This window comes from Serratia sp. BIGb0163, assembly GCF_024809935.1.
Classification (GTDB): domain Bacteria; phylum Pseudomonadota; class Gammaproteobacteria; order Enterobacterales; family Enterobacteriaceae; genus Serratia; species Serratia quinivorans.
The window spans coordinates 2010687-2125204 of sequence record NZ_JANUDZ010000001.1 but is presented as its reverse complement, the minus strand read 5'-3'; the positions used below and the strand labels follow the sequence as shown (position 1 = coordinate 2125204).

At 55.5% G+C, this 114518-nt stretch carries 104 protein-coding genes and 2 tRNA genes (2 of these 106 cut by a window edge); 44 read left to right on the top strand and 62 right to left on the bottom strand.

From position 1 onward, the window contains the following. On the bottom strand, nt 1-996 hold the 5' portion of the coding sequence (locus M2406_RS10175) for an ABC transporter substrate-binding protein (RefSeq protein ID WP_112362473.1). 33 nt of this gene lie to the left of the window's left edge; only the first 996 of its 1029 coding nucleotides appear in the window; its start codon is at nt 994-996; its stop codon lies beyond the left edge, outside the window. Nucleotides 997-1215: 219 nt separating this feature from the next. Between M2406_RS10175 and M2406_RS10170 the strand changes: the two genes are divergently transcribed. Beyond that, complete coding sequence (locus tag M2406_RS10170; protein ID WP_172491191.1) at nt 1216-2256, top strand: LacI family DNA-binding transcriptional regulator; 1041 nt, start codon at nt 1216-1218, stop codon at nt 2254-2256. Nucleotides 2257-2690: 434 nt separating this feature from the next. Here M2406_RS10170 and M2406_RS10165 read toward each other — a convergent pair whose 3' ends face one another. Together M2406_RS10165 and M2406_RS10160 are read right to left on the bottom strand one after the other, a co-directional pair. Then, nucleotides 2691-3155 (bottom strand): GNAT family N-acetyltransferase, encoded by a 465-nt coding sequence (locus M2406_RS10165; protein WP_259189824.1) that lies wholly within the window; start codon nt 3153-3155, stop codon nt 2691-2693. A 331-nt stretch (nt 3156-3486) separates the two neighbouring features. Next, on the bottom strand, nt 3487-4509 hold the full coding sequence (locus tag M2406_RS10160) for an AraC family transcriptional regulator (protein WP_259189823.1): 1023 nt from the start codon (nt 4507-4509) through the stop codon (nt 3487-3489). Nucleotides 4510-4572: 63 nt separating this feature from the next. Between M2406_RS10160 and M2406_RS10155 the strand changes: the two genes are divergently transcribed. Both M2406_RS10155 and M2406_RS10150 read left to right on the top strand, forming a co-directional pair. Next, the gene (locus M2406_RS10155; protein WP_405050619.1) at nt 4573-5775 is read left to right on the top strand and encodes an MFS transporter; all 1203 of its coding nucleotides are present in this window, start codon (nt 4573-4575) and stop codon (nt 5773-5775) included. A 451-nt stretch (nt 5776-6226) separates the two neighbouring features. After that, nucleotides 6227-6844, top strand: a complete 618-nt coding sequence (locus M2406_RS10150; protein ID WP_259189821.1) for a dTMP kinase — start codon at nt 6227-6229, stop codon at nt 6842-6844. A gap of 150 nt (nt 6845-6994) precedes the next feature. Here the strand turns inward: M2406_RS10150 and M2406_RS10145 are convergent. Then, nucleotides 6995-7070 (bottom strand) — tRNA-Asn (locus tag M2406_RS10145). Between the two features lie 102 nt (nt 7071-7172). Next, a complete protein-coding gene (gene mtfA, locus M2406_RS10140; protein ID WP_115184336.1) occupies nt 7173-7961 on the bottom strand; it encodes a DgsA anti-repressor MtfA in 789 nt (262 codons plus the stop codon). Between the two features lie 92 nt (nt 7962-8053). Here mtfA and M2406_RS10135 point away from each other — a divergent pair. Then, nucleotides 8054-8143 (top strand) — tRNA-Ser (locus M2406_RS10135). A 99-nt stretch (nt 8144-8242) separates the two neighbouring features. On the opposite strand, the gene M2406_RS10130 is transcribed toward M2406_RS10135, so the two are convergent. Then, nucleotides 8243-9205: a GlxA family transcriptional regulator gene (locus M2406_RS10130; RefSeq protein ID WP_017893338.1), complete on the bottom strand. Its 963-nt coding sequence runs from the start codon at nt 9203-9205 to the stop codon at nt 8243-8245. Between the two features lie 164 nt (nt 9206-9369). Between M2406_RS10130 and M2406_RS10125 the strand changes: the two genes are divergently transcribed. The 3 genes from M2406_RS10125 (at nt 9370) to M2406_RS10115 (ending at nt 12140) form a co-directional block, all read left to right on the top strand. Continuing rightward, nucleotides 9370-10056: a cysteine hydrolase family protein gene (locus tag M2406_RS10125; protein WP_259189820.1), complete on the top strand. Its 687-nt coding sequence runs from the start codon at nt 9370-9372 to the stop codon at nt 10054-10056. Between the two features lie 94 nt (nt 10057-10150). Then, nucleotides 10151-10549, top strand: a complete 399-nt coding sequence (gspS, locus tag M2406_RS10120; RefSeq protein ID WP_012145827.1) for a type II secretion system pilot lipoprotein GspS — start codon at nt 10151-10153, stop codon at nt 10547-10549. Nucleotides 10550-10685: 136 nt separating this feature from the next. Then, complete coding sequence (locus M2406_RS10115; RefSeq protein WP_115184339.1) at nt 10686-12140, top strand: EmmdR/YeeO family multidrug/toxin efflux MATE transporter; 1455 nt, start codon at nt 10686-10688, stop codon at nt 12138-12140. Between the two features lie 49 nt (nt 12141-12189). Here the strand turns inward: M2406_RS10115 and M2406_RS10110 are convergent, their stop codons facing one another. After that, nucleotides 12190-13020, bottom strand: a complete 831-nt coding sequence (locus M2406_RS10110; RefSeq protein ID WP_259189819.1) for a lytic polysaccharide monooxygenase — start codon at nt 13018-13020, stop codon at nt 12190-12192. A 320-nt stretch (nt 13021-13340) separates the two neighbouring features. Beyond that, nucleotides 13341-14189, bottom strand: a complete 849-nt coding sequence (locus M2406_RS10105; protein WP_017893334.1) for an AraC family transcriptional regulator — start codon at nt 14187-14189, stop codon at nt 13341-13343. 200 nt (nt 14190-14389) lie between these two features. Here M2406_RS10105 and M2406_RS10100 point away from each other — a divergent pair, with 200 nt between their 5' ends. Further along, nucleotides 14390-15697 (top strand): alpha-glucosidase/alpha-galactosidase, encoded by a 1308-nt coding sequence (locus tag M2406_RS10100; protein ID WP_259189818.1) that lies wholly within the window; start codon nt 14390-14392, stop codon nt 15695-15697. An 80-nt stretch (nt 15698-15777) separates the two neighbouring features. Further along, a complete protein-coding gene (locus tag M2406_RS10095; protein ID WP_012145822.1) occupies nt 15778-17034 on the top strand; it encodes an MFS transporter in 1257 nt (418 codons plus the stop codon). Here M2406_RS10095 and M2406_RS10090 read toward each other — a convergent pair whose 3' ends face one another. From M2406_RS10090 to M2406_RS10080, 3 genes are all read right to left on the bottom strand, one after another. Beyond that, nucleotides 17035-17229: a hypothetical protein gene (locus M2406_RS10090; protein ID WP_259189817.1), complete on the bottom strand. Its 195-nt coding sequence runs from the start codon at nt 17227-17229 to the stop codon at nt 17035-17037. 310 nt (nt 17230-17539) lie between these two features. After that, nucleotides 17540-19915, bottom strand: a complete 2376-nt coding sequence (locus tag M2406_RS10085; protein WP_259189816.1) for a glucose/quinate/shikimate family membrane-bound PQQ-dependent dehydrogenase — start codon at nt 19913-19915, stop codon at nt 17540-17542. A gap of 359 nt (nt 19916-20274) precedes the next feature. Then, nucleotides 20275-21174 carry a LysR substrate-binding domain-containing protein gene (locus M2406_RS10080; RefSeq protein WP_012145819.1) on the bottom strand — a complete coding sequence of 300 codons (900 nt, stop codon included), beginning with the start codon at nt 21172-21174 and terminating at the stop codon, nt 20275-20277. 221 nt (nt 21175-21395) lie between these two features. On the opposite strand from M2406_RS10080, the gene M2406_RS10075 reads away from it, so the two are divergent. After that, on the top strand, nt 21396-21791 hold the full coding sequence (locus M2406_RS10075; protein ID WP_261434245.1) for a cupin domain-containing protein: 396 nt from the start codon (nt 21396-21398) through the stop codon (nt 21789-21791). A gap of 27 nt (nt 21792-21818) precedes the next feature. Here the strand turns inward: M2406_RS10075 and M2406_RS10070 are convergent, their stop codons facing one another. Beyond that, on the bottom strand, nt 21819-22187 hold the full coding sequence (locus M2406_RS10070) for a glyoxalase superfamily protein (RefSeq protein ID WP_115184343.1): 369 nt from the start codon (nt 22185-22187) through the stop codon (nt 21819-21821). A gap of 60 nt (nt 22188-22247) precedes the next feature. Beyond that, nucleotides 22248-23723, bottom strand: a complete 1476-nt coding sequence (gene gabD, locus M2406_RS10065; RefSeq protein ID WP_259189815.1) for an NADP-dependent succinate-semialdehyde dehydrogenase — start codon at nt 23721-23723, stop codon at nt 22248-22250. 217 nt (nt 23724-23940) lie between these two features. Here gabD and M2406_RS10060 point away from each other — a divergent pair, with 217 nt between their 5' ends. Then, a complete protein-coding gene (locus M2406_RS10060) occupies nt 23941-24150 on the top strand; it encodes a glycogen synthase (RefSeq protein WP_017893325.1) in 210 nt (69 codons plus the stop codon). 59 nt (nt 24151-24209) lie between these two features. On the opposite strand, the gene M2406_RS10055 is transcribed toward M2406_RS10060, so the two are convergent. Both M2406_RS10055 and M2406_RS10050 read right to left on the bottom strand, forming a co-directional pair. Then, a complete protein-coding gene (locus M2406_RS10055) occupies nt 24210-25124 on the bottom strand; it encodes a pyridoxamine 5'-phosphate oxidase family protein (RefSeq protein WP_259189813.1) in 915 nt (304 codons plus the stop codon). Nucleotides 25125-25129: 5 nt separating this feature from the next. Beyond that, on the bottom strand, nt 25130-25747 hold the full coding sequence (locus tag M2406_RS10050; protein ID WP_259189812.1) for a glutathione S-transferase: 618 nt from the start codon (nt 25745-25747) through the stop codon (nt 25130-25132). Between the two features lie 98 nt (nt 25748-25845). Here M2406_RS10050 and M2406_RS10045 point away from each other — a divergent pair, with 98 nt between their 5' ends. The 6 genes from M2406_RS10045 (at nt 25846) to M2406_RS10020 (ending at nt 31737) form a co-directional block, all read left to right on the top strand. After that, nucleotides 25846-26751 (top strand): LysR family transcriptional regulator, encoded by a 906-nt coding sequence (locus M2406_RS10045; protein ID WP_012145811.1) that lies wholly within the window; start codon nt 25846-25848, stop codon nt 26749-26751. Between the two features lie 155 nt (nt 26752-26906). Beyond that, nucleotides 26907-27701, top strand: a complete 795-nt coding sequence (locus M2406_RS10040) for an alpha/beta hydrolase (protein ID WP_259189810.1) — start codon at nt 26907-26909, stop codon at nt 27699-27701. A 3-nt stretch (nt 27702-27704) separates the two neighbouring features. Then, the gene (locus tag M2406_RS10035) at nt 27705-28076 is read left to right on the top strand and encodes a RidA family protein (RefSeq protein WP_115184349.1); all 372 of its coding nucleotides are present in this window, start codon (nt 27705-27707) and stop codon (nt 28074-28076) included. A gap of 59 nt (nt 28077-28135) precedes the next feature. Further along, nucleotides 28136-29323: an amino acid aminotransferase gene (locus tag M2406_RS10030; RefSeq protein WP_259189808.1), complete on the top strand. Its 1188-nt coding sequence runs from the start codon at nt 28136-28138 to the stop codon at nt 29321-29323. A 16-nt stretch (nt 29324-29339) separates the two neighbouring features. Beyond that, on the top strand, nt 29340-30740 hold the full coding sequence (locus M2406_RS10025) for an amino acid permease (RefSeq protein ID WP_012145807.1): 1401 nt from the start codon (nt 29340-29342) through the stop codon (nt 30738-30740). A gap of 94 nt (nt 30741-30834) precedes the next feature. After that, the gene (locus M2406_RS10020) at nt 30835-31737 is read left to right on the top strand and encodes a DMT family transporter (protein ID WP_259189807.1); all 903 of its coding nucleotides are present in this window, start codon (nt 30835-30837) and stop codon (nt 31735-31737) included. A gap of 53 nt (nt 31738-31790) precedes the next feature. Here M2406_RS10020 and M2406_RS10015 read toward each other — a convergent pair whose 3' ends face one another. From M2406_RS10015 to paaA, 14 genes are all read right to left on the bottom strand, one after another. Further along, nucleotides 31791-33275, bottom strand: a complete 1485-nt coding sequence (locus M2406_RS10015) for a PLP-dependent aminotransferase family protein (protein WP_259189806.1) — start codon at nt 33273-33275, stop codon at nt 31791-31793. 81 nt (nt 33276-33356) lie between these two features. Beyond that, nucleotides 33357-33953: a phenylacetic acid degradation protein PaaY gene (paaY, locus tag M2406_RS10010; RefSeq protein ID WP_012145805.1), complete on the bottom strand. Its 597-nt coding sequence runs from the start codon at nt 33951-33953 to the stop codon at nt 33357-33359. 12 nt (nt 33954-33965) lie between these two features. After that, nucleotides 33966-34904 carry a phenylacetic acid degradation operon negative regulatory protein PaaX gene (gene paaX, locus M2406_RS10005; protein ID WP_017893316.1) on the bottom strand — a complete coding sequence of 313 codons (939 nt, stop codon included), beginning with the start codon at nt 34902-34904 and terminating at the stop codon, nt 33966-33968. A gap of 78 nt (nt 34905-34982) precedes the next feature. After that, a complete protein-coding gene (gene paaK / locus M2406_RS10000; protein WP_259189964.1) occupies nt 34983-36290 on the bottom strand; it encodes a phenylacetate--CoA ligase PaaK in 1308 nt (435 codons plus the stop codon). Between the two features lie 17 nt (nt 36291-36307). Next, complete coding sequence (gene pcaF, locus M2406_RS09995; protein WP_012145802.1) at nt 36308-37513, bottom strand: 3-oxoadipyl-CoA thiolase; 1206 nt, start codon at nt 37511-37513, stop codon at nt 36308-36310. After that, nucleotides 37510-37950 (bottom strand): hydroxyphenylacetyl-CoA thioesterase PaaI, encoded by a 441-nt coding sequence (gene paaI / locus M2406_RS09990; protein WP_012145801.1) that lies wholly within the window; start codon nt 37948-37950, stop codon nt 37510-37512. Before paaI ends, pcaF (M2406_RS09995) begins: the two co-directional genes overlap by 4 nt. Continuing rightward, the gene (locus M2406_RS09985) at nt 37947-39467 is read right to left on the bottom strand and encodes a 3-hydroxyacyl-CoA dehydrogenase (RefSeq protein ID WP_259189804.1); all 1521 of its coding nucleotides are present in this window, start codon (nt 39465-39467) and stop codon (nt 37947-37949) included. The genes paaI and M2406_RS09985 overlap by 4 nt, the downstream gene beginning before the upstream one ends. Before the next feature lie 2 nt (nt 39468-39469). Beyond that, complete coding sequence (paaG, locus tag M2406_RS09980) at nt 39470-40261, bottom strand: 2-(1,2-epoxy-1,2-dihydrophenyl)acetyl-CoA isomerase PaaG (RefSeq protein WP_259189803.1); 792 nt, start codon at nt 40259-40261, stop codon at nt 39470-39472. Nucleotides 40262-40264: 3 nt separating this feature from the next. Then, nucleotides 40265-41038, bottom strand: a complete 774-nt coding sequence (paaF, locus tag M2406_RS09975) for a 2,3-dehydroadipyl-CoA hydratase PaaF (protein ID WP_259189802.1) — start codon at nt 41036-41038, stop codon at nt 40265-40267. 9 nt (nt 41039-41047) lie between these two features. Continuing rightward, entirely contained in the window at nt 41048-42106 is a 1059-nt protein-coding gene (gene paaE / locus M2406_RS09970) for a 1,2-phenylacetyl-CoA epoxidase subunit PaaE (RefSeq protein WP_259189801.1), read from the bottom strand. An 8-nt stretch (nt 42107-42114) separates the two neighbouring features. After that, nucleotides 42115-42612, bottom strand: coding sequence for a 1,2-phenylacetyl-CoA epoxidase subunit PaaD (gene paaD, locus M2406_RS09965; protein WP_259189800.1), 498 nt, complete (start codon nt 42610-42612; stop codon nt 42115-42117). Nucleotides 42613-42621: 9 nt separating this feature from the next. Further along, a complete protein-coding gene (gene paaC / locus M2406_RS09960; RefSeq protein WP_259189799.1) occupies nt 42622-43383 on the bottom strand; it encodes a 1,2-phenylacetyl-CoA epoxidase subunit PaaC in 762 nt (253 codons plus the stop codon). 8 nt (nt 43384-43391) lie between these two features. Continuing rightward, nucleotides 43392-43679, bottom strand: coding sequence for a 1,2-phenylacetyl-CoA epoxidase subunit PaaB (gene paaB, locus M2406_RS09955; protein ID WP_017893307.1), 288 nt, complete (start codon nt 43677-43679; stop codon nt 43392-43394). A 10-nt stretch (nt 43680-43689) separates the two neighbouring features. Next, on the bottom strand, nt 43690-44628 hold the full coding sequence (gene paaA / locus M2406_RS09950) for a 1,2-phenylacetyl-CoA epoxidase subunit PaaA (protein WP_012145793.1): 939 nt from the start codon (nt 44626-44628) through the stop codon (nt 43690-43692). 318 nt (nt 44629-44946) lie between these two features. Between paaA and paaZ the strand changes: the two genes are divergently transcribed. Further along, entirely contained in the window at nt 44947-47019 is a 2073-nt protein-coding gene (paaZ, locus tag M2406_RS09945) for a phenylacetic acid degradation bifunctional protein PaaZ (RefSeq protein WP_259189795.1), read from the top strand. Between the two features lie 61 nt (nt 47020-47080). Next, nucleotides 47081-48178 (top strand): AAA family ATPase, encoded by a 1098-nt coding sequence (locus M2406_RS09940; RefSeq protein WP_012145791.1) that lies wholly within the window; start codon nt 47081-47083, stop codon nt 48176-48178. Here the strand turns inward: M2406_RS09940 and M2406_RS09935 are convergent. Together M2406_RS09935 and M2406_RS09930 are read right to left on the bottom strand one after the other, a co-directional pair. Then, nucleotides 48175-49071 carry a Kdo hydroxylase family protein gene (locus M2406_RS09935; RefSeq protein WP_259189794.1) on the bottom strand — a complete coding sequence of 299 codons (897 nt, stop codon included), beginning with the start codon at nt 49069-49071 and terminating at the stop codon, nt 48175-48177. The two genes, M2406_RS09940 and M2406_RS09935, sit on opposite strands and share 4 nt — an antisense overlap. Before the next feature lie 321 nt (nt 49072-49392). After that, the gene (locus M2406_RS09930) at nt 49393-50943 is read right to left on the bottom strand and encodes a GGDEF domain-containing protein (RefSeq protein ID WP_012145789.1); all 1551 of its coding nucleotides are present in this window, start codon (nt 50941-50943) and stop codon (nt 49393-49395) included. Nucleotides 50944-51128: 185 nt separating this feature from the next. Here M2406_RS09930 and M2406_RS09925 point away from each other — a divergent pair, with 185 nt between their 5' ends. Next, nucleotides 51129-51323: a hypothetical protein gene (locus tag M2406_RS09925; protein WP_259189793.1), complete on the top strand. Its 195-nt coding sequence runs from the start codon at nt 51129-51131 to the stop codon at nt 51321-51323. Between the two features lie 54 nt (nt 51324-51377). Here the strand turns inward: M2406_RS09925 and M2406_RS09920 are convergent, their stop codons facing one another. Next, nucleotides 51378-51794 carry a VOC family protein gene (locus tag M2406_RS09920; protein ID WP_259189792.1) on the bottom strand — a complete coding sequence of 139 codons (417 nt, stop codon included), beginning with the start codon at nt 51792-51794 and terminating at the stop codon, nt 51378-51380. A 271-nt stretch (nt 51795-52065) separates the two neighbouring features. On the opposite strand from M2406_RS09920, the gene M2406_RS09915 reads away from it, so the two are divergent. The 4 genes from M2406_RS09915 (at nt 52066) to M2406_RS09900 (ending at nt 55024) form a co-directional block, all read left to right on the top strand. Then, nucleotides 52066-52839: an SDR family oxidoreductase gene (locus tag M2406_RS09915; RefSeq protein ID WP_259189791.1), complete on the top strand. Its 774-nt coding sequence runs from the start codon at nt 52066-52068 to the stop codon at nt 52837-52839. A gap of 53 nt (nt 52840-52892) precedes the next feature. Further along, complete coding sequence (locus M2406_RS09910) at nt 52893-53795, top strand: LysR family transcriptional regulator (protein WP_259189790.1); 903 nt, start codon at nt 52893-52895, stop codon at nt 53793-53795. Between the two features lie 496 nt (nt 53796-54291). Continuing rightward, nucleotides 54292-54540: a GlsB/YeaQ/YmgE family stress response membrane protein gene (locus M2406_RS09905; RefSeq protein ID WP_012145782.1), complete on the top strand. Its 249-nt coding sequence runs from the start codon at nt 54292-54294 to the stop codon at nt 54538-54540. Between the two features lie 94 nt (nt 54541-54634). Beyond that, complete coding sequence (locus M2406_RS09900; RefSeq protein ID WP_017893300.1) at nt 54635-55024, top strand: YidB family protein; 390 nt, start codon at nt 54635-54637, stop codon at nt 55022-55024. A gap of 3 nt (nt 55025-55027) precedes the next feature. On the opposite strand, the gene M2406_RS09895 is transcribed toward M2406_RS09900, so the two are convergent. Then, nucleotides 55028-55960: a LysR family transcriptional regulator gene (locus M2406_RS09895; RefSeq protein ID WP_012145780.1), complete on the bottom strand. Its 933-nt coding sequence runs from the start codon at nt 55958-55960 to the stop codon at nt 55028-55030. Between the two features lie 115 nt (nt 55961-56075). Here M2406_RS09895 and M2406_RS09890 point away from each other — a divergent pair, with 115 nt between their 5' ends. Together M2406_RS09890 and M2406_RS09885 are read left to right on the top strand one after the other, a co-directional pair. After that, nucleotides 56076-57128, top strand: coding sequence for an SDR family oxidoreductase (locus tag M2406_RS09890; RefSeq protein WP_259189789.1), 1053 nt, complete (start codon nt 56076-56078; stop codon nt 57126-57128). A gap of 109 nt (nt 57129-57237) precedes the next feature. Further along, on the top strand, nt 57238-58317 hold the full coding sequence (locus M2406_RS09885) for an endonuclease/exonuclease/phosphatase family protein (protein WP_115184361.1): 1080 nt from the start codon (nt 57238-57240) through the stop codon (nt 58315-58317). 40 nt (nt 58318-58357) lie between these two features. Here M2406_RS09885 and M2406_RS09880 read toward each other — a convergent pair whose 3' ends face one another. The 3 genes from M2406_RS09880 to M2406_RS09870 all read right to left on the bottom strand — a co-directional run bounded on the left by M2406_RS09880 (nt 58358) and on the right by M2406_RS09870 (nt 60627). Further along, entirely contained in the window at nt 58358-59365 is a 1008-nt protein-coding gene (locus M2406_RS09880) for an NAD(P)H-quinone oxidoreductase (protein WP_012145777.1), read from the bottom strand. Between the two features lie 158 nt (nt 59366-59523). Beyond that, nucleotides 59524-59733, bottom strand: coding sequence for a hypothetical protein (locus tag M2406_RS09875; protein WP_012145776.1), 210 nt, complete (start codon nt 59731-59733; stop codon nt 59524-59526). 510 nt (nt 59734-60243) lie between these two features. Continuing rightward, a complete protein-coding gene (locus M2406_RS09870) occupies nt 60244-60627 on the bottom strand; it encodes a hypothetical protein (protein WP_012145775.1) in 384 nt (127 codons plus the stop codon). Nucleotides 60628-60780: 153 nt separating this feature from the next. Between M2406_RS09870 and M2406_RS09865 the strand changes: the two genes are divergently transcribed. From M2406_RS09865 to dsrB, 3 genes are all read left to right on the top strand, one after another. Continuing rightward, the gene (locus M2406_RS09865; protein ID WP_017893294.1) at nt 60781-61647 is read left to right on the top strand and encodes an ion transporter; all 867 of its coding nucleotides are present in this window, start codon (nt 60781-60783) and stop codon (nt 61645-61647) included. Between the two features lie 284 nt (nt 61648-61931). Then, a complete protein-coding gene (gene cspE, locus M2406_RS09860) occupies nt 61932-62144 on the top strand; it encodes a transcription antiterminator/RNA stability regulator CspE (protein WP_004946278.1) in 213 nt (70 codons plus the stop codon). 346 nt (nt 62145-62490) lie between these two features. Then, nucleotides 62491-62706, top strand: a complete 216-nt coding sequence (dsrB, locus tag M2406_RS09855; RefSeq protein WP_012145773.1) for a protein DsrB — start codon at nt 62491-62493, stop codon at nt 62704-62706. Nucleotides 62707-62918: 212 nt separating this feature from the next. On the opposite strand, the gene rcsA is transcribed toward dsrB, so the two are convergent. Beyond that, nucleotides 62919-63548, bottom strand: coding sequence for a transcriptional regulator RcsA (gene rcsA, locus M2406_RS09850; RefSeq protein WP_012145772.1), 630 nt, complete (start codon nt 63546-63548; stop codon nt 62919-62921). 739 nt (nt 63549-64287) lie between these two features. Beyond that, on the bottom strand, nt 64288-65703 hold the full coding sequence (locus M2406_RS09845; RefSeq protein WP_259189788.1) for a pyridoxal-dependent decarboxylase: 1416 nt from the start codon (nt 65701-65703) through the stop codon (nt 64288-64290). Between the two features lie 100 nt (nt 65704-65803). Here M2406_RS09845 and M2406_RS09840 point away from each other — a divergent pair, with 100 nt between their 5' ends. Then, nucleotides 65804-66676, top strand: a complete 873-nt coding sequence (locus tag M2406_RS09840; RefSeq protein ID WP_259189787.1) for a LysR substrate-binding domain-containing protein — start codon at nt 65804-65806, stop codon at nt 66674-66676. A 2-nt stretch (nt 66677-66678) separates the two neighbouring features. On the opposite strand, the gene M2406_RS09835 is transcribed toward M2406_RS09840, so the two are convergent. Continuing rightward, nucleotides 66679-68067 carry a CoA transferase gene (locus M2406_RS09835; protein WP_259189962.1) on the bottom strand — a complete coding sequence of 463 codons (1389 nt, stop codon included), beginning with the start codon at nt 68065-68067 and terminating at the stop codon, nt 66679-66681. Nucleotides 68068-68129: 62 nt separating this feature from the next. Beyond that, nucleotides 68130-70313: a glycoside hydrolase gene (locus tag M2406_RS09830; RefSeq protein WP_259189786.1), complete on the bottom strand. Its 2184-nt coding sequence runs from the start codon at nt 70311-70313 to the stop codon at nt 68130-68132. A 514-nt stretch (nt 70314-70827) separates the two neighbouring features. Here M2406_RS09830 and M2406_RS09825 point away from each other — a divergent pair. Beyond that, a complete protein-coding gene (locus tag M2406_RS09825) occupies nt 70828-71526 on the top strand; it encodes an MgtC family protein (RefSeq protein ID WP_012145767.1) in 699 nt (232 codons plus the stop codon). Between the two features lie 198 nt (nt 71527-71724). Further along, on the top strand, nt 71725-74424 hold the full coding sequence (gene mgtA, locus M2406_RS09820) for a magnesium-translocating P-type ATPase (RefSeq protein WP_012145766.1): 2700 nt from the start codon (nt 71725-71727) through the stop codon (nt 74422-74424). 27 nt (nt 74425-74451) lie between these two features. Here mgtA and M2406_RS09815 read toward each other — a convergent pair whose 3' ends face one another. The 7 genes from M2406_RS09815 to M2406_RS09785 all read right to left on the bottom strand — a co-directional run bounded on the left by M2406_RS09815 (nt 74452) and on the right by M2406_RS09785 (nt 79689). Beyond that, a complete protein-coding gene (locus tag M2406_RS09815) occupies nt 74452-75225 on the bottom strand; it encodes a DUF3307 domain-containing protein (protein WP_259189784.1) in 774 nt (257 codons plus the stop codon). A 2-nt stretch (nt 75226-75227) separates the two neighbouring features. After that, nucleotides 75228-75824 (bottom strand): SatD family protein, encoded by a 597-nt coding sequence (locus M2406_RS09810; RefSeq protein ID WP_259189783.1) that lies wholly within the window; start codon nt 75822-75824, stop codon nt 75228-75230. A gap of 218 nt (nt 75825-76042) precedes the next feature. Continuing rightward, nucleotides 76043-76222 carry a hypothetical protein gene (locus M2406_RS09805; protein ID WP_135344152.1) on the bottom strand — a complete coding sequence of 60 codons (180 nt, stop codon included), beginning with the start codon at nt 76220-76222 and terminating at the stop codon, nt 76043-76045. Between the two features lie 132 nt (nt 76223-76354). Beyond that, nucleotides 76355-77116 carry a 3-oxoadipate enol-lactonase gene (pcaD, locus tag M2406_RS09800; RefSeq protein ID WP_259189782.1) on the bottom strand — a complete coding sequence of 254 codons (762 nt, stop codon included), beginning with the start codon at nt 77114-77116 and terminating at the stop codon, nt 76355-76357. 14 nt (nt 77117-77130) lie between these two features. After that, nucleotides 77131-78333 carry a 3-oxoadipyl-CoA thiolase gene (pcaF, locus tag M2406_RS09795; protein ID WP_012145761.1) on the bottom strand — a complete coding sequence of 401 codons (1203 nt, stop codon included), beginning with the start codon at nt 78331-78333 and terminating at the stop codon, nt 77131-77133. Then, the gene (locus M2406_RS09790) at nt 78311-78991 is read right to left on the bottom strand and encodes a 3-oxoacid CoA-transferase subunit B (protein ID WP_259189781.1); all 681 of its coding nucleotides are present in this window, start codon (nt 78989-78991) and stop codon (nt 78311-78313) included. Before M2406_RS09790 ends, pcaF (M2406_RS09795) begins: the two co-directional genes overlap by 23 nt. 11 nt (nt 78992-79002) lie before the next feature. Next, nucleotides 79003-79689, bottom strand: a complete 687-nt coding sequence (locus M2406_RS09785) for a 3-oxoacid CoA-transferase subunit A (protein ID WP_115184371.1) — start codon at nt 79687-79689, stop codon at nt 79003-79005. A gap of 179 nt (nt 79690-79868) precedes the next feature. On the opposite strand from M2406_RS09785, the gene M2406_RS09780 reads away from it, so the two are divergent. Further along, nucleotides 79869-80702: an IclR family transcriptional regulator C-terminal domain-containing protein gene (locus M2406_RS09780; RefSeq protein WP_012145758.1), complete on the top strand. Its 834-nt coding sequence runs from the start codon at nt 79869-79871 to the stop codon at nt 80700-80702. A gap of 113 nt (nt 80703-80815) precedes the next feature. Here M2406_RS09780 and M2406_RS09775 read toward each other — a convergent pair whose 3' ends face one another. The 3 genes from M2406_RS09775 to norV all read right to left on the bottom strand — a co-directional run bounded on the left by M2406_RS09775 (nt 80816) and on the right by norV (nt 86902). Further along, nucleotides 80816-83842 carry an autotransporter outer membrane beta-barrel domain-containing protein gene (locus M2406_RS09775; protein WP_259189780.1) on the bottom strand — a complete coding sequence of 1009 codons (3027 nt, stop codon included), beginning with the start codon at nt 83840-83842 and terminating at the stop codon, nt 80816-80818. A gap of 466 nt (nt 83843-84308) precedes the next feature. Beyond that, nucleotides 84309-85448: an NADH:flavorubredoxin reductase NorW gene (gene norW / locus M2406_RS09770; protein WP_259189779.1), complete on the bottom strand. Its 1140-nt coding sequence runs from the start codon at nt 85446-85448 to the stop codon at nt 84309-84311. Next, nucleotides 85445-86902, bottom strand: coding sequence for an anaerobic nitric oxide reductase flavorubredoxin (norV, locus tag M2406_RS09765; protein ID WP_259189778.1), 1458 nt, complete (start codon nt 86900-86902; stop codon nt 85445-85447). The genes norW and norV overlap by 4 nt, the downstream gene beginning before the upstream one ends. Nucleotides 86903-87065: 163 nt before the next feature. On the opposite strand from norV, the gene norR reads away from it, so the two are divergent. Then, entirely contained in the window at nt 87066-88589 is a 1524-nt protein-coding gene (gene norR, locus M2406_RS09760; protein WP_259189777.1) for a nitric oxide reductase transcriptional regulator NorR, read from the top strand. Between the two features lie 232 nt (nt 88590-88821). Here norR and M2406_RS09755 read toward each other — a convergent pair whose 3' ends face one another. The 3 genes from M2406_RS09755 to M2406_RS09745 form a co-directional block, all read right to left on the bottom strand. After that, a complete protein-coding gene (locus tag M2406_RS09755; RefSeq protein ID WP_259189776.1) occupies nt 88822-89028 on the bottom strand; it encodes a hypothetical protein in 207 nt (68 codons plus the stop codon). Between the two features lie 60 nt (nt 89029-89088). After that, nucleotides 89089-89451, bottom strand: coding sequence for a hypothetical protein (locus M2406_RS09750; RefSeq protein WP_071593028.1), 363 nt, complete (start codon nt 89449-89451; stop codon nt 89089-89091). 227 nt (nt 89452-89678) lie between these two features. Continuing rightward, entirely contained in the window at nt 89679-90896 is a 1218-nt protein-coding gene (locus M2406_RS09745) for a Xaa-Pro peptidase family protein (RefSeq protein ID WP_259189775.1), read from the bottom strand. Nucleotides 90897-91512: 616 nt separating this feature from the next. On the opposite strand from M2406_RS09745, the gene M2406_RS09740 reads away from it, so the two are divergent. The 10 genes from M2406_RS09740 (at nt 91513) to sbmC (ending at nt 100515) form a co-directional block, all read left to right on the top strand. Further along, on the top strand, nt 91513-92655 hold the full coding sequence (locus M2406_RS09740) for an MFS transporter (RefSeq protein ID WP_259189774.1): 1143 nt from the start codon (nt 91513-91515) through the stop codon (nt 92653-92655). A 48-nt stretch (nt 92656-92703) separates the two neighbouring features. Next, on the top strand, nt 92704-93558 hold the full coding sequence (locus M2406_RS09735) for a cupin-like domain-containing protein (RefSeq protein WP_259189773.1): 855 nt from the start codon (nt 92704-92706) through the stop codon (nt 93556-93558). Next, nucleotides 93558-94781 (top strand): aminotransferase class I/II-fold pyridoxal phosphate-dependent enzyme, encoded by a 1224-nt coding sequence (locus M2406_RS09730; protein WP_115184377.1) that lies wholly within the window; start codon nt 93558-93560, stop codon nt 94779-94781. Before M2406_RS09735 ends, M2406_RS09730 begins: the two co-directional genes overlap by 1 nt. Next, nucleotides 94778-95641 carry a CoA ester lyase gene (locus tag M2406_RS09725; RefSeq protein WP_017893274.1) on the top strand — a complete coding sequence of 288 codons (864 nt, stop codon included), beginning with the start codon at nt 94778-94780 and terminating at the stop codon, nt 95639-95641. Before M2406_RS09730 ends, M2406_RS09725 begins: the two co-directional genes overlap by 4 nt. Next, a complete protein-coding gene (locus M2406_RS09720; protein WP_259189772.1) occupies nt 95638-96525 on the top strand; it encodes an acetaldehyde dehydrogenase (acetylating) in 888 nt (295 codons plus the stop codon). Before M2406_RS09725 ends, M2406_RS09720 begins: the two co-directional genes overlap by 4 nt. Continuing rightward, on the top strand, nt 96509-97510 hold the full coding sequence (gene dmpG, locus M2406_RS09715; protein WP_259189771.1) for a 4-hydroxy-2-oxovalerate aldolase: 1002 nt from the start codon (nt 96509-96511) through the stop codon (nt 97508-97510). Before M2406_RS09720 ends, dmpG begins: the two co-directional genes overlap by 17 nt. Next, on the top strand, nt 97507-98463 hold the full coding sequence (locus M2406_RS09710; protein WP_259189769.1) for an ornithine cyclodeaminase family protein: 957 nt from the start codon (nt 97507-97509) through the stop codon (nt 98461-98463). The genes dmpG and M2406_RS09710 overlap by 4 nt, the downstream gene beginning before the upstream one ends. Then, nucleotides 98457-98972 (top strand): MaoC family dehydratase, encoded by a 516-nt coding sequence (locus tag M2406_RS09705; protein ID WP_012145745.1) that lies wholly within the window; start codon nt 98457-98459, stop codon nt 98970-98972. The genes M2406_RS09710 and M2406_RS09705 overlap by 7 nt, the downstream gene beginning before the upstream one ends. A 197-nt stretch (nt 98973-99169) precedes the next feature. Then, complete coding sequence (gene kynA / locus M2406_RS09700) at nt 99170-100012, top strand: tryptophan 2,3-dioxygenase (protein ID WP_012145744.1); 843 nt, start codon at nt 99170-99172, stop codon at nt 100010-100012. Nucleotides 100013-100044: 32 nt separating this feature from the next. After that, complete coding sequence (gene sbmC / locus M2406_RS09695; protein ID WP_259189768.1) at nt 100045-100515, top strand: DNA gyrase inhibitor SbmC; 471 nt, start codon at nt 100045-100047, stop codon at nt 100513-100515. Between the two features lie 93 nt (nt 100516-100608). Here the strand turns inward: sbmC and M2406_RS09690 are convergent, their stop codons facing one another. The 9 genes from M2406_RS09690 to tssG form a co-directional block, all read right to left on the bottom strand. After that, nucleotides 100609-101517 (bottom strand): hypothetical protein, encoded by a 909-nt coding sequence (locus tag M2406_RS09690; protein ID WP_012145742.1) that lies wholly within the window; start codon nt 101515-101517, stop codon nt 100609-100611. 14 nt (nt 101518-101531) lie between these two features. Beyond that, nucleotides 101532-102014: a type VI secretion system tube protein Hcp gene (locus M2406_RS09685; RefSeq protein ID WP_012145741.1), complete on the bottom strand. Its 483-nt coding sequence runs from the start codon at nt 102012-102014 to the stop codon at nt 101532-101534. A 563-nt stretch (nt 102015-102577) separates the two neighbouring features. Next, nucleotides 102578-103024, bottom strand: coding sequence for a DUF6386 family protein (locus M2406_RS09680; protein ID WP_310473598.1), 447 nt, complete (start codon nt 103022-103024; stop codon nt 102578-102580). A gap of 5 nt (nt 103025-103029) precedes the next feature. Further along, a complete protein-coding gene (locus M2406_RS09675) occupies nt 103030-107460 on the bottom strand; it encodes an RHS repeat-associated core domain-containing protein (RefSeq protein WP_259189766.1) in 4431 nt (1476 codons plus the stop codon). A 2-nt stretch (nt 107461-107462) separates the two neighbouring features. Next, entirely contained in the window at nt 107463-107903 is a 441-nt protein-coding gene (locus M2406_RS09670; protein ID WP_112363587.1) for a DcrB-related protein, read from the bottom strand. Nucleotides 107904-107944: 41 nt separating this feature from the next. Next, nucleotides 107945-109873, bottom strand: a complete 1929-nt coding sequence (locus M2406_RS09665; protein ID WP_259189765.1) for a type VI secretion system Vgr family protein — start codon at nt 109871-109873, stop codon at nt 107945-107947. A gap of 85 nt (nt 109874-109958) precedes the next feature. Further along, nucleotides 109959-111401 carry a serine/threonine-protein kinase gene (locus M2406_RS09660; protein WP_259189764.1) on the bottom strand — a complete coding sequence of 481 codons (1443 nt, stop codon included), beginning with the start codon at nt 111399-111401 and terminating at the stop codon, nt 109959-109961. Between the two features lie 48 nt (nt 111402-111449). Continuing rightward, nucleotides 111450-114113, bottom strand: coding sequence for a type VI secretion system ATPase TssH (tssH, locus tag M2406_RS09655; RefSeq protein WP_259189762.1), 2664 nt, complete (start codon nt 114111-114113; stop codon nt 111450-111452). A gap of 52 nt (nt 114114-114165) precedes the next feature. Beyond that, nucleotides 114166-114518 carry the 3' end of a type VI secretion system baseplate subunit TssG gene (tssG, locus tag M2406_RS09650; RefSeq protein WP_112363591.1) on the bottom strand. The gene runs 721 nt beyond the window's last position, so only the last 353 of its 1074 coding nucleotides appear in the window; the start codon falls outside the window, past its right edge; it ends in the stop codon at nt 114166-114168.

The following is a 114518-nucleotide window of genomic DNA, read 5'->3' as shown; positions in this document are numbered from 1 at the left end:
GCGGCTGAGCAGTGCCTTGCGTTTTTCTGTCGCGCCGTAGGTTTTAAAGTCGTAATCGATCAGTTTGATGTTCTCAAAGCGTGGCGCATATTCGGAAATCGCCGCGTTACGATTTGACGGCAACTGGAAGGATTTGGCGTCTTTCATGTGCGATTGCGCATCAGCGCTGAGCGCCCAGTCGTACCACACCTTGGCCTCATTGAGGTTGCGTGCGCCTTTGACGATCGACATCGAACCAATTTCAAAACCTGTGCCTTCGCACGGGGCAACGGCCTTGATTGGGAAGCCATCGACCTGCATTGCGACGGCATCATGCATAAACACGATACCGACGGTGGTTTCGCCGCGTGCCGCTGCCTTCACCGGCGCCGAGCCGGATTTGGTGTACTGCGAGATATTGGCGTTGAGCTTTTTCAGGTAGTCGAAGGCCGGTTCTTCGCCCATGATCTGCACCAGAGTGGCGAGGGTGTTGTAAGCGGTACCGGAAGAATTTGGGTTAGCCATCTGGATCTCGCCTTTGTAGGCCGGGTCCAGCAGGTCGCTCCAGCAGGCAGGCACCTTGAGTTTTTTCTCCGCCAATAGCTTGGTGTTGTAACCCCAACCGAGCGCCCCGGCATAAACACCCACGGTGCGGTAACCGGCGCTTTCCGCCTGTTTACGCGCCCAGTCGTGCTGTTGATCAAGCAACGGGGATTTATAAGGCTGGGTTAACCCTTCGTCCGCGGCCTGCATATGCGGATCGCCAGTGCCTGCCCACCAAATATCGGTGCGCGGGTTACGGGCTTCGGTACGAATACGTGCGTAGGCTTCCCCGGCGGAGAGGCGCACCATACTGACTTTGATATCCGGATGCTGTTTCTCGAACAGATTGGTCATCTGTTCGCAGACCACCACATCGGCGGAGCAGATCATGTTCAATTTCCCAGCGGCGAAAACAGGTGAAGCAGAGAGTGCAGAGCCAGCGGCGAGGACCGCTATCAGAGTAACGCGATGCATGGTGTTCTCCTTGGTTGTGTAGGGTGGCGATACGTTGTCGCCTATTCTTTTTGCACGTGTGTGCAAATAACTAGAGGATAAAAATTGTGCTGTCAATCGCGCAATGAAACAATTCAACCTTCTCGTCACAAAAATGAAACATTTTTACCGATAAAAATTTGCACAGCTTTGCAAAGTGCGGCAAACTTTTCGCAGAGCAGAAAATGGATGGATATGAAGATGGCGGTGGACAAGGCGATGATCAGTGCGAAAGACGTGGCGGAATTGGCTGGAGTTTCCCGATCGGCGGTCTCGCGGACTTATACGTCTGGTGCCAGCGTGTCGGCGGCGACCCGCGAGAAGGTGATGCGGGCGGCTGAAGAACTGGGATATCACGTTAACCATTTGGCTCGGGGATTGGTACGTAACCGCAGCGGCATTGTTTGCCTGATCGTTTCAGAGTTGGCGACCCCTTACCGGGCCAGCCTGGTGCGTTTGCTGACTCAGCATTTGCAGGATGCGGGCAAAATAGCCATGTTGATTAACACCGATCGCTCCGATGACAGCGTCTCCCAGGCGCTGCAACAGGCGATAAACTTCCGGGCAGATGCCTCCTTTGTGCTATCCGGCATGCCCGACAGCGCCATTGCCCGGCTGTGTCACAGGCACGGCCAGCGGCTGGTGCTGATTAACCGTGATGACACCTTGCCCGGCTCACTCAGCATCCGGCTGGATAACGAAGAAGCGGCGGGCAGAGTGGTGATGGCGTTCGCCCGTGCGGGCTGCCAACGCATCGCTTTTGCCAACTCTTTGGCCGGTACGCCCAGCCTGATGGCGCGTGAACGGGGTTTTCTGCAGGCAGCTGAAGCGGCGGGGTTACCGGTGAGCGTCGAACGCTTCGGTACCACCTCCTATGAGAGCGGTCAGATCCTGGCGCACCGCCTGTTGACCCGGCGCGAGCGGCCTGATGCGGTGTTCTGCGTCACGGATTTATTGGCCTGCGGCTTTATGGACGAGGCGCGCCATCGTTTTGGGCTGCGTATTCCTGAAGATCTTTGTGTTGCGGGCTACGACGATATTCCGCAGGCGGCCTGGTCTTCTTACCATCTCACCACTTTTACCCAGCCGGTGGCGATATTTGCTCAGGATTCGGTTGCGTGGCTGGTGGCCGAAGAGAAGAAAGAAGAGAGCATGATGCCGGCACTGGGGCAGGAGATGCCGGGTGAAACCCGGCTGTACCATGCCGATTTTGTCTGGCGTGGCACCATTCGCGGGGCCTGAGTTTACTTCATTTCAGATTGTGCATGGCGCGTTGGCAGATCCGGCGGGCGGGTGGCTTTGCAGCCACTCCTGGCACCAACCCGTTCATGTGTTGGTCGTTCTACGATGTTCTCTGCATAGGAAGGAAGGGTAGCAAAAACGAGAATCAAAAATTCTGCTCGAAGCGAGATTGTGTCCAAAGGGCTCTGACAGTCTGCTATGTGCCAGGAGCGAACGTTACTTGTATCGTCGTTTGTTAGTTTATGGGGGGAGCTCACCCTGAGGTGCCTGTTAAACAAGTTGTGATAAACAGGCAGTTCTTAATTGCGAAAATGCAGAATGTAGTAGAAATCCTGACTCAAATGAGTTTTATGAGGCGCAGAATGACGAGGTCTTTGAAAAATTGATTATTTTCGGATTTTGGTTAGAACTCGTCCTAAATTTCCTGAAATGATTTAGTTTAAATTTTGAGACATATTGATGCCGGTAATATGAAAGCCATTCTTATGATAAATTGCTTTGGCTGAGGCATTCTCCGGAGCTACCCTAAGTCCGACTTCATCGATGTCCATTACTTTTAGCAATTTTTTCATTACGCACAAAGCCAAACTGCCGAATCCACGGCTGCGCCAATTAGGATAAATGTAGAAGTCACTTATCCATGCTGATGGCCTGGTGATCGACAACCACAGGTAGCCAATAACCTGCTCTGGTTCATCAAGCTGTTGAATACACCACAGATGATTAGCTGGGGTCGTAACACCTTTAGTCAACACTGTATCAATAGATTCTATGGCTTTGAGTAGTGCTTTTTCGGAGAGATATCCCCGATTTTTTTGAAGATCCTGCGCATATTCATTGATGAAAAGAGAACGATAATTTTCGAATTCTTCCTCATTCATATCCCTGAGAGTAATCATACTATCTTCCGGATTAGGTAGTTATGTGTTGAAGATATCACCTAGAAACTGTTTTTCAAGCTTCTCTGTTAAGGAATATTTTCTCTGCAAGTATTAATCACCACTGAGAATGTTGATATTTGAGAATAACGAGTAAAACAGAACTAACTGATTATTGCTAAGGTCTGCTTTTCGCTATAGCGGACTGTGTCCAACTCAGTTACCAGCTCAGTGCCAGAAACGGACATTAAGGAAATTGCGATAATTTGAGTGGTGAAAAGCAGTTTCCGCTCAGTTTTTAATGTTGAGCGCGGTCTCCTACGGTGAATCTAGCAAATGATAAAGATAATATTCACTCATTCACTGTATTAAAGTCTCTCGCTGGTCGCTTACGCATAGCGCCCGGCGGATATCCATTGATGCGCTTAAAAGCTCGGCTAAACGCTGCCTGTGAGGCATAGCCGAGGCGTAGAGCAACGGTATCAATTGAGATCTTATCGTGAATAATCCAGTGACCTGCGATGCGCATTCGCACCTCCCTTGCATAGCGTTGGGGAGGGATGCCGATGATTGATTTGAAGCGTTCAGCAAAAACAGAACGTGACACATGCGACTGGGCAGCTAGCTCAGCAACAGACCACTCCCGACTCGTATCGCGATGAATGGCCAGAATAGCACGGGCAAGTCGTGGATCACGTAACGCAGCGATCAGGCCAGCGGCGTTCTCGCTGCCGTTTTCGATCCATCCACGCACAATCATGGCAGCCGCCACTTCTGCGAGGCGTGCCAGAATGCCAGCGAAGCCAGCGCGTCCGGAACAGATTTCAAATTTCATCGCGCCCACAATGGGAACCAGCCCTGGATAGATCTGTTCATTTGCCTCAACCACTATGGCTTGTGGCATCAGTTTGCCAAGACCCTGCATTCCACCGAGATCAAACTCCATACAGCCATAAAACAGAACCGTGCTGGGTGTCGGATGCGAACTCGGGCAAGTATTGATTCCGCTGACGGCCTCGCCTAAAGGAGCAGAGCCTAATGTGTCGATATGTTGAAATGAACAGCTGACATCCGATACAAGCTGATGATCTTCACCCTGAGGCATGAATACCATGCTTCCGGCTTTCAGTTCGTGCAACGTACCCTCGCGTGTACGAAGCAGAGCAGTACCCACAGCGATGTAATGAAAATAGGCATGTCCCGGCCTGTTGCTAAAACCGACGCCAAACTCAGAGCCAGTCTGTAAACGGCGATACTGCACGCCACGCAGGCGCATTTCCAGCAGCAGTTCACTGATGAGATCGGATGACAGGGCAAAATGTTTATTCACATGCATAATCGGCGTTTCGGGTAAAAAATCAGGATGTGGCATCATAGATCGTCCAGCTGCTCAACTCTAGACTTGGCGTTGTCATTTTTTCCCCAAGAAGAGTGTGTTATGAGAAATGAAGCAACTGAAGCTTTATCTGCGAGTTTGAATAGTTCGGAACCCAAAAAATCCGCTTGGATGGCCGTTATTTCACTGACTATGGGCGTGTTTGGCTTGCTAACTGCAGAATATCTTCCTGCCAGCCTGTTGACACCCATGGCAGCCGATCTCGGTGTGACCGAAGCTCTTGCTGGTCAGTCTGTGACGGTAACGGCTGTGGTGGCCCTGTTTGCTGGTCTGATGGTTCCCCGCCTTACACGTAATTATGATCGCCGAAATGTTTTGCTTGGTTTTACCGTGCTGATGATTACCTCCAACCTGCTTGTCGCACTTTCATCCAGTCTGGCTGTTCTGTTAGTTATGCGCATTTTGCTGGGCATCGCGCTGGGAGGCTTCTGGAGTATGGCTGCTGCCGTCGCTATGCGGCTGGTTCCTGCTAAAAGCGTCCCGCGTGCTCTCTCCATTATTTTTAGCGGTATTGCTGTCGGTACTGTGGTTTCGATCCCGCTGGGGAGCTATTTAGGTGGGCTTTATGGCTGGCGTAGTGCTTTTATCGCTGCAACCGCAGTCGGCGTGCTGACACTGATCTTTCAGCTGTTTACCCTTCCCGGAATGGCGCCGCGTAGAATGATGATAACAGCATCTGTCATGGATTTACTCCGCCGCCCAGGCATTGCGATGGGAATGACGGGGTGTGTGATTGCTCATACTGGTCAGTATGCGCTGTTTACCTATATTCGCCCGGCTCTTGAAAATATTGCCCAACTTGATGTGGATCGTTTGTCTTTGATACTGCTTGGATTTGGCATCGCTAATTTTATCGGTACGCTGCTGGCCGGGTGGCTGATGGAGAGAAGCCTGCGTCTTACCCTGATACTCATGCCAGCACTTGTCGGTTTAGCGGCATTAAGCATGATTTTGCTGCCTCTAGATGAAAAGGGATTGATGTTGTTCGTCGCGTTGTGGGGGATGGCATTTGGTGGCGTACCGGTTGCGTGGTCAAACTGGGTAGCGCGTTCGGTTCCCGACCAGGCTGAAACCGCTGGCGGTATGGTAGTCGCAGCAGTTCAGTCCTCAATTGCTGCGGGTGCTGCGTTGGGAGGATTACTATTTGGTATCAGCGGCGTAACCGGTGTTTTCATCACCGCTGGTTGCATAATGTTTTTTGCCACGCTCGTTATTGGACTAAAAGTGAGGGTCGCGCTGACCTGACCACGTTCCAAATAATAGCCTTTCAAATAAAGGCCAACTGAACCAGATGGTTGGCCTGAACAAAACAGCGAGATTTCCTGACCCCTTTCAGGTCTATAAATTGTCCGCTGTTCGCTCACAGCTGCCCGCCAACGCCTGTCTGCTTAAAAAATAGGTTTAAGGTGGGATGTTTTCCGTTTTCTAAGCGGATCCCTTAAACTGCATCGCGCAGGTCACAATATATGGGCAATGACCATAAACGGCTGTAATCCTGGGTTTTTGAACGAGTGAGTTAGAACCGTTGCCAGAATGTTCATCAGTGTCTGTAGATAAAAACCCTGTATCCGATTCGCGCTGACGCGCCAGCTGCCCCGATGAACGAAGAGGGAGGCAGTTATTCAAACCAAGGAAGTAAGATGCTTTTGCCAGATTCAAGCTTTACAAAAAACCTATATCAATCGTCATTTGAACAATGAGTCGTCAGCTGTTTGTTGCTCTGGATGGGCCCAAGGGAGCCGGTAAAACCACACTGTTGGAAGCCATTATGAAAGTACTAAGGGCGGACAACAAGAAGGTGATCCGACTTTGCGAGAAAAAAAGCGATCCCTACAGGGGGGAGACAATGGCCCTTGTTAACAAACTCGCCAGAAATCCCAACCTGGATTTGGAATTGGAGGTCTGTAAGCGCTTTGCTGATAGCCGTGCATGGATTTCCCGGCACGTGCTGACTAAACAGCCAGCGGACAGCATTATCCTGATGGATCGCTGGTATCCCTCGGATGCCGCGTTTCGTCGGATGGTTCCATTTGCAGAGATTTTACAGCTTAACATTGAACGAAACGTGCGAACGCCAGACCTGCATGTCGGGGTTGTTACTGCGCCAGATATTTCATGGGCGAGGGCCGCGGCCCGACCACGTGGGCTAAGCAGTACGGTGATTCATAAGCTGGAAGAGCATGTTGCTTGTACCCGCGCGTTCGAGCGAGAAATTGCAAATCGCGGCTGGTTTTTATGCCGTAATGAAGGAATGATCGAAGACGCAACGATGCAGGTGATTTCTGAGATCTACAGAGTGCCTGGATGCCCATAGTCATTTGTATACCGCTCGAAAGCTCTGACGCTATACCTTCAACACCGTTAACGCGGCATCGTTATGGATAAAATCTGATTCTGTCAGAGATTCAATAATACCAAACGGCAAAAGACCCGCCTAAGTCTCCTTAAGCGGGTCTTTCGAATTTGGCTCCTCTGACTGGACTCGAACCAGTGACATACGGATTAACAGTCCGCCGTTCTACCGACTGAACTACAGAGGAATTGTCTGAACGGGGCGCATCATATCCAGCCACCCAGAATGTGTCAACGCTAAATTCGCCTATTCGGTGCGACTGCTCAGCATCTGAGCAAAGCGGGCTGGATTATGGGACTTCTGCGCCATTTTCAGCCTGAAGCCGCTGTAAACGTGCGAGAGGATCCTGCTTATAGAAGCGACTAAAATGCTGGTACATCACCGGAAAACGGTTGGCCAGCAGTTCGGGCGCACTGAAAAAGTACTCCGACAGCACCGCGAAACATTCAGCCGGATCGGTCGCCGCGTAGGCGTCCATACTGGCGGCCTCTTCGCCGACCATGTCGATCTCGTCCTGCAGGTTCTCCATCGCGGCGTGCAGGTCATGTTCCCAGGCGGCGATATCGCGTAGCGGGATCGGTGGAATACCGGTGGCACTGCCGCCGTTGCGCATGTCCAGCTTGTGTACCGCTTCGTGGATCACCAGGTTAAAGCCGGAGAGATCAAAAGAGTCCTGCACGTCCTGCCAGTTGAGCACGATGGGCCCTTGTTCCCAACTTTGGCCGGATTGCACCACCGGCCCGGAGTGCACCAGGCCGAAGTCGTCCTGCCATTCATCTTCCACAACAAACGGCGTAGGGTAGAGCAGGATCTCATTGAAACCGTCAAGGCACTCGGCGCCCAGTTCCAGCACCGGCAAAGCGAACAACAGGGCAATACGCGCCTGCATTTGTGAGGTCAGCACCAACCCTTGCAATGGGACGATACTTTTTTGCTGCAAGATCTGCCCGGCAACGACGATCAGCCGTTGTTGTTCCCGCTCATCCAGCGGAGAGAGCAGGGGAATTGCCAATGCGTCCTGCCACTGGGCAAGCGTCTCCGCCTGCGGTTGATGCGTTTTCCACGGCCATTTAATCATCACGTTGCTCGTAAAGTCGTCACTTGAACATTCGGCTGGAGGCTAACCCTGTAAAAATGCCGCAAAAAGGGGCATGATAGCAAGCACTTGAAGGAGAGATGCCGGAGCGGCTGAACGGACCAGTCTCGAAAACTGGAGTAGGGGCAACTCTACCGGGGGTTCAAATCCCCCTCTCTCCGCCATTATTCAATCAGTTAGATAAAATTCTTTCAACGATCCCCGTCACAGATAGCCCTTCACAGCATCACCGAATTCCACCGCTACCAGTAAGAATGACCGGCTTATTTTTCCGTAACGCGAAACTCCTTGCGATATAAAGACGGTGACGTCTTGAACTGCCGCTGAAAATGCCTGCGCATTGACAACGCAGTGGCGAAACCTGCGGCCTGCGCAATGCGCTCGACGGGCTGGTCGGTTTTTTCCAGAAAACGTTGCGCCATCGCCAGCCGCTGATTCAGCAACCACGGCATGACGCTGGTGCCGGTGGTTTGCTGAAAGCGCCGGGTAAAGCTGCGGCGACTCATGCAGGCTTTGTCCGCCAGTGCATCCAGCGTCAGCGGTTGCTGCAGATTTTCCGTTGCCCAACTCAGCGTTTGCATGAAACGGTCACCGCCCACAGTGTTATACACCGGTTGCTCAATAAACTGTGCCTGGCCGCCCTGACGGTGTGGCGGCACCACCAATTGCCTGGCCACCGCGTTGGCGCTCTCCGCACCACAGTGCTTGCGTACCAGGTGCAGGCAGCAGTCGATGCTGGCGGCGGTGCCGGCGGAAGTGACAATATCGCCGTCATCCACGTACAGCACATTCTGGTCTATCGACACCTGGGGATATCGTCGCAGAAAATCCGCCATCCATTGCCAATGGGTGGTTGCCGGACGGCCGTTGAGTAAGCCGGCCGCCGCCAGAACGAAGCTTCCGACACACAGGCCGACCAGGGTAGCACCACGCGCATGGGCGTCTAGCAGGGCGTCGATAAGTTGTGGTGATGGCGGGACTTCGGGATTGCACCAGCTGGGTACTATCACCATATCGGCTTGCGCCAACGCCGCTAATCCATGATCTGCCACTATCGAGAAACCAGCGTTGGTCTTTAATGGGCCGGGTTCGGTGGCGCAAATCAACAGCTGATAGGCCGGTTCCCCGTTGCTGTTCAGTGCCTTCTCAAACACCGCACAGGGCACCGAAAGGTGAAACGGGATGATGTTGTTAAAAACCACGATACCCACTTTAAGTGGCGCCATACTGCTTCCTTTTTATCAGTAACCCTATGTGGACGATTTGGCCCGATGATATCGCTTTTGGTTATTAGACTACCTGTTGCCATATCACTGCAACCTGCAGAATTGAACCCGACCGCAGCAGGAAACGACGTGCTGTTTTGTTGTTCTCACAAGGATAAACCAAAATGAAAAAACTGATTTCCGGTACTGCACTGGCACTCTCGATGGCTACCTCCAGCCTGGGTTTTGCCGATGATAAGCAAAGGGCGCCTACCATTCGCACCATGAGCGGTGCGCAGGCAAGTACATCTTTACCGGTTAACGCTACAGCGCTATTGGTGATTGATTTTCAGAATGAATACTTCATCGGCAAGATGCCCATCCCCGACGGAAATAAAGCGCTGATGAACACGCAACGGTTGGTCAGTTTTGCCCATCAGCACAAGATGCCGGTGTTTTTTATTCGGCATATTGGCCCGGCAAATGGGCCGTTGTTTGCCGAAGGTAGCAAATTCGCCGAGTTCCATCCGGATCTGCAGCCGTCCGGCAATGATCGGGTGATCACCAAAGCCACCCCCAGTTCATTTGTGGGCACCGATCTGGATAAGCAACTTAAGCAGGCGGGTATCAAGAAGCTGGTAGTGAGTGGGTTGATGACCCATATGTGCGTCTCTTCAACGGCGCGCGATGCGGTGCCGTTGGGCTATGAGGTGATTATTCCCGAGGATGCCACCGCCACCCGCGATCTGGCTACCTGGGATAACCAAATTGTGAGTCACGCCGTGCTGCAACGCGCTGCGCTGGCCGGGGTAGCCGATGTGTTTGCTGAAATCAAAACCACCGATCAGGTCTTGGCGCTGCCGGTGAATTAAGCGGTCCTCGGGAAAGCAGGCCGCCGGCCACTTTGCAATATTTCATGGCTCGCCTAAGCTGATTTCAACCATCACTTTTTTATGGGTAATCACTATGTTGACTGTGTTACGCACTTCAGTTTTGGGCGCTGCGGCCTTGTTATTCCTCGTGGGCTGCCAGCAAAAGGCACATCAGCCGCCGCCACCACTGCAAGTGCAGTTGGAAAAGCTTTCCACCATGCTGGCTGGTAGTCACTTCCTGCGGCAAAACTGTCACCGTTCGGACATCCCGGATGACGTTAAATTGCAACGTACCGCGATGCGAGTGGCGGAACATCGGGGCTGGGACACCCAGGCAGCGGGTTATCAGCAGTTGCCGGCACTGGCTCAGGCTCGTTATCTGGCCATACTGGAGGATCGTCAGTTGCTGACGGACAAATGTGCCGCGCTGAACAATCGTACTGCAAACTTTGTTGCCGCAGCCAAGTCCGATCAGGAAGACTACATGGAGTAGTCCCCGCAAGCACGGGCGCGGCATGCGGCGCCCGTCACCCCACAATCCCCATCTCCGTTTAAAATATTCTTTGCAGGATAAGCATCTGTCGCTCATTATTTGAAATGTTGTTTCACTTTTATCCCATGAGCCGATCTTGAAGCCATATACCGCCTTGCGTCAGCGAGTAGAAAATACCCCCTGGTACCCAAAACGCAAAAGTTATCGCGTCCTGTTTTGGCGTGAAATCACGCCGCTGGCGGTGCCGATCTTTATGGAGAACGCCTGCGTTCTGCTGATGGGAGTGCTGAGCACTTTTCTGGTGAGCTGGATCGGTAAAGAGGCGATGGCCGGGGTCGGGCTGGCGGACAGCTTCAACATGGTGATTATCTCCTTCTTCGCCGCGGTGGATCTGGGCACCACGGTGGTGGTGGCCTTCAGCCTGGGCAAGCGCGATCGCAAAAGAGCACGCTCGGCGGCACGCCAGTCGCTGGTGTTGATGACGCTGGTGGCCCTGGTGCTGGCGGTGGGCATCCATTTGGCGGGCGAGCAGATTATTGATGTGATCGCCGGTGCCGCCACGCCGCAGGTGAAAGCATTGGCGCTTTCTTATCTGCAAACAACGGTCTGGAGCTATCCGGCGGCGGCCATTGCGCTGATTGGCAGCGGTGCGTTGCGCGGGGCCGGGAATACCAAGATCCCGCTGCTGATCAACGGCGGCATGAATATCCTGAATATCATCATCAGCAGCATCCTGATTTATGGCATGTTGGGCTGGCATGGGTTGGGCTTTGTCGGTGCCGGGTTGGGGCTGACCATTTCCCGCTATATCGGCGCGATAGCGATTATCTACGTGCTGATGATCGGCTTTAACCCGGCGTTGCATATCACGCTGAAAAGTTACTTTAGTCCATTGAAGCTGGCCATCTTGTGGGAAGTGTTGGGGATTGGCATCCCCGCCAGCATTGAGTCGGTGTTGTTCAACGGCGGTAAGTTGCTGACCCAAATGTTCGTCGCCGGTATGGGTACCAACGTTATCGCCGGTAATTTTATCGCTTTCTCTGTCGCTTCATTGATCAACCTGCCGGGCAACGCCCTGGGGTCTGCATCGACCATTATTGTCGGGAAACGTCTGGGTAAAGGGCAGATAGCCCAGGCGGAACGGCAGTTGCGGCACATCTTCTGGCTGGCGACGATAGGACTGACGGTGATCGCCTGGGGCACGGCGCCGCTGGCGGGAATGTTCGCCTCGTTTTATACGCAACAAGATGATGTGAAGGAGGTGGTGAAGGTGCTGCTCTGGCTCAACGCCGCCTTTATGCCCATCTGGGCCGCTTCATGGGTGCTGCCCGCCGGTTTGAAAGGCGCGCGCGACGCTCGTTTCGCCATGTGGGTGTCGATGCTGGGCATGTGGGGTTGCCGCGTGGTGGCCGGCTATACGCTGGGCATTGTGCTGGGGATGGGCGTGGTCGGCGTCTGGTTAGGGATGTTTATGGATTGGGCGGTGCGCGGTGCGTTGTTTTATTGGCGTATGGTCAGCGGACGTTGGCTGTGGAAATATCCGCGGCTAAAACAGCCTGATGTGGCGGAAAAATACCCATCCGATATCTGATGCGAAAGGCCCGGTTCAGCCAAGGAACCGGGCATCAAGCGATGAATATTCAGCCTTTGATATTGACGTCACTGCAGCTATAAAAACCTTCGCCAACCGGGTCTATGCGCTGCCAACGAACGTAGAGCACATGTTTGCCGGTATAGTTTTTCGCATCGACGGCGAATTTATATTGCTGGTTCACCGGAGCCACGTTTTCAACTTTGCCTAACAGCTCAAGATCACTCCATTTTAATTCGGCTTTTTCAGCATCGTAATCGGCTTTGGAAATATAAACTTCAAAGAAGCTTGGATCATGCGTTGCCGTTGCATCATAAACAATATCGATTTTACCATTTGCATTTTTCTGGATATCGCTAGTGCGCCAAGGGGCTTTAACGTCCAACCCTGACTTGTCATTCCAGACTTTGTCTCTGTCATCCCATTCGGTACCCACGTTCCCCGCAGAGCAGAGCTGCCCATCGGGTATCGCGGCCTTAACGGCGGCGGGGTTGTTGTAATCGGCGACGTTTTTGGAGACTTCATTCCATTGCCTGAATTGGTAGTTAGACTGTTCAATCAGGTTAACTTCTTGCTTGCTGCTATTTTTATTGCCTTCTTTTTTCGGTGAAACAAAGCCGGGCTTGTTAAGATATTTATTGTAAATGTATTGATATGCCGCCCTGCAATCACTCTCTTTTATACCTGAACCGTCCGCCGGCCAATAAAATCCGCCTTCTTTAAAACATTGATATTGGCGTGAAATAGGGGTAGCGACAGAACCGTGTCTAAGCTGTGCCGAAGCCTGATCTTTGGTAGTGGAAACTTGCTCCTGAGCCAATGCGGCGGTGGAAAATAATGAACATGAGGCTAATACCAAAAGGGTTTTCTTTAATAACATTGAAGTTGTTCCTCTATGATTTAAACCCGTCATAATTGAGGCTGCATCTGTGTCGTTTTGATGCAACGCCAAATATTGGGCGTAACGGCAAGTGGATAAATGAGTCGATAAATATTTAGGTAACAGCACTAAAAAAACACTTAAGTATTATTGCTGATATCTCGATAAAATTAGTGATATTCATCACAATAATGCGAGAGGGTGAGATTTAATTAATTAACTTATTGAATACTTCACAAGGTGAAGAGAAAAGTTTCTTCTCTGAACATCGCTCTCAGAGACCGATAGCGAGTGGGGGGAAGGGTCAACGATGTGATGGCTTAACCTTTGTGGCAAGGCGGGGCGTTGTCCGGTTGATTTTCCTGCCGCCATTGGGCCGGTGATACGCCGTGGACCTGTTTGAAAGCTTTGGAAAAATGCAGTTGGTTTTCATAGCCGACCGAGATCCCCACCACTTTTATCGCCGTCCGGCTGTTACGCAGCAGGCTGGTGGCGAGCGTCATGCGAAAGTTAAGCAAGTACTCCTTTGGCCCGATACCGTAAGCCCCCTTGAACAATCGGCACAGGTAACTGCGGTTGATATTGCAGTAGGCGGCCAGGCGTTCAATGGTCAGGTGTTCGTGGTAACGGTTTTCAATCAGTTTGACCGCTTTGTGCAGATGTTGCGTCTTGTCGCTGGGGTGTTCATCGCTGCCCTGTAGCGCATTGTCGATCAACGCAGAAAAAAACAGATAGCTCAGGCCGAGGGTCTTCAATCGATGTTCATCATCATGGCTAACGAGCTGTCGCAGGTAGCTCAGGGCCTGGGGAGTCTCGTCAGTCTTGCGGGGGCGATAAATCGGGAACTGGCGGCTCAGGCGGCACTCTTCGAAAATCTTGCCGGCCACCAGTCCGTCGACCTCCAGCCACATGTAATGCCAGGGATCTTTTTTATCGGCGCGATAGGTGGTTACGTCGTGCGGGTGGATCAAAAAACCCTCTCCGGCAACTACCGGAAATGCACCGTATTCGCTGTGCAGTACGCCGGTTCCGCTTATCACATAATGAAATAGATAGTGCTGACGCACCGCCGGGCCGAAGCTGTGCCCTTTGTCGCAGTTCTCCTCACCATATTGGTACAGATTCAGCTCAATATTGTCGGTGCGGTTTAGGGTGAAACTCTTATGCATCAGGCGATGTCCTGGTTTTCTTGTTCACGCTAACAGTGTAGCGGCCATGCGTTAGGTGGGTAAACGCCAAATCCAGACCTGGCTCACAGTTTTTGCGCTGCGTCGTTTTTCGCCATAATGAGGTCACATTCATCCATATCCGGCTTAGAAATTGCAGGGTAATTTCAGCCTATCGAAAACCAGTGCAGCGGAGAAATAGGATGATTAAAGTAACTTTTATGGGCGCAGGCAGCACCATCTTCGCCAAGAACGTACTCGGCGATATCATGGCAACGCCGGCATTGAAAGAGGTGGATATCGCGCTGTACGACATTGATAGCGCCCGTCTCAATGAATCTTTCGCCATGCTCAGCAATATCAATCGCAATATTAACGCCGGCAGGGCGAAGATCACTCCCTACCTCGGGGTGGAAAATCGTCGTTCGGCGTTGAAAAATGCCAATTATGTGGTTAACGCCATCCAGGTTGGCGGTTACGATCCTTGCACTATCACCGATTTCACCATTGCTAAAAAGTATGGCCTGCAGCAAACCATTGCCGATACCCTGGGGATAGGTGGCATCTTCCGTGCGCTGCGCACCATTCCGGTGATGTTTGACTTCGCCAGGGATATTGAAGCGGTATGTCCGGATGCCTGGCTGCTGAACTACACCAACCCGATGGCGGCCTTAACCGGCGCCATGCTGCGCCATACCGAAGTGAAAACGGTGGGATTGTGTCACAGTGTGCAGGTCTGTGCAGAGACGCTGCTGAAAAGCGTGGATATGCCTACCGATGATGTCCAGTTCCACATTGCAGGCATTAACCATATGGCCTGGTTGCTGGACGTTCGTCGCCATGGCGAGGATCTGTACCCGGAAATCAAGCGTCGCGCCAATGCGCTGCAGGGCAAGCATGATGATATGGTGCGCCATGAAATCATGAAAACCTTCGGCTATTACGTCACCGAGTCTTCGGAACATAACGCCGAGTACATGCCTTATTGGATCAAGCGCAACTATCCTGAATTGATTGAGCGCTTTAACATTCCGCTGGACGAGTACCCTCGCCGCTGTATTGAGCAGATTGAACAATGGCAGCAACGCAAGCTGGCGCTGACTAATGACGCCAACCTGACTCATACCCGCACTCATGAGTATGCGTCTTACATTATTGAAGCGATGGAAACCGATCGCCCGTACAAAATTGGTGGCAATGTGCTCAACAGCGGTTTAATTACCAACCTGCCTGCCGAGGCCTGTGTTGAAGTGCCTTGCCTGGTGGATGGGCAGGGCATCTCGCCCTGTTACGTCGGTCATTTACCGGAGCAACTGGCGGCGCTCAACCGCACCAATATCAATACCCAACTGCTGACTATCGAAGCCGCGGTAACCCGTAAACGCGAAGCGATTTACCACGCGGCACTGCTGGATCCGCATACTTCAGCCGAGCTTTCGATTGATGATATCCGTAAACTCTGCGATGAACTGATTGAGGCCCACGGTAACTGGCTTCCCGCCTACCACTGATCGCCAAACTAACTGTATTACCTCCTCAAAACGCACAAGGCGCGGGGCTTCCTGCGCCGTCATAAATGGGATGGTGAGCCATGTTTTATTTAAAGAACAAGAACTTTTGGATCTTCGGTGCCTTCTGTTTTTTCTATTTCTTTATCATGGGGGCGGTGCTGCCGTTCTTCCCGATCTGGTTGCATGACGTCAACCAACTCGACCAGCAACAAACCGGTCTGGTATTCGCCTGCATGGCGCTGTTTGCGCTGGTGTTCCAACCTATTTTTGGTTTTGTCACCGACAAATTTGGCCTGAAGAAACACCTGCTGTGGATGATCATTTTCCTGCTGCTGTTTCTGGCACCGCTGTTTATTTATGTCTTCTCGCCGCTGCTGCAAACCAACTTTGTGCTCGGGGCGCTATTGTGCGGGATTTACCTGGGGTTGGTGTGCAGCGGAGGCTCGCCGGCAATTGAAGCCTATATCGAGAAGGTGAGCCGCCGCAGCCAGTTTGAGTATGGTCGTGCCCGGCTGTTTGGCTGTATCGGCTGGGCGATTTGCGCGTCGATCGTTGGCTATATGTTTACCATTAACAACCAGTTTGCGTTTTGGCTGGCGTCGAGCTTTGCACTGGTGTTGGCCGGCCTGCTTTATATGTTCAAACCTGAGCAAAACAACACGCTGGCGGTGGCGGACGGCTTGGCGCTGAACCATAAACCGGTCAAGTTGAAAGCGGCGTTGAGCCTGCTGAAAATGCGCAAGTTTTGGTGCCTGGTGATGTATATCGTCGGGGTGGCCTGCGTGTACGACGTGTTCGATCAGCAGTTCGCCAACTTCTTCACTTCGTTTTTCAGCGATCGACATGCCGGGACTCAGGCGTTTGGCTATGTCACCACGCTGGGCGAGTTCCTTAACGCTTTTATCATGTTCTTTGCGCCATTGATCATCAACCGCATTGGCGGCAAGAACGCGCTGCTGATTGCCGGGGTGATTATGTCGGTGCGGATTATCGGTTCGTCTCAGGCGGACTCGGTGACTGCGGTGATTTTCCTCAAAACCCTGCATATGTTTGAGGTGCCGTTCCTGCTGGTGGGCATTTTCAAATACATCACCACCCAGTTTAACGTGAATCTTTCCGCATCGATTTACCTGTGGGGTTTCTGCTTCTTCAAGCAGCTATCGGCTATCGGCATGTCCTATGCGGCGGGCCTGATGTACGTCAACTACGGCTTTAAAACCTCGTATCTGATCCTCGGCTGCATTGCCTTGCTGTTTACCCTGATCTCGGCCTTTGCCCTGAGCGGCAAGGTCGCGGTGGTAAAACAGGAGGCTGTGCTGCCGGTGGCGGCGAATTAATCAATACAGTAATGTCATGAGGCTAAAGAACAGCAATGTCAGGGCGATGATAAACCCGGTTTGCAGCGTTTTGCGCACCAGGCGGCCCTGGCCCCAGCGGGTAGCGCTCAGGCGGTTGTCGATCGCAAACAGCGCCGGCACCATCAGCAGCAGATAAACCAGCATCAGCATGGCGGTCAAAGGTTGTTGGCTCATGCAAGATCCCCCGTACCGGTAGGGCTGGGTGGGGCGATAACGATTTTTTGTCTGCTGCGGTGTTGAATCATAGGTCTCCAAAGAGGGCCGCCCGGAGGCGGCCGTCAGTTCACTGCCTGTCATATCGAGATGATTGTCGGCCACTGCCGGGGCCAACGTAGTCATAATGTTGCGAATGATAATCATTATCAATATATAATGTGAAATTTATTGTGGGAAAGGGCGGTCTGGCGTGAAAAGTTTTTGCGGGGTGTTTACGGTGACAGAGCACGCCAGGCGGCGTGCTCTGTGATAGGTCTATCCTCGACGATTATTTCTCATCTGGCAGTGCGTAAGCAACGATATAGTCGCCCAGCTTGGTGCCGAACGAGCCATGGCCACCGGCGGAAATCACCACGTACTGCTTGCCGTTGACCTCATAGGTCATTGGCGTCGCCTGGCCACCGGCCGGTAAGCGTGCTTCCCACAGTTTTTCACCGTTGGTCACGCTGAAAGCGCGCAGGTAGTTGTCCGCCGTTGCGCCAATGAAGAACACATTCCCGGCGGTTGAGACCGGTCCGCCCAACATTGGCATCCCCATTTTGAACGGTAACGGCAGCGGTGAACTGTCGCGCACGGTACCGATGCGTTTTTTCCACACGATATCGTTGGTTTTCAGGTCTACCGCGGAAATGTAACCCCAGGCAGGCTGTTTGCACGGCAGGCCAAGTGGCGACAGGAACGGGTTCAGGGTCACGCCGAACGGCACACCGTACTGTGGCTGGACGCCGGCTTCGGTACCGCTGCCGCCTTTATCGCCGACCGGCGGCTCGATTGGGTTACCTGGGCCGCGTGGGATCAGTTTTGACACAAACGGCAGCGCGATAGGGTTGGCGATGGCCACCTGACGGTCAGTATCGACAGACAGGCCACCCCATTCGAACATGCCAAGGTTACCCGGGAACACCAACGTGCCCTGTTCGGAAGGCGGGGTGAAGGTGCCTTCATAACGCAGGCTGTGGAACATCACCCGGCAAACCAGTTGGTCATAAATGGTGGCGCCCCACATATCCGCGCCGGTCAGTTTCTTCTCAGGGCGGAAAGTCAGCTCAGAGAAAGGCTGAGTCGGTGACAGGCGGTCGCCCTTGGCCGGGCCTTGCGGAACCGGTTTTTCCGGTGCAGGAACCACCAACTCACCGTTGGTACGGTTAAGAACGAAAATGTTACCGGTTTTGGTCGGCACATAAATCACCGGCACCTTGTTGCCGCTCTTGTCGGTGATATCCGCCAGCGTCGGCTGGGCCGGTACGTCCATATCCCACAGGTCGTGGTGCACCGTTTGATAGAACCACACCAGCTTGCCGGTAGAAGCGTTCAATGCCAGCAGGCCGCTGGCGTAGCGCTCCATGTTCGGCGTGCGATCGCCGCCCCAGATATCCGGAGTGGTCACCCCCATTGGCAGGTAAACGATATCCAACTTGGCATCGTAGGCTGAAGGCGCCCAGGAGTTTGGCGAGTTCGGCGTGAAGTGATGTTCATCCGCCGGGATGGCGTTGGGATCATCTGCACCGGGATCAAACGCCCACAGCAGTTTGCCGCTGTTGACGTCAAAACCGCGGATCACGCCAGAAGGTTCGCGATTGGAGTAGTTATCGGTCACCGCACCGGCAATGACAATCACCTTATCGGTGATCACCGGTGGTGAGGTTGGCTCATAATGGCCCGGAGTGGCATACGGCATATTGCTTTGCAGATTGAGTTCACCGTTATTGGCGAAGTCGGCGCAAGGCTTGCCGGTCTCGGCATCCAAAGCAAACAGGCGGCCATCATTCACCGGCAGGATAATGCGGCGTGCGCACTGTGCCGGCGAGGCGTCGGTGGCGTTGCCTGCGGCGGCAGGGGTCTCATGATAAGAGACGCCACGGCAGGTGATGTGCTGGAAGGTTGGGTTGAACTTCAACTGAGGATCAAACTGCCACTTTTGCTTGCCGGTGGCCGCGTCCAGCGCGAACAGTTTCTGGTGTGGGGTACACAGATAGAGCGTGTCGCGGATTTTAATCGGGGTCACTTCGTTGGTGATTTCCCCCGGATCGTTGGCGGTTTTCAGGTCGCCGGTCTGGAAGGTCCAGGCTTCCTTGAGCTGACCGACGTTCTTGTCGTTGATCTGGCTCAGTGGGGAATAACGCGTGCCTTCCTGAGTACGGCCATAGGCCGGCCAATCGGCGTCTGAGGCCTGAGGGGCAACCTTCACCTGGGCCGGTTCAAGGGTGCCGTTGATCTCTTGCGGATCGTTAAACACCGCGTAGGCCAGCACTACGACGGTAAATACCAGCGCGATACTCAGTGCGCTGTAGGCCAACTTGCCGCTGGCAATCAGCTTGTGATAGATAAACGGCAATACCAGCCACAGGCCGAAGAAGAAGGTGACGTCCAGACGTGGCGTCAACGCCCAGAAGTCCGGGCCTACCTCCCACAACGCCCAAATTGTGGTGCCGAGTAAAAATACGGCATACAGCAGCAGGGCAGTGGCGCGGCGGCGAGCCAACAACCAGGCGGTAACCAGCAACACCAGGCCGGCGATGATGTAATACAGCGAACCGCCGAGCTTGGCCAGCCAGATGCCGCCTCCCAGCAGATAGAGTCCGCTCAGCGCGGCAAATAATGCCGTGATGATGATGAGCGGCGACAATGATGCTTTATTTTGCATAGTATTATCCTTACCAAAATGAAAAGTCCCCGATTTAGAGATTAAGCCATATCCAAAAAAACACGCGGTTTCTCCCTAAAAATCCATCCCGTGCGTTCGGCAAACCCTCTCCAGCGCCAAGGCTAAAAGGCAGTGGCAGTTAAAATGGTGAGGCTGGTTTTGGCTTATTGAAAAACTCTGTCATTGGGGACGAAAGTAAAAAAACACTGCATCGGGCGTAGCGTTTTGCCCCTTCATTGAGAGGCTGGCGACCACTCCGCCTGAAGCGCGGCTAGGTTACTCTAATTGTTACTCTTTCGTTGCATACCTTGTGCTGTTTCGGCGATTTTTTGTTGGCTTTATGAGTGGAAATTAGATTTTCAGGCTTGCCGTGGGTAGCGCAGTGCCTCGACAAACAGCGCAAAGGCGGTGGTGTGCTGCCTGCGGCTGGGATAATAGAGGTAATAGCCGGGGAACCGTGGGCACCATTCGTCGAGCACCTGGACCAAACGGCCGTCGGCCAGCTCATCGGTGACGCTGTCTTGCGGGACAAAGGCGATGCCGAAGCCGAGCCTCGCCGCGTCAATGCGTTGGCGCAGACTGTTAAAGGTTAGCTGGCCGTCGACCCGTACCTTAATTTCGCGCCCGTCTTTTTCAAATTCCCAGGCGTAGAGACCGCCCATGGTGGGTAAGCGCATGTTGATGCAACGATGGTTTTGCAGTTCCTGTGGGGTGGTTGGCGTACCGTATTGTTCAAAATAAGCGGGGGAGGCGATGGGGATCAGGCGCATATCCGCTGCGATACGCACCGCAACCATATCCTTGGCGACCTGTTCACCCAGACGAATTCCGGCATCAAAACGGCCACTGACGATATCGGTCAGGGTGTTATCCAAGGTGATCTCGACATTGATATCCGGGTAGTCCGCCAGAAATGTCTTCAACACCGGCCACAGCACCGAGTCGACGGCATGTTCGCCGGCGGTGATGCGGATGTTGCCCGCCGGACGTGCCCGCATTTCACTCAGGGCATCCAGTTCACTTTCAATCTCGGCAAAACGCGGACCGATGCTGTTGAGCAGCCTTTCACCGGCTTCGGTAGGAGCCACGCTGCGGGTGGTTCGGGTCAATAAACGCAGTTCTAGCCGTTCTTCCAGCCCCCTGATGGCATGACTCAAGGCCGATTGGGAAACGCCAAGTTTCGCCGCCGCTTTGGTGAAGCTACGTTCGCGGGCGACCATCAGAAACGAAATTAAATCGTTAAAGTTTTCTTTTAACATCCCGGCCTCGCCGTATGGGCAGAATTAATGACGATATTCTAGCCGTTTGCGATGACCACCGACAATTAATGAATTCAGCTCATAGCTCCTTGCGCATTTTGCCATCTAGTCCTGATGCCGGAGCGACGTTATCTTTTGTCTGGCAGCTTAAATGACTCACAGCCTCTACAATTATTCTGTCCCTATTAGCGTCGGCTACTTTGGCCGAAACGGAGAAAACAGTGAAAATTCAACGCAGCGGTTCCCAACCCTCCCGTCCGGGTCCAGAAGACTATTTTACCGGTAAGGTGCGGATCGATGCGCCGTTTGCCAGCAGTGAGCCGGCCCGCGTAGGCGGTGCTACCGTGACCTTTGAGCCAGGTGCGCGCACAGCCTGGCACACCCATCCGCTCGGCCAGACGTTGATCGTCACCCAGGGGCGCGGTTGGATCCAGGTGTGGGGCGAGGAGATCCAGGAAATGAACCAGGGCGATATCGTCTGGATCCCGGAAGACGTCAAACACTGGCACGGCGCGACGCCGGAGACGGCCATGACCCACATTGCCATCGCCGAATCATTAAACGGCAGCCCGGTGGATTGGCTGGAGCAGGTCAGCGACGCGCAGTACCAAAAATAATGGCTGGGTTGTTAGCGAATTGGATCGTCACGCATTGCCGATCTGCTGGCAAAACCGCAGCCGATTGCCGAAGGGATCGGCGATGTTCAGCTCTTTTCCCCAGTCGACAGTTTCAACCCCCGGCCTGGCATAGCGATACTGCCTGGCCGAAAGCTCGGCGTGCAGTGCGTCGATATCCTGGGTGGGAATGAATAGGGCGGAACCCGGCGTGCTGTCACCGTGGTGTTCGCTGAGGTGAAGCGTCAGGCCGGAGCGGGTGATCTGCATATACAGCGGCAGGTCTTCACTGAAACGGTGCTCCCAATCGAGCGTGAAACCGAGAAAATCCAGATAAAATTCCCTGGCCTTTTCAACCGAGAAGATGCGAAGAATGGGGATAGCGGCGGAGAATTCCATTGTTGACCTCATTAAAATCATTGGCCCGCGCCGTGCGGGCCATATAAAGACATCGGGTGATTAGTTCCCCAGCCCACCGAGGCACAGGTACTTAATCTCAAGATAATCCTCGATACCGTATTTTGACCCCTCACGGCCCAGCCCGGAGTTTTTAACCCCGCCGAAGGGGGCGACTTCGGTGGAAATCAGCCCTTCATTAATGCCGACGATGCCGTATTCCAGCGCCTCGGCGACGCGCATGACCCGGCCAATATCCCGGCTGTAGAAGTACGAGGCCAGGCCAAACGGCGTGTCATTGGCCAGCTCAATGGCTTCGGCTTCGCTATTGAAACGGATCAGCGGTGCTACCGGGCCAAAGGTCTCTTCATGGAAGATTTTGGCCTGTCGTGGCACCTCGGTCAGAATGGTCGGCGTAAAGAAATTATTGCCCAGCGCATGGGGTTTGCCTCCCAGCAGAACCCTGGCACCCAACTGCAGCGCGTCGGCGATATGCTCGCTGACCTTTTCCACGGCGGCCGGGTTAATCAACGGGCCGATAGTCACGCCGTCGTCCAGGCCGTTGCCGACCTTAAGCTTTTCTACCGCCGCCTTCAGTTTTTCGGCGAAAGCGTCGTAGATGCCGTCCTGAACCAGAAAACGGTTGGTACACACGCAGGTCTGGCCGGCATTGCGGTATTTGGAAGCGACTGCGCCTGTTACTGCGGCGTCCAGATCGGCATCGTCAAACACGATAAACGGCGCGTTGCCGCCCAGTTCCATACTGGTCTTTTTGATGGTCGGGGCACACTGTGCCAACAGTTGCGCACCGACCTCGGTGCTGCCGGTGAAGGAGAGCTTGCGTACGTCCGGGTTGGCGGTCAGTTCCGCCCCTATGGCCTGGCTCGGGCCGGTGATAACGTTGCAGACGCCAGCCGGTAAGCCCGCACGCTCGGCCAGCACGGCGATGGCCAGTGCAGAGAAGGGAGTTTGGCTGGCGGGGCGGATCACCCCGGTACAGCCCGCAGCCCAGCCGGGGCCTGCTTTACGGGTGATCATCGCCGCCGGGAAATTCCACGGCGTAATGGCCGCAAATACCCCAATCGGCTCTTTCTGCACGATAATGCGGCGCCCTGCCTGGGGCTGCGGAATGGTGTCGCCGTAGACGCGTTTGCCTTCTTCGGCAAACCACTCGATAAAGGACGCCGCGTAGGCAATCTCACCCCGGCTTTCAGCCAGCGGCTTGCCCTGTTCTGCGGTCATGATCAGCGCCAAATCGTCCTGATTCTCCATCATCAACTCGAACAGGCGGCGCAGTTTGCCGGCACGTTCTTTGGCGGTCAATGCGCGCCAGGCCGGCTGGGCCTTTTTCGCGGCAGCGATCGCCAGTGCGGTTTCCCTGGCACCGAACGCCGGCACCTGACCGACCCGTTCGCCGGTGGCAGGATTGTGGATCTTGATGCTCTGGTCGCCTTTGATCGGCAGCCATTGCCCATCGATATAGTTGGCCTCGCGGAACAGCGCAGGATCTTTGAGGGTGGCAGAGAAGTGATTGCTCATCGGTTTTCTTCCTTTTTCAGAATTCAACACAGGGTGACCTATCCCAAACGGCACCCCTTTACCCTAGCAAACTTTTCCGCCGCTATTTGCCCGATCCGTGGCAACAAATCAATTTACCGTCAAGCGCACCTTCTGTACAAAAAACATCCGGCTGCGGGACGATACTGAAATCAGCAGGCATATGACCCTTTTCGATGTGATTAAAAGGAGTGTGCAAATGATGAAATCAGTGGACAGACATCTTTATGGCGGCGGAGAAATGGACTTTTTGGCTTCCAGTATTGCATTGATGGAGTGGCAGGGGCGAGAGGTGGACGCCGGCAAAGTGGCCGGCAATATGTCGGAGTCGCAAAGCCGCTTGTTCTTTGAACGCCTGAGCTATTTCCGCCAGCTTTATCAGACTTCGAGCGTGGAACACAGCGTATAAACTCCTTACATCCCCTCTCTTTTGGGAGAGGGGATGTTCATCCGCATAACTGTGCAGATTTATACTGACCATACCCCGGTGTTCAGCGTTGCCGGGGAGAACTCAAGATTGCGGCCGCGCCACGGTAGCGCCTGCGAAAAACGCCAAGCACTCTGTATATCGAAGCGCCAGTAGCGTTCCGCACCTTTCACCCCTTGCCCCATCTCTGCTTGCCAGAGGATCTGCGTTTCCCCCTGCAAATGTAAAACATCCCCGCGTTCAAAATCGATAAACAGCAACGCCGCTCGCGGCTGCGCCAACAGATTACCCAGGGTATTCATATAGCGATTGCCACGAAAATCCGGTATCCACAGAGTGCTTCCCTCCAGATAGATAAACCCCGGTTTTCCGCCCCGGTGCGAAATATCCACGCCGCCTTGCGCCAGCGTGGTATGGGCAGCACTGGCCACGAAACAGGTATCCGCGTTGCGAATCAACGCCTGTGCCGCCGCGTCAAGCCGAGTGAGATATTCAATTGGCGCAGGGTTGGCAGGGGCCGGATACAGCTCGCGCCGCTGAATATACTGCGGACAGTTGCCGAAGCTTTGCCTGACTTCGATCTCAAGGCGGTTTTTGTCGGTACGTCCGATCACACCGTTGACGCGGTTACGGCGTCGGTTGCTAAAATCCAGCCCCAGGGCACCTATCGGCTGGCCGGAATGCAGTGCCGCCTGCGCCGGATCGTCGCTGCGGCGTGGGGTGCTGATACGCAGGTGGGTGCTGTCCGGCGTGCGTAAAAAACCGGGTGGGCCACTAAACAGCGTAGCCACCGGCCAACCCTGCTCGTCCAGCGTGGCGACAAACAGGTAAGGCAGTGCCTCGAAAAACTTGCGGTGCTGGTCGGGCATATTGGGGAAAATACCGCCGCCCACCTGGTCAAATCCGGCCAGGGTCTGGGCACGTAGTTCATCGGGGTGGAACATCTGCGGGATCATCGGATTTACCTCTCGACGGGGTACGGCAGCGACGGCATGGCGAAGAAACCGGGCAATGCGGCAATGCGCGTTACCCAGCGTTGAATTGCCGGGTAAGGGGCTAGCGAAATGCCACCTTCCGGCGCTACTGCCACATAGCTGTAGCAGGCCAGATCGCCAATGGTGGCCTGTTCCGTCGCCAGGAATTGACGTTGGGTCAGATGCTGCTCCATCTGTGGCAGGAAGCGTGCGCTGACGGCCTGCGCGGCCTGATAATCTTCTGGCACCCCAAACTGGGCGATCAAACGAGCGGAAGCCGGCCCATAGCGGACTTCTCCCGCCGCTTTGGACAGCCATTCCTGCACCTGTGCGGCCACTGCTGGCGCCTCTGGCAACCAGTGGCTGTCCGGCGCATAGCGTTTGGCCAGATACACCAGAATGGCGTTGCTGTCGGCCAGCGCCAAATCGCCATCGAGCAACACCGGGATCTGGCCGAAAGGGTTCAGGCGCAGAAAGCCTTCGCTTTGGCGCACCGCCGCGGGGGCTTCGATAAATTCATACGGCAGTTCGAGCATCCGCAGCAGCAGTTCCACGCGGTGGACGTGGCCGGAAAGCGGGGTACCGTACAGTTTTAGCTTTTGCATAATCACACTCCTGAAGGATTTTAATCAGCATACTCTTGCAGTCGGTGAGCGAAATCCGGCAATCTGGAAATTAATAATTTCAATTTATGGAATAGTCTATGGATCGGTTGGACGAACTGGCGATTTTTGTAGCGGTGATCCAGCACGGCAGCCTGGCCGCCGCCGGTCGCAAACTGCGACGTTCCGCCCCGGCAGTGACCCGGGCCATCGCCTCGCTGGAGCAGCGTTTTGGCGCCCGGCTGGTTGAACGTACCACCCGGCGGCTGGCCCCGACCGAAGCCGGGCTGCGGCTGGCGGAGCGCGCGCATTTACTGCTGCATGAATACCAGGCGGCGGTACTGGATACGGCGGATACTCAGCTCAGCGGCCTGCTGCGCATTACCTCGCCGGTGCAGTTCGGGCGCAAGCACGTGGCACCGGTGGTCATGGCGTTTCTCGATCTTTATCCGCAGATGCAAATTGAAATGGTGCTCAACGATCGCAACCTGGATTTGATCGACGAGGGGCTGGACGTGGCGGTGCGCATCGGCCATTTGCAGGACTCTTCCCGCGTGGCGCGTCGGTTGGGGCAGGTATCCCGGGTGACGGTCGCCAGTCCGGCCTATCTGGCGCTACGCGGCGAGCCATTGGAACCGGCGCAGTTGGTCGATCATGACACCATCGTCGGCACCCAGCGGGCGTCGCTGCGCGAATGGCGGTTTGGCCCACAGGAAAACGGTGACAGGGTAAGGCTGACGCCGCGCTTGCTGCTCAACGAAGTCGAAACCCAGTTGCTGGCGGCGCGAGCCGGCAAGGGCATCGCCCGGTTGCTGTCGTATCAGGTGGCAGACGATCTGGCGGCGGGGACGCTGGTGCGCCTGCTGCCGGCGTTTGAACCCTTGCCGATGCCGGTGCAGCTGGTGGCGCAAAATAGCCAACGCATGCCGCTAAAGGTACGGACCTTCTGGGATTATGCCTGGCAGGAATTAAGTCAATTGGCGCAAATTCAGCCGCCGTTAAAATAGCGATTCAGGCTCAATAAGTTTCACTGGCTAAACTTATTGAGCCGCGGAAAAGATTTATATTATCCTGCACGCATTGCTGCTGTTCACTTCTTGACAATATTATTCCCGGTGCTAATAGTTAACGCATATCTTAAATAATAAACGAAGTTTAATATATGAAACTTTTAGCGGGCAGTTACGATAACGGTTCGACGGTGGACAACGAGGATGAAATTCTGACCTCATTCCAAACTCGCAGTCAGGCGGTTTATCAGCAAGTCCGCAGCGAACGTAATATTGCCTATGGGGATTCACCCCGGGAAGTTTTCGACTGGTTATATACTGACAAGCCGCATCAGGGAACATTAATATTTATTCACGGAGGATATTGGCAATTTTGTTCCAGGGACGACTTTGCCTTTATTGCCACAGTGCCATTGTCGTTGGGTTTTGACGTGGTGCTGCTGGAATATACGCTGGCACCACAGGCCTCGCTTGACGATATTTGTCGGCAAACCGGTGTGGCGCTGAACGCGATTCAACAACGCTTGGCGCCAAATAAACTCGCGCCGGTTTACCTGTGCGGCCATTCCGCCGGGGGGCATCTGGCTAGTTTCTGGCAGCATCATCCTATGGTCGACGCGGTGTTACCGATCAGCGGTATTTTCGAGCTGGAACCCCTGTTAACCACTTACGTTAACCGGCAGTTGCAGTTGACCCTGCAGCAAATTGCGCGGTTAAGCCCGGCGCGCAATATACCTGAACGCATCAAACCGATGACGCTATTTTACGGCGCTGCCGAATTAGCGGAACTGATTGGCCAGTCGCGACATTATTATGCTGCGCTGCAAGCAAAACAACTGCCCGTCCGCCTGGTTGCGGTCGACGGCGCCAATCATTACAACGTGCTGGATTCACTGTTCGCCAGGGATGGGGCGTTGATCCGCCAGATAACCACTACGGGGAAATAAACCATGCGTACCATTATCGATACCGGTTTGCCGGAGATTGGCCAACCCTTTTCCTGGGCGACTAAAGGCGGCGGCATGCTGTTCACCGCCCATGGCCCGGTCAGGCCCGACGGCAGCATTGAAACCGGTGAGCCGGAAAAACAAATTACCCTGACCTTTGATAATTTGGCCCGGACGTTAAAAGCGGCAGATAGCCACAGCGATAATGTTCTGCAGGTTATTGTTTATCTCACCGATGTGAACGACGTTAAATTACTCGATGAAATATATAAGCAATATTTTAATTATCCTTACCCTAATCGTTCAACGGTAATTGTTGACAAGCTGGTGGTGCCGGGCATGAAAATAGAAATAACCGTCACTGCTACCGCCTGAAAATAGATAACTATAATCCCCACCTGCAAATTCATTAAATAATGAATTAAGGAATCGCTATGTTTAATCACATTGGCCGTTCGGCGGCCGATCCTATTATGTCGTTGATGGAAGCTTATTTACGGGATGAAAATACGCAGAAAGTTAATCTGGGTATTGGTCTTTATTACGATCAGCACGGGCGGATCCCGCTGATGCAAGCGGTTGAGGCCGCCGAGCGGCAGTTGCTCGAACAGCGTCGCCCGCATGGATATCCGCCGATAGAAGGCTCGGCGCTGTTTGCCCAGCAGGTGCAGACCTTGTTGTTCGGCGAAGCGGCATCAGCGTCGATTAGCACGGTGCAAACCGTTGGCGGTTCAGGCGCTCTGAAGCTGGCGGCGGATTTTATCCATCACTACCTGTCCCGCCATGATATCTGGGTGTCAGATCCTACCTGGGCCAACCATTGGGCGATCTTCGAGGGCGCCGGGCTGAAGGTACATACCTACCCGTATTTCGATGAGGCCAACGGCGGCCTGCGCTTTGACGCCATGCTCGATACGTTGGACAGCCTGCCGGAAGGCAGCGTGGTGCTGTTGCATCCTTGCTGTCATAACCCGACCGGTACCGATCTCAGCCCGGCGCAGTGGCGTGCCACGCTTGAGGTGGTGCAGCGCCGCCGCCTGCTGCCGTTGTTCGATATTGCCTATCAGGGCTTTGGCGATGGTCTGGACGAGGATTGTTTTGCGCTGCGTGAGGCATTGAAAACCGACCTGGAATTTTTGGTCGCCAATTCGTTTTCGAAAAACGTCGCGCTGTATGGCCAGCGGCTGGGGGGGCTTTCGGTCCGCTGCGCCAGCCAGGAGAGTGCGAACAACGTCAAGGGCGCGTTGAAAACCTTGATCCGCCGCAGCTATTCCTGCCCGCCGACTCACGGCAGCCAGATTGTGGAAACGCTGTTGGCGGATGCCAACTTGCGCCAGCAGTGGGAAAGCGAACTGGCCGGCATGCGTCAACGTATCAAACAGATGCGTCAAACCCTGGCTAATGGGCTGGAGCAGGGCGGTTCGCCGTTGGACTACCGGCGCATTCGCGACCAGAAAGGCATGTTCAGTTACACCGGGCTGAACCCGCAGCAGCTCGAGCGGCTACGGCAAGATTACGCCATCTATCTGGTGGCGCCCGGCCGCATGTGTTTGCCCGGCCTGAATCAAAACAATGTCGACTACGTGACTGCCGCCATCCTGGATGTCACCCGTACTGTGTGAATAAGGTAGGACCGCCATGAAACAGATGAAAGGTTTTGAAGAAATTGCGCGGCGGCAGGGCGGGTTGAAGAAACAGCTCACCGCCGGGCAGATGACCATGCTGGCGATAGGTGGGGCGATCGGCACCGGGCTGTTTCTTGGCAGTGCCTATGCCATTCAGATGGCCGGCCCCAGCGTCCTGTTGAGCTATTTTATCGGCGGCGTGGTGGCGTTGTTGCTGATGGGCTGCCTGGCGGAGATGACCTCTGAACACCCGACGCCGGGCTCTTTTGGTGACTATGCCGAGTTTTACATCAGTCCGCTGTTCGGTTTTCTGGTGCGTTATTCCTACTGGTCCTGCGTAGTGTTGGCGGTGGGCACCGAGGTTACCGCCATCGGTATGTATATGCAGTTCTGGTTCCCGACCACGCCGATTTGGCCCTGGGTGCTGCTGTTTTCTGCGGCAGTCATCGTCATCAATGTGATTGGCGTCAAGTCCTTCGGCCAGGTGGAGTATGCGCTGTCGACCATCAAGGTGGTGGCCATCGCGGCCTTTATCGCCATTGGCATCGGCATTTTGGTGTTTTCCGCTAACCCGGCCTACGGTATTCACAACTTTACCGCCAATGGCGGCTTCTTCCCGTTTGGCGTCAAGGGCATGTGGTTCGCGGTGATCGTGTCGATTTTCAGCTACCTGAGCATTGAGATGATCGCAGTAGCCGCCGGTGAAGCCAAAAACCCGGTGATCGCGGTGAAAACTGCCTTCAAGGGTACCATCTTGCGGCTGTTTATTTTTTATATGCTGTCGATTGCGCTGATGCTGGCGATCGTTCCCTGGCGGCAGTCCGGCACCGGTGAAAGCCCGTTCCTGATGGCGATGAACGTGATCCACTTGCCTGCCGCCGCCGGTATCTTCAACTTTATCGTGCTGGTGGCCGCGCTGTCGGCGATGAACAGCCAGTTGTATATCACCACCCGCATGATGTTCTCACTGTCGCGTGCCGGTCAGGCACCGGCGGCGCTGGGCCGGGTCAGTAAACGCGGCATTCCGGTGAACGCGCTGGCGATGTCCTGCATTGGCATTGTGGTGTCGATCGTGCTGAGCCTGGTTTATCCGGAGAAATCCTTTGCCGCCATGATGTCTATTTCGGTGTACGGCGCTTGCTTTACCTGGCTGATGATTTTTGTCACTCACCTGTTTTTCCGTCGCCAGCATCGCCAAACTCACCTGAAATTCCGCATGTGGGGCTTCCCCTACACCACGCTGGCCGGTGCCGGTTTGATGACCGCACTGTTGATCTCGACGGCGTTCACCGAGTTTTTCAAGATGACGCTGTGGTTCGGCATCCCGTTCACTCTGCTGCTGGTGGCGATCTATTTCTTCTATAGCCGCCATCAGCCGCTGCCCACCGCGATGGAAACGCCGGAGTTAGAGTAAAGTGGTTTGCTGATAATGTCGTTATCTGGCTCTGGCAATAAACCACTTTAACCGGAGAATAAGGGATCTTTCGCAGGTGTCGAGTGGTGTTGCCATGAGCAGTGAGACAGAAAAAATTCAGATTGTCGGCCGAAGCGATAATTCGGCCCAGGGCTGGGTTAGTGGCTTTCTGGGGATGTTGATTTTTAGCGGTTCTTTGCCCGCCACCCGCCTGGCGGTGCAAGAGTTTGATCCCCTTTTCCTGACCGCGTTACGGGCGGTGCTGGCAGCCATATTGGCGCTGAGCGCGCTGGGGGTCATGCGTCAACGTTGGCCGCAGCGTCAGGACTTTGTGCCGCTGGTGATGGTTGCGATCGGGGTAGTGATCGGTTTCCCGTTGCTGACGGCATTGGCCTTGCAGCACACCACCTCGGCGCATGCGCTGGTGTATATCGGGCTATTGCCGCTGGCGACCGCCTGTTTTGGCGTACTGCGCGGGGGAGAACGCCCGAAAACCGCTTTCTGGCTGTTCTCGGTGTTGGGTAGCCTGTTGGTGGGGGCCTTTGCGCTAAGCCAGGGGGCGGGCGCTTCCTGGGTCGGTGACTTGCTGATGGTGGCTGCGGTATTGCTCTGCGGCCTGGGCTACGCGGAGGGCGCGATGCTGACGCGCAGGCTTGGTGGCTGGCAGGTGATCTCCTGGGCGCTGGTGGTGGCCTTGCCGCTGACGGCAGGGGTTGCCGTTTGGGCCGCACCAGCGAGTTGGCCGCAGGTCAGCGTCGGTGCGTGGCTTTCTCTGGGCTATATTTCGCTGTTCAGCATGTGGATTGGTTTTATCTTCTGGTATCGCGGTTTGGCGCTGGGCGGAATTGCCGCCGTGGGGCAGTTGCAACTGCTGCAGCCGTTCTTTGGTCTGGCGCTGGCCGCATGGGTGCTGCATGAAAGCATCCAGCCTTCGATGATTGCGGTCATGGCCGGGGTATTGGTTTGCGTGTACGGCGCGAAGCGATTTTCGCGCTGAATCGGGCATACGATATTGCCTAAGTGAGCGCCCCTCTCCCGGGGGAGAGGGGATTAGCCGGTGTTAGCCAGGGCCACCAGCACCTGATTCAGCCGTTGGGCGGCGCGATGGATTTGCAACTCATCGTAGCCGCCCAGTCCGAGTATCAAGCCGCTTTTCCCGCTGCCGATGGCATACATCGGCGAAAGTGCGCTGACTGCCACTCCAGCCTCGGCAGCACGGCGAGCGACCCGTTGGTCGTCCAGCCCCGCCTTCAACCACAACACCAGATGCATGCCCTGGCAGCTGGGGTGCAGCGTCGCCAGCTCGGCAGAAACATGGGCATTGATGGCTTCGGTTAATACCCGCCGTTTTTCCGCATACACGCCGCGCATGCGGCGGATATGACGATCCAGATGCCCCTGCGCCATAAAGGCCGCCAGCACGTGTTGATCGGCGCTGGGCGGGTGGCGGTCCATCAGCACGCGCGCGCCGCAGAAGGCATCCACCAGCGGCCTGGGCACGATGGCGTAACCCAGCCGCAATGAAGGAAAAAGGATCTTGCTGAAGGTACCAAGGTAGATAACCCGGGCCGGATCCAACCCCTGCAATGAAGGAAACGGATGGCCTGAATAGCGCATTTCACTGTCGTAATCATCCTCGACAATCCAGGCCCGGCTCTCTTTGGCCCAGGCCAGCAGCTCGAGCCGACGCGTCATGCTCATTGGCATGCACAGCGGGTATTGGTGAGAGGGGGTGACAAAAACGGCTTTGGCCTGCGGCGCGATTTGGTTGCCTGCTGCCACGTCTATTCCTTCGGCATCCACCGGGACTCTGGCCATCAGCCGGTCGCGGAACAGGTGGTTAAAGATGGCGGTAATACCGTGATAGGCCGGATCTTCCACCCAGGCGGTGTCTCCGGCGTCCAACAGAATTTGCGTCGCCAGATACAACCCTTGTTGGGTGCCGGAAGTGATAATCACCTGTTCCGGCGTACAGAGCACCGAACGGGATTTGCGGACGTATTCACAGACCGCCTTGCGCAACGGCAGTGCCCCCAATGGGTCACCATAACCGGCGGGGGCGCCTGGCCCACGGGCGCGGATGCGGTTGCCGAGACGACGCCAGACGTCATCGGGCGCGGTATCATTGATGGGTACCGAGACGGTGAAGGGGATCGGTGGCAGCGGCCGTAACTGCCCGGCAAACTGCGCCAATGCCTGCGCCTGGCTGGAAAGGGGGGTGTCACAAATATCAGCCGGGCTGACTGGTGCCGGGGGCTGGCGGTGAAGTGACAGGGCGACACGGGTGCCCGAACCGGGCTGCGCTTCGAGAAAACCCTCGGCGGTCAGCTGTTCGAAGGCCGCCAGCACCGTGCCTCTGGCCAACTGCAATGCGCCTGCCAGCACGCGGGTGGAAGGCAGCAGATCGCCAGGTTTAAGTTCACCTCTGTTGATGGCGGCACGCAATGCCTGGGCAAGCTGCAGGCTAAGCTGCCCCGCCTGGCGATCAAGCTCGCCGATGGCGGGGACTTCAACCGTTTTGGCCGTTCTTGGCATCGATTCCGGTCCAGATAAAAAGAGTTAAACAGGGTATTCACTGTAAACCACTTTTTAACGAAATAGCGTATGTCGTGATGCTTAAAGCTGATTTTTTGGGATCAGGTGATCGCCAAAACTTAAGCGCTGACGGCCCGGTTCGATTTCGCTCAGTGGGGCGACTTCTTGCAGTGAAGATTTACAGCGCAGCACCAAATCATGATATTCGCGCGTGCCGGCCACTTTCCAAGCCAGTTCCTGTTCGGTCAGGTCACGCAATACCCGTGCCGGGCTACCAACCACCAGCTTGTTGGCTTCAATCACCGCGGCGGCCTTAACGAACGCCATGGCACCGACGATGGTGTTTTCACCAATCTCCGCGCCGTCCATAATCACCGCATTCATGCCGACCATGGCGTTACGGCGGATACGGCAGCCGTGCAATATTGCGCCGTGGCCGATGTGCCCGTCCTGTTCGACCACGGTGTCCTGCTGCGGAAAGCCGTGCATCACGCAGTTGTCCTGAATATTGGCACCGTCGCCGATTACCAGGCGGCCAAAGTCGCCGCGCAGGCTGGCATTGGGGCCGATATACACCTGCTTGCCGACGATCACATCGCCAATCAATACCGCCGTCGGGTGCACATAGCTGCTGGGGTCTACCACTGGCGTCAGGCCATCAATCTGATACACGGGCATAGCAAAAGCTCCTTAAAATGAAGGATCGCGCGGCAGGCCGCCAAAGCGCCGGTAATAGCCGGCCGCCGGAGCGGGCAGGGTGCCGATAGTGGTTTCCGCCAGCGCGCTGACATACTCGGTCGCGGCGCGGTCCACCCGCTGATAAATATTGATACACAGGTTGCGGGCGATCTGCCCCTCCCACTGGGCGGGCAACAAGGCGTCCGGCAGCAGCGGATCTTTAAGCACCACGCGGCGGAAGAAGTGGATCAATAATAGCTTAATCTGGAAACAGCGCTGGGGCGTCAGCAGGGCATCGTCGGTTTCGCGCAGCAACGCCATTAGTGGGCGGAAAGAGACGATAAACTCATGATAATCGGCGGCGACCTCGCCCAGCGCCCAACAGTTGGCCACCAGCTGCTGCAGGGTTTTCTCGGAGCGGTTATAGGGGTAATCGGCACGAAAATAGATCGCTTGTTCGCTGGCGTTAAGCTCGCCAAGCAGGGCGGTGACGTCGGTTTGCGCATGGGTCGGCGCCGCCATCAGGTTATTGGCGATTTGACCAAAACCCAGCCAGCCCAGCTCTTTTTTCAGCCGTGCCCGCTCGCTTTTCTCCGCGCTTTCCAGCAACAACAGATCCCATTTCCCGTCCCAGGCCGGTGGCTCGCTGAGGTAGATTTTCGACTCGGCGTGGCGGAACTGGCGCATACCCTGTTCGGTCACCCGATAGAAGCTGCGGCGCCCGATTTTTTCAACCTCCAGCCAGCCCTCTTTTTGCAGGCGAAATACCGAGGTGCGCACAAAGCGGTCTCCGAAACCCAGCGCTTCCAGCAGTGCGCTCAGGCTGCCGAGCCACACTTCTCCACCGCGATGACTCAGCGCATCGCCGTACAGGGAGATAATCAGTGAAGTGCCGCTGATCGGCTGGGCGTCTATAGCATGGCGGATAAACTCATCCAGTTTATGTTCCATATTTTTCCATGGGTTAGCCGACGGTGAGACACAACATTACCACAAATTCTTGAGGCGTCATCCGTGACGCCAGTGGAATCAACGGGGGCGCAGGTCGACCACCCGCTGGGCTTTGCCTTCCGAACGCGGGATATCGCCGCAGTTGGCAATGCTGACGTCGGTGCTGACGCCAATAATCGATTTGATATGGTGACGCAGCTGGTGGCAAATCTCACAGCGCTGCTGATGGCTGAGGCTGAGTGCGGCCTCCTTCAATTCAACGCGTACCGCCAGGGTATCGAGGTGCCCACTGCGGCTGACCTGCAGCTGATAATGCGGCGACAGCTGTTCGAACTGCATAATTTGTTCTTCTACCTGCGACGGGAACACATTGACGCCACGGATGATCAGCATGTCGTCGGAGCGACCGGTGATTTTTCCCATCCGGCGCATCTGGCGTGCATCGCCCGGCAGCAGGCGGGTGAGATCGCGGGTGCGGTAGCGGATCACCGGCAGCGCCTCTTTGGTCAGGGTGGTAAACACCAGTTCGCCGTGCTCCCCATCCGGCAGGGCAATGCCGGTTTCCGGGCAGATGATCTCCGGCAGGAAGTGATCTTCCCAGATAGTCGGGCCACCGCCGCTTTCGGCGCACTCCATCGCCACCCCCGGCCCCATCACTTCGGACAGGCCATAGATATCCAGCGCCTTGATGCCCATGCGGCTTTCAATTTCGTGCCGCAGCGCTTCGGTCCACGGTTCTGCGCCAAACACCCCGAGACGTAATGAACAGCCACGCGCATCGCCGCCCATTTTGCGTTCCAGTTCATCGATCAGCGTTAAACAGTAGGATGGCGTTACCATGATCACGTCGGGTTTGAAGTCCAGGATCAGCTGCGCCTGCCGCTCTGTCTGCCCGCCGGACATCGGTATTACCGTTGCTCCCAGCCGCTCCGCGCCGTAGTGGGCGCCCAGCCCGCCGGTAAACAGGCCATAACCATAGGCTACATGCACCTTGTCTTTGGCCGTGGCACCGGCGGCGCGCAGGCTGCGGGCGACGATATCGGCCCAGTTATCGATATCCCGCTGGGTATAGCCGACCACGGTAGGTCGGCCGGTAGTGCCCGACGAGGCGTGAATACGCACCACCTGTTCCATCGGTACCGCGAAGGTATCGAACGGGTAGTTATCGCGTAAATCCTGTTTGCTGGTGTAGGGGAAACGCGCCAGATCGCTCAACTGCTTAAGATCGTCCGGATGCACGCCCGCCTGATCGAACTTGCGTTTATACATTGGCACATTGTTATAGGCGTGGTGCAGCGTCCATTTCAGACGCTCCAGCTGCAGCGCTTCAATTTCATCACGCGAGGCGAACTCAATGGCGTCGAGTGGCGGTGGATTGGTAGTCATCATTATTAGCCTCGGGGTCAAACTCGCTCAATGATCATGGCGATGCCTTGGCCGACGCCGATGCACATGGTGCAAAGCGCGTAGCGGCCGGAACGCCGTTCCAGTTCAAACAAGGCGGCCAGCGCCAGACGTGCACCGCTCATCCCCAGTGGGTGGCCAAGGGCAATAGCGCCACCGTTGGGATTCACCTGCGGCGCGTCGTCCGGCAGGCCAAGCTGGCGCAGTACCGCCAACGCCTGGGCAGCAAAGGCCTCATTCAGTTCGATCACGTCCATTTGCGCCAGGCTTAGCCCGGCTAACTCCAGTACCTTGCGGGTGGCCGGCAGTGGGCCGATCCCCATCAAGCCGGGTTCGACGCCGCAGGTGGCGGTGGCGACGATACGAGCGCGCGGGGTGAGGCCCTGACTGACGGCGATTGCCTCGGAGGCAACAATCAGCGCCGCTGCGCCGTCGTTTAAGCCGGAGGCGTTACCGGCGGTCACGGTACCGGGTTGGCGGAACGGCGTTTTCAGCGCCTGCAATTGTTCCAGCCGGGTGTCTGCGCGCGGGTGTTCGTCCTGGCTGAACAACGTCACCGCGCCTTTTTTACCGCTGAGACTGACCGGCACTATCTCCTGCGCCAGTAAACCTGACTCTTGCGCCCGGGCGGCGCGTTGCTGGCTGCGCAGCGCGAAGGCGTCCTGATCGGCGCGGCTGATGTTGAACTGCGCCGCCACGTTTTCAGCGGTTTCCGGCATCGAGTCGGTGCCGAACTGCGCCTGCATCAGCGGATTGATAAAGCGCCAGCCCAGGGTGGTGTCATACAGTTGCGCCTGACGGCTGAAAGCGCTGTCGGCTTTGCCCATCACCAGCGGGGCGCGGGTCATTGATTCTGCGCCGCCGGCCAGCACCAGCCCGGCTTCACCGGCCTTGATGCTGCGAGCCGCCATGGCCAGTGCGTCCAGCCCCGAACCGCACAGGCGATTGACGGTAGTGCCGGAAACGTTCACCGGCAGGCCGGCCAGCAATACTGCCATCCGGGCCAGATTGCGGTTGTCTTCCCCGGCCTGATTGGCGCAGCCGAGGATCACGTCATCGACCAATGACCAGTCCACCTGTGGGTGGCGAGCTAACAGGGCACGCAGCGGCAGCGCGGCCAAATCATCGGCACGCACGTTGGCCAATGCGCCGCCGTAGCGGCCAATCGGCGTGCGAACGCCATCGCAGATAAACGCCTGACTCATGGTTGTTCCCCTAAAATGGCATGGCCGAGGCGATGTGCCCGCCCGCGGAACCAGGCGACGGTCTTGCCCAGTTGGTTGACGATTTCGACGTCATACAGCCCGGTGGTTTTACCCTGATGGCGTACCTCGGCGCTGGCGGTCAGGCGATCGCCGGCCAGCGCCGGGCGGATAAACTCGATATTGCAGCCAGAGGCCACTGCCGCCAGCCCCTGACTGTTGCAGGCATAGGCGAAGGCGGTGTCCGCCAGGCTGAACAGTTGGCCGCCGTGGCAGGTCTGGTGGCCGTTGAGCATCTGCGGACCGACGGTCATGCTGACCCGGGCGAAACCGGCATCAACCGCATCCACCCGCATCCCCATCGCCTGGGCACAGGTATCCTGTTGAAACATCTGTTCGGCGCAGCGTTGCGCCAGTGCCTGTGGCGTATTGGCGTTCATGGTTGGGCTCCTGAAGAGAGGGATGCGTAATGACGCAGCAGCGGCATTGGGCGATAACGTGGCTCACCGTAGTAGAGTTGCAGGTTTTCCAGCGTGGTGAGGATGTGTCGCCAACCCAGAGCCGTCCCCCATTCCAGCGGGCCGCGTGGGTAATTGACGCCGTAGCGCATGGCGTGGTCGGTATCCTCGGCACTGGCGACGCCCTTGTTGACCACGTCAAGCGCCTCATTGGCCAACATGGCGAGGGTGCGCATCACCAACAGGCCGGGATAGTCCGGCAAAGCGATCACCTTCTTGCCGAGAGATTGCAGCAGACGCACGATGGTGGCGTTGTGCCTGGCATCGTTTTGCGCCGCGCAGCTGATAGCGACGGTGGTGGCCTGCGAGTAGTCGGCAGACAGATCAAACAGCACCACCGGAGTTGCGGTTTCATCGGCCACCTGGCTGGCTGTTTTACCATTAGTTAACATAAGTGTAACTTCATCGATCCGGGCGTAGGCGCTGGTCTGGCCAGATTGTTTGATCGACTGCGCATTTCCGCTCAGTAATTTGCTCAGTAGCGCGATACCGGCGGCATCGCCATGCAGTGTGATGCTGCGCGGCAATGCTGCCGTAGAGGCAGGCAGAACGGCAGCGACCGGCGGCTGATGATCGCCATAGCGATAAAAACCACGGCCACTTTTGCGGCCAAGACGCCCGGCCGCCACCAGTTCCTGCTGTACCAGCGACGGGGTAAACCGGGGATCCTGGAAGAAAGCCTGAAACACCGATTCGGTCACGGCATAATTGATATCCTGACCAATCATATCGGTCAGTTGCAGTGGCCCCATGGCGAAGCCACCCGCGTCGCGTATCACCGCATCCAGCGTGGCGGCGTCAGCGACCTGTTCTTCCAGCGCGCGCAGGGCCTCGGCATAAAACGGTCGCGCCACCCGGTTAACGATGAACCCCGGCGTGGAGCGGCACAGCACGCTTTGTTTGCCCCATTGCCGGGTTAGTCTTTGCAGTGTGGCGACGGTTTCGGCGCTGGTGTCCAGCCCGCTGACGATCTCCACCAGCTTCATCAGCGGTGCCGGGTTGAAGAAGTGCAGCCCGGCCAGACGCTGTGGATGTTGCAGCGCACCGGCGATGGCGGTAATCGACAGCGAGGAGGTGTTGCTGGCAAACAGCGTGGCGGGTGAGCACAGGGCTTCCAGCTCACGGAACAGGCTTTGTTTGATTGCCAGCTTTTCCGCCACCGCTTCTATCACCAGACCGCTGTCGGCCAGCGAGTTAAGCGACTCTGCCGGCTGAATGCGCGCCAGCAGGGCTTCGGTGGTGGTGGCATCGGCCTTGCCGGCCGCAACACGCTGACGCAGCCGTTGGGCGAGAGCGCCGAGTGCCTGCCGGGCTGCAGAGGCGGCAATATCAAACAACTGCACCTGATGCCCGGCGGCGGCGGCCACCTGAGCGATACCGATACCCATGGTACCGGCACCAATCACCGCCACCCTGAGGTTTAAGTTCGGCTGGTCCATGGTTATTTCCCGCTGAAATTTGGCGCGCGTTTGGCGAAGAAGGCGCTGACGCCCTCGCGGTAGTCGTCGCTGCGACCGCCAAGACGCTGCAGATCGCGTTCCAGATCCAGCTGTTGGTCAAGGCTGTTGTTGGCCGAACTGTAGAGGGCTTTTTTAATCAGTCCCAGCCCATAGGTTGGCTGAGTAGCCAGGTGTTGCGCCAGCGTTTGGCTGGTGGCGGCCAGTTCATTCGCGGCAACCACCTGCCAGATCATGCCCCAGGCCAGCGCTTGCTGTGCGCTGACTTTGTCACCCAGCAGCGCCATCCCCATGGCACGGGCGTGGCCTGCCAGGCGTGGCAGGAACCAACTGCCGCCAGAGTCCGGTACCAGGCCCAGACGGCAGAAGGACTGGATAAAGTTGGCGTTATCGGCGGCAATGACGATGTCGCAAGCCAGCGCCAAAGCGGCTCCGGCCCCCGCGGCCACGCCGTTGACGGCGCATACCACCGGTTTGGGCAAGGCGGTCAGGCGGCGGATCAGCGGGTTGTAGAAACGTTCCACCGACAGGCCGAGATCCGGCGCCTGTTGCTCAACGCTAACGTTGCGATCGTTCAGATCCTGTCCGGCGCAAAAACCGCGCCCGGCACCGGTGATCAGCAGGCAGCGCACGGTTTCGTCGCGCTCGGCGAGAGTCAGCGCTTCGCTAAGCTGGCGGTGCATCTCGTCGTTAAAACTGTTGAGCCGATCGGGCCGGTTAAGAGTCAGGGTCAACACCCCGGCTTCCAGATGGGTGAGAATCAATGCGTTATCCATAAATCAGCGCCCCTGATAGTTTGGCGTACGTTTTTCGAAGAAGGCGGCGATGCCTTCACGGCGATCGTCGGTGGCGGCCAGGGTGACAAACTGCTGACGCTCGATGGCCAGCCCCTGGCTAAGGCCGGTTTCTTCAGCCTGTTTCAATGCCTGCTTGGCGGCGCATAATGCCAGCGGCGCCTGCAGGCTGATGCGTTCGGCAACCTGTTGCGTGCGCTCCAGCGTCAGCGCATCGACACAGACTTCACTGACCAGGCCACTTTGCAGTGCGCAACTGGCGTTGATGGCTTCACCGGTCAGCACCATCTGACTGGCGCGAGACTTGCCGACGCAGCGGATCAAACGCTGGGTACCCCCGGCGCCTGGCATCAGGCCGAGGGTGATTTCCGGCAGGCCAAAACGGGCGCTTTCGCCGCAGATAACGATGTCGCAGGCCAATGCCAATTCACAACCGGCACCCAGCGCATAGCCGTTGACCGCCGCCAGCAGCGGTTTGCTGAACTGGGCCAGGCGCTGCCACAACAGCGGACGGCGATCCGTCAACGTGGCGGGCAAGTCTTGCTTTTGCAGCTCGTGCAGGTCGGCACCGGCGGCAAAGAAGCGGGGCGCGCCGGTAATCACCACTGCGCCAACGGTGGCATCGGCGTCGGCCAGTTCCAGCCAATAAACCAACTGTTCCAGGCACGGGGTGCTCAGGGCGTTGCGCGCCTCTGGGCGATGCAGTGTCAGTGTCACCACTCGCTGGTGTTGCTGTCGCAGGACAAAAGGGGTTTCCATCGGCGGCTCCTATACGTCAAAGTCCAATATCACACCGTCGCCACGCGGCCACGACTGACAACTCAATACGTAACCCGCCGCCAGTTGATCCGGCTCCAGGCTGTAGTTAACCGCCATATCCACCTGACCGGCCTTTAACCGGCACTTGCAGGTCGCGCACACCCCGCCTTTGCAGGCGTAGGGCAGGTCAGCACCCTGACGCAGCGCCGCATCCAGAATGCTGTCATCCTGGGCGCCTACTTCGATATCCAGCCGACGGCCATCGAGCAAAATCTCGACCCGGGTGGCGTTGCGGTTGGCGTCATTGACCGGCCGGGCAACCATGCCGCTGGTGTTAAAACGTTCGCTGTGAATGTGCCCGGCGGGCATGCCAGCCTGTTCAAGTACGCTCTGGGCGTCGTCCATCATGCTCTCAGGCCCGCAGATAAAGGCGTGGTCATAGTCGCGGTAATTGAGTAATGCATCGCCGATCGCCAGCAGGTGCTCACGGTCGATGCGGCCGCTGAGCAGTGGGCTATCAAGATTTTCCTGGCTGAACAGGTACAGCGGTTGAAAGCGCTGGGGATAGCGGTTCTTCAGATCGGACAGCGCTTCTTTGAACATCACCGAGCGGCTGCTGCGGTTGCCGTAAATCAGCGTGAAACTGCTGTTTGGCTCGAGTTGCAACGTGGCCTTGATGATCGACAGCATCGGCGTAATGCCGGAACCGGCCGCAATCGCCAGATAGTTACCGCTGTTCTCCGCCCGTGGTTGATAGCCGAATCGCCCTTGCGGCACCATCACTTCCAGCGCATCACCGACCAACAGCTGCCGGTTAACGAACGAGGAGAAGCGGCCCTGATGAATGGCTTTAACGCCGATTTGCAGCAAACCTTCCTGCGGCGAGCTGCAAATGGAGTAGCAGCGGCGCAGCTCTTCGCCGTCGACCAGCGCCTTCAACGTCAGGTGCTGGCCGGGCGTATAGCAATAGTGACTTTTCAGTTCTTCGGGTACCCGCAGAGTGATGGCTACGGCGTCCGGCGTTTCGCGCTCGATGGCGGCGACGTTCAGGCGATGGAAGACCGTCATGGTTATTCCTAAATGCATTTGAAGTAGTCGAAGGGTTCACGGCAATCGCAACAGCGGTACAGCGCCTTACAGGCGGTGGAGCCAAATTCGCTGATTTTCTCGCTGTGGGTGCTGCCGCATCGCGGGCAGGGCACCGGGCCGTGCGCCTGGGGTTTGTCGCAGGTATGGCCCTGTGGCGGCGCGACGCCATATTCCCGCAGCCGCTCACGCGCAGCCGCATTCATCCAGTCGGTAGTCCAGGCCGGACTAAGGCGGATATCCACTTTTACCGGGCTGAAACCGGCCGCGGCCAACTGCTGTTCGATCGCTTCGAGCAGGAACTCGGTGGCGGGGCAGCCGGAATAGGTCGGCGTGAAGGTAATGCGCCAGCCGCCGCCGTCGGCTACTACGTCGCGCACCATGCCCAGATCGGTAATCGACAGCACCGGCAGTTCCGGATCGCTGATCTGTTGCAGGCAGTGCCAGATTTGCGGGATTTCGGCGGCTTGCAGCCGGGTAATGTTCATGACGGCCTCCTACCAGTTCGCGTTGGGATAGGCGCGTTGCAGAAACTGCATCTCCGCCAATAACGGGCCGAGGTGCTCGCTGTGCCGTCCCTGTTTGCCACCGTGACGGAAGGCCTGTTCGCTCGGTAACTGCAGGCCGGCCTGTTGCAAGGTGTCGCTCACCCCTGCCAGCCACGGCGCCTCGAGCTGGCGCGGATCGGCGGCGATGCCCTGTTCCGCCAGCTGCAGTTCCAGCTCATCGGCGTGGAACAGCTCGGCGGTAAAGCGCCACAGATTATCCAGTGACTGCTGAATTTTTTTCCGGCTGAGCGGGCTGCCGTCACCCAGGCGGATCATCCAGCCACGGCTGAAGCGCAGGTGGTAATGGGCTTCTTTCAGTGATTTGGCGGCGATGGCAGCCAACTGTGCATCGCTGCTGCTGCTCAATGCCTGATGCAGTTGCACGTGGTAGGTGTCAATCAGGAACTGGCGCACCAGGGTGTCGTTGAAACCGCCGTTGGGCTGTTCCGCCAGCAGCAGGTTGTGAAACTCGCGTTCGTCACGGCCGAAGGCCAGGCGATCTTCACTGCATTGCGGCCCGGTCAGTTCGGCGGCGTAGCCGAGAAAGTTGCGCGCCTGACCGAGCAGGTCCAGGCCGATGTTCGCCAGCGCCAGGTCGATCTCCAGCTCCGGCGCGTGGCCGCACCAGCCGCACAGCCGCTGGGCGAGGATCAGTGGCGTATCGCCCTGACGCAGAACATAAGTGATGAGTGGATCGTTATTAAAGGTCATGGTCGCCCCTACATGTTCTTGATGCCGTCGGGAATGGTGTAGAACGTCGGGTGACGGTAAATCTTGTCATCGGACGGATCGAAGAAGGCTTCACGATCTTCCGGCTGCGAGGCGATCAGATGGCTGGACTGCACCACCCAGATTGAGCAACCTTCGTTGCGGCGGGTATAGGCGTCGCGAGCGTTTTCCAGCGCCATCTGGTCATCGGCGGCGTGCAGACTGCCGACGTGACGGTGCGCCAGTCCTTGTTTGCTGCGGATAAACACTTCATACAGCGGCCATTCAACGTGTGTCATCATCGGTTCCTTATGCGGCGGTTGAGGTGTTTTTGGCCGCGTGGGCCAGGGCGCCTTCACGCACCCAGGCACCTTCGTCCCAGGCGCGGCGTTTGGCCTGCAGCCGTTCGTGGTTGCATTGCCCGCGGCCTTTAATCACCTCGTGCAGTTCACTCCAGTCGATTTCGCCAAAGCGATAGTGGCCGCTGGCTTCATCCCAGGCCAAATCTGCATCCGGGGCGCTCATCCCCAGGGCTTCCAGCTGCGGCACGGTATTGTCGACAAACTTCTGCCGCAGCTCGTCGTTGCTGTGGCGCTTGATCTTCCAGGCCATGCTTTGCGCGCTGTGGGGTGAATCGGTGTCGCTTGGGCCGAACATCATCAGCACCGGCCACCAGAAGCGATTAATCGCGTCCTGCAGCATGGCTTTTTGCTGTTCGCTACCCTTGGCCATCGCCATCACCGCCTCATACCCCTGGCGCTGGTGGAAGCTCTCTTCCTTGCAAATTTTCACCATCGCTCGGGCGTAAGGGCCATAAGAAGCGCGGCACAGCGCCACCTGGTTGACGATAGCGGCGCCGTCGACCAGCCAGCCGATCACTCCGATATCTGCCCAGTTGAGCGTCGGATAATTGAAGATCGAAGAGTATTTCATCTTGCCGTCGAGCATTTTCTGGTAGATGTCCTGGCGCGAGCAGCCCAGGGTTTCGGCGGCGCTGTACAGATACAGACCGTGTCCGGCTTCGTCTTGCACCTTGGCCAGTAACACCGCCTTGCGGCGCAGCGTTGGCGCTCGCGTCAGCCAGTTGGCCTCCGGCAACATGCCCACCACTTCGGAATGGGCATGCTGGCCAATCTGACGGATCAGGTTTTGGCGGTAGGCATCCGGCATCCAGTCTTTGGCCTCAATGGAGATATCCGCCGCAATCTTGTCGTCGAAGTGTTGCTGATATTGCGCGTCAGTTGTCATGCTTGCCTCTTGGTGATTCGTATTTTTCACATTAAATATAAAAATGTGAATCACGTTAACTAACCATAAGGCTACAAACTGATAACAAAAAGATCAAACGACATTTATGTGGTTTTGCGATGTCACTCACAGGTGTTTTTACTATTTTATTGTTATTTATGATTATTTTAAAATTGACGGCAACGAGAAATAGCCTGTTTTTCGAGCTTGTCGGTCGTGATGTTTTGTTTTTGTTAAATTTCGCCCAAGAGAAAACTGGACAATACCTGATACGTAATTAATCATTGTTGTGTAAATTTATGAATTCCGGAGGAGCAAATGCAGCAGTTAAACAGTTACCTTTCTGGCGGCTGGGTGTTCGGCCAGGGCACCGCCCGCGAAATCCATCATGCCGTTACCGGCGAACCGCTGTATCAGGTTTGTTCCGACGGGCTGCCGCTGGCCGCCAGCCTGGAGTATGCGCGCAGCCGGGGTGGCAAGGCGCTGGCGCAGATGACCTTCCAACAGCGCGCACAGATGATGAAAGCGGTGGCCAAACACCTGTTGGCTCATAAAGAAGCGCTGTATGACATTTCCTACCAAACCGGAGCGACTCGCAGTGACGGCTGGGTGGACATTGAGGGCGGTATAGCCACGCTGTTTGCCTATGCCGGTCTGGCAGGCCGTGAAATGCCGGACGATACCCTGTGGCCGGAAGACGAACTGATCCCGCTGTCCAAACAGGCGCAGTTTGCCGCCCGCCATGTGCTGACCTCACGCCCTGGCGTGGCTCTGCATATCAATGCCTTTAACTTCCCCTGCTGGGGGATGCTGGAAAAGTTGGCACCGACCTGGCTGGCGGGGATGCCGGCGATCATCAAACCGGCAACCGCCACCGCGCAGTTGACGCAGGCAATGGTCAAATTGATTATCGACAGCGGTTTGGTGCCGGAGGGCGCGCTGCAACTGGTGTGTGGCGGTATCGGTGACATGTTTGAACACCTCGATTATCAGGATGCGGTGACCTTTACCGGCTCGGCGCAGACCGGTCAGCGGCTGCGGGCCCATCCGCGCCTGCTGGAAAAATCCATTGCCTTCACCATGGAGGCCGATTCGCTCAACTGCTGCGTGCTGGGGGAAGACGTCACGCCGCAGATGCCGGAGTTTGCGTTGTTTATCAAAGAAGTGTGCCGCGAGATGACCGCCAAGGCCGGGCAGAAATGTACCGCCATCCGGCGGATTATCGTGCCGGCGAAGCGGGTGGCAGAGGTGCAGCAGGCGCTGTTGCAGCGCCTGGCCGGCGTTACGGTGGGCGACCCTAAACTGGAGCAGGTGCGCATGGGGGCGCTGGTCAGCCACGAACAACGCAATGACGTACAGCAAAAGGTCGATTTTCTGCTGCATAACGGCTGTGAACCCTTGTGCGGTGCCGTGGCGGATAAACTGACGGTGATGGGTGAAGATGCGAGTAACGGCGCATTTTACCCGGCCACCCTGTTGTACTGCGCCGATCCCTTTACCCATCAGGCGGTGCACGGTACCGAAGCCTTTGGCCCGGTGGCGACGTTGATGCCTTACCAGCACACCGAACAGGCGATCGAACTGGCGTTAATGGGCCAGGGCAGCCTGGCGGGATCGCTGGTGACCGCCGATGAAACACTGGCAACGCGCTTTATCCGTGCGACGGCCTGCGCCCATGGTCGCATGCTGATTTTGGATCAACAGGCGGCGGTGGAGTCCACCGGCCACGGTTCTCCGTTACCGATGCTGGTGCACGGCGGGCCAGGGCGAGCGGGAGGCGGTGAGGAACTGGGCGGGTTACGGGCGGTAAAACACTATATGCAACGCACGGCGATCCAGGGCAGCCCGGCAATGTTGGCGGCGATTGGCCGCGAGTGGGTGCGCGGGGCAACGGTGATTGAGGATCCGGTTCATCCGTTCCGTAAATACTTTGAACAACTGCGGCTGGGCGAAAGCCTGCTCACCGCACGCCGTACGGTGACCGAAGCCGACATCGTTAATTTTGCCTGCCTCAGCGGTGACCATTTTTATGCTCATATGGACAAGATCGGTGCCGCCGAATCGCTGTTTGGCGAGCGGGTAGCGCATGGCTACTTTGTGGTGTCTGCCGCCGCCGGTTTGTTTGTCGACCCGGGTGTGGGGCCGGTGATTGCCAACTACGGCATGGAAAACCTGCGTTTTATCGAGCCGGTGAAAATTGGCGATACCATCCAGGTACGGCTGACCTGCAAGAAGAAAATCCGCAAGCCGCAGAAAACCGCTGAAGATCGTCCGCATGGCGTGGTGGTGTGGGATGTGCAGGTGCTCAATCAACATCAGCAGGCGGTGGCGTTGTATAGCATTCTGACGCTGGTGGCACGCCAGCAAGGGGATTTTGAGGCGGCAAGCTAAAGACGGCGGGGATGGCAGCTATGTTAAGATGCGCCATCCCGTTGACTAAAAAATTGAGCCTATGACGATCCAACAACTCCAGCTAACTGGCTTCCGTTCTATCCGCAACCTGCAACTGCAATTGGGCCGCCTGAATGTGATCAGCGGCCCGAACGGCTGCGGCAAGTCCAACCTGTATAAAGCGGTACGGCTGATCCACGAGGCGGCATGCGGGCGTTTGTCTACGGCGTTGGCCGAGGAGGGCGGCATTCAGAAAGCGATGTGGGCCGGAGGATTGCGCCCGGGCGATCGGCGGGGTGATCCTAAGAGGATGTTGCTGTCTGCCACCCTTGAGGACTTCGATTATCAGTTGCAACTGGGGTTCCCCGATCCTACCGACAGTCTGTTTCAACTCGACCCGCTGGTCAAAGAGGAGTCGCTGTGGGTAGCCGGTCATGGTCGTCGCCCGTCGGCGCGGGTGCTGGAGCGGCGCAATCAAAGCGCATTCCTGACGAATATTCAGGGCGAACGTACGACTTATCCCGCCAGTCTGCATGCAGAGGAATCGGTGTTTGGTCAGCTTGCTGACCCCCACCTGTATCCTGAAGTGTCGCAGGTGCGGGAAAACCTGCGCCAGTGGCGTTTTTATCATGAGTTTGCCGTTTGGCCCGGTTCGCCACTGCGTGCGCCGCAGGTGGGCATCCGCGCGCCGGTGCTGGCGCATGACGGCAGCAATCTGGCCGCCGCTTTTGAAACCGTTTGCGAGATAGGCAACGGGGAGTTGTTGCATGAGATCCTGGGGCAGGCCTTTCCGGACTGTGAGTTTGAAATACAGGCACCGCAGGGGCGTTTTCAGCTATTGATGCACCGGGCCGGGATTTTACGTCCTTTGGACAGTGCCGAACTTTCGGACGGTACGCTACGTTTTCTCTGCCTGGCCGTGGCGATGCTCAGCCCGCGGCCACCGGCATTTATGGCCTTTAACGAACCGGAAAACAGCCTGCACCCGCAGTTGCTGCCGGCGCTGGCAATGTTGATCGCCGAAGCCAGTCGATACAGCCAACTGTGGATCACCAGTCATTCACCACAATTGGCCGAACTGATTGGCCGCCACAGCCTGGTCACGCATTATCAACTGGCGCAGCAGCAGGGTGAAACCCAGCTGCTTACCGCGGATTAAATCAAGGGTTTGCGCAGCAGCGTTTCCAACATTTTTAGCGGTGACTGCCGTGGATTTTTCATCGCACTGACCGGCAGCAGGAAGGTTTGTTCCAACATAAACTGACCGGCCATCGCTGCATGCGGCGTCTGATCGGAAAAACAGATCCAACTGCTGCCCGGCGGTAGGTCGAGTGCCAGCTGTGGGCCTTGCTGCTGGTAGTTTTGGTCGGCTTTCATTGCATCGTGCAGGTGCAGCATCAGGTGGTCGTAATGGCTGCGGCGGCGTTTGGTGATGCCGACCTTATGCTGCAGCCAACTGCCCAAGGGCGAATAGCGCGGCAGGCGCGGTATAAAACGCCGTGCCAATTGGGGGAAGGGTTCACCGACGCGCCATTGGCGATGCTCGCCGTGCGGATTGATGTTGGTAAAAATACGCAGGATACGCTCACCCTGATTGGGGCGTGACGGGAAGGCGTCAACGTGCAAACGACTGTCGTCCTTACGCCATGAACTGGCCGCACGCCAGGCCGAAACCGGGTGCAGGCGCAGGCTGTTAACCGGTGAATGCAAGGTCTGCTGATAATGAGGCAGTAAACCGGCGATTAACTGGCGGCTGGCCTGATAATAACGTTCCAGCAGTGCCTGTACCTGCGGCTGTTGCGCCGCTATTGCTACGCCAGATAATTTTTGGCTTTCTGGCCAGTAGCTGATGTTTTTACGTTTTATATCCACCAGTGAGGGATCCAATAACGCTATTTCATCGGCTAACAATGGAAATTTTAATTCGGGCAAAAACAAGACTTTTCCTTGCTCCAGCGCCAGGGTGGCGGTGAGGGCAGCAGGCAGAGGGGCGCTGTCCCACTGCCGTTGTGGCAATGTCATCAACGCCTGTTCCGGCATAAGGCTATCCATATGTATCCTATCTCCTTGCAATGTAGGGTTCTTATAATTGTTTTTATTTGAATGGAATATATAACCCGCGGGAATTATTCCCGAATTGTATTAATGGCTAATAAACTGGCTTTAATAATGGTAACACTATTAAAATTCACCAAGTACTAAACAAAGATTAAACGATATGCTAATCGCACGAATGGGTAAAAATAGATTTAAACGGAATTAGTGGGTTTATTATTGGAAATTAATCAAAACATCAATTAGGCATGATAATACTATTAGGTGGCCTGGGTTTTTTATCTGAGGCCGCCTTTTTGCTAAAGGCGGCCTACCGGGTCAAGCGGAGTAAATACGGTTTTTGCCCTGGGCTTTCGCTTGGTACAGTGCGCTGTCCGCCTGATTGATAAAGCTCATCGGCGTGTCGTTATACATATGCGGCACCTTGGCGTAGATCCCTATGCTGATGGTGATGACGCCATGTGGGTTGCCATCATGAGGTATTTTTAGCTCCCGCACGGCTTCAATGACGCGCTCGGCGAAAATCAGTGCGCCCTGGGCGTCGGTATCCGGCAAGATGATCGCCATTTCTTCGCCGCCGTAGCGGGCCATAATGTCGTTGCTGCGGCTGGCCATTCCCTTGAGCATTTGTCCGATCTGTTGCAGACACTGGTCGCCGGCGACGTGGCCATAGATGTCGTTATACTGCTTGAAGTAGTCAATATCCAACATCAACAGCGCCACGCTACGGTAGTTGCGTGAGGCGCGCATCAGCTCATTCTTTAAGGCGATATCAAACTGACGGCGGTTGGCCAGCCCGGTCAGGCCGTCCAGCAAGGCCAGTTCTTCCAGGGTGCGGTTGATACTGGTGAGCTGATCGCGAGTGCGCATCAGCTCGGCCTCGGTGCGCACGCTGTGGTTTATCTGACGCATCAACACCATCCCCATCGCCAACAGGATCGCCAGCAGGGTGGCACCACCCAGGGCAAACAGGCCGGAATCGTTGCGCCAATCAGCCAGCACGTCTTTTTTCGACAGCCCGGCGGCAATCACCAGTGGATAGCGGGTAACCCGTGAATAGCCGTAAATCCGTTCTACCTTGTCGTAGCGCGAGGTAATGGTGGCATTGCCGAATTCGGAATGTGGCAATATTTCCCGGAACAACACGCCCTCGGAAATATTCTTGCCGATGGCCGCCAGGGAATAAGGGCGACGGTAGAGAATGGTGCCGTCCGCCAATAGCAGATTGAGTGAAGCATCACTGTTTAGCGCAAAGGTATCGTAAAACTGGCGGAAATAATTGATATACAATGTGGCCAGCACGACCCCGGCAAAACTGCCGTCCGGGTGGTTGAAACGGCGTGATACCGGAATGATCAAATCGCCGGTAGAGCGGCTGCGTACCACCTTGCCGATATAAACTGCATTGCTGTTGTGCTCGAGGTGATATTTAAAATATTCCCGGTCGGCATTGTTGGCGTTTTGTACAAAGCGGCCTGATGAAGTGACGACCCAATTACCTTGCGCATCGTAAACAAACAGCCCGTGCAGTTGCGGCAGGTTACCCACCTGTGTTTGCATCACTTTTTGCAATCGTAACAGCTGTGGGCGAGCCAGCCCGTCAACCTGAATGCGTTCACTCAGATCGGACAGCGTACTGTCGGTCTGCATAAAGGTGTCATCGGCATGCTGCGCCAGCGCACGGGCCAAATTGGCGGATTCATTCTCGGCACTTTGCAAGTCGCGCTGATGGGCATTCCAAATTTGCCAGGCGTTAAACAGGATCAGCGTAACGGCAACGATGACGACAAACACGCCGGCCTGAAATAATAACGGGGAGTTTTTACCGTTGCGAGGCCGTTCGGCATCCTGCAGTTGCTGCTGTGTCATGTCACCCTTGCTGTACAATCTTTAAATCGAGGTAAGAACAATCCTACATCTTATTCGCTAATCACCTGGACCACTACACCTTAAACGGCGAAAATGAATAAGTTGTTGAGGGCAGAGGAAGAATATATTGCCTCCGATTATACCCTTCGCATTAAACCTGCGAAGAGAATACAGGGATCGCTTGCATGTCTGACTACATCATTATTACTTTGCTGACGCTGGTGGTTTATTACCCGGTGACGCTGGGAGTACTGGCGTTAATGATCCTGTTTGCCTGGCGGCAGCGTAAGTCGCTTTACTGGCGTTTGGGATTGGTGCTGCTGACGGCGCTGTTTGTGCTGTTCGCCATGGCGGCCTATGACTGGTATCACTACAACTGATGGTTGATACCACGATGCCCGCTATCAGAGCGGACACCGCAGCAGGATGAAGAACTATTCAACGTTAATCATCCAATTGACGCCAAACTGGTCGGTCAGCATACCAAAACCTTTGGCCCAGAAGGTGGACTGATAAGGCATGGTTACCTGGCCGCCCTGCGACAGTTTTTCGAACAGTTCGCGGCCTTGATCCACGGTACTCGGGTTGAGCGACAGGGCAAATCCTTTGTGTGATGCGTCGGCACCCTCCTGCGGGCAGCCATCCGAGGCCATCAGCGCGGTTTCACCTATCAGCAGCCGGGCATGCATGATGGACTCCGGATTGACGTCTTGAGGGTTGCCCTGTTTGGCTTCCTCGGGCATCTCTTTGTAACGCATCATCATTTCAAGCGTGGCACCCAACTGCTGCACATAGAATTTCACCGCCTGCTCACAGTTACCGTTAAAAAATAAGTAGGGTTGAATCACCATGACATTGACCTCTGTTATGGCCCGTCTGGGCGTTTAGCGGCCTACGGCGGGCGGGAAACAATAGTTTCTAATTGCGACTATTGCTGTTGGAAACTTACAAGTGTAGTGCGATTTCCGCTGAATGCCTGGCTGCCGATCACGCTGTGGGGATTTTTCGCCCGCCCAGCAATATTGACCGAAAAACCGGGATGGTTCATCCCGGTTTAGACAGATTATCTGAGCGGTCACAGTTCCTATACTCGTTACAACCTTCACTAACGGAGTCACTGTAATGAGCAAACAATCTTTGAATGGAAAAGTGGTGTTGATCGCTGGCGGTGCGAAGAACCTGGGTGGCCTGGTAGCGCGCGATCTGGCGGCCAACGGTGCGGCAGCGATAGTCGTGCATTACAACAGCGATGCGACCCGGGCGGCAGCGGAGGAAACGCTGAAGGCGGTTAAAGCGGCGGGCGCACAGGCGATAACGGTGCAGGGCGATCTGACTAAACCGGCTAACGTGGCACAGCTGTTTGAGCAGGCTATCAAGGCATTCGGCAAAGTGGATATTGCCGTTAATACCGCCGGTCTGGTAATCAAAAAACCGATTGCCGAGGTGACCGAAGCGGATTACGACAGCAGTTTTGACATCAATTCCAAGGCGGCTTTCTTCTTTATCCAGCAGGCGGGCAAGCATTTGGCCGACAACGGTCGCATTGTGTCCATCGTCAGCTCACTGCTGGCGGCTTATACGCCGTTTTATGCCGTCTATCCGGGCAGCAAGGCACCGGTGGAGCACTTTACCCGTGCCGCGTCCAAAGAGTTTGGTGAGCGGGGCATCAGCGTGAATGCCATCGGCCCAGGCCCAATGGATACGCCGTTCTTCTACGGGCAGGAAAGCAAAGAGGCGGTGGAATATCACAGCAGCGCCGCGGCGCTGAGCAAGTTCTCGAAAACCGGCCTGACCGACATTGAGGACATCGCGCCGATCGTCAAATTTCTGGTCACCGACGGCTGGTGGATCACCGGGCAGACGCTGTTTGCCAACGGTGGCTATACTACCCGTTAATATCAATTTTGCTGCGGCCGATGCCGCAGCCTGTTTAACAGGATGCACTGCCGGTGGATAAAATAGGGAGATTGCGGGTCTTTATCCAGGTGGCCGAAGTGGGCAGTTTTATCCGGGCTTCGCAGATCCTGCTGATGCCAAAAACCACGGTTTCGGCCGCGATACAGCAATTGGAACATGAAATGGGCACCCGCCTGTTTCATCGCACCACTCGCCGGGTACAACTGACCAGCGACGGTGAACTGTTGCTCGAAAAGGCACGCAGCCTGCTGTTTGACGTGCAGGCATTGGAAAGTCTGTTTCACCGGCAAAACGGCCCGATCGGGGGGCGTTTGACGGTCGATGTCCCCAGCCGAATCGCCCGGAGAATGATCGTGCCGGCGCTGCCGGACTTTTTTCTGCAGTATCCCGAAATCCAACTGTTTCTCAGCGCCAGCGACCGTTCAGTCGATCTGATCCAGGAAGGGATCGATTGCGTGGTGCGCGTCGGCAACCTCAGCGACAGCAGCCTAGTCAGCCAGCCGCTGGGCCGCCTGAGTATGATCAACTGTGCCAGTCCGGATTATTTGCAGCGCTACGGGACCCCGGAGCATCCTGACCAATTGGAAGATCACTGGGTGGTGGGCTATGCGCAGCCGACCCTGGCAGGGGCGGATAGCTGGCAGTGGCAGCAGGATGGACAGCATTTTGAGAAAACGTTGCCTAGTCGGGTGACGGTGAACAATGTGGAAAACTACATCGGCTGTTGCCTGGTGGGGTTGGGAATGATGCAGATACCGCGTTTTGATGTTCAACACTACCTGGATAACGGCAGCCTGTGCGAGATCTTGCCGCAGGCCCGGCCACCGGCAATGAGCATGGCTTTGCTTTATCCCCATCGTCGTCAGCGTTCGGCGCGTTTAACCGCCTTTGCCGAGTGGTTCAGCCAGTTAATCAAGCCGTTTTGCGAAACCTGAGGCCTGGTGGCCAATGGGATTTTTATCTAAGTGAGATGCTATTTATTATTGGCTTTCAGGCAATTAAATTTCTGTAAAAACAAGACACAATTAAAACCGCCAAAAAAGTGACAAAGGATGTGTAACATTACATCAGCAGCAGGGTGGCTGAGCCATCCCAGGCGGCGGCCAGGGCATAGATTGCAGCCAGTATCAGCAGAAATGGCGTGTTGGTCATGGTCTGTCCCCGGCGTGAAGTCTCGCCTGTCGTTATAGCCTTTATAAATGACAGCGAGATGAATTCGGCTGATTTTCGTACAGTAAAATTCAGACGGACGGAAATGGGTAAACTGCTGATATTTGACTATAGTAGTTGTGTGAAGACGCGTGTTTATCGTGATTTACCCTGTATCGTTCTGCCGTTAAGGGAAGGGGCAGGTGTGAAAGTATCGAGCAGGCGCCGTCGTGGGTCTGGTGATAGGGTTTCTTAAGGCAAAAAGTAATAGGGAGAGTAAAAATGGGCATTATTTCCTGGATCATTTTTGGGTTAATCGCCGGTATCTTGGCTAAATGGATCATGCCGGGCAAAGACGGTGGTGGCTTTATCGTGACCGTCATTCTGGGGATTATCGGTGCAGTTGTCGGCGGCTATATCAGTACCTTCTTCGGTATGGGTCGTGTGGATGGCTTCAATCTGGGCAGCTTTGTTGTCGCAGTCATCGGTGCCCTGGTGGTGCTTTTTGTCTACAGAAAGATCAGAAGCTAATCAGATGCTGATCAACAGGGTCGCTGCGGCGGCCCTTTTTTCGTTAAATCACAAGGGTCGAGCGGCCTGAGCCGACGACTGGAAGGGGATTACCATGGGTCTTTTTGATAGCGTATTGGGCAATATTCTCGGCGGTGCCAACGGCGGTAAAGGCATCGATTACGTCGCCATCATGCAATGGGTCGAGCAACAGGGCGGCCTGCAGGCGATTCTGGACAAGTTCCGTCAGGGGCAATTCGGCGATGTGGTCGGTTCATGGCTGGGCAACGGTCAAAACCAGCAGATCAACGGCGATCACGTGCAGCAGGCGCTGGGCAGCGATGCCATCAATCAGCTGGCCGAAAAGCTGGGCGTCGATCCGGCTCAGGCATCCGCCACTATTGCGCAGTTCCTGCCAACGGTCGCTGACGCCGCATCGCCAAATGGCGAAGTGCAGCAGGACAGCAATGAACTGGGCGATATGGTCGGTAAACTGTTCAAATAATGTTTATGCCTCCGGCGCCTGGTCGGGGGCATAGTTTAACGTCATGCCTTCAATGTTCCCCAATGCCGTCAGCAAATACTCCACCCAGGCCCGCACTTTGCCGGGAATAAAGCGCGCCGCGGGATAAACCGCATGCAGCGCCATCGGCGGATAACGCCAGGCCGGCAAAATAGGCACCAACGCGCCACTCGCCAATTGCCGACCGATCAACGGCCGCTGTGCGCCGCCAATACCCAGCCCCGACTCAATCGCCGCCAGCAATGAAAAAGTGTTGTTAGCACGGAATACCGGACGCAGCTCCACCATCTCGGGGCCATGAGGGCCGATTAACGTCAGCGTGTCTGCGTCGCTCAGGCCGCTGTAACGGATGTGCGGATGGGTTGCCAGCTCTGCCAGCGTTTGCGGTTCACCCTGGGCCGCCAGGTAAGCCGGCGAGGCCACCAGAATACGTTGTAACTCTCCCAGTCGTCGCGCCACCGTGCCAGGTGAACTCAGTTCGCCAAAGCGGATCGCTACATCGATGCCTTCACCGATCACATCCGCCCGACGATCGTCCAGCAACAGTTCGATGTTCAGCTGCGGATGCTGTTGCTGAAAGGCGATCGCCAGCGGCGTCAGGTGTTGTTGGCCGAAACCTGTTGGTGCATGGATGCGTAACGAACCCTGCAGCCGCAGGTTTTGGCCATGTAGCACTTCTTCCGCTTCACCCACCGCCGCCAGAATCGGTTTGATTTGTCGGTAATAGCCCGCACCGGCATCGGTCAGCGTTACGGCGCGAGTGCTGCGAAACAGCAATTGGGCGCGCAGCTGTTGTTCCAGGCTGGCGATCTGTTGGCTGACTGCCGGTTGTGTCAGGCCCAGATCGCGAGCGGCGGCCGACAGGCTGCCCAACTCGGCTACCCGAACAAAAGTCTGCATGGCGTTTAGCTTGTCCATCGGCCCTCCATCTATAGATTTTACTTATAAGTGATAGTAATAAACCTCATCTACCGCAAGCTTAACTAATAAATCATAGTGAAAGTCTCAATAGATACTGAAGCGGAGACATAACATGCAAAACGACAAACTGGCGCTGGTGGTCGGCGCTAACGGCGTTATTGGCGGCAAGCTGATTGAAGAGCTGGAACAACAGGGTTGGCAGGTGATTGGCCTGTCGCGGCGCGGAGGCGTTGACCGGCCGCAGGTGCGTTATCTGGCGGTCGATCTGTTGGATGCACAGGCAACGGCTGATGCCTTGCGATCGCTGACCCAGGTCAGCCACATTTTCTACGCAGCCTATCAGGATGCGCCGGATTGGGCGGGGCTGGTGGCGCCAAACCTGGCGATGCTAAGCAATGTGGTGGAGGCGTTGGAACCGGTGGCGCATGGCCTGGAGCACATTAGCCTGATGCAAGGCTATAAAGTGTATGGCGCCCATTTAGGGCCGTTCAAAACCCCGGCGCGTGAGAGTGATGCCGGGCATATGCCGCCGGAGTTTAATCTGGAGCAGCAAAGCTATCTTGAACAGCGCCAGCAGGGGAAAAACTGGCACTGGAGCGCCATTCGCCCCAGCGTCGTCGGTGGTTTCTCGCTTGGCAACCCGATGAATCTGGCGCTGACCCTGGCGGTTTATGCCTCGATCAGCAAGGCGCTGGGGCTGCCATTGCGATTTCCCGGCAAACCAGGGGCTTACCACAGCCTGCTGGAAATGACCGATGCCGGGTTGCTGGCGCGGGCTACCTTGTGGGCGGCTACGGAGCCGGCGGCGGCTAATCAGGCATTTAACATCAATAACGGTGACCTGTTCCGCTGGAGTGAGCTGTGGCCGAAAATTGCCGGCTATTTTGATCTGGAAGTGGCGCCGCCGTTGCCGATGCCGCTGGAGTCGGTGATGGCGGATAAAAGTGAGCTGTGGCAGGCGTTGGCGCAACAGCATCATTTAGTCGAAACGGATTACCGTGCGGTGGCGAGTTGGCGTTTTGCCGATTTTGTTTTCTCGTGGGATTACGACATGTTTGCCGATGGCAGTAAGGCACGCCGTTTTGGCTTCCATCAATTTGTCGAAACCGAAGCGATGCTGTTCGCGCTGTTTGACGAATTCCGCCGTCGCAAGATAATTCCTTAAGTCGGCTGGCGGGACAGGCGTTTTTTATGGCAATCTTTGGCTGCTGCACCAAGCGGCAGTCAGGAGGCCGTCACCCCGACCGGCCCGGATCGATGATGAGGAATTAACTGTGACAGGGATAACCGCCATACTGACGCTTTTGCTGGCGCTGGTGACCATTGCGCCACTTTCAAAGCATGCAGCCTGGTGGATCCGGGTGTGGGATTTCCCCCGCCTGCAAATACTGGCGCTCTCGTTGCTGGTGTTATTGCTTAACCTGCTGTTTGTACCGCTGTCACCCTGGGTGTGGGGCATGATGGCCGTGAATCTGGCCTGTGTGGTTTATCAGGCCGCGTGGATTTACCCTTATACCCGGCTGAGCAAACCCCAGGTGCTGGATTTTACCGGCTACCAGAAGAAACCGCGTATCCGCATTCTGGTGTCCAACGTGTTAACGCCCAATCGCCAGGCGGAGAAACTGCTGGCGTTGGTGGCGACCGAACGGCCGGACGTGCTGGTGGCGGTAGAAACCGATGCCTGGTGGGAGCAGCAGCTGTCGGCGCTGGAACAGGACTATCCTCACAGCCTGAAATGCCCGCTGGATAACCTGTACGGCATGCATGTCTATTCGCGGCTGAAACTCAGCGATGCGCAAATACAATACCTGGTGGATGAGCAGATCCCGTCGATGCACATGATGGTGCATTTGCCGCAAGGGCCACAGATACGACTGCACTGTGTACACCCGATGCCGCCGAGCCCGACAGAGAATGAAGAGTCGGAAGATCGCGATGCCGAGCTGGTGATGGTGGGCAAAAGCGCAGCCAAATCGGAGTTACCGGTAATTGTGACCGGCGATTTGAACGATGTGGCCTGGTCGACCACCACCCGGCTGTTTCTGAAAGTCAGCGGCCTGTTGGATCCGCGTCGTGGGCGTGGCATGTTCAGCACTTTCCACGCCGGTTATCCGTTCCTGCGTTGGCCCCTGGACCATGTGTTTCATAGCGATCATTTTGTTCTCGGTTCGCTGCGCCGCCTAACCAGCGTCGGCTCGGATCACTTCCCGATAATGGTGGAACTGGTGTATTCTCCGAAGCAGGGGGCACAGCAGGAAAGCCTGGAGAAAGACAGCGAAGACGAAGCGCTGGCGCAAGAGAAGTTAGCCAATACCGACTCCACGCCGGAAGAGGTCCACACCCCAGGCAGCTGAAAACATCCCCCCGCGACACCTGCTGCGGGGGGCGTATGACCTAGATAGTCAGCATGATTTTACCGATATGCTGACTGGACTCCATCAGCGCATGGGCTTCCGCGGCCTGATCCAGCGGGAAGGTTTTGAATATCTGCGGTTTTAATGCGCCGCGCTCCAGCAGCGGCCACACCTTCTGGCGTAAATCAGCGGCAATTTGCGCTTTATCTTCCACGCTGCGTGCACGCAAGGTCGAGCCGGTATGGGTCAGGCGCTTGATCAGCAGTGGCATCAGGTTCAGTTCCTTCACCACGCCGTTCTGGGTGCCGATTTGCACAATGCGCCCGTCCATCGCCGCCGCCTGGTAGTTCTTCGCCACGTAATCACCGGCAATCAGATCGACAATCACGTCGGCTCCCTTGCCGTTAGTCGCGCGCTGGGTCTGTTCAACAAAATCTTCGTTGCGGTAGTTAATCGCCACATCGGCACCCAATGCCAGACTGGCCTGGCGCTTTTCTTCGGAGCCGACGGTGGTGATCACCCGGGCGCAAAAGGCTTTCGCCAGCAGGGTGGCGACAGTGCCGATACCGGAGGTTCCGCCGTGGATCAATACGGTTTCGCCAGCCTTAAGGTGCCCGCGTTGGAACACGTTGACCCACACGGTAAAGAAGGTTTCCGGGATCGCCGCCGCTTCAATCAGGCTAAAGCCCTCGGGTACCGGCAGCGCATTGCTTTCATGTACTTTGCAGTATTCTGCGTAACCGCCGCCGGCAATCAGGGCGCAAACCGCGTCGCCGATGGCGTAATTTTGTACCCCAATACCGATAGCGACTACGGTACCGGCGATCTCCAGACCAGGAATGTCCGATGCGCCAGCAGGCGGTGCGTATTGGCCGCGGCGTTGCATCACATCAGGGCGGTTAACGCCGGCGGCAGCAACCTTCACCAGAATTTCTCCCTGTTGCAGGGTTGGCAGCGGTCTTTGGCTGCTAATCAGAACCTCTGGTTCGCCAGGCTGGCTGATTTCGACGACTTTCATGGTGTTGGGCAGCGCTGGATTGGCTGACATGGTGATTCTCCTCAGTTGGCGTTCAGGCGCAGTAACCAGTGTAGGTAACCGCCTGCTGTAATTCATGTTTTATCTTACATAAATGCCGAAGGGAGAATGTGGATCATAGGGCGGTCGCAAGGGGAAAGGTGGGGCGCCGCCGCAGGGGCGGCATGGGATTAGTCATTGGGCGGGATGCGAAAACCTTTTAGCGAGACGATAAAATGTTCTTTCCCTTTGGATATTTTGGCGCCTCGATCACACCACAGGCTGGCGAGCTGGAAAAAGTCGTCGCTGTCGATGTCATAGGCCAGTTCGATTTTTTTTGCCGTGCCGTAGCGGATCAGCTTTTCGGCTTCCTGGTGGTTGGTTGCTCTAATGGTGGTCATAACGAAATCCTTGGTATTAAGCCAGTGCGGATAATCGCCAACCATGATATGGCCATATTGTGACAATTTTGTGATGAAAAAATGACAGGGTGCAGTTCTGTGGCCAGGGGCAGGGTGTTAATGCCATGCCCCTGTATGCTTGCATTAACGATCGTATGGACGCAGCAAGGTACTTTTCTTCTGAGATTTGAAGTGCTTATACAACGCGAATCCTGCGATGCCGGCTAATACGGCCAGCAAAGATAAATATTCAGTCGCCATCTGACAACCCTCCGATAAAGCATGGCTAAGGAGTGGTTATTTGTGACAGCTATCACGTTACGCAGCAATGAGACCATTCTGTAAGTCGGCAGGTGCTTGATATTCAGGCATAAAAAAAGCGCCTATAGGGAGGCGCATAAAATATTGCAACACAGCTTGTTGTGTTCAGCACCAGGAGGAGTGGTGAACAGAGTGCCATTGTATGAACACTGTGCTGCGGCTGATATAGGGATAACTCTTAAAGCCGCGTTACCACTGATAACCCATGCTCACATTGTAATCAGGTTCCTGATCGGTGGAGTAGGGATCTGACTGACGGCGGCGATCGGTTTTTTTCACCGGGCCGTTATTCGGGCCGTATTTAAGCGACGAATACGGCTTGGCGCGCGGGCGACTGCAGCCGGGGTGATCACATTCCATATCAACGCGAAAACCGGTTTTGTCTTCTGTTTCCGACCACACCACCGGTGGCTTGGCCGATTTTTTTTCCGGGCCAAGGGCGGTTTGCGGTGCGGGTGCCGGTTTGATACTGGGGTCCGGTGCGGTGTAGGACAGGTCCAGCGCCTGGGCGGGGGCGCTCAGTATCAACAGAGCAGTGCAGCAGGACGCTGCCAGCGTATGCCATCTCAGCATGGTCAATCTCCCTTTATAGTTACGCCGCGCAACTATAAATTAGTCAGACGAGAATTACTATCATTTGTGGCCGAAAATGGCGCAGAGCAGAGTTGGCGGCGCCAGCGTTCGGGTCTACTCTATGAGTAACTTCTCTTTATAAGACATTGAGCTATGACCACTGACACTGCGTCGTTGAGCTTACGCCAACGCAGTTATCGATTGTTGTTCGACAATCACTCCCGTAGCGGCCGCAGGATGGAAGCCTTTTGGGTCAGTACCGCGCTGCTCAGCGTGGTGCTGCTGTTTCTTGAGCCGGGCGGCAGCGCCTTGTACGCGCCGGGGCAGCAAGCGATTTATCTTTTCTTTTATGCCGAGATTTTTTTTACCGTTATTTTCACGATCGAATATTTGCTACGGCTGTGGAGCACTCCGCGTGACCAACACTATGCCCGCAGTTTTTTCGGCGTTGTCGACCTATTGACGGTGCTGCCGATGTACATCATCTGGTTTTACCCGCATATGACGGTGGAATTCGTGATGCTGCTGCGCGTCGTGCGGATACTGCGGGTGCTACGGGTGTTGAAACTGCTGCGTTACATGAGCGAGATGGGCATGATTTGGCGCAGCATCAAACTGGCGCGTCACAAGCTGGCGATGTTTTTTGGTTTTGTCGCCGTGGTGCTGTGCGTCTTTGGCGGCCTGATGTATGCGATTGAGGGGGGGAGCGGGGGCTTTACCAGCCTGGCGGCCTCCGTTTATTGGGCGGTAGTGACGCTGACCACCGTGGGATACGGCGATATTGTTCCCCATACCCCGTTGGGGCGGTTACTGACTTCGGTACTTATCCTGCTGGGCTATTCAATCATCGCGGTGCCGACCGGCATTCTGACGGCCTATATGTCGCAGGAGCTGCAACGTAACCGTGAAAGGCGTAATTGTGAGCAATGTCAAAGAGGTGGCCACGAGACTGAGGCCATATTTTGTAAATATTGTGGCAGTGCCTTACCCCCGCTAGCCGGAAAACACAGTCACAAATGACGACAAATTAAGCAGAGCGGGTGAATTCCTGTGCGTTTAGCCTCGTTTCCACAGAGGGGCTTATAAAAAGAGTTGCTATTAAAGCCCCGTCATGAGTTAATGCTTCTCGGCCTGTGGTACAGACCTATTTATGCACGACATTTTGAGTAAAGTAGTTCAAATTTAAAGCGTTATCCTAGATAGCTCTTCACTGACGAATTTCCTTTCTAGTGCCTCCATAAGTAACTGATGACCGGCTATTTCTTGCCCATGGTGGCGTAAATTTAATATTGTAGGAATTAAACATGTCTAACATGATCAAAGGTCAAGTGAAGTGGTTCAACGAGTCTAAAGGTTTCGGTTTCATCACTCCAGCAGACGGCAGCAAAGATGTGTTCGTACACTTCTCTGCTATCCAGGATCAAGGCTTCAAGACCCTGGCTGAAGGCCAGAACGTACAGTTCTCTATCGAGAACGGTGCTAAAGGTCCGTCAGCGGCTAACGTTACCGCTATCTAATCGGCCTCTCGCTGATTAATAAAAACCCGCCAAGGCGGGTTTTTTTGTGCCTGCTATTTGCCGCAGGCAAAAAAAAAGCCCGCAAGTCTGCGGGCAAAAGTTCCTTGTTACTTCTTCATTTGCAGGTACTTCTCTGGGGGGAAGCACCAGCGCACAGACTACCTGTTGCGCGCTTAAGATTCTGCGGACAAAACGTTAAGAATGTGAAAAGGCCACGGGCCGAATGGCCTGCTACGCTTGTAGAAAGGCGCTACGCAGGAGAGCTGCGGATTTACTGCAGTGTACGGTATTTTTCTTACCGCATTTTGTAATACACTGACATCAATGACAAATGATGGGGTAGGGCATGAAAGCTAACGATCTGGTAACGGTAAAAACTGATGGTGAGCAACGGCGTGAGGGAGTGATTCTGGCGGTAGAAGAGTTTAACGAGGGGGTAATGTATCTGGTCTCTTTGCCTGACTATCCTGCCGGTGTCTGGTTCTTTAACGAGATAGACAGTCGTGACGGCACCTTTGTTGAACTGCGACAGGTCGCTTCTCAGGCTCCAGACTCCAAATAGCCCGGTTTGTTAATTTAATTTGCAAGATTTACGGTGGGTGATTATTTCACAGCGCTAGGAATAATCGGTTTTTTGCTGCGGGAATACCCGCCGCGGCCGAGATTTTCGTCGCGAGCAGGTATTTAGGTTATTTAAATGCGTGGTTTCCAGCACTCTGTGCTGAACAACATTTAAAACCAACGTTTGGCAGAGTACACAACAAAGCTTTAAACCTAGCGGCTATTGACAAATATCCCGCTGGTTAGCGTGTCGGTCAAACGAACAACATGATAAATAATCTGTTTGTTGTGCGTTTTAATTTTTCTTTTGATATTTCCCTTGTGGGAAGAGACGGTTTTGGCTTTAATTTGCATCTGGTCGGATATCTGGATGGTGCCCTGACCCGACATCCACATGCGTAACATGTTTGATTCAGTTTGGCTGAGCGTAACCGGAGTCTGATCAAATGAGGTTTTTTCAGTGCGAGGAGCTTTTCTTTCCAGATAGTGACTAAGTAGTTGATTCATAGTCTCTGGTTTGATCGATTTTGACGAGATGATGACATTTTTACGAACATATAAATAATCGTCAAAATGTACGTTGGTGATGGCCATAAAGATGAAGAATAAGGTGTCAGGGTGCAGTGATATCACCCCTTTTATACGTTCCGTCGCGTTAGCTTCGTGTATAAAACAGTCTTCATTAATAAATACCAGGCTAGGCTTCAACTTGCTGCATTTTTCATGCAGATCGTCGATATCACCAATAGCATTAATCTGGCGTTTTTTTACTCCGTGCGTTGTCAGGTAGTCTGTTAAACCCAATCTGGTATAGCTGCATGAATCCATAATGATCGTTGGCATATCTCACCCCCACTTAAATCCGTTTTACCGCGGTAACAAAAAGAAAAAGCCTGAAGCCTAAAAGGCAAAAAAGAACAAAAAGAGTCACATCCAGGAATGTTCTATCAATAAATACGGTAGTACTCAACGATATTTTCTTTCTAAACTAATTAACATCATGAACCTATAAGTTTAGCTTAAGTCAGAATAATCTGCTGGCGTAAGGATTGCGGGGCAGTAACGGCAACTTGTGCTTGAGCCGCGTGCTCGCTGGTATTTTTATCATTGAATCTGCCCATCATGTCACGAAACGAAATTTTAGATTGCTAGGAAAATTCTTAAAAAAAATTCATGTGTTGTTTTTTTAACATTTCTTGGCCTATTTATTCATCAGTGTAAGTGCTGCAAGGTTTTAATGGTTTTATTTTTATTAATATTATCATATGGTTATATTTATTTCATGGGTTTTTGATAATGATAATTCTTCCATTCCTTATCACTTGCGATAACCAATAGTCACACAGAGTTAACATTGCCCGGTGTTTTTGTTACGAAAATTGGCGTTATAACAAAGAGTTGATGTGATTATTCGTGCTGTTACGACTAATGTGATAAATGTCAGTGAGTGATTAATTGGTTTTTCTGAACTATTTGGGAGCATCCCAGGGTACCAATATCCGTTGATCGGCCGGGGGGGATTGCTGCCGTAGAATAATCACCGGCAGCAATCAATAGTGTGGCGTTATCTTGACTTGTCCTATCAACCAGTCTCTGTCAAACAGTGACGTATTGATTCCAACGCCAGATGGATATCGCGTTCCTCGGTCATCCAGTTGACCAACGCAGCACGGACCCCCGGCTGTCCGTTATAACGGGTAGGGGTGCAGCGCACTACGCCGTGCCGATCGAGACGGGCTATAAAGCGATCGCGTGCAGCAGTAGCATCGCCTGCGACATTTTTGAGCGCAAAGCACACTACGTTCAGATTGACTGGCGCCAGCAGGTGGAAACCCGCGCTGGCCGTCAGCTCTGCCCCCAGCAACTGCGCCAGTCGAACATTGCGTTCAACCATATCTTGCATACCGCTGCGGCCATAAGCTTTCAACGCCATCCACAACGGCAGGGCGCGAAAACGCCGCGAGTTTTCCGGAGTCAGGTGCAGGTAGTTGTCTGGCCGCTGCGTCGGCGCTTCCAGATAAGCCGAATGGTTTTGGAAGACCTGCATCTGCAATGCCAGATGACGGCTAAATTGGATCGCGCTGTCGTAGGGCACGTTCAACCATTTATGTGCATCAACGGTAATCGAGTCAGCCTGCTCCCAACCGGCTAAGCGTGGCGCATAGTGCGGTGAACAGGCCGCCACGCCGCCAAAGGCTGCATCAACGTGTAACCAGAACGGGTAGCGCTCGCGCAACGCCAGCAGCTGCTGCAGGTCGTCGAAGACCACGGTATTCACCGTTCCGGCACTGGCCAGCACCATGGTCGGTACACCGACACTGGCGGCCAGATGCCGTTCCAACGCAGCAGGGTCGATAGCTTCGGAGTTCGGCAGGCTGTCGATAATTTTTAATGCGTCGCGACCCATGCCGAGCATGCTGAGTGCTTTTTCGCTGCTGGAGTGCGCATTCGCTGACAAAACCTGTATGGCCCCCAACGCTGCCAACCCCTGTTCCGCAACATTGATGCCGCGCTGCTGCCCCAGCCACTGGCGGCCGATGGCCATGCCGACAAAGTTGGCCATGGTTGCCCCGCTAACAAAACTGCCGTTGAATGCCTCTGGCAGACCCAACAAGTCTTTTAGCTGCACAATGGTCGCCAGTTCAATTGCCGCGGCCACGGTATCGTGGCTCAGCTGGCTGTTTTGGTCGACAGCGCTAACCAGCCAGTCTGCTGCCAATGCGGCAGGGGTCGAGCCGCCGGTAACAAAGCCAAAATAACGCGGCCCGGCGCTGGCAGAAAGACCCTCGGCATAACGCCGCCAGAAATCATCCAGTGCCGCCAGTGCGCCATCGCCGCTGTCAGCCAGTAAATTGTCACCCGGCTGTAGCTGTTGAGCAACCAGAGGAGGGCAAACCGGGCGCTGTTGCAGGCCCGTCAGGAAGCCTTCGGCCAACTGCCGGGTGCGGTCGAGTATCTGTGGAAATTGCTCAAGGTCCTGCTGTAAACGTGGGTGCATCGCTGACTCCAGATGTAAGGGGCATGAGTGACAGCCTAGAACATTTGCTTTGTGGCGAAAATCGATGAAAAATGGCCTTTTTGGATAGTCGGGCTAACCAATGTTAAATGACTCGATCCCACTGCACATTCTGCCGACCTTTGTGATTGCCGCCCGGTTAGAGAATTTGCGCGCTACTGCCCTGCAAGTACATCTTACCCATGGTGCCGTCAGCCAGCAGATCCAACAGCTCGAACGGGCAATCGGCTGCCCGCTGTTTGAACGGCAGGGGCGCGGGCTGCGCCTGAATAGCGCCGGACGTGAGCTGTTGGCCGTTGCCGAACCGGCGCTGCAGGCATTGCAGCAGGGCGTCAGCCGGGTCAGGAGGATTGCGCAAAGTCAGGCTCTGCGTATCAGCGTGCTGCCCTCTTTTGCGCATTACTGGTTAATGCCGCGTCTGCCATCTTTTCATACGGCCTGTGCCGATATTGCGTTGGATATCGACGCCTCGCTGGTAGTGCAGGATCTGGTGCGCAAAGGGTTTGATGCGGCCATCCGCCTCGGCAATGGTCAATGGGCAGAGATGCAGGCACAGTGGATTGCCTCCGGAGAGGTGGTGCCGGTGGCTACCCCGGCGCTGGCCGACCAGTGGCAGGCAGCATTTGACCGTGGCGCAGCAGGCATACCGCTGTTGGAACATGATGTTACGCCGTGGCGTAGCTGGTTCACTGCGCATCAGCAGGTGGAGTCCAGCCGCCCCTTGGCATTATTCAATGATGCGGGATTGTTGATCCGCGCGGCTGAGCAAGGGTTTGGCATCGCGCTGGTGAAAAAACTACTGGTGAGTGATGCGTTGGCAGAGGGCCGCTTGACCACACTGGCACCGGCACGACATCTTGATCAGATAGACTTTTATCTGGTTTGGCCGCAAACCGCCGGATTGACGCCGGCGGTCGAAGCATTATTGCACTGGTTGCAGCGGCAACTGGCCTGAGTTTAGCGGCGTAGCCATTGCGGCTGTGAACTGCCAAGGGTTGTCGCAGGCAATGCCCAGAGCAGTGCTGTGCCGTTCAACCGTAGCGGCGCGATAAGGCGTTGTGCCGCCCCCCAATGGGTTAGCTCGGTTTCCGGGTTTTCATCCGCAGCGGTGGCTGCAGCCAGCGGCGTTAACGGATGCTGTTGCGGGTAAGGGTTATCAAACAGCAGTTGTGCCGTCCGTGCCAGGGAGAGTCGGGCGCTGTAGCCGGTACCCTGTAGCAGGCGTTGACGCATGCCGTGCAGCACCGCCGTCGCCATCAGGTAGCCGGTTGCGTGATCGAGAGCCTGTACCGGCAGGGGGACAGGTACGGCGGCGTTTTTCCATTGCATGCCGGACTCCGCCAGCCCACAGCTCATTTGCACCAGGCTGTCGAAACCACGCCGTCCTCGCCACGGGCCACTCCAGCCATAGGCGTTGAGGCAAACGTCGATCAATCCCGGCGATAGTGTGCGGCGTTGTTCTGCGCCATAACCCAGTTTTTCCAGCGCCCCGGCGCGATAACCATGAACCAGAACGTCGGCGTTTTTCAGTAAATGTTCGAAGGTGTGGCGATCGTGGGGGTTTTTCAGGTTCAGCCGTGCGCAGCGCTTACCGAGGATCACTTCATGTTCGACGCCAGGTTCTTCCCAACCGTAGGGATCGATGCGTAATACGTCGGCCCCCAGACCGGCAAGAAAGCGTGTGGCGACCGGCCCGGCGATAATCCGTGTCAAGTCCAGCACCCGCACGCCGTGCAGCGGTCTGGCGGCAGGCAGCGCCCAGCCGGGGGGCGGAGCTTCCGCCTGTTGTCGTTGATGGCAAAGCGGCTCCTGCGCAACGCTCTTGCCCTGAATATGTTGCCGCCATGCTTCGATTGAGCGCATTTCAGCCGCGCAGCCGCCGGCCTCGATCACTGCCTGCTCCAGTTCACCTTTTTTCCACGTCAGCACCTTTTGCGCCAGTGCATTTTTATCCTGATGCGGGCCCAGCACTTGTTCTACGGCTTTGCGGTGATGAGGGGCATTGGTATGCAGGCGGATCCAGCCATCGCTGGTGGCATAGTCACCCGCCAGAGCGTCCCAGGCGGCCGGCAATGACCACCCGAGTGGCCGTAAGGTCCAGCTGAACCACAGCGACGCCAGCCGGCTGTCGACAAACACCTGCGGTTCCCCGCCCTGATTTTGTTGCAGCAGTTGGGCGCAGGCCAGCCCGGCGGCCCCCAGGCTGGCGGTTGCCAGCTCGCTGACCGGGAATGCGCTGTTCAGGCTGCCTTCGCCGCCGACCGTCAGCGCAATTGCTGGCGCGTTGTCGCCGTGGCCGAAGCTTTGCCCGATTTCTGCGAGCAGTGTTTGAGTAAGGGTATCCATCATCAACTCCAGGTTGCCGGTCGGGGGACTGTGCCTAGCCTAGTTCACCCCGACCGGAGTTGCTATGGCGTGATGTTCAGGATGCGACCGTCCGCCAGTTTGGCTCGCAGACTATGGGCGGCAATGCCATCGAATGCTTGTTGGCCAAAGTTGGCCGTCAGGGTTGAACCGTCGCTGAAGGTGGTTTGCTGTACCCAACCGGTTTGATCAAGCCATTGGAAGTCGGTCAGTGCCTTATCCCACAGTGCCAGATGCAGCGGACGGAAGGCCGCATCGGCCTGTTTGATTTGCGGCAGGCGTGTCTGCAAGGTCGCGCGGCTGAGGTGGAACATCGGCGCGGTGTTGTACAACAGGCTCAGCAGGCTGCGGGTGGTTTTGACATCGCTAAACTTCAGGTTGTCGTAATTCCAGTGGTGGCTGCTGATCACCGCATCGTGAAATACCGCCTGATACATGGGCAGACGATAACGCGGATCAAATTCCACCGTGCGATAAGGCTCTTTTACTTTAGCCTGGCTGAAGAAGAAAGCCGGTTGGGCATTGGGCCACCAGGCTCCAAGGTAGTAAGGGGAGGACTTATCCTGATTCATCTGTTTATCCCCCCAGCCAAATCCCCAGGTTTCCATGCCGTGGGCAAACATGATGTGGCGTGCGGTTACCGCGTTGCCATCCTCGGAGCCGAGCGGCAGCTTAAGGGTATTGCTGAACCAGGCCAGCCGCGCATTGCGGGCCTGCGCCATTTGCGCTGCGCCGGTCGGGTGATCGGGCTGATAGTCGTCTGAAACCATCCCGGTACCGTCAACGTCCAAAAACAGGCTGTTTAGCCCGGCCAACTGCACCAGTTCGCGCATGCGCTGCTGAGAGTAAGGCAGCACGCAGCCTGGATTGAGGTAGTAACCCTGCTTGCCGAAACCAGGCTTTTTACTGCCGTCGGCCCGTACTATGGCGCACTTTTCACGTAGCGCCGTTGGCAGTTGGGCGGTTAGCCAACTGTCATTGACCCCACGCGGAATGCCGGTGTCGTAAGAGTCGTAGCTGGCAATCAGGTAACCCGATTTTTTGGCACTTTCTACCGTCTGCGGATGCAGGAATTCGGCGGTCCAGTTATCGGTACCCAGCCACAGACGGGGCAGGCCTGCCTGATGCAACGCCTCGATCAGCGGTTTCGCCAGCCCCTGGCCCCAGCTATCCGGCGGTGTCAGATAGGCCCCTAGCTGCCGCTGCGCCCATTCCCGCACGTTAGTGGCTTGCCGGCGCTGCGCCTGCAGAAAATCCTTGTCATCCGGCGTGGCTTTCAGTGGCGTTAATGCCACCAACGCCTGATTAAGGGCATCAACCAAGGCCTGTTGCTGCCAGCCTTCCGGCGTTTTTCCCGCCAGTTTCTGCACCGTTTTCTGGCTTTCGGCATCCATTTTCTGCCACAGCGTTTCGCCGGTTGGCGATGTCAGCCAGGCAAGTAATCCCGGCCAATTTTTCACGTCGGCCGGTGCCAACAGCTTGTCGCCCCACAGATAAATATGGGTGGCACCTATCAGTTTCTCACCCTCCGGCGCGATACGGATTTTATCGCGCAGGCTGCTGAACTGCCCGCTTTGCTGCAGGTATTCGCGATAACGGCGAGCGCCGGAAAGTGGGGTATCGCCTACGTGCAGTAACACCTCGAAGGCTTGTTGTTGATTAAAACGGTTGAACTGGTGGCTGCTGTGCATAGTGAGCATGTTTTTAGCGCCGACAAAGGTAACCTGATTGCTGAACGGGGTGAGCAACAACCAGCTATACACCTTGCCCTGCTGTTGTTGGCTCCACAGCGGCAGCTTCAGATCCCAGTTGGTATCCAGCGGTGTCATTTCTTTCACCAGATAACGCTGCCAGACGGCGTTATCCAGCGGGATGCGGCTGCCTTCGCCAATCGGTAACAGTAGGGTGGTGGCCTGCGGCGGCAGGGTGAACCAGTTCAGCGTTTGCGCCCGGTCGCTGCTGAAGCTCAGGCGCAGATCGCCGCCTTCCAGCCTGGCGGTGAGCTGCATGGCGCTGTTGGGCCATTGCCAACTTGCCTGGGCAGGCGTGCTTTGCAGGTTAGCCACGGTTTGCCCAACCTGCGCCTGGTTGACCTGGATCTTGCCTGCGGTGACCTGCAGCGTGGCCGGATCGATTTCATAGCGGGTTTCACCCTGTTGCAAGAGCAGGGCCTGGGCGGGGAAACCGGCAAACAGGGCGAGGCTGATAGAGAGGCGAAGCATGTTCATCGAATAGTTGTCCTTGGTGATGATTGTCCTGCTGAACTTTCAGTTTATCGGGAATTAGCGGGCGGCCCAATGCCAATTATCTATATTCGCGTGATGAGTCAAATATACGAAATTAGTGAGTTTAGTTTTCGTTTAATAATTTGGCCTTTACATCATCACCCCACGTCACTATACTCAGCCAAAATTTCAGTGAGGAAACACAATTGGACAGTTTTAGTTGCAGTGATATAAACAAGGCAAGCTGACCAATCCTCTTCTGATTTGTTGCTTGCCGAAAACGGCGGGCAGCACCCCTCTCAAGTTATTCCGAGCTGTGCAAACCCGAATCTTATTGTTGTCCCTGTTGCCCAATGGCATCGGGTGAATTGATTTGGACGCTATTATGGCCACTTTCAGCCACAGCCTTTTCCCTCCAGGCATTCACACGCTCAACCGCTGATTTATTATCGGCGAGATTTCGCGTGTGCTAAAAAGCACATGATTTTATCTCCTGCAGTTATTTAAGGGGAAAGTCATGGCTATGACTCCTTTTGTTTTAAATTTATTACTGGCGATGAGCCTGGGCGCGGTTATTGGCGCTGAGCGGCAGTGGCGCCAACGTATGGCCGGTCTGCGCACCAATGCATTGGTGGCAACCGGAGCTGCGGTCTTTATCCTCAGTTCCATGTCTACCGATCCTTCCAGCGCCGGACGAGTTGCCGCGCAAATTGTCTCCGGTATCGGCTTTTTGGGTGCCGGGGTGATCATGCGTGAAGGGCTGAATATCCGCGGGCTGAATACCGCCGCCACGCTGTGGTGTTCTGCGGCGATCGGCGTATTGTGCGGCCTTGGCCAGTATTGGAACGCGGTACTGGCGACGTTGGTGATCCTGTGTGCGAATATCCTGCTGCGTGAAGCGGCGCAGCGTATCAACCTGCAACCCCAGCAGCAGGCGACCGATCTGGAAGTGTGTTACCGCATTCAGGTCACCTGCGGTGAGCAGGATGAAATACTGGTGCGTACCCTGATATTGCAGGCGCTAAATGGTGTGGCATTAAAATTACAATCGCTGCGCAGTGCGGATATTTCCATTCCCGGTCAGTTGGAAGTTTGCGCAGAAATAACCGCAAATCCCTCGGTGCAAAAAGAAATTGAGGGCATAGTCTGTCGTGTCAGCCTGGAAAAAAGCGTGAGTGCCGTGCGCTGGCGCATTGCTTCCGAATTGCCTGTTTGATTATTGATAAACATTCACTTTATTAAGTGATAAGGAGGCGTCATGGACGGTGACCCCGAAAGTTTTATTATTAAGCGTTTCTGGCGTGGAAATAAACCGCGTTAATTACGTCAATTAAATAAATTCCACTTTGTGCTTATTCACCCATTAATTGGGCGGGGTAACCCTGTGCGCAGAGTAAAATAAGAGAATAGCGTTATGACCTATATTAATGAAAACGTACGCCGTCGTGATAAAAAAACGACGCCTTACGCCATCGCCCAAGAGGCGAAAAACAGCGTTGATCAGACGCTGGCCAATTTAAAATGTAATCGCAATGGCTTGACCCAGGACGATGCGGTCGAACGCCTGGAGCAGTATGGCGTTAATCAGGTGGCTCATGAGAAGGCGCCCCATGCGCTGGTGCAGTTATTCGCCGCGTTTAACAACCCGTTTATCTATGTGCTGATGGTGCTGGCCGCGATCAGTTTCTTTACCGATTACTGGCTGCCGGCCCGGCGCGGTGAAGAAACCGATCTTACCGGCGTGATCATCATACTAGTGATGGTTTCACTCAGCGGGTTACTGCGTTTTTGGCAGGAGTACCGCACCAACAAGGCGGCGGAGACGCTAAAGTCGATGGTGCGTACTACCGCCACGGTACTGCGCCGCAGCAGTTACAGCGCGCAGGCTTTGACGCTGGAGATACCGATCCGCGAACTGGTGCCGGGCGACATTATTAAGCTCTCTGCCGGCGATATGATACCGGCGGACGTGCGTCTGCTGGCCTCACGCGATCTGTTTATCAGCCAGGCGATCCTGACTGGGGAAGCGATCCCGATCGAGAAATACGATGCGCTGGGCAACGTCAGTCAAAAATCGAGCGAAGACGAAGTTTCCAGTGAACATGCGCTGCTGGAACTGTCGAATATCTGCCTGATGGGCACCAACGTCGCTAGCGGTACCGCCACGGCGGTGGTGGTCGCGACCGGCGGGCGTACCTATTTTGGTTCCTTGGCAAAGTCGATAGTCGGTTCCCGTTCGCAAACCGCGTTTGATCGCGGAGTGAACAGCGTCAGTTGGCTGCTGATCCGCTTTATGCTGGTGATGGTGCCGATCGTATTGTTGATCAATGGCTTCACCAAGGGCGACTGGAGCGAAGCGGCGCTGTTTGCTTTGGCAGTAGCAGTCGGACTGACGCCAGAGATGCTGCCGATGATCGTCAGTTCCAATCTGGCGAAGGGCGCCATTGCCATGTCACGGCGTAAAGTGGTGGTCAAACGTTTGAATGCCATCCAGAACTTTGGCGCGATGGACGTACTCTGCACCGACAAAACCGGCACCCTGACCCAGGATCGCATCATCCTCGAACACCACCTGGACGTCAGCGGCGTCAGAGACAATGAAGTGCTGCATCTGGCCTGGTTGAACAGCTTCCACCAGAGCGGGATGAAAAACCTGATGGATCAGGCGGTGATCCGCTTTGGGCGTGGCAAACCGGGCATTGAAGCATTGGGGCGTTTCAGCAAGGTTGATGAGTTGCCGTTCGATTTTGTGCGTCGCCGCCTGTCGATCGTCGTAGCGGATGAAAACCACCAGCAGCGGCTGATCTGTAAAGGGGCCGTGGAGGAAATGCTGGAAATCGCTACCCATGTACGTGAAGGGCAGCAGATTTTACCGCTGGATCAGGCGCGACGTGAGGCACTGCAGGCGCTGGCCGCCCAGTATAACGAGGATGGATTCCGCGTACTGGTGTTGGCAACCCGGGAGCTTGGGGAACAAAACAATGCCTTGCCGCTGAGCGTGACCGATGAACGCGATATGGTGATCCAGGGCGTCCTGACCTTCCTTGACCCACCGAAAGAAAGTGCGCAGGAAGCTATTGCTGCACTGCAGGAAAACGGCGTGGCGGTGAAAGTCCTGACCGGCGATAACCCGGTGATCACCTGCAAGATTTGCCGCGATGTTGGCCTGGAGCCTGGCGAACCGCTTTCCGGACCGCAGATTGCCGAGATGGACGATGCCACATTGGCGCGTGAAGTGGAGCAGCGCACGGTCTTTACCAAACTGACGCCGCTGCAAAAGTCGCGGGTGTTGAAAATGTTGCAGGCGAATGGTCATACCGTCGGTTTCCTTGGTGACGGCATTAATGATGCCCCGGCGCTGCGCGATGCCGACGTAGGTATTTCGGTGGACACCGGCACTGATATTGCCAAGGAGTCGGCAGACATCATTTTGCTGGAAAAAAACCTGATGGTGCTGGAAGAGGGCGTGATCAAGGGGCGCGAGACCTTCGGCAATATCATCAAGTACCTGAACATGACCGCCAGTTCCAACTTCGGCAACGTGTTCTCCGTGCTGGTGGCCAGCGCATTTATTCCGTTCTTGCCGATGCTGGCGATCCACCTGCTGATCCAGAACCTGATGTACGATATTTCTCAGCTGTCGCTGCCGTGGGACAAGATGGACAAAGAGTTCCTGCGTAAACCGCGCAAGTGGGATGCGAAAAACATTGGCCGCTTTATGCTGTGGATTGGGCCGACCTCGTCGATTTTCGATATCACTACCTATGCGCTGATGTGGTTTGTCTTCGCTGCCAACAGCGTGGAGCATCAGGCCCTGTTCCAGTCCGGGTGGTTTATTGAGGGGTTATTGTCGCAAACGCTGGTGGTGCATATGCTGCGTACCCAGAAAATTCCGTTTATTCAGAGCACCGCTGCATTGCCGGTTCTGCTGACCACGATATTGGTGATGGCGTTGGGGATTTATCTGCCGTTCTCACCGCTTGGCGCCCTGGTTGGGTTGCAGCCGCTGCCCTGGGAATACTTCCCGTGGCTGGCCGGTACCTTGATCAGCTACTGCGTTGTCGCGCAGCTAATGAAGCGGTTCTATATTCGCCGTTTCGGTGAGTGGTTGTAATTATTGCGGGCGCAGCCTACTGCGCCCCTACAGCAGTTTCTTCACCAACAGACCCAGCATGATGGTCAGCGTAAAGGAAAACAGCGTACCGAGCAGCACATACTCAGTACGCATTTTGTCATCACTCTGGCGTAAATCACCAAAGCGAAAGATTGACTTGGCCGCCAGCAAAAAACCGATAGCCGGGATCTGCCCTATCAGCACAAAGGTCAGGATCAGCGTTCTCTCCAGATAACCGATTTGTTTGCCTGCGCGTAACAGCGAATCGTTATCCGCTTTGGCTGACGGCGGCATCTGTGGCGTCCAGCGCGCCAGCAATTGCCCCATCAGAATGCCCATCGGCATATAAATCAATAAATAAGCCAGTAGCACCAGCCCGGATTGCCAGCGAGCCACGGCGCTAGCCAGCACGCTAATCAGGGCGAGGGCATTCGGCGTAAGCAACAGCCACAGCAAAACAATCACCGTCAGGTGCAGGCCTTGATCGAGCAAAAAACCACGTGCCTGGCTGAGGCGGGTTAACAGGGTGACTTTCAGCAGGTCGGTCAGCCAGTGACTGATGGCAATAACCAACAGGGTGAACAGCACTTGAGCGGAAGAGATCCCGCCATACAACAGAGCAAAAACGGCCACGACCCAGGCAGCCAGCACGCCGTGCAGCAGGGCATGCAGCAGCAGGAAGCGAGAGCCGGCCCGATGACGTATTTTATCTTCAACCCAACTACGCGGTTGCAGTGGGAAGTCGGCAAGCAAGTGGGCTATCAGCAACCAGATCAGCAGGGGCAGGTAGCTTAAATCCATATTCAGGTGATCCTGTTAATCGCGTGAATAAATCGCATGATTTCCTCGTAGGCCGCGCGTTTGAGCGTTGCGGAGACCGTGGAGGCGGCCTTTTGCAGTTTCTCTGCCACTTCCTGGTTACTGGTGGCGAACATACGGGCCTGGACTATCCGCGCTTCGGTCTGCGAAAGGTGGCTAACCACATGATCTAACATTGGCAACAGATCGCTGACAATGGTATTGGTCTGATCGTTATCATTTTTCAGAGCCAGTCGGCAATTTTTCATCAGGCCGTCCAACGCCTGACCCGAATTCACAAAGGCACTGCCATAGCCGGCGCTCTGAGCCTGCTCTGTGCCCAGGCCGACAGCGATGCGGGCATCCCAGCGTTGGGCGTCCATGGCTTTGAGCGCGATGCGGATATACACCGCCAGCAGCAAACCAGACTGCGGCTCGGTCACTGCCTGAAAGGCATCGCCACGGAAAATCTCGAACTGCTGAATAAGCTTAGCCTGTTGCAGCTGGCTAAGCAGGGCATTTAAGCCGCTAAGGTAGTGAGTGGTGTCTAACTGCCGGGAATTGACCAGATCGCCGGTGATCACGCTGACTTGGGCTGGCATGTATTTGTCTGCTCTGAAGCGGGGAGTGATGGTTGAATTTCGCATCTAAATACGAATATGTCAATAATTCGTATCTGAATACGAATATGTAGATTATTCGCCTCTCAATACGAAAAATGAGGGTCGGTTGAGTGGGTCTGAGTTGTTCAGCCGGGAATACGCGGGCCAGAAGGCTCGCCACCGGCGAAGCGGGAGGTATAGCGGTTATGAGCGGGTTTTTAGAAACTTTGTACCAACACTTCGCGCGGCTGTTCGCTGCCGTGCTTCAACAGATAGTCGAAGGATTTCTCGCTGTTTTTCAGTTGCTGCAGAAACTCCTGCGGGGACAGATCGTGTTTTTTGCCGCTCATATAAGCCAGCGCCAGCTCTTTTGCCTGATAACGTGAGAAGTTGTACATATTGGTTAGCCCTCGAAACGGTGGATTTCAGTGCTAACGATTGTAACCAAAGAGCACATAATGAACAGACGCTTTGGCGTATGGATTCGATAGCTAAAACTTAACCTGACGTTTCGGCATAGTATCAATGCGTCAAATCTTCTCGGACAGGAACTCGACAACGCTGCGGTTGAAGAGATCCGGACAGGCAATATTGGAGATATGCGAAGCAGGCAGGCATTGCAGTTCGGCATGGGGGGCGTTGGCGACCAGGAATTCGGCGTCCGCTATCGTAGTCACCGGATCCAGTTCTCCGGCTATCACTCTCATTGGCCGCGTCATAGAGACAATTTCCGCACGGAGATCAGCCAGCGCCAGAGCATCGCAGCAGGCGGCGTAACCTTCGGCATTACCGGCCGCCAGCCCGGCGACCAGTGGGGCAACCTGTTCAGGATGCTGCTGTAAAAAAGCTTCGCTGAACCAGCGAGCGGGAGAGGCGGCGGCGATCGGCGCCAGCCCGGAGTGGCGTACCTGTTGGGCGCGTTGTTGCCAGCCTTCGGCACTGCCGATGCGGGCGGCAGTATTGGCGACCACCAGTCGCCTGATGCGTTGCGGGTGGTAGCGGTTGAGCCATAACCCGGTCAGGCCGCCCATCGAAATGCCGCAAAAGTGGGCGCTTGGTGCATCCAGATGATCGAGCAGGGCGATCACATCTTGGCCCAAATCCTCAAGCCGCAGCGGAAGCGTTGGCAACGGTGTGGCACCGTGCCCGCGCTGGTTATAGCGCAAGACGTGAAAGTGCTCACTCAACACCGGCAGTTGCGCCTGCCACATGTCGAAGGTGGTACCGAGCGAGTTGGACAGCACCAACAGCGGCGCTCCGGCGTGGCCATCAAGGCGATAGTCGATATCCATGCTGCTTCTCCGTCTCATACCCGTTCGATAATCAGTGCAATGCCCTGGCCGACGCCAATACACATAGTGCACAAGCCATAGCGGCCGCGCGTCTTTTGCAATTGCCAGGCGGCGTTCATCACCAGCCTGCCACCGGAAGCACCCAGCGGATGACCGAGGGCGATCGCACCGCCATTGGGATTCACCTGAGCGGCGTCGTCACTCAGCCCCAGTTCACGCGTCACCGCCAATGCCTGTGCCGCAAAAGCTTCGTTAAGCTCAATCACGTCCATTTGGTCGAGGCTCAGCCCGGCAATTTTTAATACCTTGCGTACCGCTTGAGCCGGGGCAAAGCCCATAATTGAAGGCTCAATACCGGTAACGGCGCTGGCGATAATACGGGCCATGGGTTGCAGTCCGTGGCGAGTCATCCCGGTTTCGCTGGCCAGCAGCAGCGCGCAGGTACCGTCGTTCAGCCCGGAAGCATTACCGGCGGTCACTGTTCCCTGAGGGTTAACCACCGGTTTCAGCTTCGACAGGGCTTCCAGCGTGGTGGCGCGCGGGTGTTCGTCCTGAGTGAACAGTAACGGTGCACCTTTTTTCTGCGCAACGCTGACTTCAATCAACTGTTCGGCGAAAAAGCCGCTTTCCTGCGCGCTAGCGGTGCGCTGCTGGCTGCGCAGGGCAAAGGCGTCCTGATCCTGGCGGTTAATCCCGAATTTGAGGGCGACGTTTTCGGCGGTTTGCGGCATCGACTCCACGCCATATAGCGCCTGCATCTGTGGGTTGATAAACCGCCAGCCCATGGTGGTGTCTTCCAGTTTCATCATTCGGCTGAAGGCGCTTTCCGCCTTGCCCATCACGAAGGGCGCACGGGACATGCTTTCTACACCGCCGGCGATCATCAGTTCACTTTCGCCGGTTTTGATCGCCCGGGCCGCCATCGCCACCGCGTCCAGACTGGAGCCGCACAGGCGGTTGAGGGTACAACCGGGGATCTGTACCGGCAGCCCGGCCAGCAGCAACGCCATGCGCGCCACGTTGCGGTTATCCTCTCCGGCCTGATTGGCACAGCCAAGCAGCACGTCGTCCACTGCCGCCCAGTCAAGTTGTGGGTGGCGTGCCTGCAACGCTTTGAGCGGCAGGGCGGCCAGGTCGTCGGCGCGAATGCTGGCCAGGCTGCCGTTGAGTCGACCAAAAGGCGTACGGACGGCATCACACAGGTAGGCGGGGATCATACGGTGGTTCTCCGTGCTGAAGGGCAAAGGTCAGTTCGACCGGGGTGACTGCTTGCAATTGCTGCGGGGTCAGCCCGCCAAATATTTCGCGTACCACCAGACCCTGAGATGTCACGTCCATCACCGCCAGATCGCTGTAGATGCGATCGATACAGCCGACGCCGGTCAGGGGATAAGTACAGTGCTGAACAATTTTGCATTCGCCTTTTTTGGTCAGGTGTTCGGTCATCACAAACACCTGACGGGCGCCAATCGCCAGATCCATTGCGCCGCCGACCGCCGGGATTGCCCCCGCTGCGCCGGTACTCCAGTTGGCCAGATCGCCGCGTTCGGAAACCTGATAGGCGCCGAGCACGCAGATATCCAGGTGGCCGCCGCGCATCATGGCAAAAGAGTCGCCGTGATGGAAAAAGCAGCCGCCTTTGAGCAGGGTAACCGGCTGTTTACCGGCGTTGATCAGTTCGGGATCTTCCTGGCCGGCCGCCGGTGCCGGGCCCATGCCGAGAATGCCGTTTTCGCTGTGCAGAAAGATCTCTTTATCCGCCGGCAGGAAGTTGGCTATCTGGGTTGGGATCCCAATGCCCAGGTTGACGTAGGCACCTTCCGGGATATCGAGGGCAATACGTTCGGCCAACTGTTGATGTGTAAGTTTGGTCATGGGGGCGCTCCTTAAGCCGACGGTGGCGCAGGGTGATCGGGTGTAGTCACCAGGCGTTGCACGAAGATCCCCGGCGTAATGATATTTTCAGGATCCAACTCTCCCAGCGGCACCATGCGGTTGACTTCGGCAATGGTGCAGGCGGCGGCCATGGCCATAATCGGCCCAAAGTTGCGCCCGGTTTTGTTGTACAGCAGGTTACCCCAGCGATCGGCTTTATCGGCCTTGATCAGCGCGAAATCTGCCTTCAGCGGTAGCTCGAACACATAGTGTTTGCCGTCGATCTCGCGCGTTTCTTTACCTTGCGCCAGTTCGGTGCCATAGCCGGTCGGGGTGTAAAAACCGCCGAGCCCGGAACCGGCGGCCTGAATGCGCGCCGCCAGATTGCCCTGCGGGATCAGCTCCAGCTCCAGCTCGCCACGGCGGTACAAGTCATCAAATACCCAGGAGTCCGACTGGCGCGGGAATGAACAGACAACCTTGCGCACGCATCCGGCCTTTAACAGCGCCGCCAAGCCAAAATCCCCGTTACCGGCGTTGTTGCTGATCAGCGTTAGCCCGCGCGGCCGATGGCGGATCAAAGCGTCCAGCAGCGTATAGGGCTGACCGGCCGGGCCAAAACCGCCGACCATAATGGTCGCGCCATCGGGAATATCGGCGACGGCGGCATCGATGGACGCCACGTATTTATCGATCATCTGCTCTCCTGATTGCGCAACGGTAATTTCTGCGTGACGCTTATGGGCCTGGATTTACCTTAAGGGATGAAAAAAACAGCGACAAGTGCGAATATCAGCGTATTGTGCGATTATCGAAACATTAGTCCTTTGGTGATCAATTCTGTGATACGGATAACTATATTGAGTCGGAGGTCAGGATGAGTGATGCGTCGGAGTCTGGTGCTGGAGAACTGCGTCGGTTGCAGGAAATCGGGGAGTTAAGCAACGATCAATATAAGGGTGACCCCAATTTTATGGCGTCGTTGGCCAGGGGACTGGAGGTGCTGCAGGCCTTCCAGCCGCAGTATTCACAAATGTCGGTTTCTGAAATCAGCCAAATTACCGGTATCCCACGTGCGGCGGTGCGGCGTTGCCTGTACACCCTGCGTGCGTTGGGATTTGTGCATTGCCCTGACGGCCGCCATTACCGGCTGCTGCCGCGGGTGCTGACCATCGGGCACGCCTATCTTTCTTCTTCCGAACTGGCGAAAGCGGCGCAGAACTCGCTGGACTACCTCAGTAAGCTGCTGAATGAATCCTGCTCGGTGGCGACGCTGGACGGTGACAATATCCTGTATATCGCCCGCGCTTCGGTGAAGCGTATTATGACAATCGATTTGGGGCGCGGCAGCCGCCTGCCGGCCTATGCGACTTCGATGGGACTGGTCTTGCTCAGTTCGCTGGATGAAGAACAGTTGGACGATTATCTGTCGCGGGTCAGTTTCGAACCGCTAACCGAGTTCACTGTGACCAGCGCCGAGCAACTACGTGAACAGTTGGCTAAAGTGCGTCGGCAAGGCTATGCCATCAACGATCAACAGTTGGAAATTGGTCTGCGTTCGATCGCGGTGCCGATGCATTCCCGCAAGGGCGGCGTAGTCGCGGCGATGAACGTGGGCGTCAACGCTTCACAAATTTCGTCGGCGGAACTGCGTGAGCGGGTGCTGCCACAGCTGCAACGCACGGCGATGGAGCTGGCGCTGCTGCTGTAGCTCGCGGTTGGATGAGCACCGCTGAATGGTCATCGGCTGTTTCTCATTGCCGATGGCCAGCGGCGGCAAGGGGGACCAACAGCAGGCTCAACCGGCTGGTGCGGCCTGCGTTTTTACCAGGACCAACGGACACCGAGGTTAGCGCCCCAGGGTGATTCAATTTTGTCCCCTTTACTGTATCTTGCATCGGTATATATCTGGGCATCAGGGGTCAACTGCAGGGAAAGCCCCATGCCGTACTCACCCCGGGTACCGGACAAATCGTTGTTGAATCCGTTCCCATTAATACTGACGGGGTTAGTGTTCACGAACTCCTGAATGGCGGCCATACGTAGCCAGGGTTGCAGCGTCATGCCATTCTCCAGAGGCAGCGTTCGCCCTAAAACGCCATTCAGGATTGCCTGTTGGGATTTGGCGACGCCGCTGGTGGCCTGCAAGCCATTGTCGAACGTATAGGATTGCCCTTTCACCCACAGCGTAGCCAGTTGCAAAGAGGGTTCAACAAACCAACCGCTATCCAGCACAAATTGGCGGCCGACTTCCAGCGACAGACCAAAGCCAGGCGTGTTGTAACCACCCCTGGTTTTTTCCCCGTCAGTCATTCGGACATCAGCATGGCTACTAAAATTATTGGCTTTGAGTAGCGCATCGACAAACCAGCCCGATTCCAGTAGCCAGGTATTGTAGCCACCAATAAAGAAGCTATTGATGGTGCCAGTGCTGCCCTGACTGAAATCGAGCGCATTGCGACTCACGCCACTGAATAACCCTGTCAGCCATTGGCCATTATTGGTGTCGCGTGCGTTGTCGACACCCACGGAAATGCCTGATTGTGTTTGGCGGTAACCAAGGCCTGCGCGATCATTCACCTGATAGCGGCTCCCCAGTGTGCGAACCCAGGCGCCACCCCGTTGTTTTCCCTGTCGCACCTCACCCATACGGGTTCGAAGGCCGGTCAGCTCGCCATACCAGAGAGTCGGCGTGGCATTGAACAAACCCAGCGCGGTGTGGGTGACAGGCGTCACTACCGGTTTTTCTTCGGCATCATATTTTTGCGCCAGTACCCAATCATTGTCGCGTTGTTGCAATTCATACTGATAGGTCCCGGCGTCCACGGCACCGTTGTTCAGCGCAAAGTGACTCTTGCCGCTACCGGTCGTTACCAGGGTTAAAGCGCTGTCCGTAATGTCGGGTTCCCGGCCACTGTTTTTGATCATCAACAGATGTTCCCCGTTAGCTTCCCCGCTGACGGTAATTAAATCACCGGTTAACGCCGCTAAATCCGTATTCATGACAAAGGCGCCGTTCCCCGACAGTGAATCCAGCGATAAGGTCTGGAAGGCACCGTCAGCGTGACGAAAGACGACCTGGCCGTCGTTGTTTAGCGCCCTCAGTGTGGAGTCATGGGTCACTGTCCACCGGCTGGAATCGCTCAGGTTCAGACGGTTGACCCCGTTGACGGCGCCATTGAGCAATGTGGCCCGACTCAACGCCACATCAACCGGGTTTTCAACGGCAGAACGGATATCCCCGTTGAGCACCACCCGATTGTCGGCAATCAAATCCACAACCCGGCTGTCATTTGGATCAACGCCGCTACCGGCCAGATTCTCCAGTAAAACGCCATTGCCGGCGGTGAGCTGCGAACCGTTTTTTATCGTCAGTTTTAGCGCTGCGCCGTTGGTTTTTATCGCCGGACCCAGGCCGCTGGACAACATGACGTTATCCAATACGACGTTACTGACGCCGCCGCTGGAAGTATTGCGGATGTAGAGTCCGGCGGCATTACCTTGTGTAGTCAGCGTGCTGTTGCTGATATTCAACGTGCCGGTTAGCGCCCACAGTGCGTGGCTGTCTTGTCCTGCCGTGGTGACCGACAGCCCATTGCCGTTAATGACCGAACCGGGATAGACCAATAATCCGGAGCTGTCGCTGTCGGCCGTTTCAATGCGTGCGTTATCAAGGTTAATGATGCCGCCACGGGCTGCAAAGACACCGATGCTACGCCTCCCGAGTGTGGTGATGTGCAGATTATTACCTTGTACCCGGGATTCGCTGTACAACCCGTAGCCGCCGGTGCCGGAGGTGTTTAAGCTGCTGTCTGTCAACGTGGCCGGGCCAAAATGCGCATTGAAGGCGTGCGAGCCAACGCCGTAAGTCGTGAAGGTCGCGCCGACGACGTCAGTTGAGGAGTCTGCCGTTGCTACCCAGAGTGCATCTCTATAGTTGCTTTGTGTGGTAAAACTGCCGCCCCGAATCGAGGCCTGGGCCGCGACATTGAGATTGACGGCCATCCCTCCCTGCGTGTTGACGGTGGTGTTATCAAGCATGACTTGACCGTTCAATATGTAGATCCCATCCCCTTTCTGGGTGCTGATATTACTGTTATTCAATAAAACGCTACCCCGCCCCCCGTCGCTGTTATAGATTTCTACACCCCGATTCTCCCCGTTGGTTGAAATATTAACGGCATTCCCTTCGACCCTTCCATTACTCACTTCCAACGCCGCCTGGACTCCGGTTCCGCGTAGAAAAATATTAACGTTTTCTAACGTGGCATGGGCGAACTCTGCATTTGAACTGGTCAGGGAAATACCTTTACGGTTTGCATCGGTGGCAACAATAGTTGAATGGCTCATTGTTAATGTGCCGTCCGTTAGGGTGACGCCGCCACTGCGAGGGCCGTTGGCTGAAATTTCCAAATTATTCAGTGATAGCCGGGCCCCGTTGCGGCCAAAAACGCCGGCACTGTAACTGCCGGCGACGGTAATATTGCCGCTGTTCATCACTAAATTCCCGCCATCAACATTGACGGCATGTGCTTGTATGCCGTTTGTCGTTAACAAGGTTCCGTCCAGCCGGGCACTGCCCCCGGCGCGGATATTCGCCGCATAAAGCGAATTGCCGATCGTACTAAAACTCAGCCCGGTCAGTGACGTTTGCAACAGGCTGCCGTCACCGGAGCTAAACAGAGGGTAATCACCGGCCGTTGTGCCGGTATAGCCGTGGGTAACGTCCAGTGTTGAACCATCAACGACGCGCCAGGGTGAGGCTGCATTGACGACGGCGGAAAAACCTCCGGTGGTCGCCAGGGCTAACAAACAGCCGCGGGAGAAAAATGAAGGGGCAAAAGAGGCCATGTTACTATCCTTGAATGGTCCGATTTTTTTAATTTCATGCGAGTTGATGTATATATAAAAATTATAATCAGAAAAATTTAATTATGTTTTTATATAAATTAATTACATTGCCGTGAGGGCGGATTGCAAGGTTTCTGCTTGATGATTAATTTAATTTCGTGCTATTGCGTGTAATTATTAACCCAATTGACGTCTTGTATCAAGAGTTATCTGGCTGCCATTCTAATTATGTCGATAATATTTTATTTTGTGAATGGTGGGAATAAATGGTCGTCGTTAATTAAATCGATATTAATAATATTATAACTTGAGCGGGGGTTATTCTTGATACTCTGTTCTGGTGGAATAGAGCCTATTTTACTCAAGGGGGACGCCAACAGATTACCCCCTGTTGGCGTAAGGAGCCGCTAAACGTTGATAGCGGACAAAATGCCACCATCAGCGTTGTGTCACCAGGACACTCTCATTAGGTCAGGGCATTTAATTCTTTCAGTAAACCGAAGGCCAGTTTCATATGATCTTCGCTAACGATAAACGCGCGTAACTGCTGGTGCTGATCAAAGCCTTTAGCGATCATTCCCTGCGGCTCAGCGACAATTGTCCAGCTCAAATCCTGCCGACGGGTTTCCCCTGCCAGCTGCAGCGGCAAGCTGGGGGTTTTCACCTTGACCAGCATGGCGGGCAGCTTCACCGCTTCCGCCGCACCCAGCAGGTTTTTTGCCAGGGTCATGGCGCTGAACTGAATCGGCTGGAGGAATGGCAACAGTTGCCCCTCGATCTCCGCGCAATCACCAAGAGCGTAAACATCCACTTGCGAGGTCTGTAAACGATTATTCACCTGGATGCCGCGATTAACCTGCAAACCGGCCTGACGCGCCAGCCCGACGTTTGGCCGCAAACCGATCGACGCTATCGCTGCATCAACCCACAATTGGCGACCGTTGCTCAGCGTGGCTTGTATCTCCTCATCATGTTGTGTCAGTGCGCCCAGTTGCTGGTTGAGCAGCAATTCTACCCCCATCTGTTGCAGAGCATGTTGCAGGCGGCAGCTCGCTTCAACCGGCATTAACCCCGATAGCAGGCTGCCGGATCTGTCTACCAGGGTGACCTGTTTACCGGCCCGGCACATGTCCATCGCCAGTTCACAGCCGATCAGCCCCCCGCCCAAAATCAACACCCGTTGCGCCTGGAGCAGGGTCAATTGGCTGTCGCGGAATTCCTGTTGGCTGTTGAGCGTCAGCATTAACTCATGGCCCGGCACCGGCGGCACCATGGCCGCAGCGCCGATCGCCAAAACCAGTTTGTCGTAATGCCAGACTTGCTCTCCGCTGCGCACCATTTTTTGCTGCGTATCTATCGCCGTAATACGCGTATGGGGGTGTACCGTCAGTTGGAACTGTTCGGCGAAGTCACCGAAGCTTTGCCGGGTCAGGGCGTCAGCGGTTTGGTTTAGGCTGAATACATGGCTCAGTTCCGGTTTGTTATATTCATCGCAACTGTCGGCGGCTATCAGCCGAATAGGGACTTCGCCATCTTGCCTGCGCAGATTCTTGACCAACTGTCGGGCGGCAAAGCCGGAGCCTACGATCAGGATGCCGGGGTTCATTTTGCCTCCGAAGAGAGTGGGTCGAACACCTCTTTACCCATGGCGCATTCCGGGCACAGGAAATCATCCGGCACCTCTTGCCAGCAAGTTCCGGGCGCCACATCTTGCATAGGTTCGCCCAACGCCGGATCGTAGATCCACAGACAGACGCTGCATTGCATGCGCGGGCCAAGATCGGCATCGGCACAGGATACTTCGGGTTCAGACGCTGGCTGAACGGCAGTGACCGCAGAGGCTGACACAGTCAACGCCGAAGGAGACAATGCCCATTGGCGAGCGATATCCCGGCCATGTTGACGACAGACTGCCAGCGTATCGCCGTCAGGGCGCCATTTGGCTTTCAGCGCCAGCGTGGTTTCAAAGCCGCAATCCATCAATCGGGTTTGAATGCGGTCTACCGCGCCGCCATTCCAGCCGTAGCTGCCGAAGGCCGAAGCTTTCTTATTGCGAAAACGCAGCCCGGTTATCTCCTCCAACAGCCCGGCGACTTTCGGCATCATCACGTTATTCATGGTCGATGAGCCCACTAACACGCCTTTGGAACGAAATACGTTAGTCAGGATCTCGTTCTTGTCATGACGCGCCACGTTAAAAATCTTCACTGCCACACGCGGGTCGACTTCATTGATGCCTTGTGCAATCGCATCCGCCATCATGCGGGTGTTGTTGGACATGGTGTCGTAAAAAATGGTGATGCGATCTTCCTGATAATCAGCCGCCCACTCTAAATAGCGCTGTACGATTTGGGTTGGGTTATCACGCCATACCACGCCGTGTGAGGTGGCTATCATGTCTACCGGCAGGTTGAAACCGAGGATCTCGTTGATTTTTGGCGTCACCAGTCGGCTGAACGGCGTCAGGATATTGGCGTAGTAACGCTGACATTGATCAAACAATTCATTCTGATCGACTTCATCATTAAACAAATGCTCATCGCAATAGTGCTGGCCAAAGGCGTCATTGCTGAACAGCACCGCATCGCCGGTCATATAGGTCATCATGCTGTCCGGCCAGTGCAGCATCGGCGTTTCAACGAAGATCAGCTGTTTGCCGTTACCGATATCCAGGCTGTCGCCGGTGTGTACTATGTGGAAATTCCACTCCGGGTGATGATGGTGGCCGTTGATCGAATCAATGCCATTCTCGGTGCAGTAGATAGGCGTCCCCGGGATCTGCGCCATCAGTTCGGTCAACGCCCCGGCGTGATCTTCTTCTGCGTGATTGATGATGATGTAATCCAGGGTTTTAAGATCAATTTCCGCCGACAGATTTTGTACAAACTCACGGCTAAATTTATGGTCTACCGTATCGATCAGCACCGTTTTCTCTTCACGGATCAGATAGCTGTTATAGCTGCTGCCCTTTAGGGTTTTGTACTCTGTCCCATGAAAATCACGGACTTCCCAGTCACGTTGTCCTACCCATTGGATATTGTTTTTTACCTGAATTGCCATGCTCTTTACCTTTGTTGTCAGCGACTCAATTTTGATACTTGTAATGAGCAATGGGCGTGCCAGTTATTATCTTATTGTTTTATAAGTACTAATAATTATTTGATGTCATTTTGACATCGGCGTAGCATTGTCTTTATGACTAGTAAGTGTCGGAATGACAATCATGACCCTCTCCATACAATCTCTCGCCAGCATCGCTATTGAACTGCAAAGCGGCCTGACGCAACGCGACCGCTTTCAACGTTTGATCAATAGTTTGCGTAGCCTGCTGCGTTGCGACGCTTCCGCCTTATTACGTTTTGAAGGACAACAGTTCCGACCATTGGCTATCGACGGGTTGGCCCAGGACGTGTTGGGGCGGCGCTTCGCGCTGGATGCTCACCCACGCCTGGAGGCGATTGCCCGCGCCGGTGGTGTGGTGCGTTTCCCTGCGGACAGCGAATTACCGGATCCTTACGATGGGTTGATCCCAGGTCATGACCAACTGAAGGTTCATGCCTGCATTGGGTTGCCGCTGTTTGCCGAGCAGGATTTAATCGGTGCGCTGACTTTCGACAGTTTGGATCCGATGCAATTCGATCGCTTTAGCGATGAGGAACTGCGGTTAATCAGTGCTCTGGCGGCGGGGGCGCTAAACAATGCGTTATTGGTCGAAGCGCTGGAGCGACAGGCGCTGTCTCCGTTGGCCTCTCCGGGGGGAAGTTCCCCGAGAGAAAATGATGAAATCATCGGGCTTTCGTCGGTGATGCAGCAGCTCAAGCAGGAAATCAGCATCGTTGCCGGTTCCGAGCTCAACGTATTGATCACCGGAGAGACCGGGGTCGGGAAAGAGCTGGTAGTGCGGGCGATCCATCAGGGATCGGCGCGGGCGGCCAATCCGCTGGTCTATCTAAATTGCGCCGCGCTGCCGGAAAGCGTGGCGGAAAGTGAGCTGTTCGGCCATGTCAAAGGCGCATTTACCGGTGCCATTCAACATCGTGCCGGAAAATTTGAAATGGCGGATAATGGCACTCTGTTCCTCGATGAGATTGGCGAACTTTCGTTATCGTTACAGGCCAAACTGCTAAGGGTGATCCAATACGGTGATCTCCAGCGGGTGGGGGATGACCGGGTCAAGCGCGTTAACGTGCGCATTTTGGCGGCCACCAATCGTGACCTGAAACAGGCTGCGGTGGATGGGGCATTCCGCCTGGATTTATACCATCGTCTGAGCGTGTTCCCACTTGCCGTGCCGCCATTGCGTGAACGGGTCAGCGATATTGCCCTGCTGGCGGGGTACTTTTGCGAACGCTGCCGCATCAAACTGGGCTTGATGCAGTTAACGCTCTCGGTACAGGCGTTATCGGCGCTCGAACAGTATTCATGGCCGGGGAATATTCGCGAACTGGAACACTCTATCTATCGGGCGGCGATTTTAGCCCGCGCCGAGCAAAGCAGCAGCGAGCTACAACTGTTACCGGCGCATTTCACTATCAAGGCTGGAGCCTTGCCGGCCAGGAACATAGATGACGCCCTGCCGGAGAGCGCTATTGGGTTGAGTCTTGCCACACTGACGCAGCATTTCCAGCGCAGCGTGATTGAGAAAACCCTGGTGGAATGCGAGATGAACTGGGCCGCCACGGCACGTAAGCTGGAGTTGGACAGCGGTAACTTGCACCGATTGGCCAAGCGATTGAATATGAAATAAATACGCTTTTTTTATGATACCTATTTCTCATATGTTGGGCGATTTTATCAATGTTTTTTGAAAACCACACAGATGACTTTATATATGGAAATAATAATGGAAAGTGAAAAGAACACGGCAACGATGAGTTTTGAGATTTTTTCTGGCGCAGAGTAAAGATAATCAACGCCGATGCCTGCACCAGCTAATAAAACCATCCCAATTAAAACTGATATTGTCCAGTATGTTATCTTCATGCTGAAGACTTTGTAAAAAAATCGAATACTTTAAAAAATAAAGAAATGAAAAAAGAGAAAGTGGCAATGATAATGACTAATTGAGACATGCCTGCCGGCGCGGCAAAGCCTGAACCAGGGTTAAGCACACCAACGCCGCTAAGGAAAGGGCTGCTGGAAACTATAGCTAACAATACAAGTAACGATCTAATTGTCTTCATCATATATAACGCGACTCTGATGTATAAGGCGGTAGTAATAAACTACCGCCTATGGTTTCTAGTTTAGATACGGCATGAGCTACCAATTGAACCATTACAATTAGAACTTTTATTTCCGGCATTGCTATTATTATCACCATTAGAACCTTTGTTGGTGAAGCACCCACCAGCAAGTGATCCACCAATAAGTCCTAATCCGAGACCAAGCGGTCCGCCAGCAGCTCCTGCAATCATGCCGCCGATAATGCCAGCACTACAATTTGTTGTCTCCTGACTCTGTTTCTTATAATAACCACCATTATCAGCTTTTCCACTGGTGTTGCTGGTTCTACCTCTGTTTCTGCCGCCATTATCTACACGGTCGCCACCGTTATTACCACGGCCACCGGCGATAGAGTCTAGCAAAGCTATATCAATTGTTTTCATCATCAACTCCATTTGAAGGTGTAATTTATTTTTATATTCACTTTTGAAAGGGACGGTTAATTTTTAGCTCACAACTATTTTTATATCAAGAGTTATTTTACTCAGGTGGTGAGAAATTTTAATTAATTAGTGGTTTCACTAAGTTTTATAATTAAATGGTTTTATTAAACATGGTCGATATTAATATTTATATTTAAACCCGAGCGGCATCGCCGCCCGGGGGATTATCAGCCCGCTAAATCAAATGGGTCATCAATGGATTTGGCCGGTGGGGTAAACCAGCGTGCGCCTTCGTGGGTGACGTAAAAATGATCTTCAAGGCGGATGCCAAACTCACCCGGCAGGCACAGCATGGGTTCGATGCTGGCGCACATGCCGACATCGAGCGGTTGCTGCTGTTTGCGGATCAGATACGGGGCTTCATGAATATCCAGCCCGATACCGTGCCCGGTGCGATGCGGCAGGCCCGGCAGCTGATAGTCCGGCCCAAATCCATAAGAAACCAGCACATCGCGTGCCGCGTCATCCACTTTATGGCAGGGCACACCGGGCGCGATAACGGCAAAAGCGGCGGCCTGCGCCTCATGCTCCGCCTGCCAGGCGAAACGCTGCCGTTCGTTGGCTTCGCCGTACACATAGGTACGGGTGATATCGGACAGGTAACCCTTATAGCGGCAGCCGGTATCGAGCAGCACGATATCGTTGTTTTGCAGCGGGTTGGGTTGTTTCACGCCATGGGGGAACGCGCTATCGGATCCGAACAGTGCAATACAGAAGTACGAGCCGCTGGTGCCCATTTTACGGTGGGCTTTATCGACGAAGTCGATCAGTTCGCTGGCGGTGATGCCAGGGCGCAATATGCTGGCCGCAGCCTGTTGCACCCGCAGAGTAATATTATTGGCGGTTTGCATCAGTACGATTTCCGTCGCCGATTTACGGCTGCGGCAATGGCCGGTGATCGGCTGGGCACTGATCAGCCTGATATCGCCGGCATATTGTTGCAGGCCGAGGAACAGGGTGACCGAAGCCGTTTCGCAAATTGCCACCAGGCGTGCGCCCGTTAGCCCGCGAGAGGCCAGTACGGTGAAGAACAACCGGTAGGGATCTTCTTCCTCATGCCAGCTAAAAATTTCTGCTTCTATCACCTGTGCGTCTTTGAAGGTGCCAATTTCAAACCAGGGGGCAATATAGGCGATTTCGCCTTCGGCCGGGATCACCGCACCGACCATGCGTTCACTCGCCGACCATTGAGTACCGGTAAAATAGCGCAGATTACTGCCGGCGTTGACATAGCAAGCGTCGATACCGTTTTCGCGCATCAGGCGCTGCGCATGCTGAATGCGTTGCCGATACTCATCGCCGGCGATTTCAGGCGGATTGTCCGTCAACGGTTGCAACTGTTCCAGGGCCTGTTGCGCCGTGCAACCGCCAATGGCTGTAGCCATGCTTCTCTCCTCGCGTAGTGTCAAATGTCAGGGCCGATGCTCCTGCGCACTAAACCTTCATCATAAGTAAACCACAGCAACAAAACTTGGCTTTATTAGATAAGAAAGTTGTCGATTACGGCACAGTTTCTTGCCTGGCATTCTGATGCGCCAGAGTGCCAACCAATTTTGCTGAAAATGGTGAGTTTAGCGAAATAAAAATTATATTCGGTCATTATTTTATCGCTAACTGGTTATATTATCTAGATAATGCAATAACGCATCAATGTGATGCAAAAACGCTCTTGCTAATATCCATTAGCGTTGCTAATTCTTAATGCCCATCGTATTAAATAAATTTATAAACTTTGGAGAGCATATTTAGCATGGCGAAACTTAATCTTTGGGCGTGCTTTCACTTCCTCGGATTATTGTGTGTAAATAATTAAATTATTATCTCTATTGTGCGCACTTAATCTAATAGGTGGGTGGATGTATTCTGACGAATATATTTAATTGCCTGGGTATAAGCGATATTTTAACGAGAGTCCTTATGGAAACAAATGCCGTTGAGTCTAAATTCAGTTTTGGCTCCTATACCCGATTACTGTCCGGCCCCGGACATGCCGCGCTTTCGTTGTTTGGTTTATTGCTGCGCTTTCCCGTGGCGATGCGATCTATTAGCTGCATTATGCTGCTTTCTGCCACGACCAATTCGCTGTGGATAGCAGGCACCGTCGCCGGAACCTTAATGATTACCCAGGCTTTGGCCAGCCCGATACTGGGGGGCTTTGCTGACCGATTCAGCCAGCGAAAAGTGCTTATTGTCACCAGTTGCTGTCACGTTATCGCCATAGCTTTGCTGATTGCCCTGGTGTTTCTTGATGCCCATTTATGGCTAATTATGGCCGCGGCTATTGGTATTGGTTGTTCATCAGTACCGGTTGATGGCTTTATTCGTACCCGTTGGGCGGCGATGGTCACCGATGAGGCTCTGCGAACCGCCTATGCTTTAGAAACCGTACTCGACGAGATTATTTTCTTGTTGGGGCCATTGGTTGCCATTGTGTTAGCTACGGTATTGCACCCCGCTGCGGGGTTGGCTTTATGTGCCGCATTCACCTTCAGTGGGTCGATGGCGTTGGTACTGCATCGGCGTTCAGAGCCGGTTATTGTGCAGAAGGTTGACGAAAAAAACCGCAGGGCTATTAGCATGATATGGGTGCGTAGCCTGATGGTTTCTTATGCGGCGGTGGGCATATTCCTTGGCTCGATCGATGTCATGATGATCGCCTTTGCCAAAGAGGTGGGCAATCCCACTCTCGCCGGAGTGCTGTTGTCTATTTGCGCCGGGGGCAGCCTGGTCGGGGGGCTCTGCTATGGTGCGATGAACTGGTCTATACCGCAGCCACGGCTGCTGTTGCTCACATCCGCCACGCTTTTCGCAGGCACCGTTCCCCTGGTTTTCACCAGTTCCCCGCTGGTTATGGGTGTGTCTGCATTTATCGCCGGTTTATCGGTGGCGCCGTTATTAATCACCTGCAGTAACCTGCTGGAGTCATTAACCCCGAAAGGCTGTTTATCCGAAGGCTTTTCCTGGCTTTCAAGCGCCGGGTGGCTGGGTTTTTCCTTCGGTGTCTCGGTGGGCGGGCAACTTTCAGATCAAACAGGGGCTGCCCAGGTCGCCTGGATCGCTCTGGCCGCCGGCATGCTCGCCTTATTAGCCAGTCTGTTCAGCCAATCACTACTCAGTAAGAAATCAATGCCAAGCCCCATTTAAGCCAAGGGATTCTCTCACTCTTATTACCGAGACAGGAAAACGGCCATCGTGAACCAGTTAACCACGGGTATGCCCGTTCCACGTATTAGCTTTAATGAATTTGTCGCTATGGGAGTGGAGGCTATTTTCCGAGCCGACGTTCCTGTGATTATTACTGATTTACCGCTTGATACCAGCAATAGTGCTAATGACCTTATTGCTCAACGGTTAGGTGATGACAATGTCACATTATTCCGGGAGGCGAGTAATAAGGAAAATACCGAGCGATGGCAGACCACGAAAATTCAACTTCGTGGTTTTTTGGAAAATGAACAATACCAGCGAGACAACAGCACCTGGTACCGGGTGGTTTCCAATATTATGCACCGGCCAGAAGATATCAATACTCTTCTCGGCTTTGATGCGTTTTCGCTACTGGCTTCCCGTCGTGGTCTGAATGCGGCCAATTTATGGATAAGTTACCACGGTGTATTTACCCAAAGTCATTTCGACGAACTCGAGAACTTTAATATCGCCCTGCAGGGAAGAAAACGATTCATTCTTTACCCACCCGGCCGACGCGATTATTACCCGCGTTCTATCCTAAAGGGATTTGGCGACAAATCGCAGGCCTTCGATTTTAACAATATTGACCCACAGCGTTTTCCACGGTTGGCAGCGAAATCCCCGCAGCGCCGCGATTTTATTCTGGAGCCCGGTGAAATGCTGTATTTGCCGCTGGGCTGGTGGCATCAGGCCGAATCGTTAGACGACCTGAATATCAACGTTAACTTTTGGCTGTGGGATCTGAAAATCCTGCGCAGGCCTTATGTTTTGTATTCCGCGCTCTACACGGCTGCCTACCGTAAGTTCAAAGGCATTTATAACTATCAACCCGAACCTGCCAAGAAGGAAGGAATTTGATGACCAGCCGCAAGAAGATCATGCCAACCAACCAATATCGCAACAACGACAAAGCAATCGGTATTGGTAATCCCTTCTGGGATATGTCAGAGCAGAACGGACTCGCAGGGATCGTCGCCGGACTCGAAAACGATCTCCTGTCCACCCCGAGTGGTCATCAATTTGTCAATTTTAGCTGCTGTTCTTACCTGAATCTGGACTCCCATCCCAGGGTGATAGAAGGGGCTATCGACGCGGTACGTCGTTACGGCGTGCTGGATCACTGCATCGCCCGTAGCCGGGTCCAGCTTCCGGTGCTCAAAGAGCTGGAGGAATCGCTCGGTGAACTGTTCCAGGCCGATGTTCTCAGTGGCGTGTCGGCCAGCAGCATCAGTGGGGGACTGCTACCGCTGATCGCCTCCGGGCATTTGGGTAACGGTGTTCGGCCGTTAATGATTTTCGATAAGCATGCTCATGTTTCTTTGGCGGCGGCAAAACCCGCCTGTGCCGATGAAACCGAGGTCGTCACCTGCAATTACCACGATCTGGAGTTCATCAAGGACTGCTGCAAGAAATACCAACGGGTCTGCTACGTGGTTGACGGCAGCGATAGCCTGGGCGGCTATGCGCCGGTTAAAGAGTTGGCCGAACTGCAGGACAAATACGGCCTGATGGTGTTCTACGATGATTCACATTCTATTTCCGCCTATGGCGAACGTGGGATTGGTTACGTTCGCTCACACAGCCCGGCGCTCAATGAGAACACCGTTATGGTGGTCACGCTCAACAAGGCTTTCGGCACCAGCGGGGCGGCGATACTGCTCAACGGCTATTCACAGCCGATGTTGCGCCTGGTCGAGCGCTTTGGCGGCGGACTCAACTATTCGCAAAATCTGAACACGGCGGCCATCGGTGCCAGCCTGGCCTCTGCCGAAATTCACCGCACGGCAGAACTGCCGATGCTGCAAAAGAAATTGTACGACAACATTGCGCTGTTCGATTCCCTGATCCCGACCGAGCAGAGCGGCAACGCCTACCCGATCCGACTGGTGCCGATGAGCGATGAAACGGTGATCAGCGAAGGGCGTCAGGTGATAGAAGCCGGTTTCTATGTCTCACCGGTATTCTTCCCGATCGTCGCCAAAGGCACTGCCGGTCTGCGGGTCATGATGCGTGCCGGGCAAACAGAAGATCAAATTCGCCGTTTGTGCAAAATACTGGCTGAAGTAAGGGCTCCCCAATGACGGATAACACACGCGCCATTCCGCGCAGCATTCTGTATACGCCCGCCTTGTCGCTCAACCGGGTAGTCAAGGCGCTGACTTATGACGCCGATGTCCACCTGATCGATCTGGAAGACTCGGTTCCCGGCCCGTCGAAGGCAGAAGGGCGGATTATCTGCCGCACCGCTCTTGATAATGCCCCTCCGTCGGCGAATATTGCCGTGCGCATCAACGCGCTGGGTACGGTGGATGCGCTGCATGATCTGGTGATGCTCTGTGGTGGCGGCACCGCGCCGGGGTTTATCGTCATGTCGATGGTCAGGTCACCTGCCGAGGTGGTTTTTCTGCGTGAGACTTTTGCCTCTGCGGGCAAGTACCCGGAGATTTACCTGACGATAGAGACCGTTGAAGCCATTACCGATCTCGATGATGTCGCGGCCGTAGCCGATGGCCTGATTTTTGGCTCTGCGGATCTGGCGGCCACGTTGGGCGTACCCATCACCTGGTCGGGAATGCTGGCGGCACGTCAGGCGATGGTTCTGGCCAGTGCCAGACACGGCATTGGTTGCATTGATACCGCCAACTATCGTCTTTCTGAACCCGAGGTGCTGGCTCACGAAATCCAGAACATCAGGGATCTGGGCTTCCACGGTAAAGCTACCGTGCACCCCAGTGAGCTTGAGCCGATCAATTCAGCGTTACGGCCTAACGAAGGCGCGTTATTGGCGGCGCGCCGCATCACCGAGGCGGTCAAGGCTGCGCAAGGGGGCATTGCCTTGCTCGATGGTCATATGGTGGGCCCACCCTTCGCCCGCATGGCCCATACCACCCTGGGATTAGGCCAGGCCTGGGCTGCTCGTTTTAACAGGAGCAACTCATGACGCTCTCCGTTGCCGTGATAGGGACCGGCGCCATAGGTATGGATCTGGTCAATAAAATATATCGCTCATCCTGGCTGCATTGTGGGCTGGTGGCAGGCCGTAACAAGGACTCGGCCGGTTTGGCGATTGCCACTGAGCTGGGTTGCCCGATCAGTGCCGGCGGTATCGACGCCATTCTGGCTGCCCCCAAGCCATTCGATGTGGTGTTCGACGCCACCAACGCCATGTCACATGTCAAACACTGGGAGTTGCTACGTCCGTTGGGTACGTTGCTGATCGACCTGACTCCCAGCCACCTGGGGAAAATGATCGTCCCCACGGTGACCGGTACCGAAGCCCTGACCGATCGCAATGTCAGTTTGATCAGTTGCGGTGGGCAGGCGTCGATCCCGATCCTGCATGCCCTGAGCCAGCATTTCCAAATTAACGACATCGAGGTGGTGGCGACCGTAGCCAGCAATATTTTGGGGCGAGCGACCAGAGTCAACATCGATGAATACGTAGAAACCACGCAGATTGCGCTCAGCGCTTTCACCGGCGTGGCAAATACCAAGGCGATCCTCAATATCAGCCCGGCCACTCCGCCGGCCATGTTCAGGGTCACTATATTTGCCGATATTCCCGGCGTGACGGCAGAACAGATAACCCCGGTGGTCACTGCGGCGGCGGCGGCGGTGCGGGAGTTTTCGGCGGGTTATCGGTTAACGGCGCTCAAGGTGACCGAAGGGCGAGCGTCAATCTCGCTGGAGGTGACGGCCAGCAGCAAGGTCATGCCTGAATACGCGGGCAACCTGGACCTGATTAATTCCGCTGCCATTCTGGTCGCCGAACAGTATGCGCACTATCGAAATAAAGCGGAGGTGGCCAATGACTATTCTCATTAACGATTCAACCCTGCGCGATGGTCAGCATGCGGTCAAACACCAACTCACTGCGGCGCAGTTGCGAAGCTACGCCACGGCGGCAGACAAAACCGGCGTTGCGATGGTTGAAGTCGGCCACGGTAACGGGCTGGGGGCTTCCTCCTATCAGGTGGGGCGTGCGGCATTGAGTGACGAAGAGATGCTGACCACCGTGCGCGAGTCTTTGCAAAACAGCAAGATGGGGGTGTTTATGTTGCCCGGTTGGGGCACCATCGCCGACTTGACCAAAGCTCTGGCTTACGGCACGGATGTGGTGCGCATTGGTACCCATTGTACCGAGGCGACGCTGGCCGAACGCCATCTGGGTTGGCTGCGGGAACAGGGCGCTGAGGCTCATGCGGTGCTGATGATGAGCCATATGGCAAGCCCGGCCGAGTTGGCTGACCAGGCTGAGTTATTGGTGGGTTACGGCGCCCAGGCGGTCGGCATTATGGATTCGGCCGGCAGTCTTTTGCCGCAGGATGTCACCGCACGTATTACGGCCATGCGCATGCAGGTAAAGGTGCCGCTGATTTTCCACGCGCATAACAACCTGGGCATGGCGGTGGCGAATTCGCTGGCCGCCGTTCAGGCGGGCGCCGGCATTATTGACGGCTGCGCTCGTGGGTTTGGTGCCGGGGCGGGCAATACCCAACTGGAAGTGCTGATCCCGGTATTGGAGCGCCTGGGTTTCAACACCGGCATCGATCTCTATCATTTTCTGGATGCCGCCGATCTCGCCGCCAGAGAGTTAATGGTGGTTCCGCCAATGATTGACTCTCTGGGCATCGTCAGCGGTCTGGCCGGTGTCTTCTCCGGCTTCAAAAGCCCGGTGCTAAACCATGCAGGCAGCGCCGGGGTGGATGCGCGCGATGTCTTCTTCGAACTGGGACGACGACAAATTATTGCCGGGCAGGAAGACCTGATCGTTGAGGTTGTCGCCGAACTGAAGAGGGCGGCCTCATGACCATGTTAATCATCGACGCCGCTGAAATGGCGGGGGGTGATCGTCTGCGACAGGTGATGATCGCCCTGAGTGACGTGTTCCAGGATTTACGCAGCGGTAAAGAACAATCACCGCCGCGCACCTTACTGGACCATGGCCGTTCAGAGATGCTGGTCAGCCCGGCCAGCTGGCTGAAACGCGGTGTCGCCAGCGTCAAAATCACTACGCTCACGCCGGGTAATTCCGCTCACGGACTGCCGCTGATCCACGGCGTGGTGGTGCTGACCGACATCAATACCGGCCAGATGCTGGCATTACTTGACGGCGCAAGCTTAACGGCAGTTCGCACCGGCGCAGTGGCCGGTTTGGCGACCGACCTGTGTGCTAATGCCGATGCCGGCAACCTGGCCATTCTGGGGGCCGGGGTACAGGCCCGGGCAGTGCTGCTGGCAATGCTTGCCGTTCGCCCGATCCGCAAGGTGCGAATCTTTTCCCGCACGCCGGCCAGAACCGATCTGTTCGTGCAGTGGGCGCGAACCGTTACGGCGGCAGAGATTACCCTTTGCCATAGCGTGTTCGAAGCCGTGCAGGGGGCGGATATCATCTGCACCACCACCTCAACTTCATCTTCCCAACCCTTGATTGAGGCCGATTGGGTAACGCCGGGGGCGCATTTGAATATTATCGGCGGCACCCATGAAGAGGCTATTGAGGTTGATCCTGCCTTGCTGAAAACGGCGTTTGTGGTGGTGGAAACCGCCGCTGCCGCCAGGGAGGACGCAGGAGAGGTGCGAACCGCCCTCACGCAGGGTTACCTCCAGCCTGAAGATCTTAATGAACTTGGCGCCGTCATTCTTGGCGAGTCTGCTGCGGGCGAAGGGCAGACAACCTTGTTTCGCAGTGTGGGGCTGGCGATTGAAGACACGGCCGCCGCGATCGCACTCTATCCATCCACAGAGAAGAGACCATGCTAAGACGAGTTGGCGAAAATGAGTACGTTGAAGAACACGGTGGCGACTACGAGGACTTCGAGCCTGGCATGACCATCAAACACTGGCCGGGGCGCACGCTTTCAGAAGCCGACAACACCTGGCTAACCTTGCTGACCATGAACCAGCATCCGTTGCATTTCGATCAGGCCTATGGCGCCCAGGTTGAATATGGCCGGGTATTGGTGAACAGCAGTATTACCCTGGCGTTGGTCAGCGGCATGACCGTGCAAGCCTTGTCCGCCAGAGCCGTGGCTAATCTGGGGTGGGAAAAAGTGCGTTTGAAAGATCCGCTTTTTGTCGGCGATACGCTGTATGCCACCAGCAAAATCCTGGCAAAACGGCCTTCAAAATCCCAGCCGAACAAAGGCATTGTCACGGTTGAAACCCTGGGTATCAAATCCACCGGCGAGACGGTGATTACTTTTGAGCGGTCGTTTATGGTTCTGCGACGGGATTATATTGCCGCCCAATCTTCGTCCGCGCAGGATTAAATGCCTGGCTCATCCTCGTTGATCACCGCAGCGGGGATGAGCAGAAAAAATCATGAAATGAAAGCACTGTTACCCAGCCTGAGATCTGCGTGGCAACTCTGGTTGATAGTCCTTCAGGGCTGGGGGTTGTGTACTATGTTTTCTGTTTGCAGCACGCTACACGCCGCTTCCGGTCGTGAGCGCAGCGGAGAGAACAGATGAACAAACGGGAATTAGAAAGCGCGATTGTCACCGATTTTTCCAAACGTATGAGCTACGGCGACTATCTGTGCCTGGACCAACTACTGGACTGCCAACATCCGTTGTCCAACCCGCAGCATCATGATGAGATGCTGTTTGTGGTGCAGCACCAGACCTCCGAACTGTGGATGAAGTTAATGCTGCATGAGCTGCAGGCGGCGCGGATACTGGTGCAGCAGGACAAACTCAGCCACTGCTTTAAAATCCTGGCCCGGGTCAAACAGATCCAGCGTTTGCTGTTTGAGCAGTGGGCGGTGCTGGAAACCCTGACACCGTCGGAATACGTTGAATTCCGTGACGTGCTGGGCAACTCATCGGGTTTCCAATCCCATCAATATCGCTCGATTGAATTTTTGTTGGGCAACAAGAATGCAGCCATGCTGGCGGTATTCAGCAACGATGCGGATAAACACGCCGCGCTGAAGGCGATCCTCGAGGCACCCAGCCTGTACGATGAATACCTGCTCTATCTGTCACGTCACGGCCTGCCGATTCCGCAGGAGTGTATCGAACGTGACTGGACCCAGCCTTACCAGCGCAACCCGGACCTGCTGCCGGCGTTTAAAGAGATCTACGACCACCCGCAAAAGTATTGGGAAGCCTATGAAATGGCCGAGAAGCTGGTGGATATTGAGGAGAGCTTCCACCTGTGGCGTTTCCGCCATATGAAAACGGTGGAGCGGATTATCGGCTTTAAAACCGGCACCGGCGGTTCCAGCGGTGTCAGCTTCCTGAAAAAGGCGCTGGAATTGACCTTCTTCCCGGAACTGCTGGATGTGCGAACCGAGATTGGTGCCTGAACGGTATCCCGTATTAGTGCGAGGAGAGGGCGATGACGGTAAGAATTGAAGATAAATCAGCGGAAAGAGTGGTGGGTGTGCGAGTGGTCGGGCCTTATCCGCAAACCATCCCTCAGGGCTGCCAACGGCTGATGGCCTGGCAGCAGCAACACCAGGTGCCACTGGGGAAGTGGCTGGTGCTGTACTGGGACGATCCGGCTGAAGTGGCGCCCGAGCGACTGCGGGCCGATGTGGTGTTTACCGTGGCGGATGATTTCGTATTGCCGACGGCAGCTAGTGAGGGTTTTGCGTTACAAACCCTGCCCGCCGGGCAATATGCGATTTACAACGTGCGCGTCAGCGACGGGGATTTCGAGCGGGTATGGGGTGATTTCTATCAGCGGGAACTGCCGGCCAGCGGCTATCAGCCAGTAGAAGGGGTGAGCTATGAGCACTACCTTAATGACTGCGAGGCGGATGGTTACTTTGACCTGGATATTTACCAGACGGTGAAAAAAGGCTGAGTTTGCGGTGCAGGGAAGGGAAAATGCTGAGGCGTCAGGGAGAGAAAAGGGGCTGAACCCGGCGAATACCGGGCTCAGCTCTCTTATTATCGGCTAGAAGGTACTGGCGATTTCATACATTAACTTCATATGCGCCCTTGAGATATCCGTCGTGCCGCTATCACTGATGACCGAGACATACTGCTGCTCACTGGTTAACAGGATTTTGGCTTGTAACGGCGCGGATCGTTCGTTCAGGGTGGTAAATAACAGAGTTTCAATGCGATCCAGATTCGGATCCGCTCTGCCCCTGGCCTGGTCCGTATAACGTCTGCCCATATAGAGCTCGGCATTGCTGCGGCATTTGTCTTCATCCTTGATGATTTTTATCCGCGTTTCGTTAACGAACTCAATCAGCTTGATCCTCGCCTTGGCCGTTCTTTTGGTTGCTTCCAGCAAGTCCTTATTGTCCGTCTGCTGACGCTCGGACAAGGTATTTCTTAGCATCAACAGGCCGGCGCTGACGATACCGGTCGCGCCGATCGTCGTCATGGCATACCGGACATAGATGTTGGTCATCAGCGTGTCTGCTGCCTGAGCGGCGGCGATCGCCGCATAGGTAGCTCCCGCGCCCGATAATGCGCCCACGGCACCTACTGCCTTGGCGGCATAATCATAGTTACTCTTTTGCCTGTCGTCATAGACGTTGCCTCCATAACCCCGCAGCGAGGTTTTATATTTTTGGAAGAAACCAGAGTTCTCTTGCAGAGTGGTATTGTTGCCATTATTTAATAGCCCCATTTCCATCTCGTTGGTGTTATCTTCACCATTGCGCTGGGCATCACTGCTCTGGCGCAATCGTTCGAAACTGGACATGATTGCCCGTTCGGAGTCATTCTCATACTGGTTGAGCGCTGTATTATCCAGCTCATTAACAAAGGCGATAATTATCCGCAGCTCGTCAGCATTGTATACCGAGAGATCGTTGAGCAGATTGTCTATCGCCAGCGTTGGGTCTGCCATAGTGCTGCCCTCGATTAAATCTCTTTATTCTGTTTAATATCCCAACCGGCTTTGGTTTCTGCACCCTTGGTGCCGCTGGCGCTTTGCTCCCAGTAATGCAGATTGACCTTGGAAGCCTGAAAACGATATTTAACCAGGATATTGTCGGTGTGCCCAACACCGGTAAAGTCCGCCATACTGACCAGGACATCTTCCAGCACGATCCTGGTATATTCGACCTGGGTGCCCCCGGCCTTGCAGATAGAAAGTTCTACTTTGGTTACATGTTTACCGCTGGAGCAAAACTTCAGAATGGCCGGTGTAGATTTATCGATAAGTGCCTGCACCTCCAAATCCTTGAAGTTTACTTTCCCCGTCCCGCCGCCACCGCCTACGGCCATATTGCCAGACTGGGTCGCCCCCCAGTTGAATGACAGAATATCAGTCCAATTTTTGTGATTCGAATCATTAGATTCGCCAGTAACCCCGTCAACCTTCAGAAATGAGTCAATTGCCATTTTGATACCTATATGAAATTGATTAATTTGCATTGGCGAAGCGGATTTATATCCATCAAGGCCAATAAGTGAGGTGATACTTCTGGGCAGTGACAGCATTTGCTAATACGCCCGGAATTAAACTTGAACCAAATATTAATGGTGATTGCAACGGCTATAGGTGGGTATCTCTCCTTTGGTTTTTAGGGTGAGTTTGGTTGTGCAGTGCAGAGAAGTCGCACTACCACAGGTTTTTATATTTAGGGGTGAATTTACGAATGCTTTTTATAAATAACTTATTGATTAGATAGAATGTTTTATATTTTATGATTTTCGTTTTTATTCACCAATCCAGACAGGTTCAGTGCATCACAAAGCTAAAGGTCGATATTTAGGGTTAAACCCAATCGAAGAGAGACCGGCATGCCATCGCGGGTTGCCTGCTGCAGTCGGAAACATTCCCTATGACTGGTGCTTCTTTAGGGTGTGTCAAACAAGTCTGGGCTGGTTCAGCATGCTACTAATCCTGAAGGATCTTTTAGATTACTTCAGGATTATTTTAGTTAATTAACATCCATACTTAACTAAATTCTAATGAGATCAGTGATGTTATTTACTTTACAATTACTTATAGAGAAAGATATCGATATGTCAGTTTCGTCTCTATTATATTTAACTTCATATCCACCAGGAGGTAATTTAATCATTATACCAGCCATGTAATCAGAGCCGTCTGGTTCAAGGTCACCACCACTCACATCCTCCCCAGCACCGATGAATACGTCTCCAGATGGGACGTTTAAAAAGAATGAGTCACGATCTCCATTTATCTCATCAATGATTTTAACTGTGTAACTACCATCGTCTCCTAAATTTAAAAAAAGCACATTACCTTTATTAATCTCATCTATTTCATCCTCAGGAATGCTCCACCAATCAGGTGAGTCACTAACTCTATGCTTTAGAGAGGACAAGTCGTAAATTACCAGAGTTGCTGTATCTGTTGAAAATGAGAAGGTTTTATTCATCATTACCTCTAATTAAATATTATTTCACTTATCCGGTCTCCAGGTTGAAGCCCAGCCTTCCGCCCAGCATTTTTTAACGAACTACCAACACTTTTATTTATAGATTCATTCAGCATTTGTAGACGTTGTGTTGGTGAACCACCAACGATTAAATCAACAGGATGATCCGCATTCAACTTAGTTAAATCTGCAGGCTTGCCGAACATCTTTTCATAGCGTGATGACACAGCTTGGCGATATGAACTCTGAACCGAAGAGATCCTCACATCATGAGTTCCTGGGGACCAAACTAACTCACCTCTTTGAGCTGCACGATTTAGAGAGTTCTGTTTTTTCATAAACTGCCTTTCTAGATACTTTCTTTCAGTATCCGTTAAGTTCGAGCTACTCAATATTTTGGGCTTATTAACAGATAATGATTTTCCGGTAGAACACTTGCTCAAACCCAGCGGATCCACCCACCCCAAAGGGTTCGGCGCATACTGATAAAGGTTTATCCCACCCGCCAAACCAATCGGGTCGTGCTGGGTAAATCTGCCGATATCCGGGTCGTAATAACGGAACAGATTGTAGTGCAATCCGGTTTCGCGATCCAGATATTGGCCCTGCAGGCGCAGGTTTTGGGAGTAATCCAGATGCTGCTGATTTTCTTCATACTTTGTTTTGCCCCAGGCGCTGCTGTGGCCTTGCCAGCGTAGGGTACCGTCGCTGTCGGTCAGGCTTTCCGGTTCGCCGTTGGGCGCGGTGTGGAAGTAAAACACCTGCGCCTGCGGCCCGCCGTCGATACGTGCCAGTGGCTCATAGCTTCCCTGATCGGCATACACATAGGTGAGCGGCATGCCATCGCGGGTTTCCTGCAACAGTCGGAAACCTTCCCACAGGAAGGTGGTGGTCTGGCGTTTTCCGCCTGGTTGGCGCAGGTCCTGGCTTTGCAGCCATACCTGTTTTTGCGTGCGCCGTCCGAGTGGGTCGTAACGGAACTGCACATGCTGCAAGGGTTCGCTGCGGTGCAGGCTGTAACGTACCACTTCGCAGAGTCGATGTTCGGCGTCGTAACGGTACTGCCAGCGGTAGTGACCCTTGCGTTTTTCCACCGTGCGGCCAAAGGTATCGTAACGGTAATCGATGCCTTGATAGTGCATCACGCGGTTATGCCGCTGGCGGAATTGACCTTCATCCAACAGGTTGGAGGCCGGATCGTAGCGGTAGCGCTCGGTGTCCGGCAAGGTGCCGTCCTGGCTTAGCAGACGGCCTGCGGCGTCATAGTGATAACGCTGATAGGCGAACGGGTTGGCGTTCTGTTCTTCGCGCGTCAGGTTATTTTGATAGTCGTAGAACCACTGCCGCGAACTGCTGGCCGGGGCCGGACGTTGGCGATTGTCGTGAAAAATCTCCCGGCGATCTTTGCGGCCGAGCCGATCGTAGTGCAGCCGGCTGGTCAGTCGGCCCTGGGTGCGGCTTAACTCACGGTGCAGGTTGTCACGCTCGAATTCGCTAATGGTAACGTCATCCAGCGCCACCTGTAGCAGGTGGCCGCTGCCGTAGTACAGCGAACGCAGGGTGCGGCCGTCGGGCAGAGCAATTTGCGTGCGGTTGCCCATCGGGTCGTAAGCGTAGTTTAGCGTGCCCTGGTTACCTTGCTCACTGAGCACCCGACCCAACAGGTCATAGCTGAAACTGGCTTCGCTCTCCGCTTCCGTCTGGTAATCCCGCCATACATCGCCGCGATAGAAGGCAGCGTGCAGTAACTGGCCGACCGGATTGTAGCGATAGCGGGTTTCCCCGTCCGGCGTCTGCTTGTTCAACAGTTGTCCGGCGGCGTCATGGCTGAAGTAGTGTGAAAAGGCAGCAGGCGTATTGGCTGCAAAGATGCGCTCAATAACCCGACGGCACTCGTCATAACGATAGCGGGTGCTGATACCGTCCAGCCCGGTCTCTTCCTGCAGCAGGTTGGCCGCTGTCCACTGGAAGCCGTAGCTCTCGCCGTTCTCATTGCGCAGGGCGGTCAGCCGACCACGAGTATCGTAGCTGCGCAGCACTTCGCCATCGAGCGGGTTGCGGGTGGCCAGCAGGCGGCCGACGTTGTCGTAACGGTAATGTGTCAGGCGACCATCGGCCCCCTGGTAATGCACCAGCTGACCCTGTGCGTTCCAGCCCAGTTTCTCCTGCCAGCCTTCGGCACGCTGCAACTGTGTCAGGCGGCCGACGTCATCGTAATGGTAACGGGTGCTCTCACCGGCGGCATCGGTGACCTCGGTTAACCAGCCTTGTGGCAGGTAGCTGTAGGTGGTCTGTTTACCTGAGCAATCGCGGGCGCGGATCAACTGGCCGTGTTCGTCATAGGCGAAATGGCTGATGCCGCCGTTGGCGTCGACCGACTGCACTACCTGGCCGTAGTCATCGCGCAAATAACGCTGGGTGTGACCGAGTGCATCGACGTCGGCTACCAGCGCGTGGCGCTGATCGTAATAAAAATACTGTGTGCCACCGTTAGGTGCTTTGATACTGACCGGCAGCGCGCGCTGTGGCAGCCATTGTGTCAGGCGGATATTGCCGAGAGGATCTTGTTCTTCGACAAGGTTACCGGCTTCGTCGTAGCGAAATTGCCAGCCATGGCCCAACGGATCCTGGCACGCGACCAGCATATCTTCGTCGTTCCACTGGTAGCGCCAGACTTCACCGCGCTCGTCGGTGTATTCGGTAATCAACTGCTGGCTGTTCCAGCGGTGGCTGTGTTGCAGACCATCGTATTCGGTGACGGTGGTCAGGCCTGCCGCCAAATCGTAATCTATGGTGCAGCCGCTTCCGGCTTCATCGCGGTGTTCCACCACCCGCCAGTCGTCAAACATCGCCCAGCGATATTCGAAATAGGGGCTGCCCGCCTGTTGATGGCGGGTCAACAGAGACTGATCGTTATAATGGAACTCGCGGGTAATCAGGCCACCGGCGTCAACCACCTGGTGAAGATCGCCAGTGTCGTTATAGCAATAACGTACCCGTGTCTGCTGGTTATGGCACAGTGCCGTAACGCGATCGGCAAAGCGAGCATCGGCGTATTCCAGTTGCAACGTCATGGCGTTGGCACTGTCGCTGATCTGGCTCAGACGTTGTTGTTCGTCGTAGCTCAACAGCAGCGCGTTGTCATATTCGTCGCTCAGCGACATTAGCCGCAGGCGAGAGGGCTCCTGTGGCAGCGGGACAAACAGCCGCCACACGCTGCCATCGGTATCGGCGATGACCAGTTGACCTTCTTCGCCGCTGCGGAACATCAGCCCTTCACCGGCGCTGAAGCTGGGTTTGTTCACTTCGGGTAGCGGGAAGCGCAACTCGCGGCCGGTTTCATCATGCAGGCAGCATTCGACACCGCCTTTGCCGTCGTCAGCCAGATCGACCCAGGTTTCAAACGGTGTACGCCAGCCGTGACCGAACAGGCCCTGATAGCGGTTACGGCTGTTGTAATTACGCTGCCAGACCAGTGGGAAGCGCGCCGACAGCAGCAGATCGATATCCTCTTCACCGTTCAGGACCTTGGCACCGGTGGCAGCGTGTACTGGATTAAACGCGGCGTGGATCGCTTCCCCAAGCGCATTGGCACCTGCCGCCGCCAGCCCGCCGCCAATCATGCAGGGCAGGTTCTTGACCAGTTTGGACGGGTTGCCGAGCAGCAATGGCAGTACGGTCAGCGCCAGGCCGATGCCTGGCAGTTTGCCGCTTTTGATATCCCGCACCACAACCGCATCGCCGCCGATCAGGACATTCTTTGAAACGTCGGTCGAGACCTTGGCTTCACAGGTTGAACGGTCGTTACTGCGCACGGCTGGTTGACCGTTAATGAATACCTTGCCGGAACCTTCCGCCAGATATTGCGGGCTGGGGTGCTTGTCGCAAGCGATCTTGTCTTCTTCCAGCGCCTGGCTGGGCAGGCTGGGACCGGCGACGCTGGGCTGCCACAACTGGGAAATGATATTGCCCCCGGCGGCCAGCAGCTCAGAACCGTAATCCCAAAAACTTTGTGGCGGTTGCGGCGCGGGCAGGGCATTGATCTCATCAGCTGTGAGCAACCGCCCGGCGGCACGAGCGGCCGGTTTGGCGTTAGTGAACACATTGGCCGATCCCGTGAGGATCACGCCGGAGACCACCGGGGGAAACAGCCAGTTGGCCACGGTGTCACAACCGTTGCTGATATGTTCGCCGACGCCGGTCAGGCTGGCGGTGAAGCCGACGATCAGACCGGCACCGACACAGCCGGAAGCCGCTGTTGCCGCCGCACCCAACACAGCCACACCCGCCAGTGCCGGAGCTGCCGCTGCCGCTGCGGCCGCAACGGCGGCTGTCGCCAGTGAGTAAACCGCGACCTCGGCAACGGCGCTGGCGATGTCCGCCAGCGGGCTGGTATGGATCAGTTCGTCATCCTTTCTTGCCGCCCAAATATCGCTCATGGTTATCGGTCATCCTGTCCGGTCAATGCCAGCGAAGCTTTCACCTGCTGCCATTCATGGTCATCCTCGCGCGTGAAAGGCTTCATTGAGGAATACGTCACGATCAGCAGCGTCTGGCTCCCCTCGGGCTGTGCCGCTAACTGATGCTGATGATGGTGGTGGCCGGCGCGGATGAAATTGCTGGTGACCTCGATAGCCCGGATAAGGTGGTTTGGCCCGACGCTGATGCGCTGGCGTGGTGACTGCTGCAAATCGGTGATCTGCGGCAACAGCGCCTGCCACTGTTTTTCAAATTCGTCTTCCAGCGTGCTGTCCTGCGGGATCGCGCCACGGGTGATCACCAGAGAAGCGCCGGTCTGCGGGTTTTTGAGGATATTGACGGTGCAGTCCTGCCAAGGGCCGGCGGGCAGGGTGAAATGACCTTCCTGGAAAAGATAATTCATGGGTATTCTCTAAACGTGTTGAGGGCCGAAAAGTTCGGCGGTCAGGATTTTGGGAACAACTGGTCGACGGCACCCTGGATTGCCGTTTTGTGATCAGGCCCTGGGGCGGCAGTGCGCGCGGCACCGCCCGGTTGATTGAGTTGCAGCTTGCCGCCGGTGTTGATCTCGCCGTCGTTTTTGACCGTGATGTTAAAGCTGGTACCGGTGATGTTGATCTGGCCATTGGCCCGCAGCTCAATGACACTTTCCCCGCATTCCAGCCGCAGTGACTCCCCTGAGCCCAGGGTGAAGGCGTCTACCACATTGTCGGCACGCGTTTTGCCGGTCAGCGACGAAGCGTCGCCTTTAACCCCAGTTGCCTGGTTGAGCACCACCCGTTGCATCTGATTGCCACCGACCAGGTGCGTATGGTTCTTATCGATGGTATGGCTCTCATCGTTCTTCACCTGGGTGTCCATGTTGCGTTCCGCCTGGATCCACACCTGTTCCGAACCGGCTTTATCCTCGAAGCGCAGGGCGTTGGCGTTGTCGGCGGTGCCATCCTTGGTGCGGCTCATAAAACCCATCTGGGTTGCGGCGGCCGGTAGTGCCCAGGGCGGCATACTGGCGTCGTTATACACGCGACCGGTCACGATCGGCCGGTCCGGATCGCCATTGATAAAGTCCACCACCACTTCGTCGTTGACGCGCGGGATCTGTACTCCGCCATAACCCTGGCCGGCCCAGGCGCTGGACACGCGCACCCAGCAGGAGCTGCCGTCGTCTTTTGGCCCGAAGCGATCCCAGTGGAATTTCACCTTGATGCGGCCGTATTTGTCGGTCCAGATCGACTCACCGGCTGGGCCGACCACTTTTGCCGTCTGCGGGCCGTGAGTTTTTGGCCAACTGGCCTGTTGCGTCGGGTGCCAGGGAATATCCGCCGGCAGCACGGTGAAATCGATACGGTGTTCGCTGTGCTGATCGTCGCCGCTGGCGTAGCGGTTTTCCTTCAGGTGATATTTGGCCTGCAACGTCAAATATTCCCGGTTGTCGTCCGCATGCGGGGCGTTATACAGCGTGAAGGTGCTGCCGGGGGCAATGCCCAGTGCGGTAGCGGTGCCTTCAATCTGCTGATGCTCGGCCTGCCAGGCTTCCTGACGGATACGGGCGTAGAATTCCCCCTGCTGATGCTCGGTATAGCGGCCCGGCCAGTCGTAAACGTCAATCTGGCCCGGCGTCGGTGAGGCGGGGTTCTGACGGGCCTGGAACAGCCAGGCATTGGGTTTGCGGAAGTCGTAATCGTCGAGGCTGTAAATACCCGGCGTGACGTGATCGGACAGGGTCCACTGGCTGATGCCTTCTTCGCTGGTACTGCCGCCAGACGGCGTCAGGTGGTAAGGGATCATCTCATAGCCCGGATAGGGCTGATGATGGTGAGGCGCATCGCCCAGCACCAGGGTGTGCTTGCCCATCTCGTGTTTGAAATAGTAATAGATACCCTCCAGCTCCATCAGCCTGCTGATGAAGTTGAAGCTGCTTTCGTTGTACTGCACGCAATAGCCCCACAGGCGGTAGTCGCCCGTGAGCTGGTCTTCCAGCTGAACATTATGTTCGGTCAGCAGGGTTTTGACGATCTGCGGCACCGTCTGTTCCTGGAAGATGCGGAAGTTGCGGTCCTTGGTCATCGGCCACAGATCCGGCTGCACGTGCAGGTTGTACACCGCATAACGGGTGCCGCCGATCTCTTCGCTGCTGACGGCGATCGACGTGATCTTGCCGTTCAGGTAGCGGGGCGGGCCAAGAAAACCCTGGGTCGGGATCTCCAGCGTCAGGGGTTGGCCCAGCAGCGCTTTGCGGTCGAGGCGGGCGTTTTTGCTCAGCAGTTCGATGGCGAAATCGAAGGGTGAGGAAAGGGCTTCAGTCCCTTCCAGCGAACGGAACAGCAATGACTCCTGGCCCAGTGGCGTATGCGCAATAATACGATCCAGCATGAGAACGTCCTCTGTGAATGACGCATGCGTCAATCTCATGAAAATACGGTGAAGGCCCGCGGTGACGGGCCGGAAAAGCGGAGGGTTAGCCTGCGATGACCGGGTTGACCAGCCAGGTGCCGGCGTTCTCTATGCTGAGCTGTTGGCGGCGTAACTGGTCGTTATGGCGGATTTCCAACTGATAGCTGCCCGGTGCCAAATTCAGGCGGGCAAAACCGTTGTCACCGGGGGTCACCTGCTGGGGTTTGCCGTCCAGGCTGACCTGCTCACCGGGTTGCAGTTTGAAATACACCAGTGCCACCGGCGGTGGTGCCGGAGGGGTCTGGGCTGCAGGTGGCTGTTCGGCCGTCTGCGGTGTGCTTTGTGGCGGCGTTATGGGTTTATCCACCGCTGCACTGTCTGGCGTATTGGCCGCTATCGGGGCAGGGGTACTGTCGCCGCCGCTTAGCCAGGCGATGACGCCGATCACCAGCAAAGCGGCCACGCCTGCACCTGCCATCATCGGGCGTGTGAGCTTCATGCCGTGCGCGGTAACGGTGCCTGCCGCTGCGGCACCGGCGGCCGGATTGGTGGCCACCAGCAGGTTTTCCGGTGCGGCGGCCGGGGTGCTGATGATTTCGTTTTCATCGGCAATCGGCAGATGCAGCAGTTCGGCCATTTCGTCGATGGTTTGTGGCCGGTCTTCCGGTTTCAACGCCAGCGCATGGTCGATAGTGCGCAGCAGTTCCAGTGAATACCCCGCCGGGCGCCGCTCGGTCAGCGGTTGGTAGCTGTCCTCGATGCTGCGCACCACGCTGACCGGCGGTGGTGAACCGACGATCAGCGTATGCAGCACGGCGCCCAGAGCGTAAATGTCGGTCCAGGGGCCTTGCTCACCGTCGCTGTTCTCGGTGTATTGCTCAATCGGCGCGAAGCCCGGTTTGAGCATGATTTCCGTTTCGTCGGACAGGTTGCCGATCTCTTTGCGCGCTGAGCCGAAGTCCAGCAGCACCGGCAACTGGTTTTCCTGGATCTGAATGTTATCCAGTGAAATGTCGCGGTGCAGGTAACCTTCCTGATGGATGGTGTTGATGGCGCTGAACAGCGGTGGCAACAGTCTGCGGATCCAGGCCTCGTCGATTTTCTCCGGCTGCTGCGCCTGCAGGTTCTTCAGGGTAGTGCCGCTGTAAAACTGGGTGCCCATGTAGGCGGTACCGTTCTCTTCCCAAAAGCGCAGTACGTGCAGCAGCCCTGGATGTGAGAAACGCGCCAGCAGGCGGGCTTCCTGAATAAAGCTGTTTAACCCGGCCTGGAAGGTTTTGCTGAAACGCTCACCGCGTAGCCCGATGCTCAGATCGTCATTGCGCATCGCCAGCGAGGTCGGCATGTACTCTTTGATGGCGATGGTGCGTTCCAGCTGATGATCGTAGGCGCGGTAGACGATGCCGAAACCGCCTTCGCCGATAGCTTCCTTGATCTCGAATTCATTGAACCTATAGCCGATCGGCAGGCTGTTTGAATTCGGTTTGCTTACCCCGGTTCCCGACATAATGATGACTCTCTGTGAACGATGGCCGCCATACCGGCGGCCGCGGCGTTATGCCTGAAATTGACAAATAAATTCGTTTTGCTGCAGCGCGATATGCAGTTGGCGATAGCGCTGATCGTTGGCGCTGCCGGTCAGTAAGGTGTGGCTGATCTGCGGCAGCAGGGTGTTGGTCAAAATAGCGTCGACCATGCGGCCGCCGGACTCCACCTCGGTGCAGCGGCTGACGATTTGCTCGATTACCGCATCGTCGAAGGTACAGGCGATATCGTGGTTCTCCGCCAGCCGGCGCTGCACTCGCCCCAGTTGCAGGCGCACAATATTGCCCAGCGTGGCGTCGGTCAGCGGGTAGTAAGGCACCACCAACAAGCGGCCGAGCAGCGCCGCCGGGAATACCGACAGCAGCGGTTCGCGCAGGGCGCCGCTCAGTGCCTCCGGCTCTGGCATCAGGTCCGCATCGCTGCACAGCCCGGCGATCAGATCGGTGCCGACGTTAGAGGTCAGAATAATGATGGTGTTACGGAAATCGATGTGGCGGCCTTCACCGTCCTCCATCCAGCCTTTGTCGAACACCTGGAAGAAGATCTCGTGCACGTCCGGGTGGGCTTTTTCTATTTCGTCCAGCAGCACCACGCTGTAAGGGCGACGGCGCACCGCTTCGGTCAGCACGCCACCCTCGCCGTAACCCACATAGCCGGGAGGGGCACCTTTCAGGGTTGAAACGGTATGCGACTCCTGGAACTCGCTCATGTTGATGGTAATCACGTTCTGCTCGCCGCCGTACAGCGTTTCCGCCAGCGCCAGCGCGGTTTCGGTTTTCCCTACGCCGGAAGGGCCTGCCAACAGAAAGACCCCGACCGGCTTGTTCGGATCGTCCAGCCGCGCGCGTGAGGTGCGTACCCGACGGGCGATCAGATCCAGTGCATGCCGTTGGCCGATAACCCGCTGGTTCAGCGTATCCGCCAATTGCAGTACCGCGTCGATCTCGTTTTTCACCATGCGGCCCAGCGGGATGCCGGTCCAGTCGGACACCACCGCGGCCACCACGTTGGCATCGACGGCGGCGAAAATCAGCGGGGCCTCGCCCTGCAGTTCGCCAAGCTGTTGCTGCAACTGCGCCAATTGCGCGCGCAGTTCATCGGCAGAGGGCGCGGGCTGTGGCTCCTCGGTGGCCTCGTCAGTCGGTTCAGCCTCAATTTCTTCCCGATGCAACTGGGCGCGCAGGTCGATAATCTGTTGGATCAGCGCCAACTCCTCCTGCCAGCGGGCAGTGAGCTGCTCGAGTTGTTGTTGCCACAGCGCCAACTGAGCCTCGATATCCTGTGGGCGCTGCGGATTGCCGATGCCGACCTTGGCTTCGCGCCGGGCGATATCCCATTCAATCTGCAACGCTTCAATGCGGTGGCGGCAGTCTTCCACCTGGGCCGGCTCGGCATGTTGGCTGACCGCCACGCGGGCGCAGGCGGTATCCAGCAGCGCCACGGCCTTGTCCGGCAACTGGCGTGCCGGGATGTAGCGATGCGACAGGCGCACGGCGGCGTCGACTGCCTCATCGAGCAGCAGCACGCGGTGGTGCTGTTCCAGCGGGCTGACGGTGCTGCGCAGCATCAGCAGCGCTTTGTCTTCGCTCGGTTCATGCACCTGCACCACCTGGAAACGGCGGGTCAGCGCCGGATCTTTCTCAATGTATTTTTTGTATTCCGACCAGGTAGTGGCCCCGACGGTACGTAATTGGCCGCGTGCCAGCGCCGGTTTCAACAGGTTGGCTGCGTCGCCGGTGCCCTGCGCGCCACCGGCACCAATCAGCGTATGGATCTCATCGATAAACAAAATGATCGGGGTGGGGCTGGATTGAACTTCGTCAATCACCGTTTGCAGGCGTTTTTCGAACTCGCCCTTCACCCCGGCCCCGGCCTGCAGCATGCCGATATCCAGCAGATACAGCTGGACGTCGCGCAGCTGTGGCGGAACGTCACCGGCCACGATACGCAGCGCCAGGCCTTCGACCACGGCGGTTTTGCCGACCCCGGCCTCACCGGTCAGCAGCGGGTTGTTCTGACGGCGCCGCATCAGAATATCGATAATCTGGCGGATTTCCTCGTCACGCCCGGTCACCGGGTCGATCTCGCCATTACGCGCCTTGGCCGTCAGATCCTGAGCATATTGCGCCAGCACGCTGCCGCCGGTCTGCGCTGCCGTCGGCGTGGTGTCGGCCTGGGCGCTCGGCGTCAGGCTGTTTTCCGCCGAGTGGGCGGTGATAGTGGCAAATTGCTCCATCAGCAGATCGGCGTTGATACGATCAAACTGTGAGGAGATGGCTTTCAGCAAGTGGCGCAGGCTGTAGGTTTTCAGGATACCGAGCAGCAGGTGGCCGCCGCGGATTTGCGCAGCACCGAATTTCAGCGAGCCATAAACCCAGGCCCGTTCCACCGCGCTGTCGATATGTTCGGACAGATCGGAAATCGCGCTGGCACCGCGCGGCAGGCGATCGAGCGCCTCGACGATGTCACGCGCCAGTTGCCCCTCATCCAGCGCAAAGTGGCGGATCACCTGTTGCAGGTCCGCCTCCGGTGCCTGCATCAGTTGATGCAGCCAGTGCGCCAGCTCAACGTAGGGGTTACCGCGCAGCTTGCAAAACGCCGTCGCACTTTCCAGAGAGGTGAATAACAGGCTATCGAGTTTGCCAAATAATACCGAGCGGCTGATTTCAGACATGGTTTTCCTCAGGTCGTGGCGGAGCGCTATGCGGCTCAGGCCAAAATAATAGTCAGAACGGGTTTTCCAGCGGTTCGGGGCTGAAGATCAGATCGTCAAGGTCGCGTTGCTGACGGGCGTCCTCCAGCCAACTGCTTAATCCCAGGCGCTGGGCACCGCCGAGTTGGGTACCGCTGAGCTGATCCTTGGCCAGGATCAGCCGCAGTTCCCAAACAAACTCAATGCCCAGATACTGGCGCACCCAGTCACGCAACTGCCGGCACAGTTCGGCTCCGGGCAGGAAGCCTTCATAGTTTTGTTGCGACATCGGCCCCAGTTCGATGCGGAATTTGTGCTGAATATCGCGCACGGCAATCCCGAGGAACGAAGACTCACCGAGCCGGGGGGCGCCGCGACCGGCCTTCA

Excerpts from the sequence above, each read along its gene's own strand:
- M2406_RS10170 (WP_172491191.1), top strand. The coding sequence starts at position 1,216 with ATGGCGGTGGACAAGGCGATGATCAGTGCGAAAGACGTGGCGGAATTG.
- M2406_RS10165 (WP_259189824.1), bottom strand. The coding sequence starts at position 3,155 with ATGATTACTCTCAGGGATATGAATGAGGAAGAATTCGAAAATTATCGT.
- M2406_RS10160 (WP_259189823.1), bottom strand. The coding sequence starts at position 4,509 with ATGATGCCACATCCTGATTTTTTACCCGAAACGCCGATTATGCATGTG.
- M2406_RS10155 (WP_405050619.1), top strand. The coding sequence starts at position 4,573 with ATGAGAAATGAAGCAACTGAAGCTTTATCTGCGAGTTTGAATAGTTCG.
- M2406_RS10150 (WP_259189821.1), top strand. The coding sequence starts at position 6,227 with ATGAGTCGTCAGCTGTTTGTTGCTCTGGATGGGCCCAAGGGAGCCGGT.
- mtfA (WP_115184336.1), bottom strand. The coding sequence starts at position 7,961 with ATGATTAAATGGCCGTGGAAAACGCATCAACCGCAGGCGGAGACGCTT.
- M2406_RS10130 (WP_017893338.1), bottom strand. The coding sequence starts at position 9,205 with ATGGCGCCACTTAAAGTGGGTATCGTGGTTTTTAACAACATCATCCCG.
- M2406_RS10125 (WP_259189820.1), top strand. The coding sequence starts at position 9,370 with ATGAAAAAACTGATTTCCGGTACTGCACTGGCACTCTCGATGGCTACC.
- gspS (WP_012145827.1), top strand. The coding sequence starts at position 10,151 with ATGTTGACTGTGTTACGCACTTCAGTTTTGGGCGCTGCGGCCTTGTTA.
- M2406_RS10110 (WP_259189819.1), bottom strand. The coding sequence starts at position 13,020 with ATGTTATTAAAGAAAACCCTTTTGGTATTAGCCTCATGTTCATTATTT.
- M2406_RS10105 (WP_017893334.1), bottom strand. The coding sequence starts at position 14,189 with ATGCATAAGAGTTTCACCCTAAACCGCACCGACAATATTGAGCTGAAT.
- M2406_RS10100 (WP_259189818.1), top strand. The coding sequence starts at position 14,390 with ATGATTAAAGTAACTTTTATGGGCGCAGGCAGCACCATCTTCGCCAAG.
- M2406_RS10095 (WP_012145822.1), top strand. The coding sequence starts at position 15,778 with ATGTTTTATTTAAAGAACAAGAACTTTTGGATCTTCGGTGCCTTCTGT.
- M2406_RS10090 (WP_259189817.1), bottom strand. The coding sequence starts at position 17,229 with ATGAGCCAACAACCTTTGACCGCCATGCTGATGCTGGTTTATCTGCTG.
- M2406_RS10085 (WP_259189816.1), bottom strand. The coding sequence starts at position 19,915 with ATGCAAAATAAAGCATCATTGTCGCCGCTCATCATCATCACGGCATTA.
- M2406_RS10080 (WP_012145819.1), bottom strand. The coding sequence starts at position 21,174 with ATGTTAAAAGAAAACTTTAACGATTTAATTTCGTTTCTGATGGTCGCC.
- M2406_RS10070 (WP_115184343.1), bottom strand. The coding sequence starts at position 22,187 with ATGGAATTCTCCGCCGCTATCCCCATTCTTCGCATCTTCTCGGTTGAA.
- gabD (WP_259189815.1), bottom strand. The coding sequence starts at position 23,723 with ATGAGCAATCACTTCTCTGCCACCCTCAAAGATCCTGCGCTGTTCCGC.
- M2406_RS10060 (WP_017893325.1), top strand. The coding sequence starts at position 23,941 with ATGATGAAATCAGTGGACAGACATCTTTATGGCGGCGGAGAAATGGAC.
- M2406_RS10055 (WP_259189813.1), bottom strand. The coding sequence starts at position 25,124 with ATGATCCCGCAGATGTTCCACCCCGATGAACTACGTGCCCAGACCCTG.
- M2406_RS10050 (WP_259189812.1), bottom strand. The coding sequence starts at position 25,747 with ATGCAAAAGCTAAAACTGTACGGTACCCCGCTTTCCGGCCACGTCCAC.
- M2406_RS10045 (WP_012145811.1), top strand. The coding sequence starts at position 25,846 with ATGGATCGGTTGGACGAACTGGCGATTTTTGTAGCGGTGATCCAGCAC.
- M2406_RS10040 (WP_259189810.1), top strand. The coding sequence starts at position 26,907 with ATGAAACTTTTAGCGGGCAGTTACGATAACGGTTCGACGGTGGACAAC.
- M2406_RS10035 (WP_115184349.1), top strand. The coding sequence starts at position 27,705 with ATGCGTACCATTATCGATACCGGTTTGCCGGAGATTGGCCAACCCTTT.
- M2406_RS10030 (WP_259189808.1), top strand. The coding sequence starts at position 28,136 with ATGTTTAATCACATTGGCCGTTCGGCGGCCGATCCTATTATGTCGTTG.
- M2406_RS10025 (WP_012145807.1), top strand. The coding sequence starts at position 29,340 with ATGAAACAGATGAAAGGTTTTGAAGAAATTGCGCGGCGGCAGGGCGGG.
- M2406_RS10020 (WP_259189807.1), top strand. The coding sequence starts at position 30,835 with ATGAGCAGTGAGACAGAAAAAATTCAGATTGTCGGCCGAAGCGATAAT.
- M2406_RS10015 (WP_259189806.1), bottom strand. The coding sequence starts at position 33,275 with ATGCCAAGAACGGCCAAAACGGTTGAAGTCCCCGCCATCGGCGAGCTT.
- paaY (WP_012145805.1), bottom strand. The coding sequence starts at position 33,953 with ATGCCCGTGTATCAGATTGATGGCCTGACGCCAGTGGTAGACCCCAGC.
- paaX (WP_017893316.1), bottom strand. The coding sequence starts at position 34,904 with ATGGAACATAAACTGGATGAGTTTATCCGCCATGCTATAGACGCCCAG.
- paaK (WP_259189964.1), bottom strand. The coding sequence starts at position 36,290 with ATGACTACCAATCCACCGCCACTCGACGCCATTGAGTTCGCCTCGCGT.
- pcaF (WP_012145802.1), bottom strand. The coding sequence starts at position 37,513 with ATGAGTCAGGCGTTTATCTGCGATGGCGTTCGCACGCCGATTGGCCGC.
- paaI (WP_012145801.1), bottom strand. The coding sequence starts at position 37,950 with ATGAACGCCAATACGCCACAGGCACTGGCGCAACGCTGCGCCGAACAG.
- M2406_RS09985 (WP_259189804.1), bottom strand. The coding sequence starts at position 39,467 with ATGGACCAGCCGAACTTAAACCTCAGGGTGGCGGTGATTGGTGCCGGT.
- paaG (WP_259189803.1), bottom strand. The coding sequence starts at position 40,261 with ATGGATAACGCATTGATTCTCACCCATCTGGAAGCCGGGGTGTTGACC.
- paaF (WP_259189802.1), bottom strand. The coding sequence starts at position 41,038 with ATGGAAACCCCTTTTGTCCTGCGACAGCAACACCAGCGAGTGGTGACA.
- paaE (WP_259189801.1), bottom strand. The coding sequence starts at position 42,106 with ATGACGGTCTTCCATCGCCTGAACGTCGCCGCCATCGAGCGCGAAACG.
- paaD (WP_259189800.1), bottom strand. The coding sequence starts at position 42,612 with ATGAACATTACCCGGCTGCAAGCCGCCGAAATCCCGCAAATCTGGCAC.
- paaC (WP_259189799.1), bottom strand. The coding sequence starts at position 43,383 with ATGACCTTTAATAACGATCCACTCATCACTTATGTTCTGCGTCAGGGC.
- paaB (WP_017893307.1), bottom strand. The coding sequence starts at position 43,679 with ATGACACACGTTGAATGGCCGCTGTATGAAGTGTTTATCCGCAGCAAA.
- paaA (WP_012145793.1), bottom strand. The coding sequence starts at position 44,628 with ATGACAACTGACGCGCAATATCAGCAACACTTCGACGACAAGATTGCG.
- paaZ (WP_259189795.1), top strand. The coding sequence starts at position 44,947 with ATGCAGCAGTTAAACAGTTACCTTTCTGGCGGCTGGGTGTTCGGCCAG.
- M2406_RS09940 (WP_012145791.1), top strand. The coding sequence starts at position 47,081 with ATGACGATCCAACAACTCCAGCTAACTGGCTTCCGTTCTATCCGCAAC.
- M2406_RS09935 (WP_259189794.1), bottom strand. The coding sequence starts at position 49,071 with ATGGATAGCCTTATGCCGGAACAGGCGTTGATGACATTGCCACAACGG.
- M2406_RS09930 (WP_012145789.1), bottom strand. The coding sequence starts at position 50,943 with ATGACACAGCAGCAACTGCAGGATGCCGAACGGCCTCGCAACGGTAAA.
- M2406_RS09925 (WP_259189793.1), top strand. The coding sequence starts at position 51,129 with ATGTCTGACTACATCATTATTACTTTGCTGACGCTGGTGGTTTATTAC.
- M2406_RS09920 (WP_259189792.1), bottom strand. The coding sequence starts at position 51,794 with ATGGTGATTCAACCCTACTTATTTTTTAACGGTAACTGTGAGCAGGCG.
- M2406_RS09915 (WP_259189791.1), top strand. The coding sequence starts at position 52,066 with ATGAGCAAACAATCTTTGAATGGAAAAGTGGTGTTGATCGCTGGCGGT.
- M2406_RS09905 (WP_012145782.1), top strand. The coding sequence starts at position 54,292 with ATGGGCATTATTTCCTGGATCATTTTTGGGTTAATCGCCGGTATCTTG.
- M2406_RS09900 (WP_017893300.1), top strand. The coding sequence starts at position 54,635 with ATGGGTCTTTTTGATAGCGTATTGGGCAATATTCTCGGCGGTGCCAAC.
- M2406_RS09895 (WP_012145780.1), bottom strand. The coding sequence starts at position 55,960 with ATGGACAAGCTAAACGCCATGCAGACTTTTGTTCGGGTAGCCGAGTTG.
- M2406_RS09890 (WP_259189789.1), top strand. The coding sequence starts at position 56,076 with ATGCAAAACGACAAACTGGCGCTGGTGGTCGGCGCTAACGGCGTTATT.
- M2406_RS09880 (WP_012145777.1), bottom strand. The coding sequence starts at position 59,365 with ATGTCAGCCAATCCAGCGCTGCCCAACACCATGAAAGTCGTCGAAATC.
- M2406_RS09875 (WP_012145776.1), bottom strand. The coding sequence starts at position 59,733 with ATGACCACCATTAGAGCAACCAACCACCAGGAAGCCGAAAAGCTGATC.
- M2406_RS09870 (WP_012145775.1), bottom strand. The coding sequence starts at position 60,627 with ATGCTGAGATGGCATACGCTGGCAGCGTCCTGCTGCACTGCTCTGTTG.
- M2406_RS09865 (WP_017893294.1), top strand. The coding sequence starts at position 60,781 with ATGACCACTGACACTGCGTCGTTGAGCTTACGCCAACGCAGTTATCGA.
- cspE (WP_004946278.1), top strand. The coding sequence starts at position 61,932 with ATGTCTAACATGATCAAAGGTCAAGTGAAGTGGTTCAACGAGTCTAAA.
- dsrB (WP_012145773.1), top strand. The coding sequence starts at position 62,491 with ATGAAAGCTAACGATCTGGTAACGGTAAAAACTGATGGTGAGCAACGG.
- rcsA (WP_012145772.1), bottom strand. The coding sequence starts at position 63,548 with ATGCCAACGATCATTATGGATTCATGCAGCTATACCAGATTGGGTTTA.
- M2406_RS09845 (WP_259189788.1), bottom strand. The coding sequence starts at position 65,703 with ATGCACCCACGTTTACAGCAGGACCTTGAGCAATTTCCACAGATACTC.
- M2406_RS09840 (WP_259189787.1), top strand. The coding sequence starts at position 65,804 with ATGTTAAATGACTCGATCCCACTGCACATTCTGCCGACCTTTGTGATT.
- M2406_RS09835 (WP_259189962.1), bottom strand. The coding sequence starts at position 68,067 with ATGGATACCCTTACTCAAACACTGCTCGCAGAAATCGGGCAAAGCTTC.
- M2406_RS09830 (WP_259189786.1), bottom strand. The coding sequence starts at position 70,313 with ATGAACATGCTTCGCCTCTCTATCAGCCTCGCCCTGTTTGCCGGTTTC.
- M2406_RS09825 (WP_012145767.1), top strand. The coding sequence starts at position 70,828 with ATGGCTATGACTCCTTTTGTTTTAAATTTATTACTGGCGATGAGCCTG.
- mgtA (WP_012145766.1), top strand. The coding sequence starts at position 71,725 with ATGACCTATATTAATGAAAACGTACGCCGTCGTGATAAAAAAACGACG.
- M2406_RS09815 (WP_259189784.1), bottom strand. The coding sequence starts at position 75,225 with ATGGATTTAAGCTACCTGCCCCTGCTGATCTGGTTGCTGATAGCCCAC.
- M2406_RS09810 (WP_259189783.1), bottom strand. The coding sequence starts at position 75,824 with ATGCCAGCCCAAGTCAGCGTGATCACCGGCGATCTGGTCAATTCCCGG.
- M2406_RS09805 (WP_135344152.1), bottom strand. The coding sequence starts at position 76,222 with ATGTACAACTTCTCACGTTATCAGGCAAAAGAGCTGGCGCTGGCTTAT.
- pcaD (WP_259189782.1), bottom strand. The coding sequence starts at position 77,116 with ATGGATATCGACTATCGCCTTGATGGCCACGCCGGAGCGCCGCTGTTG.
- pcaF (WP_012145761.1), bottom strand. The coding sequence starts at position 78,333 with ATGATCCCCGCCTACCTGTGTGATGCCGTCCGTACGCCTTTTGGTCGA.
- M2406_RS09790 (WP_259189781.1), bottom strand. The coding sequence starts at position 78,991 with ATGACCAAACTTACACATCAACAGTTGGCCGAACGTATTGCCCTCGAT.
- M2406_RS09785 (WP_115184371.1), bottom strand. The coding sequence starts at position 79,689 with ATGATCGATAAATACGTGGCGTCCATCGATGCCGCCGTCGCCGATATT.
- M2406_RS09780 (WP_012145758.1), top strand. The coding sequence starts at position 79,869 with ATGAGTGATGCGTCGGAGTCTGGTGCTGGAGAACTGCGTCGGTTGCAG.
- M2406_RS09775 (WP_259189780.1), bottom strand. The coding sequence starts at position 83,842 with ATGGCCTCTTTTGCCCCTTCATTTTTCTCCCGCGGCTGTTTGTTAGCC.
- norW (WP_259189779.1), bottom strand. The coding sequence starts at position 85,448 with ATGAACCCCGGCATCCTGATCGTAGGCTCCGGCTTTGCCGCCCGACAG.
- norV (WP_259189778.1), bottom strand. The coding sequence starts at position 86,902 with ATGGCAATTCAGGTAAAAAACAATATCCAATGGGTAGGACAACGTGAC.
- norR (WP_259189777.1), top strand. The coding sequence starts at position 87,066 with ATGACCCTCTCCATACAATCTCTCGCCAGCATCGCTATTGAACTGCAA.
- M2406_RS09755 (WP_259189776.1), bottom strand. The coding sequence starts at position 89,028 with ATGATGAAGACAATTAGATCGTTACTTGTATTGTTAGCTATAGTTTCC.
- M2406_RS09750 (WP_071593028.1), bottom strand. The coding sequence starts at position 89,451 with ATGAAAACAATTGATATAGCTTTGCTAGACTCTATCGCCGGTGGCCGT.
- M2406_RS09745 (WP_259189775.1), bottom strand. The coding sequence starts at position 90,896 with ATGGCTACAGCCATTGGCGGTTGCACGGCGCAACAGGCCCTGGAACAG.
- M2406_RS09730 (WP_115184377.1), top strand. The coding sequence starts at position 93,558 with ATGACCAGCCGCAAGAAGATCATGCCAACCAACCAATATCGCAACAAC.
- M2406_RS09725 (WP_017893274.1), top strand. The coding sequence starts at position 94,778 with ATGACGGATAACACACGCGCCATTCCGCGCAGCATTCTGTATACGCCC.
- M2406_RS09720 (WP_259189772.1), top strand. The coding sequence starts at position 95,638 with ATGACGCTCTCCGTTGCCGTGATAGGGACCGGCGCCATAGGTATGGAT.
- dmpG (WP_259189771.1), top strand. The coding sequence starts at position 96,509 with ATGACTATTCTCATTAACGATTCAACCCTGCGCGATGGTCAGCATGCG.
- M2406_RS09710 (WP_259189769.1), top strand. The coding sequence starts at position 97,507 with ATGACCATGTTAATCATCGACGCCGCTGAAATGGCGGGGGGTGATCGT.
- M2406_RS09705 (WP_012145745.1), top strand. The coding sequence starts at position 98,457 with ATGCTAAGACGAGTTGGCGAAAATGAGTACGTTGAAGAACACGGTGGC.
- kynA (WP_012145744.1), top strand. The coding sequence starts at position 99,170 with ATGAACAAACGGGAATTAGAAAGCGCGATTGTCACCGATTTTTCCAAA.
- sbmC (WP_259189768.1), top strand. The coding sequence starts at position 100,045 with ATGACGGTAAGAATTGAAGATAAATCAGCGGAAAGAGTGGTGGGTGTG.
- M2406_RS09690 (WP_012145742.1), bottom strand. The coding sequence starts at position 101,517 with ATGGCAGACCCAACGCTGGCGATAGACAATCTGCTCAACGATCTCTCG.
- M2406_RS09685 (WP_012145741.1), bottom strand. The coding sequence starts at position 102,014 with ATGGCAATTGACTCATTTCTGAAGGTTGACGGGGTTACTGGCGAATCT.
- M2406_RS09680 (WP_310473598.1), bottom strand. The coding sequence starts at position 103,024 with ATGATGAATAAAACCTTCTCATTTTCAACAGATACAGCAACTCTGGTA.
- M2406_RS09675 (WP_259189766.1), bottom strand. The coding sequence starts at position 107,460 with ATGAGCGATATTTGGGCGGCAAGAAAGGATGACGAACTGATCCATACC.
- M2406_RS09670 (WP_112363587.1), bottom strand. The coding sequence starts at position 107,903 with ATGAATTATCTTTTCCAGGAAGGTCATTTCACCCTGCCCGCCGGCCCT.
- M2406_RS09665 (WP_259189765.1), bottom strand. The coding sequence starts at position 109,873 with ATGCTGGATCGTATTATTGCGCATACGCCACTGGGCCAGGAGTCATTG.
- M2406_RS09660 (WP_259189764.1), bottom strand. The coding sequence starts at position 111,401 with ATGTCGGGAACCGGGGTAAGCAAACCGAATTCAAACAGCCTGCCGATC.
- tssH (WP_259189762.1), bottom strand. The coding sequence starts at position 114,113 with ATGTCTGAAATCAGCCGCTCGGTATTATTTGGCAAACTCGATAGCCTG.